The organism is Paenibacillus sp. 01T442 (genome assembly GCF_056398345.1).
On record NZ_JBFTPF010000001.1, the window covers coordinates 173,014 to 288,356 of the forward strand.

General features: G+C 46.2%; 83 protein-coding genes and 4 pseudogenes (2 of these 87 only partly in view). 73 read left to right on the forward strand and 14 right to left on the reverse strand.

The genetic code is table 11. From position 1 onward, the window contains the following. From AC1DLM_RS00795 to AC1DLM_RS00820, 6 genes are all read left to right on the forward strand, one after another. Positions 1–934: the 3' portion of a type 2 periplasmic-binding domain-containing protein gene (locus tag AC1DLM_RS00795; protein ID WP_477568768.1), read on the forward strand. 683 nt of this gene lie to the left of the window's left edge; the window shows 934 of its 1,617 coding nt (coding positions 684–1,617); its start codon lies beyond the left edge, outside the window; it ends in the stop codon at positions 932–934. Next, positions 931–2,373, forward strand: a complete 1,443-nt coding sequence (locus AC1DLM_RS00800; RefSeq protein ID WP_477568769.1) for a sulfatase family protein — start codon at positions 931–933, stop codon at positions 2,371–2,373. The genes AC1DLM_RS00795 and AC1DLM_RS00800 overlap by 4 nt, the downstream gene beginning before the upstream one ends. A 22-nt stretch (positions 2,374–2,395) precedes the next feature. Next, positions 2,396–3,793, forward strand: a complete 1,398-nt coding sequence (locus AC1DLM_RS00805) for a sulfatase family protein (RefSeq protein WP_441987611.1) — start codon at positions 2,396–2,398, stop codon at positions 3,791–3,793. A gap of 51 nt (positions 3,794–3,844) precedes the next feature. Further along, positions 3,845–4,882 (forward strand): glycoside hydrolase family protein, encoded by a 1,038-nt coding sequence (locus AC1DLM_RS00810; protein WP_441987612.1) that lies wholly within the window; start codon positions 3,845–3,847, stop codon positions 4,880–4,882. Between the two features lie 219 nt (positions 4,883–5,101). After that, positions 5,102–8,011, forward strand: a complete 2,910-nt coding sequence (locus tag AC1DLM_RS00815; RefSeq protein WP_477568770.1) for a family 78 glycoside hydrolase catalytic domain — start codon at positions 5,102–5,104, stop codon at positions 8,009–8,011. A 200-nt stretch (positions 8,012–8,211) separates the two neighbouring features. After that, positions 8,212–9,480, forward strand: a complete 1,269-nt coding sequence (locus AC1DLM_RS00820; RefSeq protein WP_477568771.1) for a hypothetical protein — start codon at positions 8,212–8,214, stop codon at positions 9,478–9,480. A 23-nt stretch (positions 9,481–9,503) separates the two neighbouring features. On the opposite strand, the gene rpoZ is transcribed toward AC1DLM_RS00820, so the two are convergent. Further along, positions 9,504–9,713 carry a DNA-directed RNA polymerase subunit omega gene (rpoZ, locus tag AC1DLM_RS00825; RefSeq protein ID WP_477568772.1) on the reverse strand — a complete coding sequence of 70 codons (210 nt, stop codon included), beginning with the start codon at positions 9,711–9,713 and terminating at the stop codon, positions 9,504–9,506. 215 nt (positions 9,714–9,928) lie between these two features. Between rpoZ and AC1DLM_RS00830 the strand changes: the two genes are divergently transcribed. From AC1DLM_RS00830 to AC1DLM_RS00840, 3 genes and pseudogenes are all read left to right on the forward strand, one after another. Beyond that, positions 9,929–10,213, forward strand: a complete 285-nt coding sequence (locus AC1DLM_RS00830; protein WP_477568773.1) for a helix-turn-helix domain-containing protein — start codon at positions 9,929–9,931, stop codon at positions 10,211–10,213. Positions 10,214–10,260: 47 nt separating this feature from the next. After that, positions 10,261–10,368 (forward strand): annotated as a pseudogene (locus tag AC1DLM_RS00835) (DUF1861 family protein); the annotation flags it as partial. A gap of 98 nt (positions 10,369–10,466) precedes the next feature. After that, on the forward strand, positions 10,467–11,036 hold the full coding sequence (locus AC1DLM_RS00840; RefSeq protein ID WP_171628596.1) for a 50S ribosomal protein L25: 570 nt from the start codon (positions 10,467–10,469) through the stop codon (positions 11,034–11,036). A 178-nt stretch (positions 11,037–11,214) separates the two neighbouring features. Here the strand turns inward: AC1DLM_RS00840 and AC1DLM_RS00845 are convergent, their stop codons facing one another. Further along, positions 11,215–12,024, reverse strand: a complete 810-nt coding sequence (locus AC1DLM_RS00845; RefSeq protein WP_441987617.1) for an SDR family NAD(P)-dependent oxidoreductase — start codon at positions 12,022–12,024, stop codon at positions 11,215–11,217. A gap of 300 nt (positions 12,025–12,324) precedes the next feature. On the opposite strand from AC1DLM_RS00845, the gene AC1DLM_RS00850 reads away from it, so the two are divergent. The 20 genes and pseudogenes from AC1DLM_RS00850 (at position 12,325) to AC1DLM_RS00945 (ending at position 41,448) form a co-directional block, all read left to right on the forward strand. Beyond that, positions 12,325–13,602, forward strand: coding sequence for a glycoside hydrolase family 1 protein (locus AC1DLM_RS00850; protein WP_441987618.1), 1,278 nt, complete (start codon positions 12,325–12,327; stop codon positions 13,600–13,602). 24 nt (positions 13,603–13,626) lie between these two features. Further along, positions 13,627–14,388 (forward strand): glucose 1-dehydrogenase, encoded by a 762-nt coding sequence (locus AC1DLM_RS00855; RefSeq protein ID WP_441987837.1) that lies wholly within the window; start codon positions 13,627–13,629, stop codon positions 14,386–14,388. A gap of 172 nt (positions 14,389–14,560) precedes the next feature. Continuing rightward, a complete protein-coding gene (locus tag AC1DLM_RS00860; RefSeq protein WP_477568774.1) occupies positions 14,561–15,523 on the forward strand; it encodes an ABC transporter permease in 963 nt (320 codons plus the stop codon). An 84-nt stretch (positions 15,524–15,607) separates the two neighbouring features. Then, positions 15,608–16,492: a carbohydrate ABC transporter permease gene (locus AC1DLM_RS00865; protein WP_477568775.1), complete on the forward strand. Its 885-nt coding sequence runs from the start codon at positions 15,608–15,610 to the stop codon at positions 16,490–16,492. A gap of 131 nt (positions 16,493–16,623) precedes the next feature. Continuing rightward, complete coding sequence (locus AC1DLM_RS00870) at positions 16,624–18,381, forward strand: sensor histidine kinase (protein ID WP_477568776.1); 1,758 nt, start codon at positions 16,624–16,626, stop codon at positions 18,379–18,381. Beyond that, entirely contained in the window at positions 18,378–19,982 is a 1,605-nt protein-coding gene (locus AC1DLM_RS00875; RefSeq protein ID WP_477568777.1) for a response regulator transcription factor, read from the forward strand. The genes AC1DLM_RS00870 and AC1DLM_RS00875 overlap by 4 nt, the downstream gene beginning before the upstream one ends. Before the next feature lie 102 nt (positions 19,983–20,084). After that, positions 20,085–21,611, forward strand: coding sequence for an ABC transporter substrate-binding protein (locus AC1DLM_RS00880; RefSeq protein ID WP_477568778.1), 1,527 nt, complete (start codon positions 20,085–20,087; stop codon positions 21,609–21,611). Between the two features lie 169 nt (positions 21,612–21,780). Next, the gene (locus AC1DLM_RS00885) at positions 21,781–23,340 is read left to right on the forward strand and encodes a glycoside hydrolase family 43 protein (protein WP_477568779.1); all 1,560 of its coding nucleotides are present in this window, start codon (positions 21,781–21,783) and stop codon (positions 23,338–23,340) included. Between the two features lie 18 nt (positions 23,341–23,358). Beyond that, entirely contained in the window at positions 23,359–26,175 is a 2,817-nt protein-coding gene (locus AC1DLM_RS00890; protein WP_477568780.1) for a family 78 glycoside hydrolase catalytic domain, read from the forward strand. Further along, positions 26,172–28,478 carry a glycoside hydrolase family 2 protein gene (locus AC1DLM_RS00895; protein ID WP_477568781.1) on the forward strand — a complete coding sequence of 769 codons (2,307 nt, stop codon included), beginning with the start codon at positions 26,172–26,174 and terminating at the stop codon, positions 28,476–28,478. The genes AC1DLM_RS00890 and AC1DLM_RS00895 overlap by 4 nt, the downstream gene beginning before the upstream one ends. A 298-nt stretch (positions 28,479–28,776) precedes the next feature. Beyond that, positions 28,777–30,567, forward strand: a complete 1,791-nt coding sequence (locus AC1DLM_RS00900) for a cache domain-containing sensor histidine kinase (RefSeq protein WP_477568782.1) — start codon at positions 28,777–28,779, stop codon at positions 30,565–30,567. Between the two features lie 30 nt (positions 30,568–30,597). Continuing rightward, the gene (locus AC1DLM_RS00905; RefSeq protein ID WP_477568783.1) at positions 30,598–32,181 is read left to right on the forward strand and encodes a response regulator; all 1,584 of its coding nucleotides are present in this window, start codon (positions 30,598–30,600) and stop codon (positions 32,179–32,181) included. Positions 32,182–32,477: 296 nt separating this feature from the next. Next, positions 32,478–33,374, forward strand: a complete 897-nt coding sequence (locus tag AC1DLM_RS00910; protein WP_477569055.1) for an ABC transporter permease — start codon at positions 32,478–32,480, stop codon at positions 33,372–33,374. Between the two features lie 2 nt (positions 33,375–33,376). Further along, positions 33,377–34,246, forward strand: coding sequence for a carbohydrate ABC transporter permease (locus AC1DLM_RS00915; RefSeq protein WP_477568784.1), 870 nt, complete (start codon positions 33,377–33,379; stop codon positions 34,244–34,246). A 67-nt stretch (positions 34,247–34,313) separates the two neighbouring features. Beyond that, entirely contained in the window at positions 34,314–35,900 is a 1,587-nt protein-coding gene (locus AC1DLM_RS00920) for a type 2 periplasmic-binding domain-containing protein (RefSeq protein WP_477568785.1), read from the forward strand. A gap of 71 nt (positions 35,901–35,971) precedes the next feature. Further along, on the forward strand, positions 35,972–38,620 hold the full coding sequence (locus tag AC1DLM_RS00925) for a glycosylhydrolase-like jelly roll fold domain-containing protein (RefSeq protein WP_477568786.1): 2,649 nt from the start codon (positions 35,972–35,974) through the stop codon (positions 38,618–38,620). A gap of 2 nt (positions 38,621–38,622) precedes the next feature. Next, positions 38,623–38,901, forward strand: a complete 279-nt coding sequence (locus AC1DLM_RS00930; protein WP_441987839.1) for a DUF5597 domain-containing protein — start codon at positions 38,623–38,625, stop codon at positions 38,899–38,901. Positions 38,902–39,145: 244 nt separating this feature from the next. Continuing rightward, the gene (locus AC1DLM_RS00935) at positions 39,146–39,598 is read left to right on the forward strand and encodes a MarR family winged helix-turn-helix transcriptional regulator (protein WP_477568787.1); all 453 of its coding nucleotides are present in this window, start codon (positions 39,146–39,148) and stop codon (positions 39,596–39,598) included. A gap of 26 nt (positions 39,599–39,624) precedes the next feature. Then, positions 39,625–40,143 carry a spermidine/spermine N(1)-acetyltransferase gene (paiA, locus tag AC1DLM_RS00940; protein ID WP_477568788.1) on the forward strand — a complete coding sequence of 173 codons (519 nt, stop codon included), beginning with the start codon at positions 39,625–39,627 and terminating at the stop codon, positions 40,141–40,143. Positions 40,144–40,211: 68 nt separating this feature from the next. Beyond that, positions 40,212–41,448, forward strand: a pseudogene (locus tag AC1DLM_RS00945) (MFS transporter). A 163-nt stretch (positions 41,449–41,611) separates the two neighbouring features. Here the strand turns inward: AC1DLM_RS00945 and AC1DLM_RS00950 are convergent. Further along, entirely contained in the window at positions 41,612–42,163 is a 552-nt protein-coding gene (locus AC1DLM_RS00950; RefSeq protein WP_441987635.1) for a helix-turn-helix domain-containing protein, read from the reverse strand. A gap of 147 nt (positions 42,164–42,310) precedes the next feature. Here AC1DLM_RS00950 and AC1DLM_RS00955 point away from each other — a divergent pair, with 147 nt between their 5' ends. The 16 genes from AC1DLM_RS00955 (at position 42,311) to AC1DLM_RS01030 (ending at position 55,229) form a co-directional block, all read left to right on the forward strand. Beyond that, positions 42,311–42,709: a DoxX family protein gene (locus AC1DLM_RS00955; protein ID WP_441987636.1), complete on the forward strand. Its 399-nt coding sequence runs from the start codon at positions 42,311–42,313 to the stop codon at positions 42,707–42,709. A gap of 28 nt (positions 42,710–42,737) precedes the next feature. Then, the gene (locus tag AC1DLM_RS00960; RefSeq protein ID WP_441987637.1) at positions 42,738–43,397 is read left to right on the forward strand and encodes an alpha/beta hydrolase; all 660 of its coding nucleotides are present in this window, start codon (positions 42,738–42,740) and stop codon (positions 43,395–43,397) included. An 8-nt stretch (positions 43,398–43,405) separates the two neighbouring features. Further along, a complete protein-coding gene (locus AC1DLM_RS00965) occupies positions 43,406–44,176 on the forward strand; it encodes a DODA-type extradiol aromatic ring-opening family dioxygenase (protein WP_477568789.1) in 771 nt (256 codons plus the stop codon). A 28-nt stretch (positions 44,177–44,204) separates the two neighbouring features. Next, positions 44,205–45,566, forward strand: coding sequence for a hypothetical protein (locus AC1DLM_RS00970; RefSeq protein ID WP_477568790.1), 1,362 nt, complete (start codon positions 44,205–44,207; stop codon positions 45,564–45,566). 59 nt (positions 45,567–45,625) lie between these two features. Next, positions 45,626–46,387 (forward strand): GTP cyclohydrolase II, encoded by a 762-nt coding sequence (locus AC1DLM_RS00975; protein ID WP_477568791.1) that lies wholly within the window; start codon positions 45,626–45,628, stop codon positions 46,385–46,387. Positions 46,388–46,644: 257 nt separating this feature from the next. Further along, on the forward strand, positions 46,645–47,808 hold the full coding sequence (locus AC1DLM_RS00980) for a YhgE/Pip domain-containing protein (protein ID WP_477568792.1): 1,164 nt from the start codon (positions 46,645–46,647) through the stop codon (positions 47,806–47,808). 24 nt (positions 47,809–47,832) lie between these two features. Next, positions 47,833–48,420 (forward strand): TetR family transcriptional regulator, encoded by a 588-nt coding sequence (locus tag AC1DLM_RS00985; protein WP_477568793.1) that lies wholly within the window; start codon positions 47,833–47,835, stop codon positions 48,418–48,420. A 199-nt stretch (positions 48,421–48,619) separates the two neighbouring features. Next, a complete protein-coding gene (locus AC1DLM_RS00990) occupies positions 48,620–49,327 on the forward strand; it encodes a CpaB family protein (protein WP_477568794.1) in 708 nt (235 codons plus the stop codon). A gap of 33 nt (positions 49,328–49,360) precedes the next feature. Next, positions 49,361–50,596: a CpaE/TadZ family protein gene (locus AC1DLM_RS00995; protein WP_477568795.1), complete on the forward strand. Its 1,236-nt coding sequence runs from the start codon at positions 49,361–49,363 to the stop codon at positions 50,594–50,596. 23 nt (positions 50,597–50,619) lie between these two features. After that, positions 50,620–52,131, forward strand: coding sequence for an ATPase, T2SS/T4P/T4SS family (locus tag AC1DLM_RS01000; RefSeq protein WP_477568796.1), 1,512 nt, complete (start codon positions 50,620–50,622; stop codon positions 52,129–52,131). After that, positions 52,128–53,060, forward strand: a complete 933-nt coding sequence (locus AC1DLM_RS01005) for a hypothetical protein (protein ID WP_477568797.1) — start codon at positions 52,128–52,130, stop codon at positions 53,058–53,060. The genes AC1DLM_RS01000 and AC1DLM_RS01005 overlap by 4 nt, the downstream gene beginning before the upstream one ends. Positions 53,061–53,073: 13 nt before the next feature. Beyond that, positions 53,074–53,973 (forward strand): hypothetical protein, encoded by a 900-nt coding sequence (locus AC1DLM_RS01010; RefSeq protein WP_477568798.1) that lies wholly within the window; start codon positions 53,074–53,076, stop codon positions 53,971–53,973. 22 nt (positions 53,974–53,995) lie between these two features. Then, positions 53,996–54,145 (forward strand): hypothetical protein, encoded by a 150-nt coding sequence (locus AC1DLM_RS01015; protein WP_171628621.1) that lies wholly within the window; start codon positions 53,996–53,998, stop codon positions 54,143–54,145. A 16-nt stretch (positions 54,146–54,161) separates the two neighbouring features. Then, positions 54,162–54,308, forward strand: a complete 147-nt coding sequence (locus AC1DLM_RS01020; RefSeq protein WP_171628622.1) for a hypothetical protein — start codon at positions 54,162–54,164, stop codon at positions 54,306–54,308. Continuing rightward, positions 54,305–54,730 (forward strand): hypothetical protein, encoded by a 426-nt coding sequence (locus AC1DLM_RS01025; protein ID WP_441987648.1) that lies wholly within the window; start codon positions 54,305–54,307, stop codon positions 54,728–54,730. The genes AC1DLM_RS01020 and AC1DLM_RS01025 overlap by 4 nt, the downstream gene beginning before the upstream one ends. A gap of 16 nt (positions 54,731–54,746) precedes the next feature. Beyond that, positions 54,747–55,229: a hypothetical protein gene (locus AC1DLM_RS01030; protein ID WP_477568799.1), complete on the forward strand. Its 483-nt coding sequence runs from the start codon at positions 54,747–54,749 to the stop codon at positions 55,227–55,229. Positions 55,230–55,250: 21 nt separating this feature from the next. On the opposite strand, the gene AC1DLM_RS01035 is transcribed toward AC1DLM_RS01030, so the two are convergent. Then, complete coding sequence (locus AC1DLM_RS01035) at positions 55,251–55,373, reverse strand: hypothetical protein (protein WP_477568800.1); 123 nt, start codon at positions 55,371–55,373, stop codon at positions 55,251–55,253. A 459-nt stretch (positions 55,374–55,832) separates the two neighbouring features. Between AC1DLM_RS01035 and AC1DLM_RS01040 the strand changes: the two genes are divergently transcribed. From AC1DLM_RS01040 to AC1DLM_RS01095, 12 genes are all read left to right on the forward strand, one after another. Next, positions 55,833–57,017, forward strand: a complete 1,185-nt coding sequence (locus AC1DLM_RS01040) for a M24 family metallopeptidase (RefSeq protein ID WP_441987651.1) — start codon at positions 55,833–55,835, stop codon at positions 57,015–57,017. 561 nt (positions 57,018–57,578) lie between these two features. After that, positions 57,579–58,979: an ABC transporter substrate-binding protein gene (locus AC1DLM_RS01045; RefSeq protein ID WP_441987652.1), complete on the forward strand. Its 1,401-nt coding sequence runs from the start codon at positions 57,579–57,581 to the stop codon at positions 58,977–58,979. Positions 58,980–59,127: 148 nt separating this feature from the next. Then, a complete protein-coding gene (locus AC1DLM_RS01050; protein ID WP_477568801.1) occupies positions 59,128–65,157 on the forward strand; it encodes an S-layer homology domain-containing protein in 6,030 nt (2,009 codons plus the stop codon). A gap of 223 nt (positions 65,158–65,380) precedes the next feature. Continuing rightward, a complete protein-coding gene (locus AC1DLM_RS01055; protein WP_477568802.1) occupies positions 65,381–67,891 on the forward strand; it encodes a heparinase II/III domain-containing protein in 2,511 nt (836 codons plus the stop codon). Between the two features lie 54 nt (positions 67,892–67,945). Continuing rightward, on the forward strand, positions 67,946–68,875 hold the full coding sequence (locus AC1DLM_RS01060) for an ABC transporter permease (protein ID WP_441987840.1): 930 nt from the start codon (positions 67,946–67,948) through the stop codon (positions 68,873–68,875). A 105-nt stretch (positions 68,876–68,980) separates the two neighbouring features. Further along, entirely contained in the window at positions 68,981–69,859 is an 879-nt protein-coding gene (locus AC1DLM_RS01065) for a carbohydrate ABC transporter permease (RefSeq protein WP_477568803.1), read from the forward strand. A 90-nt stretch (positions 69,860–69,949) separates the two neighbouring features. After that, positions 69,950–71,545: an extracellular solute-binding protein gene (locus tag AC1DLM_RS01070; protein WP_441987656.1), complete on the forward strand. Its 1,596-nt coding sequence runs from the start codon at positions 69,950–69,952 to the stop codon at positions 71,543–71,545. Positions 71,546–71,619: 74 nt separating this feature from the next. Then, complete coding sequence (locus tag AC1DLM_RS01075) at positions 71,620–73,332, forward strand: polysaccharide deacetylase family protein (protein WP_477568804.1); 1,713 nt, start codon at positions 71,620–71,622, stop codon at positions 73,330–73,332. A gap of 14 nt (positions 73,333–73,346) precedes the next feature. Beyond that, on the forward strand, positions 73,347–74,579 hold the full coding sequence (locus tag AC1DLM_RS01080; protein WP_477568805.1) for a DegT/DnrJ/EryC1/StrS family aminotransferase: 1,233 nt from the start codon (positions 73,347–73,349) through the stop codon (positions 74,577–74,579). Positions 74,580–74,584: 5 nt separating this feature from the next. Beyond that, positions 74,585–76,462, forward strand: a complete 1,878-nt coding sequence (locus AC1DLM_RS01085) for a hypothetical protein (protein ID WP_441987659.1) — start codon at positions 74,585–74,587, stop codon at positions 76,460–76,462. Beyond that, positions 76,459–77,505, forward strand: a complete 1,047-nt coding sequence (locus tag AC1DLM_RS01090) for a dienelactone hydrolase family protein (protein ID WP_441987660.1) — start codon at positions 76,459–76,461, stop codon at positions 77,503–77,505. The genes AC1DLM_RS01085 and AC1DLM_RS01090 overlap by 4 nt, the downstream gene beginning before the upstream one ends. A gap of 83 nt (positions 77,506–77,588) precedes the next feature. After that, positions 77,589–79,028, forward strand: a complete 1,440-nt coding sequence (locus AC1DLM_RS01095; protein WP_441987661.1) for an extracellular solute-binding protein — start codon at positions 77,589–77,591, stop codon at positions 79,026–79,028. Between the two features lie 163 nt (positions 79,029–79,191). Here AC1DLM_RS01095 and clpP read toward each other — a convergent pair whose 3' ends face one another. The 4 genes from clpP to AC1DLM_RS01115 all read right to left on the reverse strand — a co-directional run bounded on the left by clpP (position 79,192) and on the right by AC1DLM_RS01115 (position 81,479). After that, positions 79,192–79,773 (reverse strand): ATP-dependent Clp endopeptidase proteolytic subunit ClpP, encoded by a 582-nt coding sequence (clpP, locus tag AC1DLM_RS01100; protein ID WP_477568806.1) that lies wholly within the window; start codon positions 79,771–79,773, stop codon positions 79,192–79,194. An 80-nt stretch (positions 79,774–79,853) separates the two neighbouring features. After that, the gene (locus AC1DLM_RS01105; protein ID WP_477568807.1) at positions 79,854–80,171 is read right to left on the reverse strand and encodes a hypothetical protein; all 318 of its coding nucleotides are present in this window, start codon (positions 80,169–80,171) and stop codon (positions 79,854–79,856) included. A gap of 13 nt (positions 80,172–80,184) precedes the next feature. After that, positions 80,185–80,778 (reverse strand): ArsR/SmtB family transcription factor, encoded by a 594-nt coding sequence (locus tag AC1DLM_RS01110; protein ID WP_441987664.1) that lies wholly within the window; start codon positions 80,776–80,778, stop codon positions 80,185–80,187. A gap of 578 nt (positions 80,779–81,356) precedes the next feature. Then, positions 81,357–81,479, reverse strand: coding sequence for a hypothetical protein (locus AC1DLM_RS01115; RefSeq protein WP_441987665.1), 123 nt, complete (start codon positions 81,477–81,479; stop codon positions 81,357–81,359). A 45-nt stretch (positions 81,480–81,524) separates the two neighbouring features. Here AC1DLM_RS01115 and AC1DLM_RS01120 point away from each other — a divergent pair, with 45 nt between their 5' ends. From AC1DLM_RS01120 to AC1DLM_RS01195, 16 genes and pseudogenes are all read left to right on the forward strand, one after another. Beyond that, complete coding sequence (locus AC1DLM_RS01120) at positions 81,525–81,776, forward strand: hypothetical protein (RefSeq protein ID WP_441987666.1); 252 nt, start codon at positions 81,525–81,527, stop codon at positions 81,774–81,776. A 10-nt stretch (positions 81,777–81,786) separates the two neighbouring features. Then, positions 81,787–82,618, forward strand: a pseudogene (locus tag AC1DLM_RS01125) (MFS transporter); the annotation flags it as partial. A gap of 429 nt (positions 82,619–83,047) precedes the next feature. Continuing rightward, a complete protein-coding gene (locus AC1DLM_RS01130; protein WP_477568808.1) occupies positions 83,048–83,644 on the forward strand; it encodes an FAD-dependent oxidoreductase in 597 nt (198 codons plus the stop codon). 103 nt (positions 83,645–83,747) lie between these two features. Further along, complete coding sequence (locus AC1DLM_RS01135; protein WP_477568809.1) at positions 83,748–88,346, forward strand: fibronectin type III domain-containing protein; 4,599 nt, start codon at positions 83,748–83,750, stop codon at positions 88,344–88,346. A 73-nt stretch (positions 88,347–88,419) separates the two neighbouring features. Next, positions 88,420–88,776, forward strand: a pseudogene (locus AC1DLM_RS01140) (golvesin C-terminal-like domain-containing protein); the annotation flags it as partial. Positions 88,777–89,273: 497 nt separating this feature from the next. Continuing rightward, positions 89,274–89,549 (forward strand): hypothetical protein, encoded by a 276-nt coding sequence (locus tag AC1DLM_RS01145; RefSeq protein ID WP_441987669.1) that lies wholly within the window; start codon positions 89,274–89,276, stop codon positions 89,547–89,549. A 229-nt stretch (positions 89,550–89,778) separates the two neighbouring features. After that, the gene (locus AC1DLM_RS01150; RefSeq protein ID WP_441987670.1) at positions 89,779–90,036 is read left to right on the forward strand and encodes a hypothetical protein; all 258 of its coding nucleotides are present in this window, start codon (positions 89,779–89,781) and stop codon (positions 90,034–90,036) included. Positions 90,037–90,236: 200 nt separating this feature from the next. Beyond that, positions 90,237–95,480 carry an S-layer homology domain-containing protein gene (locus AC1DLM_RS01155; RefSeq protein ID WP_477568810.1) on the forward strand — a complete coding sequence of 1,748 codons (5,244 nt, stop codon included), beginning with the start codon at positions 90,237–90,239 and terminating at the stop codon, positions 95,478–95,480. A gap of 103 nt (positions 95,481–95,583) precedes the next feature. Next, on the forward strand, positions 95,584–100,149 hold the full coding sequence (locus AC1DLM_RS01160) for a family 43 glycosylhydrolase (RefSeq protein ID WP_477569056.1): 4,566 nt from the start codon (positions 95,584–95,586) through the stop codon (positions 100,147–100,149). A gap of 248 nt (positions 100,150–100,397) precedes the next feature. Next, complete coding sequence (locus AC1DLM_RS01165; protein WP_477568811.1) at positions 100,398–101,354, forward strand: ABC transporter permease; 957 nt, start codon at positions 100,398–100,400, stop codon at positions 101,352–101,354. Continuing rightward, the gene (locus AC1DLM_RS01170) at positions 101,317–102,246 is read left to right on the forward strand and encodes a carbohydrate ABC transporter permease (RefSeq protein ID WP_477568812.1); all 930 of its coding nucleotides are present in this window, start codon (positions 101,317–101,319) and stop codon (positions 102,244–102,246) included. Before AC1DLM_RS01165 ends, AC1DLM_RS01170 begins: the two co-directional genes overlap by 38 nt. 41 nt (positions 102,247–102,287) lie before the next feature. Beyond that, complete coding sequence (locus AC1DLM_RS01175) at positions 102,288–103,931, forward strand: extracellular solute-binding protein (RefSeq protein WP_477568813.1); 1,644 nt, start codon at positions 102,288–102,290, stop codon at positions 103,929–103,931. Between the two features lie 101 nt (positions 103,932–104,032). Then, positions 104,033–105,148: a glycoside hydrolase family 88/105 protein gene (locus AC1DLM_RS01180; protein WP_477568814.1), complete on the forward strand. Its 1,116-nt coding sequence runs from the start codon at positions 104,033–104,035 to the stop codon at positions 105,146–105,148. Positions 105,149–105,269: 121 nt separating this feature from the next. After that, complete coding sequence (locus AC1DLM_RS01185; RefSeq protein ID WP_477568815.1) at positions 105,270–107,084, forward strand: cache domain-containing sensor histidine kinase; 1,815 nt, start codon at positions 105,270–105,272, stop codon at positions 107,082–107,084. Beyond that, positions 107,081–108,607, forward strand: a complete 1,527-nt coding sequence (locus tag AC1DLM_RS01190; RefSeq protein WP_477568816.1) for a response regulator transcription factor — start codon at positions 107,081–107,083, stop codon at positions 108,605–108,607. Before AC1DLM_RS01185 ends, AC1DLM_RS01190 begins: the two co-directional genes overlap by 4 nt. Positions 108,608–108,631: 24 nt before the next feature. After that, positions 108,632–109,204: a transposase gene (locus tag AC1DLM_RS01195; RefSeq protein WP_477568817.1), complete on the forward strand. Its 573-nt coding sequence runs from the start codon at positions 108,632–108,634 to the stop codon at positions 109,202–109,204. Between the two features lie 27 nt (positions 109,205–109,231). Here AC1DLM_RS01195 and AC1DLM_RS01200 read toward each other — a convergent pair whose 3' ends face one another. The 6 genes from AC1DLM_RS01200 to AC1DLM_RS01225 all read right to left on the reverse strand — a co-directional run. After that, positions 109,232–109,885: a helix-turn-helix transcriptional regulator gene (locus AC1DLM_RS01200; protein ID WP_477568818.1), complete on the reverse strand. Its 654-nt coding sequence runs from the start codon at positions 109,883–109,885 to the stop codon at positions 109,232–109,234. A gap of 48 nt (positions 109,886–109,933) precedes the next feature. Then, positions 109,934–110,368, reverse strand: coding sequence for a hypothetical protein (locus AC1DLM_RS01205; RefSeq protein WP_477568819.1), 435 nt, complete (start codon positions 110,366–110,368; stop codon positions 109,934–109,936). A 353-nt stretch (positions 110,369–110,721) separates the two neighbouring features. Beyond that, positions 110,722–111,807 (reverse strand): GerAB/ArcD/ProY family transporter, encoded by a 1,086-nt coding sequence (locus AC1DLM_RS01210; protein ID WP_477568820.1) that lies wholly within the window; start codon positions 111,805–111,807, stop codon positions 110,722–110,724. Positions 111,808–112,082: 275 nt separating this feature from the next. Beyond that, positions 112,083–113,282 (reverse strand): Ger(x)C family spore germination protein, encoded by a 1,200-nt coding sequence (locus AC1DLM_RS01215; protein ID WP_477568821.1) that lies wholly within the window; start codon positions 113,280–113,282, stop codon positions 112,083–112,085. Positions 113,283–113,300: 18 nt separating this feature from the next. After that, the gene (locus tag AC1DLM_RS01220) at positions 113,301–114,869 is read right to left on the reverse strand and encodes a spore germination protein (RefSeq protein WP_477568822.1); all 1,569 of its coding nucleotides are present in this window, start codon (positions 114,867–114,869) and stop codon (positions 113,301–113,303) included. Between the two features lie 22 nt (positions 114,870–114,891). Beyond that, on the reverse strand, positions 114,892–115,343 hold the final stretch of the coding sequence (locus AC1DLM_RS01225) for a GerAB/ArcD/ProY family transporter (RefSeq protein ID WP_477568823.1). It continues 655 nt past the right edge of the window; only the last 452 of its 1,107 coding nucleotides appear in the window; its start codon lies off the right edge, out of view; it ends in the stop codon at positions 114,892–114,894.

Consider the following 115,343-nt stretch of genomic DNA (forward strand, 5'->3'; position numbering starts at 1 on the left):
TCAAATCCCGCTATCGTTCCTACAAAACTGGAACAGTGATGTAAATTCCTTCTTCGGCGCCTTCGGACGAATTGATCGCGATGTACATAAAGCGGGCAATAATCACCTAGCTGTTGAAAATAATAAAGTTATTTACACAGCGGTACAGCCGGAGTACAGGGCGGCCATTGAATATTTCAACAAGCTTTTCGCCGAAGGCTTGGCAGATCCAGAAAGCTTTACACAGGATGGCAAGGTGCTCACGGCCAAAGAAAGCAAAGGGCTTGTAGGCGTCGTGTTCGATTGGAATCCAGCCAACCAGGACTACGTATCGCTGCCGCCGCTGAAAGGGCCCAACGGTAAGGATCCGGTATGGGCGGAATATGCAAACGGTATTTTGCTGCGAGGATCATTCGCCATTACGAACAAGAATCAACATCCGGAAGCGACGATTCGCTGGATTGACTACACCTATGATCCGAAAATTTCGATGCAAATGAGCAGAGGGGTTATCGGAGGCGACAGCTTAAAAGAGCGCTCGGATGGTAAATACGATGCGATTGCCCTTCCGCAAGGAGCTAACTCGGAAGACTTCATGAAGGTGCCGCCAACCGCTTATTCTGTCTGGGCACTCACTAAATCTGTCACCGATAAGATTGTGCCGCCTCCACAGACATCAATTCGCTCGAAGGTCGACATCGACAATCTATACGGCAAATACCTGGTTGACAATGCGTTCCCAAAAACCTACTTTACGGCGGAAGAAAGCGATCAGATTTCCCGCTACTTGACGGATATTGATGCCTATGTAAGTAAAATGTACGCGAAATGGATGCTTTCCGGTGGTATCGACAAAGAGTGGGACGATTATGTGAAAAAGCTGAACGACATGGGTATGGATAAAATGGTGAAAATTTACCAACAAGTTTACGATCGGTATAAATCAACGAAATGAGTGGGAAACCGAACATCATTGTGATACTGGCTGATGACATGGGGAGTTGGGCTCTAGGCTGCGCGGGCAACGACGAAATCCACACTCCGAATCTCGATCGGCTTGCAGCCGAAGGGATGCGATTCGATCATTTTTTCTGCACGTCGCCGGTATGTTCGCCGGCGCGTGCTTCTATATTGACTGGCCGTATGCCTTCGCAGCACGGCGTTCATGACTGGATTTGCTCCGGCAATGTGAATCGGAGTGAATTGCGGGAAGAGGTGCAAAGTCAGCCGATTTTTGCTGACGAGCGTACAGCTATTGAATATTTGGCTGGTCAGCTGACCTATTCGGAGCTGTTAGCCGAAGCTGGTTATGCTTGTGCTTTGAGCGGGAAATGGCATCTGGGCGCAAGCGCGGTCCCGCAGAAAGGCTTCGAACGCTGGTTTTCCATCGCCAGAGGCGGATGCTCGTATATGAAGCCTGATATGGTGGAAAATGGCGAGGTTACACTAATGGATGGCTATGTGACAGATTTGATTACGGATCGGGCACTGGACTTTCTGAATGAAATTTCCCAGCAAGACAATCCTTTTTATTTGAGCGTTCACTATACAGCCCCGCATTCTCCTTGGGATCGCTCTGAGCACCCAGAGTCCTATGTGTCCATGTATGAGGACTGCCCGTTCGACTCTGTTCCTGAGCTGCCGCTGCACGTGAATCAAATCACTTCTGCACCGCATGGCGAAGGTGAACGACGTAAGGAGTTGCTTCGCGGCTATTATGCATCTGTTACGGCTATGGATGATGGCATCGGCAGAATCATCGCATGGCTGGAGGAACAGGGATTAAGGGAGCAGACACTCATCATCTTTACGGGCGATAACGGTATGAATATGGGGCATCACGGCATTTGGGGCAAAGGCAATGGAACGTTCCCACTCAATATGTTCGATACGTCCGTTAAGGTTCCCGCCATCTTCAGTCACCCAGGCGTAATCCCTGCCGGACTTGTTCGTAGTGAACTGGTTAGCCAATATGATATGTTTCCAACGCTGCTGGCCTATGCGGGATTGTCCAATCCCGATCCGTACCCGCTGCCGGGTCGCAGTTTTCTCTCGCTATTGCGGGGAGAAGAGGACGACGGTCATGAGGATATTGTCATCTATGACGAATACGGACCGGTTCGTATGATCCGCACCCAAGCTTGGAAATATGTGCATCGTTATCCTTACGGTCCGCACGAGTTATATGATTTGCAAAATGATCCGAATGAGGATGTGAACCGGATTGATGATGCCGCATGCGAGTTGGTGTTGAAAGATTTGCGGCGAAGACTCGGGGAATGGTTCGGGAAATACACAGATCCAAGTAAGGATGGCCGGATTGCACCCGTGACAGGAAACGGCCAATTAGCACCGCTTGGGGTGGGGATTACCGAAGGCAGCGCCTTTAAGTAACACAAGTGGGAGAGATGCAGAAATGAAAAGACCTAACTTGGTCTATGTGTTCCCAGATCAATTGAGGCAGCAATCACTAGGCTTCATGCATGCGGACCCGGTCATCACGCCGAATCTGGACGCTTTTAGCCAAGAAAGCTTGGTGCTCGACAATGCGCTAAGCAACTTTCCAATTTGCAGCCCTTACAGAGGCATGCTATTTACGGGGAAATATCCGTATTCAACTGGGGTTATTGCAAACTGCAATAGCAACCGAAATGTCTACGGCGTATATCTGAAAAAATCCGAGCGTTGCTTTTCCGATGTGTTGAGTGAGCAAGGATTTGAGACGGGCTACATTGGGAAATGGCATCTAGATCCTGTAGAGCCATCCCAAGCGTCTCTGACAGAAGGATTCAGAGAAGATGGCGTACTGTGGGACTCATATACGCTGCCAGAGCGGAGGCACAATTTTCGCTTTTGGCATGCTTACGGTGCTAGTGACAATCATCTGGACCCGCACTACTGGGAGAATAATGCAGGTATTGAGGACAAACAGAAGCCAGGCGAATGGTCCGTCAAGCATGAAACGGATGTAGCCGTTCAATATATTAGGAATGCAGATGGCAAGTATCGGGATGACGATAAGCCCTTTGCTTTATTTGTCGCTTATAATCCCCCGCATCCGCCCTTCGATCAGGTGCCTGACAACTATGTGGCGATGTATGAAGGAAAAAGCGCGGAGGATTTATTGGTTAGACCGAATGTGACCGATCAAACGCCGGAGGCGTTGTCACGTATCGGATCCCATCCCCACGATGGCTTGAAGTATGGCAAGGAACATGTGAAAAATTATTTTGCGGCCATTACAGGGGTTGACGATCAGTTCCGAAGAATCTTGGAAGCCATCGAACAAAAGGGGATAAAGGACGAGACGATTGTTGTCTTTACGTCAGACCATGGCGATATGATGGGGAGTCATAACTTAGCTGGGAAACCGCATTGGTATGCGGAGTGCTTTAAAGTTCCCTTCGTGATCAGGTATCCGGGGAAAATCAAACCTAGCCGAGCTGATTTTATTTTCAATGTTCCCGATATTATGCCAACTTTGCTAGGCATGATGGGGCTTGCCGATCACATCCCTAATGATTGTGAGGGAGATAACAAAACGGGCTATTTCTATGGGGTCGAGTATGGGGAGACAATAGGCTTATTCATTAATCCGTTTACGAATATGCGGGGTTTGAAGACCCGGCAATACACGTTTCTAGTTAGCAAAAACTATGCAGAGCAAGAATCGTATCTGTTATACGATGATCTGAGCGATGAGTATCAGTTGAACAATATCGCAAATGAACAGGAAAACATGCATATTGTACAGGCGTTAAGGGATCAACTGGATGTTGCTTTGGCAGCGACTCGGGATATATGGAATGATTAGTCCATCTAGGCACGCTGCTGATCCAATTCGTTACCCAAGGAGGAAAGATGTATGTTAGCTAACCAAATGCTGCCCTCACCACGATCTGGTGGATTCCGAATGGATGACTATTGGGTATGGTGCGGTTCTGTTGTGAAGGGCGAGGATGACCGGTATCATATGTTTGCTTCCAGATGGCCTAAATACCTGCCGATGCATCCGGGCTGGCTAGTCGCGTCAGAGGTGGTGCGAGCCGTTTCGGACACGCCTGAAGGACCTTATCAATTTGAAGAAGTGGTTCTTCCTTTCAGAGGAGCGGAATACTGGGACGGCAGAAGTACGCATAACCCGCATATCGTGAAGCATCAGGATACGTATATTTTGTACTATATGGGGTCCACGCACCCATTTATGGATGTATCGCCTGAAGAGGCAGAGACCTATGATCTTCATGATCCAAGATGTATCGTAGCGCGAGCCAATAAGCGGATTGGCATTGCTGTTTCCAAGAGCGTATACGGGCCGTGGGAACGAATGGATTCTCCCATCTTACAGCCAAGACCGGATAAGTTCGATAATTTCTTCACCTCTAATCCTGCGCCGTGCATTCATGAAGATGGATCCGTACTTCTGGTGTATAAGACTAGAACCTACAAATCCAGGCCGTATTCTACCTTTTTACACAGTCAAACCATGTCGTTTGGGGTTGCGAAGGCCGATCATTACAGGGGACCGTACACGGCTTTAGCAGATGAGACTGTGTTTCCAACAGATAAATTCTGCTTGGAGGATCCTTTTATTTATCAGGTGCCGGGCGGCTATGAAATGATCGCGAAGGATATGATTGGCAACATTTGCGGTGAATATCATGGCGGAATTCTGGCAAGTTCACAGGATGGAATACACTGGGAAGCTCTTGAGGGAGAAAAGTCATACTCTCGGAGTATCAAGTGGGATGATGGCACGGAGCAGGTCATGGGGAGCCTGGAGCGGCCGTTTATTTTATTTGAAAATAACGAACCCACCCATATGTTTTTTGCGACAGCTGACGGCCCTGGTGAATTTACAAGTGCTGCGAATACATGGAATATGGTCATTCCTTTGAAATAGGATGAATAAGGTTAGGGCACCAAATCATACATACAAACCACATAAGAGTGTTGAAACGGCAGCCAGCATTGGCTGCCGTTTTCCATGGGAAGCTGATTTGGTTAGGATAGTGTCATCATATACCCACGAGATGTCGTCATAAACCTATAACATTGCTCACACCATTTTTTATAATTAGAGGAGAATGAAGCAATCAGGAATGCTAGGAGGTCTACTTGGATGATGTTGACGAATTGGCAGGCAAAGTGGATATGGGGCGAAGGGGAAGAGAGCCCGAGGAATGAATGGAGATGCTTTCGCAAATCGTTCATGGTTCCAGCTGGTGAAGGTGGAAGTGACGGCTTTTCACTCMGAATTACGGCGGATTCGAGATACGTTCTTTATGTGAATGGCACGCAAGTCGGGCGGGGTCCGGTTCGTTCTTGGCCTTTTGAACAGTCTTATGATACGTATGAAATTGGACATTTGCTACAACCAGGCGAAAGCAATACGGTAGCCGTTTTCGTGAACCATTTCGGCGTTGCAACCTTTTACTATGTGCGAGGGCGCGGTGGATTGTTGGCGGAATTGAACGATTCCGAGGGAAATGTGCTCGCGGCGACGGATGCTACGTGGATCACTTCTTTACATCAGGGGCATCATACCCGCTCATCGCGAGCATCCTGTCAGCACGCCTTTGCGGAATATGTGGATGCATCCTTATGGGATTCGGCATGGACAGGGCAGGTGTATGACACGGCAGACTGGACGAGTTCCGTTGTGCTCGGCCCTGTCGGCATGGAGCCATGGATCGCTTTAAAGCCGCGTGACATACCACTGCTGACAGAGGAAATCATTGCACCCGTTCGGGTTGAATCACTTGCGAAGGTAAAGTCATTTCAAGTCACTGCGACCCTTGATGTCCGTAACGCTTGGATAGACGGTAGTGAGGATCATGCGAATCGCATTCAATTTCTAGGCTACGCAGCAACCTTGATTCGTTCCACCCAAGCGGGTCAGGCAACTATAGGGTTCTTGCAAGGTAGGGAGTGTTTAAAGGCACTGTCTCTGAATGGCGAGTGGATCGATAGTGATCAGATGTACGGCTCTGCTCCAGAACGCTATGTCGATATCGACCTGCAAGCAGGAGACAATCTGTTGTTCATCGACGTGTCGAGTGATATTCACACGGGTAAGCTCCAAATCGGCTTATATGCGGAAGAAGACCATGTGGTGTCGTTTCAAGCACCAGTTGCATACAGTGACGAGCTGACTTCGGATTGGCTGCGAATAGGACCATTTGATGCCGTCGAGCTGCTTGATCATCAACATACACGTGAACTGAATCGGGAGCATCGCACCTATCTGGAGTTCCGCGACAAGGTGAGAAGTGTAGAAGATTTGCGCGCATACCAAGAGTGGATCAAGCCGATAGATTCTAAATATGTGTCTGAGGTTGATGTGTTCGCTCTGAGTGTTTGGAGAAAAGAAAACATTCGGTACGCTGTTCCTGCCCAATTGCAGAATGCGGTCATTCCGCACGCTGAAGCAGCGATTGTACCTGTATTTGAAGGATATGATACCGAGGTACTCTTCGATTTAGGGAAGGAATACTCCGGTTACTTAGGCTTTGAAGTAGAAGCCGAGGAGGGCGTTGTACTGGATTGGTATGGCTTCGAATATATGTCTGGTGCGTACAGGCAGGATATGTTCGGGCTTGACCATACGCTCAGATATGTATGTAAGGCTGGCCGTCAGCGTTATGAAACACCGATTCGCCGAGGTTTCCGCTATGTTTCCCTAACTGTACGGGGTGCACAGAAACCGATCAAGCTCTACGGCGTCAACATGATACAGAGTAATTACCCTGTAGCGGAAGTAGGACAGTTTACTTGCTCCGATGAACTCCTGAATGATATCTGGGAAATCTCCCGGCACACGACGAAGCTATGTATGGAAGATACATTCGTAGACTGTCCGGCATATGAGCAGGTATTCTGGGTGGGGGACAGCCGGAATGAGGCGCTTGTCAGCAACTATCTATATGGGGTACAGGATATTCTCAAGCGCTGTTTGAAGCTTGTGCCAGGTTCCAGTCACCAAACCCCGTTATTCGCGGACCAAGTACCGAGCGGATGGAGCAGTGTGATCCCGAACTGGACGTTCTTCTGGGCGATTGCCTGTGCGGAATACTATGAACAAACTGCGGATGAAGCATTTGCTGCAGAGATGTACGGGCATATCCAATTCACCTTGCAACATTATCTAGCGAAGATCGATGATCGGGGTCTCTTTGCTGTCAAAGGCTGGAATCTGCTCGACTGGTCGCCGATCGATCAACCAAATGACGGCGTTGTGTCTCATCAGAATATGTTTCTCGCGCATACCCTTAGAGTTGGAGCTCGTATGGCTCGCATATCGGGGGATCAAGCGGGAGCAGCTTCGTTCGATGAAGCGGCACTAAATCTGGAGACAGCGATCAATGAACATCTCTGGGACGCTGACAAATTGGCGTACATCGATTGCATCCACGCCAATGGAAGGCGCTCCGCTGTGCTGAGTATGCAAACACATGTTGTAGCTTCCCTAACGGGTGTAGCACAAGGGAACAGGAAAGCGATTATTGACAGCTACCTTGTGTCCCCGCCGGACAAATTTGTCCAAATTGGCAGCCCGTTTATGTCGTTCTTCTATTATGAAGCACTAGCTAAATTAGGAGAAGTCGAACGTGTGCTTGGGGATATTCGTCATAATTACGGTATGATGATTCGCAATGGGGCAACAACTTGTTGGGAACAGTATCCTAATTTTCTTGAAAATCGTGCGAATCCCGACATGCTTACGCGCAGCCATTGTCATGCTTGGTCTTCCGCTCCGGCGTACTTCTTGGGAAGGGAAGTGCTTGGCGTACGAAGTCTCGCACCAGGTTGGACAGAGGTAGAAATTGCGCCTGTACCAAGCGGTTTGACGTGGGCGAAGGGCAGTGTTCCGCATCCTGCTGGGGGAAGAATCGACGTGGCTTGGACGGTGGACGAATCCACCAAAACGATAGTACTTCACATCAGTTATCCAGAGAGCATAGCTGTTCGTGCTTCCGTGCCTGAAGGCTACACAGGCATCATACATGAAACAAAGCTAGCGCTTCTATAGCAGGCAAGGGGTTGTCTCCTATGTATATTACATAGGGACAGCTCTTTTTTTGACTAAACTTTAATGCTTCGCAAATGTTAAGAAAATAAGAGCGTTGTGGCGGGAGGGCTTCTGGTGTATCAGCACTTGTCATGAAAACACTAGAATTGGTAGAATTAAATATAGAATAATTTCCCTATAAAAGATTTAAAGGAGCCAGAATGAAATCTCCGATTTATCGAAATAACGAAGCACAGATTAATTCGGCCAACCAAGAAAACATTGTGCGGAGAAACATGACATCAAGAGGACCTGCCTCCCACATCCATCACCTGCAGAGAACGATTGGGAACAGGGCAGTTACTCAAATGATGAGATCAGATGTGATACAACGTCAACCATCAGAGACATTACTGCCCAGCGATGTTGGGCAGTGGTATGTCGTGACACTGCCATTTGGCAACCCGAATACAATGATTGGTACGTATTTGGGGACAGATGCTCGCGGGCATTGGTTCCGAGGACATAATAAAAATAATCGAGAGTACCATTTCTGTATTATTAGGGGTAATGTGGAACGGACGATGAATCCGGGCTGGGGTGGATCAGCGGGATATGGCGAAGAAGAAATGGATCTAGAAGATGAGATAGACAAGCGTCCATCTAGACCCAATTTGCATACAGAGGATGCAATGAAAAGTTATGCAGGTCATGTCAAAGGCGTTCAAAGTGATTGGAGAGCGATGAATGCCCAAACAAGGGCTGCAAAATTAGTAGAGGGTATAGAGCCGATGTTTGCGAGCAGCGGAGTTCCAGTGCCGACATTACGTGTAATTCCGAAAGGAACTGCCCAGAATGGCAACTTCGATTCGACAACATGGTCGGCTGGCATTTCTGAGGAAACATTAGAGAAGGAGCCTGAAAAGGCGGCTTCTACGCTATACCATGAAGCGAGGCATGGTGAGCAATATTTCCTTATTGCTCGATATATACACGCGCAAAAATTACCGGATCCGCCATATAAACAAATTCCTGATCATGTTATGATCGCGGCGGCTGATGCCAATGCTAGATTGAAGCTGACTGAGGAAGAAAATGTGGCTGCACAACGCTATCATACGAGTATTTTCGGTAGTGGCGCGAAAGAAAGAAATAATATTCTGAAGCGTACACAGATTTATACACAACAGGCTTTTATCTTAGCAGCTCAAACATATTTTGATGCTAATAAGCAGGTAGAAACATTGCGAGAGGAATTTCGGAAACTAAAAGAGACATTCGATAAGAGCAAAAATGAGGAGGACAGGCAAATTGCTAAACTTAAACAAACGGAATTATTGAGTAAAAGATCAGAACTACCAGCACTCAAAGAAATTGCTGAAGAAAAAAAACAACAATTTGAACGTACACTGGCAGAGTATAAAAACCTACCCGAGGAAGCAGATGCTTTTGCCGTGCAAGCGCAAGTCGATCAATGGCTTAGCAAATGATTGATACAGAAAATAAATGTGGTTTACTTTTTTATCTCCGTCTCCGTTTTCTCAAAACCGATATAGTTGCCGTAAAGTTCTTCTAACGCAACACCCACATGTTTGTGAGACTTTTGACCTTTCAAATCTGATTTTGCACCGTCACGTAGAGATCTTGCTCTCATGGAAGAAGCGACAACTAGCGAATACTTGCTACCAATTTCAAGTAGTTTATCAATTGAAGGATATAACATTCAATTTACCTCATCCATTGTACGATTTTTTCGTTCCTTTAATCATTATGTCCTCTTTAATAGCTATTTAACTTCCTTTTTCAACTTCGAAGGGGTATTTTATTTTCAGAAAATTCAAAATTATCTGCTGTTATCACTTTAACATGACCTTTTTTTCTTGTCAATTTGTTGACTCTCCAATCCACACCCTGTATATTTATGGAGGAGGTGTATGTGTGTCAGTCATACGCAGTAAACTAAAAGAAGTCATGGAAAATCATGATCCTAAATTATCGATACGTAGGCTCGCAAAAGAGATTAACTACCACTTTGACTCCGTTCGTCGTATGTATAAGGATGAGATGGTACAGTATCCTAGGGAATTATTGCTAAAGCTTTGTCTGTATTTTAATGTCCAGCCTGGGCAGCTCATTGGCATCGAAATGGATGAGGAAAGTGATTGGACGATAGATGCATCAATGGATTATCAAGAGGACGTCAATGACAAGGAAATCGATTAAAACGGAGAGTTGCAAACAGCTTCTGGAAACGTTTTATGATAACCCTTCGCGATGTATACAATATAATGGCCCCGTTTCAGTACGACAGGGAGGAAGTCATATTAGGAAGAGTTGAGGAACGGGATAGTGAGTTCTCTCAAGTCTTCTTTTTTATATGCAAGTCATTGATTCAATAAAGTTTGACTAGATTTTATGGTCATGGTATAATCGTTTTGACAAGAATTTATGGTCAAAGAGAGCAGGAAACAAACAAATGAGTAAATTTATTCAATTGAACAAGCGCACTGGTGAAACAAAGTCCCACATGAATCAAGCAAGAAAACAGGGGCGCATCCCGGCTGTGTTGTATGGGATTGGTAAAGATACTTTGTCTGTAGAAGTAAATGAAAAAGAAATGTTGGATATTTTGAAAAAACATCCACGAGCTATCCTACAAGGCAATACATCCGATGAGAAAGTAATTCCAGTTATTGTTCAGAGCGTCCAAAAGGATGCGATGTCAGGCAATCTGCTGCATATCGACTTTCATCATGTGAATATGACTGAAATTATGGATAGCAAAGTTACTATCCAGTTTTCTGGAGAGGCAATCGGGGTTAAATCCGGTGGGGTTCTGCAGATCGAAATCTATGAAGTAGAAGTGCGTTGTATGCCTGGTGATTTGCCGACTTCCATGGAAGTGGATATCAGTGGCCTTGATACTGGCGACAAGCTTCTCGTTTCCGACCTAATCTTCAAGGATGGCATTGAAGTGTTGACGGATGCGAATACGGTTATGATTCAAATCAAAACCGTGCATGAAGAAGTCGAAGCAACAGCCTAGAAATAAATCTTCCCCTTACGGCGGAGAGTATTTGAGCTCATGAGCTTAGATACTGCCTACTGTAAGGGTTTTTTTATCGTGAGTCAATTAAGGCTGAAGAACCAAGCAAGTCAACATAGGCATCCCTAAGCAATTGCCGCGTGCGGAGTTTGCGGGGATCTACTCGTAAAGAATACATTTATTCCAATATCTCTGGATGAGACCATTGAGTAGGAGTAAGCTTACCAGCGCTTGAGCCCGCATCGACTGTGATTGCTGAACCACTAATGTAACGTGCCAAATCTGAGGCTAAAAATAAGGCTAAATGTGCCACTTCTGTAGGATCTCCTAATCTTCCATTCGGGGATAATAACTTTGCATATTGTTGAATAACTTCTTCAGGTGCATCTCCCCAAATTGAAGTCTTGATTGTGCCGGGACAAATCGCATTGACTGTAATATTGTAAGGTGCATAATCGAGTGCTGCACTCTTGGTAAGACCTACAACACCATGCTTGGCCGAAGTATAAATAGCCATGGAACTATTACCTAACAAACCAGCTAAAGATGCAACATTGACTACGAATCCTGATGGTGATTTGGACTTGAGGATCGCCTCGATTCCAAACTTCATTCCCAGAAAGACACCCTTTAGGTCAATAGATGTTAACCTATCAAACTCAGATATTGAATATTCATGAGTCGGCCTACTCTCGGCGCTGATTCCGGCATTATTTACAATACCGTCTAGACGGCCATAGGTTTCAATAGCAAAGTCGATCATTGCTCTTACATCTTCCTCTTGACTGACATCCGTTTGAAAGAAAGAGGCCTCTCCACCTGTAGCTTTAATTTCTTCTACTACCTTAGAACCCTTTTCGGCATTAATATCCGATACAATGACCTTCATCCCATTTTCTGCATAGCACATAGCAATTGCCTTGCCAAGGCCATCTGAAGCGCCAGTAACAATGGCTACTTTGTTTTGTACACTAGTGAAGTCTGTCATGAATAAAATCCTCCTAAGATTCAAGTAGATTTAGTAATTCGGGTTTCTCAGTATAACTTTTCAGTTTAACTTTACGTTAATCGATGTTTCTTCACTAACGTTTTGACGACATCATAATGGTACTCAAACGACTATTCTAATAAATATTTTTCATTGTAGAGGCCTAGCGTTTAGGTCTCCTTTTTCGTTTTTAGAAAGTCGTCAAAACGTTAGTGAAGAGTCGTTGGATTGTTAGTTGCCGCTATAAGATCCTTATAAAATGAGATTGCAGCAATTAATCGAAATTGAGGAGGAGCAAACATGGCACGTTTTCCAGAAGGCTTTTTATGGGGGGCATCCACTGCAGCACATCAGGTGGAAGGCAATAATACGAATTCTGATTTTTGGCTGATGGAAAACTTGGAGGGCTCGGTGTTCAAGGAACCATCAGGCAGCGCAGTAGACCACTATAAGCGATTTAAAAGTGATATTGCTGAGATGGCTAGATTGGGATTGAATTCCTATAGATTCTCCATTGAATGGGCTCGAATTGAACCAGAAGAGGGACGATTTGAAGCGTCAGAGATCGAACATTATCGGGAAGTTCTACTCGCGTGTAAAGAAAATAACATAACTCCGATTGTGACTCTCCATCATTTCAGCTCACCACAATGGCTCATTAGTCTAGGGGGTTGGGAGTCGACGGATACGCCTGCCCGTTTTGCACGATATTGTACCCATGTCATGCGTGAATTAGGCGAGTTGATCCCCTATGTATGCACAATTAATGAGGCGAATATCTCCATTGGGATTAAGAAGATTATGAAGCGATACGCAATGAAGTCTGGTTCTCCTGGTGCACAAGTCGGCATGAATATGGAGAACATGGCAGAGAAAATGCAAAAATACTTTACGGGATTAAGTAAATCATTTGGAGTCCCTCCTACCGAAGTTCACTCGTTTTTAGCTCCACGTTCGGAGGAAGGCTTGGCAGTTATTTTTGGGGCGCATGTGGAAGCAAGAGCAGCTATTCGGCAGATTAGTCCGCAAACCAAAGTAGGAGTTACCTTGTCACTCTACGACATCCAAAGTGTTCCTGGCGGTGAAGAAAATGCGAGGGATGCATGGCAAGAGGAATTTGTTCAATTTGTTCCATACCTGAATGATGATGACTTTTTCGGGTTACAAAACTATACGCGTGCTGTATATGGACCGGATGGTCTTCTTCCCATACCTGAAGATGCAGAGACGACACAGATGGGGAACGAATTTTACCCGGAGGCACTTGGGGCAGTTGTTCGTTATGTAAGTAAGCATCTTAAAATGCCGATTATGATTACTGAAAATGGTATAGGAACGGATGATGATACGCGACGTGTTGCTTTCATTAATCAAGCTCTGAAAGGTGTCCAAGATTGTATTGCGGACGGATTCCAAGTTTTGGGCTATATGCATTGGTCCTTGATGGATAATTTTGAGTGGCAGCTTGGGTTCTCCAAGACTTTCGGATTAATTGAAGTGGACCGTAATACACAGGAGCGTACCACGAAGCCTAGTGGTATTCATCTTGGAAACATCGCTAAAGAAAACGCAATCTAAAAAGAGGAGGAAGGGGAAATGGGTATGAAACTGCAAAGTAAAGTAGCGATAGTAACAGGAGCCGCTTCAGGTGTTGGTAAAGCGATAGCAGAACTTTATGCAGAGGAAGGCGCCAAGGTCGTAGTAGCTGATCTGAATCAAGAAGCTATCTCGGCAGTTGTGGACGCGATTAGGCAAAATGGTGGGATTGCTATAGGCGTGGTCGCTAACGTCATGAAGGAAGAGGAGATCCAGGCGATGGTGGACAAAGCTGCCGGAGCATTCGGAAGAGTCGACATTCTCGTAAACAATGCAGGAATCATGGATGGCTTCAGATTAATCGAAACAATCGAAGACGATTTGTGGGACAGGGTAATAGGCATTAATTTGACAGGTCCAATGCGTGCGATTCGCAAAGCGCTTCCGTTCATGTTGAAACAGGGAGGGGGCGTCATTGTAAATATTGCATCCGCCGCTGGAATAACTGGGGGCAAAGGTGGAGTAGCCTATACTTCTTCGAAGCATGGTCTAGTGGGGCTTACTAAAAATGTTGGTTACATGTACGCGAAATCCGGCATTCGCTGTAACGCTATTGCACCAGGCGGTGTTCTAACCAGTATCATGAATTCGATGGGCAATATGGACATGGCAGCTTTACAGGAGTTCCAAATTGGAGCGGGTACGCAACGGCGCGAACCTGTAGATCCTAGTGAAATTGCTACCGTTGCTCTATTCCTTGCATCTGAGGATTCTAAGTTTGTGAATGGGACTGTCATCACGGCTGACGGTGGTTGGACGTCGTATTAAAGCAAATAATAGGCTGAACGGGTTATTCCCGATCAGTCTTTTTTTTCGAAGAAGCGAAAGTCGTTAAAACGTTACTATGTGGTCGTTAGATTGTTAGATGGAAGGGATCGTATCCCTTAAAATCAAGGTAAGACATGAGAGAAATAATAAACGGAAAGGAAGGGTTTCTAAGATGGAAAAAGCATCGGCAACTGTATCGCGGGTGGGTATCCCGTACAAGAAAAAAGAAAATCGTTTCCGTAAATACCTGCCACTTCTAATTATGATGGCACCTGGACTTCTATACTTGTTGTTCAATAATTATATCCCGATGCTCGGGATCGTCATTGCCTTCAAAAAAATAAACTTTGCTAAGGGGATCTTGGAAAGTGACTGGATTGGATTTAAAAACTTTGAATATCTCTTTAAGACATCGGACGCTTATATTATTACCCGAAATACCATTCTTTACAATTTATTGTTTATAGTCGTTGGAACCTTTTTATCTTTAGCCTGTGCAATTTTGTTGAATGAGATCAAAAACAAAGTATTACTTAAGTTTTATCAAAGTGTGATTACTCTGCCGCATCTGATTTCCATGGTCATCGTCAGCTATTTGGTATACGCCCTCTTAAGTGCGGATACGGGATTCATAAATCACACCGTACTTCCATGGTTCGGAATAAAGGATGGAATTTCTTGGTACACCGAGGAAAAGTATTGGCCTTGGATACTAACAATGGTTCATTTCTGGAAAAGTGTTGGCTATACGAGCATTGTATTCTTTGCAGCATTGATGGGAATTGATGAAGAGTATTATGAAGCTGCTAGACTCGACGGTGCAAGCCGATTGCAGCAGATCCGACATATTACCTTGCCGATTCTAACACCAGTCATTATCATGTTGACGCTGCTCAGTATCGGAAGGATTTTCTACTCGGATTTCGGTTTATTTTATCAGGTTCCGATGAATTCAGGTGCATTATTTAATACAACCGCCACGATCGATACGTATGTATTTAAAGGATTAACGGGCAATGGCGATATTGGCTTGTCCACAGCAGCAGGAGTGTATCAATCTCTCGTTGGATTCTTACTTGTTATGCTTGCAAACTATATGGTGCGACTATACAGCAAAGATAGCGCATTGTTCTAAGCGAATGCTTCCGAAGCGAGTTTTCTGCTCGTCAAGATGCGTAATCAGGAAGTACCGCAGAAAACTTTAAGGAGGTAGACACCCATGAAAAAAGAGAGTAGAGGTTTAACATGGCTCAGCCATATCACGATGTTCTTGTTCACCGTCATTTGTATTCTCCCGTTCATACTGCTCATTTCCGCTTCGTTAACGGATCAGAATGATATCATCGCGTATGGTTATTCGTTCATCCCGCATACGTTTAGTACGGCTGCGTATGAATATTTATACGAAAGAGGGGGAGAGATCGCCMGGGCTTACGGAGTGACAATCTTCGTTACGATAGTCGGAACTGTTTTAGGGGTAACCATGACGGCTCTTTTAGCTTATCCGTTATCCAGAAGTGGTACCCCATATCGCAATTTGATTATGTTTATCGTCTTCTTTACCATGTTGTTTCATGGAGGACTGGTTCCCTCCTACTTGGTTTATACACAGATCTTCCATATTAAAAATACGATCTGGGCACTAATTGTACCGKGGCTCCTGATGAACGGATTTTACGTGATGTTGATGAGAACCTTCTTCCAGACGACGATTCCTAGCGCTTTGATCGAATCCGCACAAATAGACGGAGCCGGCGAATATAGGACCTTATGGTCCATTGTACTTCCGCTATCGGGCCCTATATTGGCAACGATCGGGCTCTTCGAATGTATCATGTACTGGAATGATTGGCAGCTAGGTATGATCTATATTACCAATCCTAATCTGTACAGTGTACAAAATCTGCTGAATCGAATCATGCAGGATATCCAATTCATAAGCACGAATATGACGAATAATGCAAGTGATGCTATGCAACAAATGCCTACAGATGCTGTAAAAATGGCCATTGCTGTCATTGGGGTTCTCCCGATCTTGGTGGCTTACCCATTCTTCCAAAAATACTTTATCAAAGGAATTATGATTGGTGCTGTAAAAGGATAAGGTGCCAATTGGATTCCCCTATATGCGATGGCGCCACAACTGACTTATTATGGTTGTGGCGTTGCCTGTTCTTATAAGAGTATGATAGATCTGAAATTTAAATTTAAAGTAATAAAGGAGCCGAAACGATCATGAATACACCCGCATGGTACTGGAGACGAGCCTCGTTGAGAGTTAAGTTAATTGTCAGCGTGTTCATAATGACGATGCCGCTGGTGGGGATGCTCTTATACAACAACTACTATGCTATTCATGTCGTTAGGGGTCAAGTTGCGGATTCTTATAAGAACACGTTGAACCTTTATACGAACCAGAGTGATTCTCAATTAGACGACATTGATTCGTATATGCGTACGGTTGCCGGTACCGGATACGATTTGTTATCGCTTAGCCAAGAGGAGGCTGATGGCGAGTATTACAGTGCTAAAATATATTTGTTTAACAAGTTAAGTAAAGATATTAATTTGTACGATCCGATTACTTCATTTTTTGCCTATACGGATCATCGGCAAGATTTCTTAACTATTTCTAAGAAGAATGCTTCAGACATTAAGGGAAATGACATTATTGAAAAATATCTGATTGCCTATATGCATTCTGAGTTATTTTCAAAGGGAAGTCCTTCTAAAGTTTGGAAATATGTCCAAATTAACCAGGTTAATTACCTTGTTGATATTGTACGTGCTGGGGACACCTACCTTGGCGCTTTGATTAATACGGAGGAATTGGTAACCCCCCTTCATTCGCTTCAAATTGGAGAAGAGGGAGAGGTTATATTAGCCAATACACAAGGTGAACCTATTTCCGATTCAAAACTAGTAAGTGAATATGGGATTGAACTTCAACAGAAAGCAAATGAATATTATATATCAGGCACGAAAAAGAAATTTCTTGTGGTTGGCGCTCTGTCTAATCGAGGAGATTTCAGTTTAAATGTATTGATACCCGATCATTATATATTAGCAAAGCTTCCTTATCTGCAGTCCATAGTTTGGTTTATCACGATCGCTGCATTTCTCTTTATCCCTATAGGTCTGTATGCCATGAGGCAATCTGTTCTAGTTCCACTCTATCGATTACTACGCACAATGAAGAAAGTTCGAGAAGGTGACTGGAGCAGTAGGGTAGAGCTTAGCAATACTTCGGGAGAATTTCAACTGATGGGTGGGGCGTTTAATGCCATGATGTCCGAGGTTGAACGGCTCCGAATTAACGTCTACGAGGAGCAGTTGAATAAGCAAAAAGAGGAATTACAGCGGCTTCAACTGCAGGTCAATCCTCATTTCTTCTTGAATACACTCAATATTATTTATAATCTGGCTAAAATTAAAAATTATGATTTGATCTTGGATATGACCATGTCTCTAATCGAATATTTCCGATTTATGTTCCGGAGCAATACGTCTTTCGTACCGCTTAAAGATGAGCTTGAACATACGCGTAATTATTTAAAGATCCAGAATTTACGTTTTCCGGAAAAATTGAAGTGGACGATTCACTCACCGGATTACTTATTAGATGTCCCGATCCCTCCACTCGTCATTCAATCCTTTGTTGAGAATTCAATTAAGCATGCCGTTACGTTGGATGAGCCGCTCACCATTGAGATACAGATTGAATTTCTGATTGAAGAGCATGGCTCCAGAATGAAAATAAGCATAAGAGATACAGGACCAGGATTTAAGAACGACATACTAGAGAAACTGCAGGCAGGCAGAAGTGTGGAAAATGAGCGAGGTGAGCATACTGGGATTTGGAATGTAGAACGGCGATTACGACTCTTGTACGGTGAAGTCGCATCTATCTTATATGATAACGATCTTCAAACCTTTGGAGCTAAAATAGAAATAATTATTCCTACTAACCMCGGATTGGAGGAAACGAGATGAAATATCATCTGCTCATTGTAGACGACGAAGTTCTGGCTATTGAAGGGGTTAAATCCGACCTTGATCTGAATAAATTAGGCATCAGCAGACTGCATACAGCCATTAATATCAGACAAGCCAAAGACTTTTTCGTAAGGGAAAGGATCGATATTTTGTTGTGTGATATCGAAATGCCCCAAGGCAGCGGTTTTGATTTGTTAACTTGGGTGAGAGAGCATCATCCGAATACAGCAACGATCTTCTTCACAAGTCATGCTGATTTTAAATATGCGAAAGAAGCGCTTCAACTGGGTAGTGTTGATTATTTACTTAAGCCTGTTCGTGCAACTGACTTGGAAAATGCCATTCGAAAGGCGCAGGACATCATAAATCGAAACAGTGAGTTCAATAGAAACAGTCAATCCCATCAACTATGGCTCAAGAATCATTCCTTTATTATTGAAAGGTTCTGGGTGGACTTGATCAGCCATTCCATACCGAGCCAGCCCTCCGCGATAAGAGATCAAGTGGAATTGCATCACATTCCTATAACGGAAGAATCGGTCTTTCTCCCTATTCTCATTTCGGTTCAAAAGTGGAAAAAAGAGTTGAATCGAAGAGACGAGAAGATTCTAGCGTATGCCCTTAAAAATTCAGCCGAAGAAATGATCATCGGTAACGGTTCAAACGGCATATGTTTTCACTTGGATCGGGGAATGCTCTTGTTGATCATGGTCGCAAATAAGGGCACGAATTGGGAGTACGAACAACTATTCCGAGCTTGTGAAGAATATATCGATTCGTGTAACGATTATTTTTACTGTGATCTCTCTTGTTATTTTGGAAACGCCGTAGAAGCTTATGAAATGGCCGAAATGGTAGCAGAGTTAAGGAGACAAGATCGGAATAATGTTGCTTTCGTAAACCAAGTCTATCTTCAGCCTGATAACGGCACTTCTATGTCCCAAACAAAGCTGCCAACACTTAGCATAGTCGCCTCACTTATGAAAACAGCGACGAAGGATGCAGTCGTTCATGAAGTGGAAACGCTTTTGAACAGTCTTGTCAAAAACCAAGGAATCAATGCTGATATTTTACACCAATTCAATCAAAATTTTACCCAAGTCGTCTACTCCTTTTTGAACTTGAAAGGGATTGAAGCCAATCAATTATTTGGTGATGAAGAATCAAGACAGATCTCGGAATCGGCGGGGCGGTCTATCATAGATATGCTCATCTGGGCTCGTCATGCTGTTAACAAAGCGATGATTCATGCAGAAGCGATCAAAGAAACAGAGAAAATAGTCCAGATTGTGAAAACATTTATCTCACATAACCTGGATCAAGATATGACACGTGAAATGATCGCAGATCAAGTCTTTCTACATCCCGATTATTTAACGAGAATTTTCAAAAAAGAGACGGGATACGTTTTATCGGATTATATTGTGATTGAAAAAGTCAAAGTGGCGAAAGAGTTATTATCACATACAGATCGTCCTGTAAGCGCAATTGCATCGACGCTGGGATATACGAATTTTTCCTATTTTACAAAACTATTTAAAAAACACGTTGGCTTAGGGCCTATGGAATATCGAAGTCAAAATAACAAAGATCAATAAGTCGTGAAAACGCTATTATGATGTCGGTAGAGTGTTAGTCGCCCACTTCATTGAACGATATGATGAAGGTGTAAATGATTGATACTTTGGGGGGGATAAGAGATGAAAAGGAAATTAAAGTTGGCGACATTGTCGCTTGTCACAGTTATGTTAACGGGAGTCATTGCTGGGTGTTCATCTTCGAAAACGGATGAAAATAGTGGTGCAACTGCAGCTTCCAGCACAACTCCGAACAGTGCGACAAAAGATCCTTATGAGATCGCAATTGCCATGCCGGCGTTCGGAGCAGTTCCGAAGGATACCCAAGCCGTGCAAGATGAAATAAGCAAAATTACAAAGGCCAAAATTAACGCAACTGTCAAAATCATACCTATTAGTATCGGGGCATGGGCTCAACAAAAGAATTTAATGACTTCTGGCCGTGAGAAACTGGATTTGTCATTTGAATTTGGTGCTGGGTACAGCTCGAGTGTAGCAACTGGAAATTTTGTTGCAATCGACAATCTGTTAGATAAGTATGGCGACGGAATTAAAAAACAGATCGATCCTGCCTTCTTGTCTAGTGTTAAAATAGATGGGAAGACCTATGGCGTGCCTGTCTATAAGGATTACACGACAGGAGTTCCTGGCGTACTGATGCGGAAAGACTTAGTGGAAAAGTACAAAATTAATATAGCTTCCATTAAGACGATTGATGACTTGGATCAGGTGTATAAGACGATTAAGGAAAATGAGCCAACGATCGCTCCACTTGGAGCAGGACTATCCATGCCATCAGATGTTTATGTCTGGTATGATAAACTGGGGGATCGTTTAGGTGTGTTGCCTGAGTATGACAATGGTTTGAAAGTCGTGAATTTGTTCGAGACCAAAGAGTATGAAAACTATTTGAATAAAGTTCATAGTTGGGCTAAGGCAGGCTATATCAACAAGGATGCTGCTACAACCCAAGCTAACGCCTCAGATTTGTTGAAGGCTGACAAGGCATTTTCATATTTCATCGGCCTTAGACCTGGCAACTTGGAATCGGAAATCCGAGCGAATGGCAAAGAGCTCGTGTATGCGCCCTTAATGTCTAATATTTATTCGACTACGTCCAATACGCAAGGTGGTTTATGGACTATTTCCGTAAATTCTACGAATCCTGAACGTGTCATGATGCTTATGAATTTGATGTACACGGACAAGGATCTTGCTAATTTATTTATTTATGGCATTGAAGGGAAGCACTATGTGAAGGCGTCAGAGAATTCAATCGATTACCCTGCAGGAATTGATTCCAAGACAGTTGGATATTCGATTCAAAGTTGGATTTACGCCAATCCATCCATCGCCTATCTAATGAAGTCAGACTTACAAGACATGTGGAAATTGACTGCAGAAGMTAATCAAAAAGCGATCAAATCTAAAGCACTTGGATTTACATTCAATTCGGAACCAGTTAAAAATGAGGTTATTGCTCTTAAAAATGTAACAGATCAGTATGCAAAAGGTTTAGAGTCAGGAACACTCGATCCAGCCGATAAGTTACCCGATTTCAGAGCTAAACTGAAAGCAGCGGGTATCGATAAAGTTATTGCGGAAAAGCAAAGGCAGCTTGATGTTTGGGCGGTTGCAAACAAAAAATAAGAACGTTAAGACCAGGTTTCCATTTTAATGGGCCTGGTTTTTTTATTGGCAAAATAATTCATCTCAGGAAGTCGGTAAAACGTTATGGATGTGTCGTGAGAGTGTTAGTGCCGCATCTAGATTGACATTAAGATGTTAGTAGAGATTTAAACAAAGAAAGGGCGATAGCATGGTTGATTCGACGATTCAATATTCAAACCCGGTAATTCCCGGCTTTCATCCTGACCCAAGTGTTTGTCGGGTAGGAGCAGACTTTTATCTGGTTACAAGTTCTTTTGAATACTTCCCGGGAGTGCCGATCTTTCATAGCCGCGATCTCGTCCACTGGAAACAAATCGGACATTGCCTTACCCGCCAAAGCCAGTTGGATCTGGAAGGCTGCAGAAGCTCAATGGGCATCTATGCGCCAACCATTCGCTTCCATAACGGCCGTTTTTATATGATTACAACGAATGTTAAAATGTTTCGCAATTTCTACGTATGGGCTGAAAGTCCTGAAGGACCATGGTCTGAGCCGGTTTGGCCGGATTGGCCGAGCGTGGATCCGTCCTTATTTTTCGATGAAGATGGGCGTGTTTACATTACAGGAACCGGCGGTTTCTTCGGGGACGAGCCGAAKGGGATCTATCAAGCAGAAATCGACCTAGAGTCAGGGAAGTTGTTATCGGAACGGCGTCTCATCTGGCAAGGCACAGGCGGTAAATCGGCGGAAGGCCCGCATCTGTATCGAATAAACGGGAAGTATTACTTGATGATTGCAGAGGGAGGAACTGAGTATGGTCATATGACTACGATCGCAAGGAGCGACTCGCCATACGGACCGTTCGAAAGCAATCCTGACAATCCCATCCTGACCCACCGAAGTTCGGGGAGTTCCATCCAGGCAACGGGCCACGCAGATCTCGTTCAACTGGAGGATGGTAACTGGTGGGCCGTTTTCCTAGGGATTCGTCCCGTATCCGTTCCGTTTAGCGGGCGGCACCATCATTTGGGGCGTGAGACCTTCCTAGCCCCGGTTACCTGGTCAGAGGATGGATGGCCTGTGATCGGGGTAGGCGGTAGGATTGCTGAGAAGATGGATGCGGGAACACTTCCACTTGTAGTCGATGAGACACCAATGACTGAAATTGATGATTTTAATACCAACCGACTCCAGCTGGAGTGGAACTTCTTAAGAAATCCACGTGATGAAGACTGGTCACTGGAAAAAAGACCGGGTTGGTTGACACTTCAAGGCTCAGCATTGACCTTAAATGATATCGGTTCTCCGGCATTTATCGGACGGAGACAGCAGCATTTTCGATGCAGCGTTTCTACGCTAATGTCATTTGATCCTTTACAGGAAGGCGATGAAGCTGGGCTTACGGTTTATATGAATGAGCGGTTCCATTATGAAATAGCACTTACTTGTGGGGTTGAAGGACGTCGCCAAGTAATCTTTCGCAGGCGAATCGGATCACTTTGGAAAGTGGAGCTGGAAGAAGAGTTTGAAGGCTCGGACATCATTCTCGGTTTGGATGCAGAACCTTTCCAGTATTCATTTTTCTACGCAATACCGAATGGAGAACGTAAGGCTTTCGGTACGGGGGAGTGCTCGCTTATCTCCACCGAGGTAGCTGGCGGCTTTACAGGTGTGTTTTTCGGATTGTATGCGACGGGCAATGGCAAACCATGCGAAGCTCCTGCCTTATTCGATTGGTTTCAATATACACCTAATTATCAATCTTAGCTTTGGGAGGTTACCGAAATGTTGAAAGCAGTATCATTGCGAACGGAGTATTTGGAAAATCCCTTGGGATTGGATACGGAAAAGCCGCGTCTAGGCTGGCAGCACCGATGTGAAGGCAGGAACGTCATACAAACCGGATATCAAGTGCAAGCATCTGCAACCGAGAGCTTCACTAACATGATTTGGGACAGCGGTAAGGTTGAGACGGACCAATCGCAGGGTATTCTGTATGAGGGTCAGGAATTAAAATCGCTTGAACGGATCTATTGGAGAGTTAAAGTTTGGAGTAATCAGGAAGAGGAGTCACCGTTCAGTGATCCTGTTTTCTTTGAAACTGGATTGTTGAACGCTTCGGATTGGAAGGCTCGTTGGATTGAACCGGAGAAAGAAGTGGATATTCACGCCTATAAGCCGGCTCCGTATATCCGGAAGGAATTCACGGTAAAGAAAGGGCTCCAATCGGCTAGAGCTTGCCTGACATCGAAAGGGTTGTACAGCTTTTATCTGAACGGAATCGAGGGTACGGATCAACTGTTCACGCCCGGGTTCACTTCCTATTACAAGCGCTTGCAATACCAAGTTTACGATGTAACTTCATTCATGCTCGAAGGTACCAATGCGCTAGGTGTCATTCTCGGGGATGGCTGGTGGAGAGGGACTACGGGTGGAGCAAGTTTAAAGAACAATTTTGGCTATAAAGTAGCTTTTCTGGGGCAACTCATGTTGGACTACGAAGATGGAAGCCGCGAGATCATCGGCAGTGACGGCTCTTTTAAGACTTCCCATGGTCCTTTGTTGAAATCGGATATGAAAGCCGGAGATCTTTATGATGCCCGAATTAATGTAGAGGGATGGAATCAACCTTTTTATGACGATTCGACTTGGGATCCTGTCCAACTCGCAGCTGAGGATGGTTTCGACAATTTGATTGCTACCCGAAGCGTACCGGTAAAACAGAAAGAAAGATTTGCGCCACAAGTAATCCGAACACCAAATGGCGAGACGATTCTCGATTTTGGCCAAAATATCGCAGGTTGGGTTGACATGAAGGTTCAAGGCGATGCAGGAACTGAGATTATTCTAGTCCATGGGGAAGCCTTAGATAAGCATGGAAACTTTACCTTGCAAAATCTCTCAGATCATGGAACATTGGAGGATTTCCAAGAGGTTCGTTACATTATGGCTGGTAATGGTGAAGAGCGCTACTGTCCACGGTTTTCGATCTTCGGCTTTCGCTATGTTCTCGTTAAGAATTATTCGGGAGAACTAACACCTGAGAATTTTACAGCAGTGGCCGTGTATTCCGACTTGGACGAAACGGGTGATTTCACCTGTTCAAATCCATTAATCACAAAGTTGGTAGCTAACTCCAAATGGAGCCAGAAGGGCAACTTTATGGAGGTGCCGACCGATTGCCCAACCCGGGAAAGAGCGGGATGGACAGGGGACGCCCAAGTATTCTGTCGAACGGCTTCTGATTTCATGAACGTGTATCCATTCTTTGAAAAGTGGATGGCCGACGTTGCAGCGGAACAATTTGCTGACGGTTCGGTCGGCAGCACAGTGCCAACTGTTATCGGGCATCACAGCATGGAGGAATGGCAAAGATTCATGGAGCAAAATAAAAACCCGATGGTGGGCATGCGCAGGCCCAAACCCGGAACTGCCAGTATTCTTGATGGTTCTGCAGGCTGGGGCGATGCGGCTGTTATCATTCCATGGACAATGTATCTATGTTATGGAGACAAGACTATCTTAGAGAGGCAGTTTGACTCAGCGAAGGCATGGGTCGATTACATGGATACTAGCGCGAAGAATGCGAATGAGCTATACCAAGATACGCCTGCTTATCAAAATTATACAGATGGAGAACGTGATGCTGATTACATCTGGGATACAAGGTTCCATTGGGGAGAGTGGCTTGAAACGGATACAGAGTTCAGTGATCTCATGGCTGTTTTGAGCAAAACCAAAGGAAACCATCCAGATGTATCAACCGCCTACTATGCTTATTCCACCCGATTGTTGGCTGAAATAGCATCTGTGTTGGGGAAGGCAGAGGAAGAAGCCAAGTACCAGGCACTTTATGAGAAAATTAGACACGTATATAATCAGTATTTTATTAAAGCTGATGGCTCTATATTGGAAGGCAGGCAGGCACCTAATGTTCGTACGCTAGCATTTGATTTGGCGTATGAAGATAAAAAACAAGCAGTCGCCGACAGGCTGGCGCAGTTGGTTGTTGAACAGGATTATCACTTGAACACTGGCTTCCTATCGACACCTTTCATCCTTCAGGTGTTGGCGGATTACGGTCATGCTGATATCGCTTTCCGATTGTTAGAGCAGGACTCGTGTCCTTCGTGGCTGTACGCCGTCAGCAATGGTGCGACAACGATATGGGAGAGTTGGAAAGGAATTAAGCCTGACGGTGAACTATCAGGATCATTGAATCATTATTCGTATGGGGCTGTATGCGATTTTCTATTTGCGGGCATAGCCGGAATACGTCCTGTATGGGAGAAACCAGGCTACAAGCATTTCATATTGAAACCCATGGTTGGAGGAACGCTGACGCATGCATCCGCGACGTATGCGTCCCTCTATGGAACCATTGCATCTAGATGGGAAAAGACGAATCAGGCTGTAACCTATCGTTTCGAGATACCAGCGAATACGACGGCGACGATCATGCTTCCAGGCAATCAAGACGATCTTAAGCAAGTATTCACCGAATTCCCAGATGCCCGGTATGAAGATGGCCGAATTGTATGTACGGCAGGAAGCGGCGAATATCAGTTTACAATTTTGATAGGGAGAGTGGCTGCACAATGAGAAAAAGTATAGAGATTAACGAGACTTGGCGATTTATTCGTGGGGACGAAGAACACGCTGCAAGCGAATTGTACAAGGATGATCATTGGCATACGGTGAATATTCCCCATACCTGGAATGCGATCGATGGGGCGAATGGATACGAATATTATCAAGGTGCTTGTTGGTACAGAAAGGCTTTTGTGGTTGAGCCGTCTTACGAGGGAAGTAAGTTGTTGATTGAATTCAATGGTTCTAACAGTATTACGGATGTCTACGTAAATGGTCAGCATGTGGGGCAGCACAAAGGCGGGTACTCCACGTTCAGGTTTGATATGACAGACATGGTTAAACATGGAGCTACAAATGTAATTGCCGTAAAAGTGGACAATCGAGTTGTGGATGACGTGTATCCTCAGAAAGCAGACTTTACCTTCTACGGGGGGATTTATCGCGATGTGAAAGTGGTGGTCACGAATCCTGTTCATTTCGATTTGATGGACCATGGTTCACAGGGTGTTTATATTGTTCAGGAGAAGGTATCAAAAGAAAGAGCCCAACTAAACATTAGAGCAAATCTTGTAAATGACAGTAATGAAGAGAAGAAAGTTCGACTGTGGGCAGATATTTTTGATGCTGATCATCATCGTGTAACCTATGCTTCCAAGGAAGTTATACTGGCTGCAGGACAAACCAGAACAGAAGAGATGCCTTGCGTCATTGACCATCCAACACTTTGGAACGGTAGAAAAAATCCCTATATGTACAGTGCCAATCTATCGATGACTAGCTTTAATGACACAATCGATGAAGTAGCGATTCCTTTTGGCGTAAGATACTTTCATGTTGATCCTGAAAAGGGCTTCTTCTTAAACGGCGAGCATCTTCCTTTGCATGGTGTATCTAGGCACCAAGACAGGAAGGATATGGGCTGGGCGATTACGGAACAAGAACAAGTCGAAGATATGGCCTACATTCGGGAAATCGGAGCATCTTCCATTCGATTAGCCCATTACCAGCACAGCCAATACTTTTATGATTTATGCGACAAAGAAGGTATGGTGGTCTGGGCTGAGATTCCCTTCATTTCCGTTATGTCACAGAACGAATTAGAAGGGATCAATGCGAAGCAGCAGATGGTCGAATTGATCAGGCAGAACTATAATCACCCTTCCATCGTATTCTGGGGGATACAGAACGAAATTCAAATCGGCGGTGAACGACCAGCGGTCAGAAAACTTGTTAAAGAGTTGCATGACTTAACGAAAAAAGAGGACCCCACTCGCCTGACGACAATGGCTAATGTTTTATTTGTCAGTGAGGAAGATGAATATAATCGTATGACGGATGTGATCGGATACAATAAATATTATGGTTGGTATCACGGTCACGCGGATGATTTTGCACCTTGGCTTGATAAGTTTCACCGCATTAACCCCGATGTGCCTCTTTGTATATCGGAATACGGGGCAGAAGGTATTGTCCAATACCATAGTGCGGATCCCAAGGTAAAAGACTACACGGAAGAATATCATGCATTGTTCCACGAAACGGTTTGGAAGACTTTCGAGAAGAGACCTTATCTTTGGGCCACGTATGTATGGAACATGTTTGATTTCGGAGCGAATATTAGAGATGAAGGTGGCGTCCAGGGAAGGAACAACAAGGGGCTTGTCTCCTATGACAGAAAGATCAAGAAGGATGCGTTCTATATGTACAAAGCGCATTGGTCTGAGGAGAAATTCGTTCATATCACCAGTAAGCGCTTTGTCGATAGAGCGGAGAGCAACATTACCGTTAAGGTCTATTCAAACTGTGATAACGTAGTGCTATATGTAAATGGAAGCGAATTTCAAAATAAAACCAGTACGGATAGGGTCTTCATTTTCGAGCATGTATCCTTGGTTGAAGGCATGAATGACATACGTGCAGTAGCTACCGGAAATAATGCTCAATACGTAGATATGGCCAAATTTAATAAGGTTAAAGAATCGAATCCAAGTTATGAAGCTCCTGTGGAGGAAAAAGGCGGCGAAGTTACGAACTGGTTCCAAATGCCTGATTTGGATGGAGAGATGGAGGAATTACAGTTCACGGACGATGCTTATTCGACGCGTTGCACGTTTAAAGAGCTTTTTGAGAATAAAGAGGCGGAAGTGGTCTTAAATAAATATTTAGGGGAAAGTTTTAGGGAGAGACCAACGTATAGCATGACGCAAGGATTTAAGATTGATACCTTGGCTGAAATGGCACCTGAACATTTCACTGACAAGCTATTATATGCACTAAATAGAGAGCTCACCAGAATTAACAAGAACAAGTAATAGCAGAGTAACGGAAAAAAGCCGGTCATTGCGGCTTTTTTTCGCATTTAAAAAAACATGAAAATGACCCTGCAAAAACGTACAAATGCCCCTTTGATATCTAAAGATTATTAAAGTATATTCTGTTGTGAACGAATACAAAATGTGCTGATTTACATCACCAGTGAAACGCAAGAATAATTGAATACCCACTTTTTACATAAGATACTTCGGTAGCGTCGATTTCTAGGCATGTACATAGCTAAGCAAAGGAAGGGTAAAAATTATGGGGAAAAGTTGGAGACGAAGGGCAAATCTCATGATAAGAAACATGAAGTTCCAAAACAAACTAATGGCAGGTTACCTTCTGGCTTGTCTCATCCCTCTGCTCTGTGTAAGCTCCATTATATTTTACCAATCGGCAGCTGCCCTTGAGAACTCCTCTCAGGAATTCGCCGCTTTGTACACGTCCCAAATTAGAACATCTTTGAATGAATTTGTGAAAGAATATGATAAGGTCACGAAGTCAGTTCTGGTTGACAATAAATTGATTTACAGCCTCGGAGATGAACAAAGTTTATCCATGAACGAGCTGGTTAACCAAAGGGTTGCCGTCCAGAGCATGCTGATGAGAGTTACAATGCTTAAATCGGAAATCAGTACCGTGATGCTGGTCAGCCGAGATAACAGCGTTTATCATTATTCGGCGGCAACGAGCAGAGTGAATGGGGAAGCGCTGTTATCCCAGGAGTGGTACAAGCACCTTCGCAATTCAGCTGAGCCTTTTTTTATTACAGGGTTGCATGACCGGTCCTATTATGAGGATAAAGCGGCGGGGGCCGTAGTGACTGTAGGAAGGGTGCTGTTCAACTCAGGGGGAGCGTACGCGGGCCTCCTTCTCATAGATTTGGATCCATCCGCGTTGCTGCAGCTTGAACATGAATTCGTTCTGGCTCGGGATAAGTATGGTATGAGTGTCATCATAAGTAATCGTCAAGGTGAAATCGTTTACCATTCCGACGCGGCCAGTGGTCAGTTGTCATGGAAGCAGGTTCTCGAATCCGGCATCGGAGACCTCAAGGATAACGGAGACGACGATCGGATTATTTTATCTGGAAGTACCGCTCAACGAAATTTGTTAATTAAAACGGAGATCCCGCGCTCAAAACTGCTGCAGAAAATTAATCAGATCAAAGGAATGACCGTAATCGTAATCGTGTTGAGCAGTCTGATCATAACGCTCATCTCGTTTGGATTAAGCTTTACGATCACAAGACCTATTAAAGCGCTCCGCAGAAGCATGAAGCAGGCGGAAGCAGGMCAATATATGCCCATAGAGCAAGAGCAGGCGGGCGACGAGATTGGAAGTCTCGTACACAGTTACAACAATATGATTTTAACGATACGCTCCTTGATAAAAGACGTGTATATCGCGGAGATCAAACAGCGCCAAGCCAAGTTCATTGCGCTCCAGAATCAGATCAACCCGCATATGCTTTACAATACGCTCGAATCGATTCGCATGAAGGCGCTAGTGAATGATGACGAGGAAGCAGCCGATATGATAACGATTTTGGCCTGCATGTTTCGGCTTGCTTTAGGCAAGGAAGGCAGCCACCATTCGGTGAAGCATGAATTGGAGTATACGGCTAATTATTTGCAGCTTCAAAATATCAGATTTGATAATATGTTCCAATTAAATATTAGGGTTCCCGAGGAGATGCTGCATTGCCATATCATCCCCCTCGTAATTCAGCCTATCGTGGAGAACAGCATCAATCATGGTTTCTTGGACTACAGTCGGCCTATGCATATTGAGATTGAAGGTGTCTGGACCGAAGAACGGGATATCCTCATCCGGATTACAGACGATGGGAGCGGTATGTCCTTAGAGAAGCAAGCCCAGCTGTTAGCTACTCTTGAGAATGCGCAGTCGGACAAATACAAGCTCGAGGAGATCGATCAGCCGAAAAATCAAGGGTTAGGCCTCGAAAATATCACTGAACGCATTAAACTTCAATATGGAGACCGGTATTATTTGACGATTCGTTCCGGAGTTCATCGCGGAACGGTGGTTGAGATTTTAATCCCCAAGGTTCAGGGAGAGTAAGGTGCGAAAATAGAAAAGAGGTGCTTTGGGATGAGATTGATCTTGGTGGACGATGAGAAGGGCATTGTGAACGGTCTCAAAAAAATGATCGGTCGCTCTATTCCGGAATGTGAGGTTGTCGGTGAGGCTTATAACGGTTTGGAAGGGTCCCATTTAATTCGAAAGCTGCAGCCGGACATTGTCATTACGGATATTCGAATGCCGCAAGCAGACGGTCTCGACATGATCAAAATGCTAAAAGACGAGGGCAGTCTAACTAAATTCATTCTCCTAAGCGGATATGCCGATTTTGAGTACGCTCGAAGAGGCATGCAACTCGGAGTGCAATTTTATATTAATAAACCTGTGATTGAGAAGCAACTGCGTGACTGTATTCATCAGGTTATGGACTCGATTCGTACGGAGAGAGCGAAACTTCGGGAGGTTGACGATTTAAAGCAAGAGGCTCACAGCCGGATACAGGAGAGCGCTTTGCGCGACATTCTTGATCTCGGAAGTGATCACACAGACCTTGTGGAAGAGCTTCTTCGGATTGCCCAGATCCCAACGGTAGGGACAAGCTGCGCATGTGTTCTGCTTGAATTTGACGGTAATGTTGATGCGTTGAAGGAATTTGGACTTCAATCCTTCTATTTTAAAATAGACAATTCCCTGAGGCAGTACCGGAAAGTGTACCGTTTTCGTTATACAGGAGCTCAGGTGGCCGTGGTAGTTACCCATGATAGATCCATCAATTACGAGGAATTGATCCGGGCGATATATGTTATGAAGGCGGGAGTGTACCGGGAATTAAGCCTGTCCATGACAGTAGGAATTGGTACTCTTAAGAAGCAGGCTTTCGAAATCGGCCAATCCTTTGATGAAGCACGTCATGCATTAAGCTACAAAATTATCAAGKGAGCAGGTGCCGTGATTCCGTTTCAAGAGATCGTGAGTCTGACGGGACGGAGTCACATTGTTCCTGAAGAAATGATAGCCAAGTTGGAGGCTGGTCTCGACAATATGGACGAAGTGGGATGCGTGGACACCATTCGAGAGGTATTTCGTGGGATGGAAGCGCAAGCTAGCATAAGTCCGGCAGATCTTCAATTTCATTGCTTAAATATCCTTTTATCGAGCGTGCGCAAATTGTCTTTTCAGCAGCTGCAGCATAACGATTTCCTGAGCCGCCATATCCTGTCTTTAGAAGGCATCTCGCGGTTTCGGACGCTGGAACATTTGGAGGAATGGATGATTGAGGTTATCCGTGGAATTATTTCGTTCAAATTGAAGCATAATATACCCAAGAAGAAGATTATCATCGACGAGATTAAGGAATACGTTTCGACTCATTATAATGAGCCGATTAGTCTTGCCGATCTAGCCGCACGCTTTTTCATCAGCCCCCATTATTTAAGTCAGTTTTTCAAACAAAAAACGGGTGATACCTATGTGAATTTTTTGACGGGGATCCGAATCGACAAAGCGAAAGAATTGCTTGAGAATACCGATTTGAAAGTGTACGAAATCARCTCAATGGTAGGCTACTCCGATTCGCAGCATTTTGCCCGATTGTTTGAGAGGCTAACAGGTTGCAAGCCAAGTGAATATCGTAAAAATCTTCCTAAAATTTAAATGTATGACTGATGACAACCATCGCTTAGACATGGAAAAGATTGCAACCATCGGCTTAAGGAGGTCGAATAGTAGCAATCTTTTTATTTGCCCAGAAGTTGTCACAGTTTATTATTTGGAGAATTTTTGGGTACTTAGGCAGTCCAGACACTCCAAAAGACATGGTTTTTCAATGCACCTTAAAAATGACCTGTTTTTTCACATAATTGTCCCGTTGAGAGCTTTTCTGCCAGAATGTATAGTAACTGTGTAAGCGAATTCAGCAACTAGATACTGGGGGGAACAAGTTGAAAACAATGGCTTTTAATCGAATGAAGGTATATTGGCCACTTTATGTCATGGCGATTCCGGGGTTGATTTTTCTCTTTATTTTTAAATACATTCCCTTGGCTGGTGTCGTTATCGCCTTTAAGGATTATTCGGTTTTCAAAGGATTTATCGATAGTCCCTGGGTAGGGCTCAAGCATTTTGAGACCCTGATTCACCATCCTGACTTCGTCCKGGTGTTTGGCAACACACTGATGTTGGGATTTCTTAAGATCGTTTTGGTTTTCCCGGTACCCGTTCTGTTGGCGCTGATGATCAATGAGATTCGAAAGTCTACGCTGAAAAAAGGAATTCAGACTTCATTGTACATTCCGCACTTTTTGTCTTGGGTTATTGTTGGCGGTATCGTCTTTGACTTCTTTTCTACCAGCGGATTATTCAATATCGTCATGGGGTGGTTTGGTGTTGATCCTGTGCTTGCCATGCAAGAAAGCGCATACTTCCGGCCTATTTATGTGATCACTGCCATATGGAGAGATGCAGGCTGGGGCACTGTGGTATATATGGCTGCGATTAGCTCTATCGATCCCCAGCTATATGAATCAGCTATGATTGACGGCGCGTCCAAATTCAAGCAAATCCGACACATTACGTTTCCGCTTCTGCTGCCTACTGTGCTGATTCTGTTTCTATTGGAAATCGGTAACTTCCTGGATCTAGGTTTCGATCATGTGTTTAATCTTCTCACACCGATGACTTACAACGTTGGAGATATTATCGATACCTATGTGTTCCGAGCAGGCATTCAGCAAGCTCAATATAGCTTCGCTACTGCGGTAGGCTTGTTTCAGTCAGTGATCGGATTTATTCTTGTATTCATCTTTAATAAGCTATCGAAGAAGTTTTCGGATGGGGGGCTCTGGTAGACATGTTTGAATCGAAACGGGAAAAAGCATTCGGTGCTTCCATTACGGTTATTCTCATCCTATTGTCAATCATAGCTCTCATACCGCTCTTATCCGTGATCTCTACATCGTTTAGCTCCAAGAGCGCTGTCGATATGAATCTGGTAACGATTTGGCCGAAGCAATTTACGTTAGCCTCCTGGGGACATATCATCGATCGCTCCGACCTATGGAAGGCATTTTTCTTAACGCTCGGATCGACGCTAATCGGCACGGTGCTCGCTTTGCTGATGACTGCTTTGCTCGCGTATCCGCTCTCGAAGACGGAGTTTCGGTGGGGGCCAGTCATTATGGTTGGAGTGGTGATCGCGATGATTTTCAAGGCACCTATTGTACCTTACTTTCTAACAGTTCGGGGCATCGGGCTTTATAATAACCCGCTGGTTCTGATCGTACCGCATATATTGAATCCGTTTAATCTGATCATTATGAGAAGCTTCTTTAAGGAATTTCCTAAGGAATTGGAGGAGGCGGCCTTCCTTGAGGGCAGTGGATATTTCCGAATGCTGTTCCAGTTTGTTCTTCCGCTGTCCAAAGCTGTATTGGCGACACTTGCGCTATTTTACGGTGTCGTGTTGTGGAACCAGTTCCAGCACCCGCTCTTTTTCCTACAAGATCCGAATTGGTTCCCACTGCAGATTAAGATACGGCAGTTCATTACCGATGATAACGCGATTATGGCAGGTCCCGTTGCAATAGGTGATCTGAACTATAACGAGCGTACACTTAGAGCTGCGACTGTTATCTTTGCAATTATTCCAATCGTTTTGGTCTATCCTTTCCTGCAGAAGTACTTTGTCAAAGGAGCCATGATTGGTTCTGTAAAAGGGTAAAACGCCCATACCGGTTTATAGGCAAACAGCCTTAAACATATCATATTGATTTGAGGGGGAAGAATACATGAATTTTAAAAAGATGGGGTTATTATCAGTGGTAAGTATCCTTGCGATAACTGCTGCAACTGGCTGTAGCGGAAATACGAACTCTTCAGCGGGATCTACATCATCCGTTCAGAACCAAACTACTGATAGCAAAGAATCTTCTGTTGATATTGAAGTATGGGGAACCAATGTCGGCTTCAAGCCCATCACCAAAGACAGCAAGACATACACATTTCTGAAGGAAAAGTTAGGTGTGGGCGTAATTAACCCGTATGTGGAATGGGGTGGAGGTACTAACTACTTAAACCAGTTGAACCTGAAGATCGCAGCTGGTGAAACCCCCGATTTGTTTCTACCTTATGGGGGCTCCGAGACCACCTTGGCCAAAAACGGTGCTATCGCAGATCTGACAGAACTTTTGCCCAAATATGCACCGAATGTATGGCAAGCCATTCCTCAGGATGTTTGGAATGTTGTCAAAGCAAATGACCCTACTGGTCAGGGCAAAGTTTATTACATTCCTTTGGTAGTAGACTACGGAAGATACGCTAGCATGATTCGTCAGGATTGGTTGGATAAGCTGGGCTTACAGATGCCAAAGACACAAGAGGAATATGTAAAAGTACTTGAGGCATTTCGAGATAAGGATCCCAATGGAAACGGTCAGAAAGATGAAGTTCCGACCGGCGGTCGTCAAGAGGCGCGATGGATGGACCATCTGTTTGCTATGTACGGTGTAGCCATGCTCGAAGGTTACCCGGATTGGGACTTGTACGACGGTAAACTGACTTATTCCGCGGTAACGCCGAATATGAAAGCTGCTTTGGAATTCGCTGCAAAATTATATAAAGATGGATTATTGGATAAGGAAACTCTTCTTAACGACAAGTCCAAGTGGGAGGGTAAGGTTAACTCTGACAAGGCTGGTAACTACTTCCAATGGGTGGAGACACAAAATCTTAATTTGGATGCTTTGCAAAAGAACACTGGTGTGAAGGGCCAGTTCTCTATACTTCCCGTACCGGAAGTCCAAGGATATAAGGGCTTTTATACGCAGAAGAGGAGGATTGAACCACAGTGGGTTGTCAAGAACAACAAAGACCAGACGAAACTGATGGCCTCATTAAAGCTGCTTAACAATATGTACGATAAGAAGATTTGGAAAGATCTTTATCTTGGTGTAGAAGGAATGCACTATACGATGAAAGATGGAAAGGCCGTGAAACTTCCGGAGGACAAGAGTACTCAAGAGAATATTGGGCTATTTAATACGACTTCAAGTTTGGCGACACTTGACTTTACGATCGACCTCCTTAAGAGTACTGCATCGGCAGACACCATGTGGGAGATTGATCAGACTGTCAAAAATATGCAAGAAGCTCAGAAATACGTCAAGCCCATTGCCGGTGATGGCTTGCCGGCTACCATCTATGAGGGCTTCCCGGACATCAAAAATCGCAACTTGTATATCGAATACGCAAGCAAGATTATTACGGGGCAGTATCCGATCAGCAAATTCGACGAATTTGTAGACAAATGGAACAAATCAGGCGGCGAAGAAGCAACGAAGCTCGCGAGAGAATGGTATGCGAAATTAAAAAAATAATCGTTTGATCAAGAATATCCGCCTTGCTTCGATTCGAAGACGGGCGGATATTTCAATAACAGGAGGCTAGCATGAGCAATCGACTTAGGGAAGTGCTTGAAGGTCAAGAACGTAATTACATCCTTCCTTTTCTCTGGCAGCATGGGGAGGAAGAGCAGGTGATCCGGGAAGAAATAGCCCGTGTTCATGAATCAGGCATCGGCGCGGTATGCATTGAAGCTCGTCCTCATCCGGATTTTCTCGGGCCAAAATGGTGGGCGGATATGGACATTATTATGGATGAGGCTCGAAATCGGGGCATGAAGGTTTGGTTGCTGGATGATGATCATTTTCCAACAGGACATGCGGCAGGCAAGGTGAAGGAAGCTCCTGAAGATCTTCATCGCAAGTTTTTGGCTGAACGCTACATCGATACGCTCGGCCCTGCCAAAGGCACATCGTTGCTGCTGGATACCTTGTTGATGCGTGGACTTCGACCAACGATCTCACTTCCGGAGCGGGCAACTGGAAAAAATAAACTAATCTCCGTTATCGCGGTCCGCCGTCATCCAACAAGTGGAGATTTACTCAGCGATAGTATAGATATCACGGATCTTGTGCAAGACGGTATTCTGTACTGGGATATCCCTGAAGGGTATTGGCGCGTATTTATTATCACAGAAAATAAGGATGGCGGCAGTCTGCAACAGGAAGATTATTTGAACCCGCTGGATCGAGATTCCGTTCGTATTCTGCTCGATTCGGTGTATGAGGCTGTGTATGAAAGATACAAGGCTGATTTCGGCAAAACGTTTGCTGGTTTTTTCTCGGATGAACCTGGATTTTACAATGACAAGACAACTTTCGACTTCACTTCAAGACCAGGCAAAAAAGGCGTGCCACTTCCATGGAGTAGTGAATTGCCAGCAATGTTTGAGCGTGCGCTAGGCGCAGATTACCGCAAACACCTTCATCTACTCTGGCATGACGCAGGAGAACAGACACAAATTGTGCGGTACACCTATATGAATATAGTTAGCAATCTCTACGCGGTCAACTTTTGCAGCCAAATCGGAGAGTGGTGCAGAGCCCGTGGAGTCGAATACATTGGACATGTTCTGGAAGACAACAACGTGCATGCCAGACTTGGCTCAGGAGCTGGACATTTTTTCCGTTCCATGTGGGGACAAGATATGTCTGGCCTCGATGTGGTGCTTTGGCAGATCGTTCCCGGCTTTGATGAACTATCTTTTAGCAAACCGGGCGGGGATACGGATAGTGAATTTTTCCACTACGGGCTTGCCAAGCTTGGGGTATCTCTTGGGCACCTCGATCCGAAGAAGCAAGGCAGGACGATGTGTGAAGTGTATGGGGCGTACGGCTGGGCGGAGGGCTTGAAGCTCATGAAATGGCTGACAGACCATATGCTGGTCCGCGGCGTCAATTATTTTGTTCCGCATGCCTTTACCCAAAAGGATCCGGATCCAGATTGTCCACCGCATATGTATGCGGGCGGGAAAAATCCTCAGTACCGCTATTATAAACATTTAAATCATTACATGAATCGGATGAGTCACCTGATTTCAGGCGGAAGGCATGTAGCCACTGCGGCTGTCGTATATCATGCGGAAGCTGAATGGTCGGGGGAAGCGATGCTTTTTCAGAAGCCAGTGAAGCAATTGATGCAGCATCAGATCGACTGCGATATCTTGCCTATCGATATACTTCTGGAAGCAGCAAGCGTGAAGGACAGCAAGCTGCATGTTCATAACGAGGATTTTGCATGCCTTATCGTGCCATATGCAGAAGCGCTCCCAGCAGCGGCGATTCGCCGGTTGGCTGAGTTTGCCGAACTAGGTTTAGCTATACGTTTTGTCGGTGGGCTGCCGATACGATCGAGTGAAGGCAGTGAGGTTTCCGTTGAACTAGCTGGGCTTGCTGGTCACCAACATGTAAGAGTTGTTGCACTAGACGATTTGGCACAACAGCTTATCGTGGATGGACATTATGAGATTCAGACTGACGCTTATGAACCCTATCTTCGGAATTACCAATACGCACATGATGGTTTGGACGTGTTTATGTTCTTTAACGAACATCCGCATCAAACCATTCGCAGAAAGATTGTCTTGCCTCTCAAAGGTGATGTATATGCTTATGATGCCTTTATCAATCGACTGACAAGGATCAATGAAGAGCAGGAGAACGGTGCGAACGCAACAGTGGACATTGTTCTTCATCCGTATGAATCCATCGTACTTATCCATGGTACTGACCTTGAAGGATATGATCGATCACCGCAATATGCAGGTGGTTCGGAAGTTGAGATAAACAGCGAATGGACGGTGTTCATTGCTACGGCGGAACAATATCCTCATTTTGAGGAATGGGGAGAAACAGTGGCTTTAACCAATATGAGCGGAGCAGATTGCTTGCCGAGATTTTCGGGAACCTTCCGTTATGAAACAGAATTTGAGTGGCATGATACGGCGAATCAAGGTCTTCATTTAGAGTTAGGTGAGGTCTATGAAACCGCACAAGTATGGATCAACGGTCAAGAAGCGGGTGTTCGTATTTGTCCTCCATACTCTTTAGCAATCGATGGCCTTATACACAAGGGTAAAAATAAGTTAGTCGTAGAAGTTACGAATACGATGGTGAAAGAGTGCCCTGATTTCTTGTCGGCTTATGCGCAGCAGGAACCAAGCGGACTTATCGGTCCTGTTCGGGTGATTAAATAAAAATTAGTTACCAAAGAGAAGAAGAAGGTAAACCGATCTCCGGTGGACTTGTCATTGAAGTATCCGAAGATGAGTTTATTTTGGCAGGAATAAGGTTCACGGCAGAGTGGCTTCCTAAACGTGGTGAGAACGCTAAGGTCGATTATATCAGAATAGAAGAAGGGACCTTCGATAAGGATGTATGGATGACAAGTAGTATACTTAACGGCGATGAAGCGAGTAGGATCTCCATAAAAAATAAACCATCGGCGCTGAACGTTGAAATGTATAAATATGAGTAAATTCAGAGGGAGCATGGAGGACATTAGATTTTAGTTTCTTTCATCGCGAGTGCGCTCTGCATTGATTACATGTTTTTTCCTTTTTTTTGACCACGCCCCTTTATAGGGGCTTTTTTGCATATTTTCTGTTATATCTTGGATCTAATGAATGTTATTATGTTGCAAATGCAACATAATTGGGGTAGTATAGCTCTACTGATTATGTTGAATTTGCAACATAATAAATGGTTTAAGGAGCTTAATTATGAAAGAAATCCTTCGTGAGATTGGAATGATCGCTAGGGCATTAGATTCAATTAGTAATATCGAATTTAAAGAGTATGACCTTACAAAAGGTCAGTTTTTGTATCTTGTACGGATATGTGAAAGCCCAGGAATCATTCAAGAAAAGTTAGCTGAAATGGTAAAGGTAGATCGAACAACAGCAGCTCGTGCCATTCAAAAACTCGAAATGAATGGGTTTATTGAAAAGAGAGATGACATACTGAACAAAAAAATTAAAAAGCTCTTTCCAACAGAGAAAGGCGAAAATGTGTATCCTTTTATAAAAAGTGAACATGACTATTCTAATAGCGTTGCACTAAACGGGTTATCAGAAAGCGAAGTAGAAAGCATTTTTTTTCTTCTTCAGAGAATAAGAGAAAATGTTGTTAAAGACTGGGAATTCGTAAAAAAGGGAAACAAGAGGAATTATTGATTTTAAAAAAGGAGCGACAAAGTGGAATGACAATACATCTACAAAAGTGTATCTTTGACGACTTATGTAAACTTCAAGAAATTAGTGTTGAAACATTTACCGAGACATTTAAGGATCAAAATTCACCTGAAAGTTTGAAAGCTTATCTAGAAAGGGCATATAACTTAAAACAGCTAGAAAAAGAATTATCTGATCCCTTTTCGGAATTCTTTTTTGTTTATTTGAATGATGAAGTTGCAGGGTATTTAAAGGTCAACACCAATGATGCTCAATCTGAAGAGATGGGTGACGACTCACTTGAGATTGAGCGGATCTATATAAAAAGCAAGTTTCAAGGGCATGGACTTGGCAAATATTTGCTAAACAAAGCGATAGATACTGCAATGGAACGTGATAAGAAGAAAGTTTGGCTAGGGGTATGGGAAGAGAATGAGAATGCTATTGCTTTCTATGAAAAAATGGGATTTGTCCAAACAGGATCTCACTCTTTCTATATGGGTGATGAAGAACAAATTGATTTTGTAATGACCAAATTACTCATATAACTTTCTTTAATGGCTTTCAACAAATGGTATTATGCCAGAAAAGATAACAAGTTAGGAGTAAACAAAGAATGAAGAAAAGTTTAGGCATGTTCAATAAAGTTTACGCCATGCAGCTGGCAACCATTTTTATTGGATTTGTCATCTTCGGGTTCTCGGAAAATATAAAAGGTCCGGCTATGCCACGTATTCAATTCGATTTTATGTTGAATGAGTCCCAGCTCGGCACTTTATTATCTTTGAATGCCCTGGGTTATTTAATAGCCTGTTCCTTTACAGCATATTTGACCAAAATATGGGGGATCAAATGGGTCACCGTTGCCGCGTTCGCCTCTATGGCCGTATCCGGCATCCTAATCTATTTCTCTCATTTTTACACGTTGTTCTCAGCATCGTATTTCCTAATGTATCGGCAATGGGATGTTGGAGATTGGCCTGGCTATTCTAAGCGCTCGGATTTTCGTGAAAAACACGGGCATGATGATGAATATGACGCATGGCTTTTACGGCTTAAGTTCAACGGTCGCTCCACTTATCGCAACTGGCCTTATGAAAGTGACGATTGCAGGCCACACACTGGATTGGCGCGGGATGTACCTGGTGATGCTGCTATTGTCTGTGATCCCGATTATGATTGCGTTGTTCAGTACATTCCCAGTAGATGATGTCTCGCATGAAGACCGTATTTCATTAAAAGCCTTGTTGAAAGACCGGGTATTATGGTTAATGGTACTGGTCCTTACGTTTGGAGTTGTATCAGAATTGGCTGTAGGCGGCTGGCTCGTTAACTTTCTAGAAAAAGCTTATGACTGGGATACCGTTAATGCTTCTGGCATGTTGTCTATCTTTTTCTTATGCTTCTCACTGGCCCGGCTATTTATTGGACCACTAACAGACCGGATAGGGTTTGTATTATCCCTCATAATTTCTTCAGGGTTTTCGGCATTATGTACCCTAGTTGCCATAATAGGTGGGGAAAGTGTCGCGTTCATGTTTGCTGCTTCTGGTATAGGCATTGCGATGATTTATCCAACAGTGATGGCTTTTATCGCCAAGAGATATCCGAAGGGTAGTGATACAGTTATCACATTCACGGTAACGTTGATGGGAATAGGCAGCGTAATAGGCAATTATCTCATTGGGAGAATCACAGGGCTCGTCAAACACATGGTGGGGGAGGATTCGCCCACAAGCTTGCTTCGAGGACTTCAAGCTGGCTACGGCTTTATTGGATTATGTGCAGCATTATGTGCAATAACGGGACTTATTTTATACGTACATTTGTATAAGAGAAAAGAAGTCATCTAAATCATAGAAACGAAACGCCAATAAAAATAATTTGTTATTATTCGTTCATGCCAAGGCCCAGCGTTGAAATCATTATGTATACCCTGCATTAGTAACTACTATAAAAAACGCCCTCAATTTGGCCGCTTGTGCTCAAACGATGGCGTTTTTTTAGTTTACACTTTTATATAAGGTCTCGTCCGCTGTCACTTTCTGTATAGATGGATATAAGTACGATTGCCGTCTCTTCCCCTATATTTCTTACCACATGGGGTGTGCATGCGTTCCAACTGAACGAATCGCCCTCTCCGAATTCAGCCCCATCCTCTCCCTGCTCTGCGTAAATGCTGCCTTTAATAACTAAATGGACCTCTTCACCTTCATGTGCATGAGGTGTATCTCCTGTAGAGGCTCCGGGGGGAAGCTCTACAAGCATCATTCTAACGTTCTTCGTAGAGCTCAGGTGCTCCACCTTCAGAAATTCGGAGCCGCTTGTTGTGGTTCTTCGTTCATTCTTTCGAACAATATTCATGCGATCTTCTTTCTTAAGGAGCAAATAAGCTAATGGCACATTCAAAGCCTGCGCTATATGTTCCAACGTTGCTATAGAGGGGGAAGTTTTATTAGTTTCAACCTGACTCATGAAGCCTTGTGACAAGCCGGTCTCTTCGCAAATTTGAGCGATGGTGATATTTTTTCTCTTCCGAATCGCTCGAATAGTTGAGCCGATATCCATCCTCATGCACCCCCTTAAATATTAGTAATAAGAATTATAATTTTATATTAGCAATTTTCATATTGACAAGTCAATGTATTTTGCATTAAATTAGTTATATAAACTTTATTTTTTTATTACTAATATTTTATAGAGGAGAGATTACGAATGACGAAAACAGCAGTTATTTCAATCATTATGCGTGTGGTGATAGGAATCATATTTATGATGCATGGAATCGATAAGCTTCAAATGGGACTCAGCAATGTTGAGGCGTGGTTTAGCTCAATCGGTATACCGGGATTTGTAGCTTATTTCGTAGCAATACTTGAACTTGTCGGCGGTATTATGCTGATTGTGGGATTGTTTACTCGTTATGTATCTGGCTTGCTTGTAATTATGCTAATGGGTGCAATTGTAACAACGAAGCTTTCGGTAGGACTTCTGGGAGATGGGCAAATGGCTGGTTATGAATTGGATCTTGGATTTATGTTGGTTTTGTTGTATCTGGTTGTTGGTGAGCAATCGACGCTCTCAGTCGACCGTCTTATTATGAACAAACGCTGAGCATAACTTACAACGAAGGAGGATTTTTATGAATCCCACTTATCACTATGACATTCATTTACCGGCCAATATGGACCCGGACAAGAAATATCCAGTCATCTTTACCTTGCACGGCAAGGGCTCTAATGAAAGAAATATGTTCGGTTTGGTCGCTCCGTTGGCAGATGATTTCATCATAATCGGCATCCGCGGCAATCTACTCCTTGGCTCGGGTTATCAGTATTATGATTTGAAAAGCTTAGGCAATCCCATCCGTGAGATGTTTGATGAAGCGGCAAAACAACTCGAAGCTTTCATTTATTATGCGACGGAAAAATATCCAATCGATACAGGCAAACGGTATTTGCTGGGGTTTAGCCAAGGTGCAATTCTGTCGATGACATTAGCACTTACGATGGGAGTTGAGCTGAAGGGAATCGTTTCCCTGAACGGGTACGTTCCTGACTTTGTGAAGTCGGAGTATCCGCTGCGAAGTGTGAAGGATGTATCGGTATTTATTTCACATGGCGAGTATGATTCCGTATTCCCAGTTCGGATCGGTCACGAGACGGCGGCATATTTCAAGGATCAAGCGCCGCGCCTAACATTTAAATTATATCCTACCGACCACGGCGTTTCGGAAGAGAACCAATTTGATTTTCTGAATTGGCTTAAGCAGGATGCTGGTTTGACTATAATTAAGGAGTGAGAAGCGATATGATGCCTTCCTATTTTTTCGCGCATGGCGCCCCGTCGATCGTACTTGAGGACAACGCATACACACAAATGCTTAAAAACTTTAAGGACCATACACCTAGACCGAAAGCAATCGTGCTCTTTAGCGCTCACTGGGAAGAGTCGAAACAGACGGTCAGCGCTGCTGAGGCGTATGAAACCATTTATGATTTTGGCGGATTTCAAGATGAACTTTATACGATGACCTACCCGGCTAAGAGCGATCGTTCGCTAAGCGAGCATGTTCGAGCACTATTTGAAAAGCAAGGCATTCAGAGTGTTCTGAATGAGAGTAGGGGACTTGATCATGGAGCTTGGGCGGTTTTGAAGCTGCTGTATCCGGAGGCGGATATCCCGGTTGTCGCTCTATCCGTGAATCGATATCTGAGTAACGAGCAACAGTATCAGATCGGCAAAGCGCTGGGGGAACTTAGGGAACAAGATGTTCTCATTATCGGAAGCGGAGGAACCGTTCATAATTTAAGAAGATTGAATTGGCAGTCTGAAGGTAACGACGATTGGGCCGAGCAGTTCGACAACTGGCTTCAGAATAAGCTTGAGTCATGGGATACAGAGGCGCTATTTCAATATCAAGAGCTAGCTCCCAATGCCCAAGCAGCCGTGCCAACGAGCGAACATTTTATTCCGCTGTTTCTTGCAATGGGATCCGGGGACTCCAATCGTCAGGCAAAGCTGCTTCACCGCAGCTACCAATACGGGAACCTAAGCTTAAGCTGTTGGCAATTTAACTAATGAAGCTAAATGAAAGAGGGCGGATCGGATGAAATCCGCAGGTAAAGCGGCAATGGAGAGAATAATTATTTTCTCCATTGCCGCGGTTTATATTGTTCAGCAACTGACGCAACTGGAGATGCTGACTCCTGTGCTGGGATGCCTTGTCTTTTTGGCAATCGCTCTATTGTTGCCGAATCTGAAGGGGGTAACTTTCTGGCTTACAGTATCCTTTATGGTTGTCGGAACTGTCCTCATGTTGTTTCAAAAAGTGGAGGCTTCGGTTTGGTTTGAGTCAGCGGGAATTAACGTGACGATCGTAACGCTTTTTCTATTCGCGCCGTTGTTCGGGATTCCAGTCCGGATTCCCGAATACGTCGAAGCTCTGAAGCGTTTCTACGAAGAAAACTTTCGCAGCAAAGCAGCTTTATTCATAGGAACGCAATTTCTTACACAAATTATGGGTGTGTTTATCAACGTCGGTTCGATTCCTGTCGTATATCAAATGGTGTTTGTAAAGCCGCAACCCGGTATGTCTCGGCTGCTTGCCAATGCATTAAACAGGGGATTCGCGGGGGCGATACTATGGTCGCCGTATTTTGCTGCGATGACGCTCGTGACATCGGCTCTTCATCTGTCTTGGTCTTCCGTTCTTCCTTATATGCTCGGATTAGCTGTCCTAAGTCTTGTCGTAAGTTTGGCGGTCGATTTCAGAGAGCTGCGGGCGGCTGAAACGGAGCCACCTCAACAGGAAATGGCTGAGAAGCAGGGGAGTGCGGTGTTTCCGAAAGGGCTTGGCATATATTTAATATCCGCAATAATCGCCATTTTGATATTGGAACGGTTAGTCCAGTTGCCAATGGTGTTGTTAATTTGTATGGCAGCGGTATTATTTCCGCTAATTTGGTGCATGGCTAAGGGAGCGATGGCCGTGTACAGACAAGGGTTGAAGAATCATGTTACCGTTACGCTACCCGCCTTGCAGAAGGAAATCACACTATTTTTGGCTGCCGGATTTTTTAGCGGTTCAATTGGCGCAACCAGTTTCGGATCCTCAATTCCGGCAATGCTCGAGCAAATACCACTGTCGGTAACCATTACATTCTCGCTATTCACGGTGGTTCTCATTGCGGGATCATCGTTAATTGGTCTTCACCCGATTGTGCCGGTAACCATTCTTGCAGGCGGCATCGATCCGGCGAGCGTGCAGATAAGTCCATTGTATTTCGGAGTGCTGTTGTTGGGAAGCTGGAGCTTATCCAATCCCATATCACCAGCCTCGGCCGTGAACAATTTACTGGCGGGTTTGTTTAAGAAGCCGGTGTTTGAGGTGGCTGTGCCAAATTACAAATTCGCTGGCTGTATGGCAATCGTGCTCATTATTTATTTGATGGTTGTGTTAGGGAATTAAGAAAGATAGATGATCATGTGTCGGAAATCCCAATTGCAAATTGAAAAGGAGAAGTATCCATGCCAGTGGCTCAAAGATTTGATCCTAAAGTGATTTCACTTTTACAAGAGAAAATAAAACTGATCAAAACCGATGAAGGGGCGGTATATCTTGTCGGACCCATTAAGCTGCCAGTTAACTTATTTGGGGAGACCATCCAGTTTAATTGGTACTGCTGGCTCAATTGCAATGAAGTGACGGAAGACTTTGAGCGTATTGTCGCCAAATTATCTGCTGCTAATTTAGCGGAATATCAACAATCGAGTGTACTTGTTCATGGAGATTTTCAACATACAGATCATGCCTTGATTCGTTTTCACTCCATTTGTCATACCGGAGATATTTTTGGCAGTAAGCGATGTGACTGTGGATATCAGCTTCATCAGTCGTTGAAACATATTGCCGATCATGGAAGCGGCGCGTTATTTTATCTGGCTAATCATGAAGGACGAGGTATTGGGCTCTTCAGCAAAGCGCTTGCCTATATTTTACAAGAAAACGGATATGATACCGTGGATGCCAATCTTCAGCTTGGTTTTGTGGATGATTCACGTGATTATAGCGACGCTATAAAGGTGTTAAAAGCACTTCGAACGAAGCCGGTCACACTGATCACAAATAATCCAAAAAAATTAGATGCGCTTAGTAAAGCGGGGCTGGATGTAGAGGATCGGGTGCAGCTTTGGGGAGATGTCTCCGAGTATAACGAGAAATATTTGAAAACGAAAATCGAGCGGTCCGGGCACTTGAATGGAGAAGAAGGCTGTTGTAATAATGACTGACCACAGGTTAGTCAGATAGATCCAAACCCGCTTGTTGACTCTGTCGTTTTGTACGAAAGCTCCTCCTTCAAGTCATTTGTATAGGAGAAGTCATGGAAAATAGCCATGGCTTTTTTCTTGTCGCTAACGAGGGTATTTCATGTCGTTAGACTTTACTTGTTCACTTTTAGGTGTAGTATGAGTTGACAAAAAATCCTTCCTCCCGTATCATTTAAACAGTCGTTTTAAATGATTGTTTAATAAGGGGAGTGGTAGAAATGGGATCGTCAATAGCGGCTTTTTTGAAGCCTGCAACAACCAAGGTAGGGATTATTACAGCGATTACGTTTCAGTTGCTGTTTAGCATCATATGGATGACTGGGTATTCGGGAGTTTCGGATAATACGAAGAATTTGAAGATTGCGATCGTGAATGAAGACCAAGCCATGGGTGGCAAAATTGTTCAAAGCCTGCAAAGCAATCTCCCTTTCCAAACGGAGGTTATCGCGTCAAATGAAGAAGCTCAGAGCAAGCTAAACCTGCGTGAAGTGCAAATGGTTATGCACATTTCGCCGGATTTTTCGAAAAAATTACAAACGCCAGGACAGACAGCCCCAATCACCTATACGGTTAATGAGTCGAATCCGTCGATGACGAAGTCGATCATGCAGGCTGTGGCTGGGAACATTACAGCTACGGTAAATAAAGAAGCAGTCGCGGCAGGGGCATCGGCTGTCTTGACACAGATGAACCCTCAACTTCCAGCTGAACAAGCGACTCAGATTGCACAAGGGTTAGCGAGTAAAGTGAGTTCAGATATCCAAAGCACCAATAAAGTAAAGGATATGCCGAATCAAATGCTGCCTATGATGCTTGTGCTAGCTTCCATCGTGGGTACGATGATTATGGGGATGAACTTCAGTGTAACGACAAATCTCCTAGGTGCTTCTCTATCTAAAACGCAAAAAATGGCTGCACGTATTGGGATTACGGTGGTTGCTGCGATTGTCGTTGGACTCATCAGTGCCATCATGGTTGTCTCTTTGGGTGGGCATGTAGATAAAGGATTTGTTGCTCTTTGGGGCTTTGAATCATTGTTCTTATTGACGTTTGCTCTAGTTGCTCAAATGTTTTTGACATTGTTTGGGAACGCAGGTATGCTATTTAACATTGCTATGTTATCCCTGCAGTTGGTCTCATCCGGTGCGATTGTACCTAGAGAGCTTCTGTCAGATTTCTATCATTCGATCAGTAATTTCTTCCCGGCAACGTATGCAGTGAACGGGTTGATGAATATTTTGTTCGGTGGACCTGGTGTTGGCAGCGAAGTTGGCTTTTTATTTGTGATTGCCGCGGTGGCGCTTGTTATTGATATGGTGGTTGTATTTGCGAAAAAAGTAAAGACAGCTCCAGCGGTAGGGCGTGTTCCATCAAACGCTTAACTTAGAATTAGGAGGGCGCTAGGCATGGTTCATCAAGAGTCAGATATGAAAATGAAAATTCTATTGGCCGCGAAAAAGCTGTTTGCACAGCATGGATATGATGCGACTAGCGTACGTCAAATATGTGAGGAGGCCGGGGCCAATGTGGCTCTGGTTTCCTATTATTTTGGTGGAAAAGAGAGCGTTTTCCATGAAATATTTAAGCAGTTTTTTCCTATTATTAAATTAACGGAGTTTTATGAAGTGGAAGATCCACTTGCTGGCATCCAACAGGTGATTAGAGAAGTTGTCAAAATCCGAAACGAAGATCCGCAGCTGATTAGCTTGATTCAAATGGAGATTATCACGATTACACCGCGAGTGGATAAAATGAGGGAGCTTGTTTTCCCGCTGTGGAAAAAGGTTCGTGATTTATTGGACAAGGGTAGACAAGATGGAATCTATGAGTTTGAAGGGCTGGATAGTACGCTCATGTTTGTGTTGGGAGCTATGTTTTTTTACAAGCAGCGCGAGTTCTTCGAACCGATGTTTACAGAGGAACGTCCAGACATGGAGACGCTGATTGGGCAAACGACGGCATTCATCATGCGCGCGCTCGGGTATAACAAATAGCAGAGCGCTTTCATTTGATACCCCTAAATTTAATGTAAATAGATGTTGAAATTTGGAAGTTTATGTGATACTTTTAGTGTATTGTTTCGAACTGATGATCATATAGTTTGATTTGCGAAGAACGCAAATGTCGGAGATGAATTCTCCGGGGTTTGCGTTTTTTCGTTGTATTTGTAGGTGGGAGGAAGGAGGTGATCGATTGAATCGCAGGAGAAGCCTGCTGATTAGTGTGGTTGCAGCATTGTTGGCTGGATTGCTCGTATACGGGGTATATGTGTTGCAAGTGAATCAGGTCGAGCTGCAGCAGACGGTTCAGGTTGTGGTGCCGAAGGACTTTATTCGAGCGGGTCAGTTCATTCATGAAGATATGGTCGAGTTCAAGGCGATTCAGAAAGGCAGTTACACATCGAGTATGATGACCAAGCTTTCAGATGTTATTGGGCAGGAATCCATGATTCCTTTAGGCACACAGGAGCCTATTCTGAAGTGGAAGTTGAATCGTTATCATCTCCTTCCTAATGAGCAACAGGCCACTTTTCAAATTCCCAAAGAGTATCTGCTTACGGTTTCGAATGGTATTCGTGCGGGAGATCGTGTTCGTATGTATGTGTCGGGGAGCGATGGCAGTTCACGCAGGTTGTTTGGTGACAAGGAAATTACGGTGGCTTCTGTGAAGTCATCCGCCAATGTCGAGGTAGACAATCCGAAGAACTCCAATTTGCTTTCCAAGGCTCAGGGAGATGAGCAGAAGATGTATACCTCCAGACTGGAAGCTAATGGTGCCATAGATCAGATCAATTTAAATTTGACGGAAAATGAATGGCTCCAGATTGATCAATTATGCTCAGGGAAGAAAGCTAAGCTGGTCATTGCTTTTAGTTCCACGTCAATTCAAGTCCAAGAGTAACATGAAGTTTGGCAAAAAGAGAGGTGAAACCAAGTGCAAATCGGGCTGGTGTCGAAAGATCAGCGATTAATAGATGAGCTAACGAATGTGGTGTATGCCAAACCGTTCGGGTGGCGAATATTTACGGGGGCGAATGATTTACAGTCTAAATCATTGGAGCAGTCGTACTCCCATGTCATCCTTTCGGATCGGGAACTCTCGTACGGGGAGCTGGAGGAGTTCCTTGAAGTCATGCAAGGGCAAGAGTCAACGACGAAAATCATTGTGATGCTTTCAAATTATCACGATGCCTCAATCAACGAGAAGTATGTGAAAATGTGCAAGCTGATGAAGTTGGATTATATCCTTCCAGGGCGCAGTACGGCTGTGATTGCGGATGAAATCCGCGCCTGGGTTGATGGGTCAAACAGGGGGCAATTGAATCAGGCGCTTTCTGGTAAATTAATTACGTTCGTTGGCTCTACACCGAATATTGGTACGACGTTGGCATCGTTTGGGGTGGCTTGTACACTCGCGATGGAGACTTCAAAGAAGGTAGGATATTTGTGTTTGAATCTCAAAAGTTCAAAGCTCCATCGGTATTTGGGGCGTGAAGAGCACCTTTTTACGTTAGATGGATTGAGGGCGGAACTGAAGGCTCAAAGCTTAACGCCAGAAAGGTTGCTCCACGTTTGTGATAAGCCGAAAGAGGCACATGGCCTACATGTTCTTTATGGCAATATGCTGCGTGAACAGGCGGAATTCTTCACGCCATCAGAAATAATTCATTTGCTGCGTGTGGCGCGAGGCGCTTTTGACATCTGCATCATCGAAGTTAGCGCGTATTGGGATAATGCAGCGACTGTAAGCGGGCTGCTGGAAGCTGATAGCAAAATTGTCGTCACGACAGGGGATATTTCACATTTTCAGGAGGATTTCTCGAGGTGGATTAGGCAGGTTGGATCTGTATTTGGCTTGCAGCCAGATGCTTTTGAGCTTATGGCCGTACAAACGGATCGGCATGCGAAGCAAAGCGAGTTCACGCTCAAAGATATTCGCAAAGAAACGCAGCTTCATTTAATTGGACATGTCAGTCGACACGGGGACGCGCTTGCGCGTTGCAACCAAGGTAAGCTGATGGAACTGTTGAGCCCGGCCCATCCCATGCATCATGAGGTGAAAGCAGTAGCGCGGAAGTTTGCTGATTTTTACAAGCTGTCTCAGAAGACGAGTGTGCGTGAGGAAACATGGTTCCAAAAGCTCATTGCCGGCAAACGCGCGGTCAGCTAAATCATGATCAGGAGGGTAAGGGAGTGAGTGGAAAAAGGTTTTCGATGATTACCTACATGCATGAACGTAGGACGGAAGAGGCTGTGTTGGGATTGGGTCGCTACCCGACAATACACACAGCTGACGCTAATGATTTGGGCGATAGAGTGGTCGAACAGACTAACGGAGTGCGTGGAAATGGCAGCGTTCAGGATCAAGCGAGCGCAGGTGAGGAAGCCTTTTTCCAGCAATGGGTGCAAGAGATTCGAAGTGAGCTGGTTGCCCTGAAAGGTAGATCAGAGACTGAAAAGCAACTGTATAACGAGACGCTAAATCGCGCAATTCTAGGCTATGAAGAGGATCGTGGCAAGCTGCTGGCCATTATTCATGATCTCGTTTCGAAAAGGAGACTTTCGGACATCCCGCCTCGGACAAGTGGGTATACGACGCTTCCTGAAGCGATTTTTGCCGAAATTATTGGCTTAAATGTCCTTGAACTCGTTCTCAAACAGAAGGAAGGATTGGAAGAGATTCAGGTTGTGGGGAGGCAGATTTTTGAAGTGCGTGGAGGAATGGCGACACCATCATCTTACGAGCTTCCATCCATCCGAGAATTAGAGCGAATTCAACAAAATTTAGTGTTATTTAACCACGATACCCTTAATCCTAGAAAGCGTTGGGCGGAGGTCGTTCTGCAGGATGGGTCACGTGTGACGATGACAGGTTTCGGATTTACGGCTGAACCCACTTTAACGATACGCTTTTATACGGTAAAAAGATTTGATCTAGCTTCGCTAGCTTCCCCAGATTTGGCCACGATGGATTCCAGCATGGAAGTGTTACTTCGTTGTTTTATCCACACGTATTTCAATTTGGTCGTCATTGGACCGACAAATTCAGGAAAAACCAATTTAATTAAGGCGCTTATTGCCGAAATGGACGATAACGAACGAATTATCACGATAGAATCCCGATTCGAGTTGAATTTAAAGCGAGATTTTCCTCATAAAAATATCGTCGAATACGAAATTGACGAGGAAGATCCGAGGCATTCGGGTTTACAGGCTTTTAAACTGGCATTGCGGCAGTCTCCAAAGCGCATCTGTCACGCAGAAATTAGGGATGAAGATGCTAATTTATATGTTCGTGCTTGTACACGTGGTCATGAGGGCAGTTTGACGACGGTCCATGTGAGTGAGCTGGAAGATGTACCGGATGCGATTACTGACATGTGTATGCTGGATGGCAGAGGGATGGATTCGAAGCGTTTGACGAAAAGGATTACGGAATTTGTGACTCATATCGGCATTGAAATGCAGGTTGTTCACGGGAAGAGAAAGATTGTGCGAATCGTCGAATATCGCTATGAAAATGAATGCGTATTCGTCACGGATTTAGCACTTTATGACAACTCGACAGGCAAATGGACATTTCCCGGGAAATTGTCGCTTCATGCATCGCGAAAAATAAGGAAGGGAGATCGTAGACAGTATTCGCTGCTCCGGGAGCACGGATTTATTGGAAATGAAGGGAAAGAAGGCGGTTTTGAACCGTGATTTTCGCCAAATATGTCTTTCTCATGTTGTTATTTGTGCTCATTTATGTCGGTTTTCGTGCTCTGTTAGAGCTGCTTATTAGACAACGCAATGCTAGGTTCAGGCTGCACTATGTAAGAAATGCCACAGTTAGCGCGAGAATATCTACTTATTTGGAGACATATAGCTGGCTATACAAGCATATGAAGGAGTTGCTGGAATCCGTCGAATCTAGACTAAGCATGCAAGCCATGCTGACGATAAGTTTAATTGGATTGTTATTCGGCTTGTTGGTTGGTGGCGTTTTTTTTCAAACCTTTAAAGGCGCACTTATTATGACGATGATTGGCGCTTCGCTGCCGTATTTGCTGCTGCGGGTGAAGTTGGTAAGCGTCCGTTTGCGAACGAGACTAGAGTTCCTTCCGGCTGTTGAGGTGTTTTTCCAGTCTTACATGATGGACCCTAATCAAAATATGAAAATTGCGCTGAAGTATTGTATAGAGGAAAATCGTATTTTGTACCCGATTAAGCCTGTTTTCGAGCAATTATATCGACATCTAATGACGCAAAGGGATACCGAGGAAAGCTTGCGCATTTTCAATCTGACGCTGGGGCACATCTGGGCGGACTATTTTACAGGAATCATGCGAGTGGCCTTGAAAGAGGGGAGCTTTGTCGGAGATAGCTTGAAGGAACTGATCACCGACATGCGGAAAGCACAGCGTTTTGATCAGATGGAAAGAAATCGACTATTGGAAATTCGCATTGCCAATTTTACACCAATCGGGTTTATGGTCTTATTCATGTGGATTAACTTCAAGGTAAATGCGGATAACGCCTATTTATATTATGTGATTGATCCTGCTGGTCGTAATATGATTTTGGATGCACTTATATTGATTTTTGTATCGTTTCTGATGGGAATCTACTTGTCTATGCGAAGAATGTGAGGAGGTGAATGCTATGGTTATGGTCAATACCCAGCTGATGATGCTGCAATACGCTTCGCGTCTGCTCTTATTTATGCTTTTTATGATCATGATTTACCAGGGGTTAAGGTACATACCAGTACGCAAGAGAAGATGGCGATCTTTACGAGTAAAAAGTGCGCTAAGAGAGTTTCAAATACCTCACTGGTTATATAAAATGCTTGGGATGAGCACGAAAGCGGTGGAGGCGAAGCGCCAATTGTTGTTGGGATGCGGAATTTGGCTGAATGCGAACCTGTATGAGGGTGCGAGAAGATTTCTTTTAGCAGGAACAATGTTGGCAGGCTGTATGGGATATGCGGCTTTCGATCGACCTTGGATCACTGTGCATATGCAGCCTGCGTATGTGTTAGTTGGAGCGGCAGTCGTATCGATTTTTCTTATATGGGATGGCAAAGTGCTTGCACAGCTCAAAGAAAAGCGATCTCAGCGCATCGTGCGGGATATTTATGCGATCAGTCGACAGCTCTTGTACTATAATGATTCGAAATTGAATTTGCATGACAAATTGTCTTTATGTGTCGGTCAGACGACATCGACTCGAGCTCATGTTCAGCTGCTGCTCAATGAATGGTATCAAGGGGCTGAAGAAGCGATTTCCCATTTTAAAAAGAGACTAGGAACGGAAGAAGCTCATAGCTTTGGCGAAACGCTGAATGCGCTCAGGTTGAATGAACATGGGGGCTATTATGAGCTGCTAAAGCAGCGCATTCAGGATTACAAAGAGAAGATGGAGTTGATTCGCGACAGCAAGAAGGAAACGGTATCGTATGTGCTGTTTGTCCTTGCAGGTCTGCCGATTCTGAATACTTTTCGGGTGTTTATGTACCCTTGGATCGCCGAAGGGCAACGATTATTTGATGCAATTAACTAACATGCGATGGGAGAGCGAGAAGATGAGAAATATTTTGGTAACGGTGATGATGTTGATTGTGGTGGCTTTATTGTTTACAACGATTATTAATGACGGATCAACAGGAATGAGACGAAATATCGGGACCCATGGGACGACAGCGAATACGAATATTACAGCACTTACACCATAGAGATGGCAGGTTATTTATGAGGTCTATTCTTGTAACAGTGCTGCTGATGATTGTTGTTATCGGCATCTATATGGATGTTGTTGGGGGAAGTACGGGAACTCGCAAGCAGGTTAGCGACAGCGGGGCTAGAATTAGTGGATCCATTGAACGGATTAATCCATGAAACAGATTTTGGTGTTTATTCTTTTTGCGTCTCTGCTCTGTTGGTTCATGTTCGCGCCAGTGTACAAGCATATCATTATCGTTCGGCAGGCGGTGCTGCAAAAGGAAGTCGATTATTTGCTCGAGGTCGGAGCGAATGGCAGCCATGGGTATATCAATGCAGCGATGATAGCCGAATCCAAGGAGCGTATGGCGGAAAGAGGTTTCTTGGTTGATGAGCTTGCTTATATGGTGGCTACCAACTCAGGTGTTGGTGGCATGGATGCAAGTGCACCAGTCTGGCGAGGAACGGGCTTGCGGTTAACGATTACGTATCCGTATCAGCGGCTTTTTGTCATTGATCAGCTGGTCGGCATTTCGGTGCCGATGGCTTCCGATCGAATGGGTGCGACGGGTATGAAAATGAGTGAATATGTGCCGTGAGAGTTGAGGGAATGGCGTGTATAAGCTGCTATTAATGGTGCTAATGAGCGTAGTGTTTATGTCGCTCTATGGGCTACAAACGGATGAAGAGTTGGCCATGCATACCGTGTTTCAGGGAAAACATGGGCTGAACAATGCGGTGCATGCGGCTGCTCAACAAAGTGATGCAGCGAAGCTTGCACAAGGAATTCATGCGATTGATGAGACGAAAGCAAGAGAGGCGGCAATGGCGTATTTGCAGGCCAATTTACGATTAGATGCGGACAATGAGCCCTTGCCGGATACGTTTTTGCAGAGCTCCGTGGTGATTGACTTATTTAAGGTTGTTAATGAGGGGGAAATATTTCCCTATACGTATCGCGATGAAGCACAGGACTATACGGTCACACTGGAACGACCTGGCGTCATTATGTTTATTCGGTTGGTTTTTCCGCGGACGTATGCGGTTTTGCAGCCGCTTACGTGGACGATTAAGTCTTCGGCGGAGATGGTGTATTGAGGTAGGGCTTTAAGTTCAAGTTCAAAGTTCAACTACAAGTTCAAGTTCAAGTTCAACATCAACTTCAACTGCAACTGCAACTTCAACTGCAACTCCAACTCCAACTACAACTTCATCTTCATCCTCATTCGCACTCGGAATCACACTCGCCCCTCTCAATTATACCCCACGCCCCCATGTCGCAGGGGGTGAACGAGAACGAAAACGAGAGATAGAGAGAGAGAGTAAGAGTAAGAGTAAGAGTAAGAGTAAGAGTGAGATCGGCTTAGCCAGCGCCGTTTAACTGGAAAACATACAGCTAATTCGAGTGAAAAAGACAAGTATTGAAGTATAGATGGAAAATGTACAGGTAATTTCCTCGTAAACACTCAATTACGCAAAGTTCGATGAAAATAGCTGGAGGAAATCCATTTATTCTGCAAATGAGCTCAAAAGTGAACAAATTAGATACAGGAAATCCAGTTATTTTCGTTGGAGTTGGTAGATGTAGCTAGTGGAAGAGTGGTGGTAGAGTACAGTTAGAGTACCGGTAGAGCGATAAAGGTTATTTGGATGTATAATGGAGGTGAGGTGTGAATCTACGGCGTATAGGAGTCGATTTCTATGACAATTTTTGAGCAAAGGCAGCAGTGGCTGCAAAATGAGATGCGTAAGCGAGGGTGGTCAGGCTTCCTGGTCACGCACAATGTTGATATATATTACTACTGCGGCTCGATGCAGACAGGATATTTGTTCATTCCGACGGAGGGCGAAGCGATCTATCTCGTCCGTCGAAGTTTGGTCCGAGCGGAGGAGGAAGCGGCAGCGGCCGTCGAAGCGCTCGGCTCTTGGAAGACGCTCGGCGAGCGGCTTCGCGCTCGCATTGGCGGTGACGCAGCGGCGGGAGATCCGCTGCGTGTGGCGACAGAGCTGGACGTATTACCCGTCCAGCTGTACATGCGCTTACAGACCGCGCTGCCCGGCGCGGTCTGGGAGGACGGCTCGCTGCTCGTGCGAGAGCAGCGCATGATCAAATCGCCGGACGAAGTCACGGCGATTCGGGAGGCAGCGCGCGTCGCGGACGGCGCGCTGGAGGCGGTCATCCCCCACATTCGTGAGGGGATGGCGGAATTTGAGCTGATGGCGCTCATCGAGCATCAGCTCAGGCTGCGCGGGCACCAAGGGCTGATGCGCATGCGCGCGTACAATTCCGAGTTAATCACCGGAATGGTCGCTACAGGCGCTTCGGCAGCGGTGCCCACCTATTTTGACGGGCCGGCCGGGGGMACGGGGCTCCACCCGTCCAGCCCGCAGAGCTCGGGCCGCGCGCTGATTCAGCGCGGCGAACCGATCCTCGTCGATATCGGCTGCACCATCGACGGGTACTTAATCGATCAGACGCGTACGCTTGTGATCGGAGATCTAGACCCTGAGCTGCAGCGAGCCTATGACGTGGCGGAGGAGGTCCTCCGCGCCACGGAAGCCAGGCTGCAGCCGGGCACCATCGCCGAGCATCTGTATCTGCTCGCGCTGGATCAAGTCCAGGAAGCAGGGCTGAGCGCCCACTTCATGGGGTACGGCGCTGACCAAGTAAAATTCCTCGGTCACGGCATCGGGCTCGAAATCGACGAGTTGCCCGTTCTCGCCAAGGGCTTCAAATACCCGCTGGCGCCCGGCATGGTCATCGCGATCGAGCCCAAGTTCACCTTCCTTGGGCGAGGTGTCGTCGGTGTAGAAGATACGTATCTGATCACCGAAGATGGATACGAGAAATTGACGGTATCCCGTGATGGGATACGGCGTTTATAAGCCGAACACAGTCCTGCGGGACTTCGCAGTGAACCCTGCTGTTCTGTTTCTTCGGAAACGGATGGCGGGGTTTTGCGCTAAGTAGGGGGTGACGAGCCGTTGTTCACCCATAGAGGTACCTCTAGCCACTATCCCCTTCGCTCAGTTGAAGCATGATTTGAAGATGGTGGATAAATTTATTTAGGCTCATGACCTATTATGGCATAGCGTTAATGTCCTTCTAAAGGCTCTTATTCTATATAAAAGTAGAAATAACGTTATGCCATCCTTCTATTTTCTTTGAAAGTACGCTAGTAATCCGAATAACGTTATGGCACAGCGCTATTTTGGGTTACACCTAGGCCCCAGAAATACCAGGCCTTACCACGAACTGCATAGGTCATATTAGGCTTAGTACCCTTTATGCAACAGGAAGTTTGGCCTTTGGAAACTTAATGAGAAGCCATGGCTTTTGTATGTCCTCCATGGGTATTTCATAAACGGATATTATGTTTGTAGATTGATTAATTTGTTCTATACTGATTGCATAGATATTAGCCAAAAGTGAGGTTGTCGGACAAGATGAATCTTAAAAAGTTTCGTTATTTGCACATAGCGGATGATATTCGCTCACAGATCCATGCAGGGTATTTGAATCCGGGAGATTATTTAAGCTCTGAGAAAGACTTGTGTGTGAAATATGATTCAAGCCGCAATACGCTCAGACAAGCCCTGGATACACTTTTGAAGGAAGGGCTTCTGATCAAAATGGTAGGAAAGGGGACGATGATTGCCGATCGTCCTGATCATGTAGAGAATGATAACCAGTCCCTCTTGGTGATGTGCCCCCATTCCTCCAAGTTTGCCGATCAAGCGCTGCATAGGCTGATCAAAGCGTTCACGGAAGCGTATCCTCGCGTAACGGTAAATGTATTTCGTACGGATGAGATGAATCGAATGGATGTGAAAAAATGGCTGGAGCTTGGGATACAACCAGATCTGTTTCTTATCTGGGATCGAGATTATCATGAGGCAGACCTGAGTGACTATTTGCCTCTTGCAGAAGTCACGACGAAACAGACGACAGACTATGGCCGATTATACGAAGCATTCGCTACAGACGGAGTACCGTATGCGATTCCGGTAACACTTTCACCCGTATTTTTGACCTGCAACCGCCAAGTGTTTCAGGAGCAAGGTCTTGCGCTGCCGACCCATGCATGGACGTTGGATGAATTCACGGAGGTCGCCAGATCGTTAAATAAGGATTGCAACGGAGACGGCATCATAGATCGATACGGGTTCGGCATGTCAGACTCTTGGAGCAGATGGCCTGTGCTGGCATTTGCCAATGGCTTTCGATTCGAGCGAACGTCTGACGGAAGACTGTCTGAACGTGGTCTGGTCAGTTCACTTAGATTGCTGCAGCGTATGCTATACCGGGACGGAATTGCACCCATTGCTGCAATTGACGATTCCTCATTTATTAATGACATGTTCGAGAAGGGGAAGATCGGGATGCAGCTTTCTACCATCTTCACAACACCCATTTTTAAACAAAGGGATCGGTATCATGTTGCTCCGCTTCCTTCTAGCACTGAACATCCGGGGGAGCAAGGGGCAAAGCTGCTGATTGCCAATGCTTTTATGATCTCGAAGTATAGCAAGAATGCGGCAATGGCCAAACATTTCATTCAATTTGCAGTATCCCGGGATTTTCAGGAAAGGATGGTAGAGGAGACKGGTTTCCTTTCCACGTGGGATGAGCTTAATCAAAAAATACTTTCGAACGAGGAGGCAGCAGCCTTTAGTGTCAGTGAAAAAGGCATACAGGATTCACTCTTCCTGTCCCAAATGCTGCCTTCGAGCAGAGCATTTTCTGTGATCAGCCACAAGTTGAGAGCGTTCTGGGCAGGGATGCAAACGCCTGAAGAGGCAGCCCAAGTCATTCAAGATATTTTTCTGCAGGAAAGTGAAATCTGAACATCGACATTGACGGACTAATTATAATCGCTTAGTATTGGTATAGGTACCAAACCTATACCATTTTTGCGTTCAATGGAAACAGGTTGGAGGAATATGTTTCTATTTATACCATGCCTGTCGTCAAGTTAAAGGAGGATGGATGAAGATGAACTGGTTTAGAATTCGAAAAGCACTTATGTATTTCTTGTGTATGTGTATCGTGATGCCCGCGGGTTTCACAGGCAAGTCAGTGTCTGAAGCGGCGGTTAGTCCCACCTTACAGTCTTCTGCATTGGTCAACTCAGGATTTGAGCTTCCGGTTACGGATGGGAATATCCCTGGGTGGACTAAAACTGCGGGAACAGTTGGAAGCGTTGCCATTACAGATACTTACTATCGCAGCGGAGCCAACAGCTTGAAGATTTTTGATAACGATGCCGGCAGCTTTACTGTGGAAAGCGATAAAGTAGAAGTAACGGCAGGTAGTGAGTACTTGGCTTATGCTTGGTGGTATTTGGAGGGAAGTCCAAACGCAAATGCGCAAATGCAAATTAAATTTTATGACAGTGACAACAATCTTGTGCCAAATAGTAATGTGGTGAATAGTCAGACCTTCTCGGCTGGAAGCCCTAATTTATGGCAGCACTTTAGTATAAAGGCGACAGCTCCGCCAACGGCAAGCACAGCTGCGATCGTTCTGGTTACAGGAGCTGCGAGCATTGGGAATGTCTACATAGATGATGTATCTTTGGAACGCGTTATCCCTGTCGTAACGAATCCGCTCACTAATGCTGGCTTGGAGCAGCCGGTTACAGGTGAAGTCATCCCTGGGTGGACACCTATGTTTGGGGGAGCAGGGAAGAGCGGATCTCTCACCGTGGATAAGTCAAAGTATTATTCTGGCACATCGAGCTTAAGACTTGATGATCAGGACACTACGGTTATGTTTGGATCCATCAGCGATAAAATCCCTGTTACCCCAAATGCCAATTATGCGGCTTCCGCGATGGTGCTTGCAACAGGCGGGTCTGTCCAAATTCAATTGAGGTATTATAACAGTGCTGGTGCAGCAACTACCCCGCCGCCTACAGCAGTCTATGAACAGACGGTTCACCCTGCAGGATGGCAGCAAATTACAGTCGCCTCAGCTGCGCCTGGCAATGCTGCATTTGCAGCTATCTTTATATCATCATCGGCGAAATTAAGCGCTAAAGGAACAAGCTACTGGGATGATTTCAAGATCGAGGAATTGAAGCAACCAACAGCAGCGGTAGGGCCGGACCTCGGTACGTTCTCCACACTTCAGAATGCTGGCTTCGAGCTGCCTCTTTCTGACGGATTCATTCAACATTGGAGGAGCTTGCAAGACATGCAAGGCATCACCCTGGATTCGAATAAGAAGCTTGAAGGTACCCAAAGCCTGAAGCTTGATAATCCTTCGAACCAGCCGCTCGGGGTTATGAGCAATTACGTAACGGTGAATGCCGGAAGGAATCAGAGCGTTTCCGCTATGGTTTACGGAACAGGTACGGCGTCCGCCGAGATTCAGATGAATTTCTTCGATCAAGCTAATCGTTTGCTCGATCAAGCGAATCAAACGTTGACGCCTACCGCTGGAAGCTGGTCTAAGCTATCCGTGACCAAAGCCCCTCCGGCTAATACGGTAACGGCAGCAGTGTACGTAATGAACGTAGGCCAAGGCACGTTATATGTCGATCAAGTGGAATGGACGGAAGAGGTTCCGCCTTCACCCCCCTCTCCAAAGTATTTCCTGTTGAACGGAGGCTTTGAAGCTCCAGCAACAGACAGCAATATTCCTGGATGGAAATTCAAAGCGGGGAATCCATCTATGAATAACGTACAACACAAAGAAGGAMAGAATAGTCTTTATGTGGGTTATGCGGCCAACTCCGGTTTAGGAATCAACATGGAAAGTGAGCTAATGGATGTGCAGGCAGGTGCGACCTATCGTTTGGGCGCTCAAGTCCTTTTGCAATCAGGGAATATGCAGGGATTGTATGTATATGTATACGATGATGATGGCAAGTTGATAAAGAGTGCCAACAATACGGACTTTCACGCCTATTTGAGCGATACCTCCTTATCCGAGGATTGGGTCTATAGGGAAGGATTGTTTACTGTGCAGCCTGGAGGAACTAAGCTTAAGGTGTCTCTAATTACTTCCAAAACGAAGTCTTATAGCTACTATTTGGACGATATCAGTATAACCAAAGTCGTTGCTAATGGAGATTTCGAGGAGGCCGTCGCTGATAATACGATAACAGGATGGGGCAAATATGCGCCTGGAACAGATGGCAGCACCTTCGGAATTACGGGCGAGCTTTTCAAGACAGGAGCCAAAAGCTTGTATCTGCAAAATGAGCCAGGAAAGTTTCTAAATGTCATCAGCGAATTGATTGAGGTGGAGCCGGGTGGGATTTACACCGCATTAGCCGATACTTATATTGAATACGGTTCTGCGGATATGTATGTACGCTACTTTGACAAAGACAAGAAATATTTGAGCAAGCAAGCCTGGAGCATTAAATCGGATCCGACGAACGCATGGTTCACCAATTCGGTTAAAGTGGAAGTTCCGGATGAAGCGGTTTATGCCGCGGTCATGTTCGCAGGAAGCGCCAACAAAACCTATAAATATTATGTGGATAATGTAAGGCTGTTGAAAGGGACTCATACCGTTGCGGCGAGTATTCCTCAGAATTCCATTGTGAAGGTTGCTGAGGATGTAGGTRTGCAGATTCGCAACGTTACCCTTATGAGAGGGGATATCGGGAAGGATGCTAACGGGCGTAGTGTCATTTATTCAGTAGCCGTAGGATCACCTGGGATTTTTACGGTTATAGACGTCGAAACTGAGCAAGTAGTCAAAAGCATGCCTATGCCGGATGTGACGGGGGCTTGGTCGGTTACAGTAGCTGATGACGGAACCGTTTATTTGGGCGGATACAACCAGGGGCTGCTCTATCGCTATTTCCCGCAGACCAGCGAGCTAAAAAACCTAGGTCATCCATTACCGACCAAGGATTCTGTGCTATACCCGATGGCAAATGGAAAAGACGGTAAGATGTATGGAAGCACTTATCCAACAGCGAATTTGTATGAATACGATCCGGTAACGAATTCATTTGCCGATTTCGGAACGCTGTCAGCCCAGAACAGCGGTGAGCGCTGGACTCGTGTTGTTGTCTATGATCCGGATACACATAAAGTGTATGCTGGAGTGGGAAATCAGGCTCGTTTGGTGGAATATGATATTGCGACAGGGGTGAAGAAGAATATTCTTCCGAGCAAATACAGCAATATTATTTCTGTTTACGATCTCAACCTTGCGGGCGGCAAGCTCTTCGCCAAGAAAGAAGCCAACAATGCGAATGAAATGTTCGTCCTGAATGCGGCAACCGGAGCCCAAATTGAAATCACAAATGCCGACACTGGCGAGAAGAGCTTCGATGTGCCGATGTTCTCGAGAGGTGTTTCACCCAAGTCGCCTATTGCCAACAAAGTGTATTACGCAGCAGCTGCTGGAGCTTTGTATGCGTACGATCTTAACACGGATACCATTCAGTCCTTGGGAGCCAACATCGATGGCGCCGCAATTGGATATGATTTTGTTCAACTTCAGGAGGAGGGCTTTCCAGGGTACAGCCTGGTTGGTTTGACTGGAAATGGCGGCAAAATGTACAAATACAATCTGCAGACGGGTAAAGTTAAAATTACCGAAATCCAAATTCCTGCAGAGCCMGTTAACATTCATGATATTGAGAAAGGACCAGACGGGAAAATTTATACATCGGGCTATTTGGCAGGCAATGTCGGTGTGCATTCTCCTTCAACTGGTCAATCGATGTATCTGAATGGCTTGGGTCAGCAAGAGGGGATTACTGTAATTGGGAACAAAATATATTACGGGCTCTACCCGGATGCCAAAATTTATGAATATGATCTTTCCAAGCCTTGGAATCGTACGAATTCAGATAAGCTGAACCCTGTTGTTATTTTCGATCTTAAGGCAAATCCAGATATACCGGGGTATACGCTTCAAGATCGGCCATTCGGAATGGCGGGTTCAGAGGACATGAATAAGCTGTTTGTGGGTACGGTTCCAAAGAACGGTCTATTGGGCGGCGCTCTGGCTGTCTATGACTTGAGTACAAGAGGCAAACCGGATGTGTATTGGAATCTGGTGCCGGATCAAAGTATTATTTCGCTCATCTATAAGGATGGTAAATTGTATGGCGGTACTTCCATTCATGGAGGTCAAGGAGGCACGCCAACAGCGAGTGAAGCCGTGCTTTTCGTCTGGGATGTAGCAAGTAAACAGCTTGAGCACCAAGTTGTTCCAGTGGCTGGCAAGCAGGCCATTACAGCTCTTCACATCGGACCAGACGGAAATATATGGGGATTGGCTAATGGGGCCCTGTTCGTCTACGATCCCGTTAAGAAGCAAGTCACCTACAGTAAGAATGAGTTCCCTGATGCAAGTGGCCGCTGGATCGACGGATCAATGGAGACAGGGACAGATGGGAATGTATATGCAACTGTGGGGGGAAGATTCTTCAAGGTAGACGCTGCTACCAAAGCGGTGACTGTGCTGGCGACACAAGTCAGGAAGCTCGCCCAAGACGATTTCGGAAGCTTCTATTTATACACCGAGCCAGAAGGACCGAACCTTTATAAGATCAGCATTCCTGAATTGCTTGTTAAATTGACAGGTGCTGAATTGACCATACCCACAAGCAATTTTAAAGTTGGCGATATCATCCCAGTCAGCTTGATGGGAATTCTTGAAAAAGGCAGAACCACGAAGGAGCTATCGGGAGCAACAATTTCGTATGCCATCAGCGATCCTAGTGCAGTAGCTGTTGAAGGGGGCAAGCTCATAGCCAAGCATGCGGGCAGCGTCAAGATTACTGCTCATATAACGCTTGCTGATCGCAGCGTGCAGAGTGATGAGATTACCGTCATGGTGCAATCGAACAATTCTGGCAGCGGCGAGGGAGGAAACGGAAACAACGGAAATAACGGAAACAACGGAAATAACGGAAATAACGGAAATAACGGAAACACTTCAGCGATCATCGTAACGCCGCAAGCTTTCCAAGAGGCGATGCAACAGGCTGTTGCTTCCGGGCAGAAGAGGGTATCCTTCCAGATTCCTGATTCTGTTACGGCTTCTCAAGTTTCGCTGCAGCTTCCTCCAGATGCACTAAAGCAAATAAGAGAGAATGGCGTTTCAGCCGTCCAAATTGTCAGCGCGATTGCGAAAATCTCTATACCGCTGGCAGCATTGGGTGATCAAAGTGCTCCAATTGCGATCCATATGTCAAAGGTTGATGTCAAGGGGCTAAGCCCAGAGGCTGCTCAGGCCGTAGGCGATTCTCCCGTCTATGATTTCACAATTACGGCAGGCGAGCGCAATATATCTGCCTTCGCAGACAACCAATTTGTTGAAGTTACAGTACCATACACGCTCCAACGAGGAGAAGGTGCTAATAAAGTGGTCATGTTTTACTTGAATGAACAAAGTCAACTCGAGGTTATGAAGTTTTCCTCGTATGACGAGAAGACGGGTCAATTAATTTTTAGAACGAATCATTTGAGTAAGTATGCGGCCAAAGAAGCATCCTTTACGTTCCAGGATGTAGAGGACTCCCGCTGGTCCAAGCGGCACATAGATTCACTGGCTGCCAGAGGGATTATTAAAGGGAGAAATGAAGCTCAATTCGCTCCAGACGCTCCGATTACCAGGGCTGAATTCATCAAGCTCGTCATGGAAACCTTCGATTTGATCGATGCTAAGGCGGAAGCCAGATTTAGTGACACGACCCAAGGAGAATGGTACTATCAAGCGGTAGCGAGTGCTCAGAAGCTCGGGATCATATCGGGTGTGGACGATCTTCACTTTGGTACACAGGAATTTATTACTCGCCAGGATATGGCGGTTATTCTTCAGCGGGCAGTTGCGGTTGCTCAAGTGAAGATTGCTCCGGTTAAAGTTCCATTCCTCTATAGCGATGCTTCAAGCATCGAGGATTATGCTAGGGAGAGCGTGAACATGTTGCAGCAAGCAGGAATCTTGGAAGGTATGGACAACGGTGTGTTTGCTCCTCAGGGAATAGCTACAAGAGAACAAGCAGCCAAATTGTTAGATTTACTGTTTAGTAAAATGATGTAAAGAAAGCATTTTGATTTTATAGCAAATAACCGCCCGTTTCAGGGTGGTTATTTGCTGTCAATGATCGTAGGCCACAATATAGAAGTGGATTGACACATTCGATGTATACATGTAAAATACAAGTATACAAATAACTTCTTGCAAGTATAGAATGTTTCGATGTAAGCGCCTACCATTTGGAATTTTTATGATGCAAGTACGAAAGAAGGGGGCATAACATCTTATGAACCATCTCCATTTGTCTAGACCCATATTACTAGAGATTGGAGAAATAAGCCATCTGGCCCTGTTTGAGATCGATGATGAAGGAGCTGCTAAGGCGATAAACGAGTCTGAGTGGCTCATTGAATCCAGTGATCCTTCGGTCATATCGATAAACGGTCTGAGGCTGACCGGAAAGCAAATCGGAGAAGCGCAGATTTGTGTGAAATCAACGAAGATTGAATCCGACGCAGACCGAACCTGGATGATCCGGGTTATTGCTCCAGCTGTCCCCGCATACAAGCTGAGTCTCATGGAGCGGCCGTACATTTTATTTTCTGCTGATGAGCTTAAAGACTTTAAGGAACGTGTAAGTTATGAAGATCAAGAGGGAATTGCATATTCTTCTTTGTGGGAGGCGCTGCTGCAGCAAGCTGATGCATATGAGCGGGAGCAGCAATTTCAAGTGAGTTATCCTTCGGTCTCCGACGTTATGATGGTGCCGTTGCCGTTAGTTGAGCCCAAAACGATACCGAATCCAGCGGGTTATGTGGATTATCCTTATTGGACTATGTTTTCTAGAGCGGTTGAGGAGAGAATGTATGCGCTATCAATTGCTTTTCTGGTTACGGGTGAGTCGCGTTATGCGAAGAAGGCTAAAATGTACTTGGTCGCTTTAGCAGGTTTTAGCAAGTGGTATGAATTTGATCACCGTGGAGCGGAAGGGAACTTAAGCAATGCTCATTTTATGATTGGTGCTGCCATTGCCTACGATGCGATACATGGAACTCTCACCGAGGATGAGCGGCAATCCCTTAGTGAAACGCTGCTGTCTAGGGGACTTCAGCCCTTGGCAATTGATATCGACAACACGGATATGCATAATATTATTGCAGCTAAGCAGGTAGCTATGATGTATGGTGCTGCAGCGCTGCAAGGTGATTCTCCTTATGCTGCTAAATACATGAATCAAGCCTTCAACTATCTGGTCTCCTTTCAGGATAAGAAGCTGCTATCAAGTGAGACAGAGGGGATTCTGTACGATAATGTCGCCGCACGGCATATTTGGATGGCTGCGGATTTATACCGCCGTGTGACTGGGGATGCGATATTGTGCAATCATCCTTATGTGAAGGATGAGCTTCCTGAACGGTTTTTCCGTTTTCTGTCTCCCGGTGGAATGAATACATTTCCCAATTTCTCCGATTCCTTCTATAAGCTGGACTTGTCCTATATGATGTCCATGGTTGCGTCGCATCATCTTCACCCGGTTGCGATGTGGTATATAAAGCAATTCGAAGCTGATCGGCCGGTTGTGCTTATGAATTTGCGGCAGCAGCTGCAGGCTGTTGCTCCGGATGTATTTTACAGAGAGCAGGTATCTCGGACTTTCCAAKGGATTGGATGGGCTTCGCTTCGCACAGGCTGGGGGGAACAAGATCACCTGTTATGCTTTACGTCTAGCCAATCAGACAATGGCCATAATCATAAAGACCAGAATAATATGATGCTCAATGTAGCTGGAGAGTGGCTGCTGACTAATCCGGGGTATCAGGATTACGTACCCGGTCCAGGAGCGGATTATACAACAGGGACAGTTGGACATAATTCGTTGCTGGTAAACGGTCAAGGACAACCACGCTATGGTGGTGGGAAATTGACGGAGTCTTGGATCGCTTCTGGCTATGAAGTCGTACAGGGCAATGCGTCAGAAAGCTATGGAGGGTTGCTGGAATCCTATGTACGTACTATTTTCCATTTGGACAGATCGTATTATGTTATTTGGGATGAAGTGATGATGAACCAAGAGGAAGACCATCCCGAACTGTTATTTCATACGAAGTCGAGTATTTACGAAGATGCGACGAAGCTAATGCCAGGCGACTCTGTACAGGGCGATGAAGTTATCCTGCAGGGCGAGAAAGCTTCGCTCCAGATGAAATTCCTTTTCCCAGAGGCGCCAACCATTCAAATAACGGAATATCCGGGGGCAGAGTCTTATGGTCCTTATCTGAACGTGTCCAGCGATTCGAATGGCACAAGGAAGTGCTTCGTGACACTTCTGAAGCCTTCCACTTGTGGTGAGCGTTTGCAGATTGCGGAGTGTGTAAAACTTACAGAAGATGGCAAGCTCGGTTTAACTTTTGAAAAGGAAGCGGGGGCTAGAGATATTCTGCTGCTCAATAGCTTCTTGCAGGATGGAAATGATGCGGGGATTCACTATGCGAGCTGTAACATGCAGGGGCGAACAGCTTGGCTTTCTTACTGTATGGGTAAGGATCAAGCGCCATATCTAGCGAAAATAGCAGCATGGCAAGTTACAGAGCTAGACGTTGGCCCGAGCTTACGCTTTCATTCTGAGCGCCCAGTGAATATAGTGGTCGATTGCAGGGAGAGCGCCTGGATCATACAGAATGACAATGAAGGTTCCGTCATTCTTTTCATCAAGACGTTAGGTCTTGATGGGAAAGAGTGGACGATTCCTACAGGTGAGCACCGGATTGCATGGCCATTTGAAGATAAAGAGAGGTGAGTCCCTGAATTGAATACTGCATCGAACAATCATACGAATCATACCAAAGGCGGCATTGGATTGCAGCGTAGTAAGTGGAGGCGCATTCAAGCCAGACTATGGAAAGATCGCTATATCTACCTGCTTCTTTCACCAGGTTTACTTTATTTTATCGTATACCGCTATGTTCCTATGCTCGGTATTTCGATTGCTTTTAAAGATTACAGCCCCTTCTTAGGGATTAAAGACAGTCCGTGGGTAGGTTTTGCGAATTTTGCCCGTATCTTTGAAAGCCTGGAGGTCGTGCGCGTTCTTTGGAATACGATCGTGATCTCGCTCCTGCAAATTATTTTTGCCTTTCCAGCACCTATTATGCTGGCCGTCATGCTTCATGAAGTGTCTCGCTCAGCCGTCAAACGTATCATTCAATCAATCATTTATTTGCCCCATTTCTTATCATGGGTAGTCGTGGTCGGAATCGTTACGATTTTCTTCCGTAATGATGGACTGGTAAATGATTTTATGATCCAAGTCATGGGTGCTGAACAGACTATACCCTTCCTGACGAATCCAGATAATTTCAGGCTATTTCTGGTCTTGGAAGTTATCTGGAAAGAGGCGGGCTGGGGGACGATCATTTTCTTGGCTGCTCTAGCGGGTGTGAATCCTTCTCTGTACGAAGCTGCCGTTATGGATGGTGCCAGCCGACTTCGCCAAATATGGCATATTACACTTCCGGCGATTCGGAGTACGATTATCATTCTGTTAATAATTCGGTTGGGCGATGTGCTGGAGGTTGGCTTTGAGCAAGTGTTCCTGCAATTGAATCCATTCAATATGGAGATAGGGAACACTCTGGACACCTTCGTATACTACAAGGGGATCCAACAGTCGGACTACAGTTTATCCACGGCAGTGGGTGTGTTTAAAGGACTAGTCGGCCTTGTACTAGTTGTGGGAGCCAATCGGATGGCCAAAAAGTTCGGAGAAGAAGGAGTGTACTGACACGAATTCGTGCTTAATTGGATCAAAAAAGCTTTCCTACGGAAAGCGCAGCCCATGCCTACGAAGAAAGCTTTCCTACGGAAAGCTCTGAGGAGTGAACACCTTATGAATGTTTTAAAACGCAAATCAATTTTCGATCGAATGTTTGATACCGTCAATATTACGATCTTAATCGTGATTTCCTGTGTGATGATTTTCCCTTTTCTCTATTTGTTTTCGGTATCCTTCTCTTCCTACGAGGATTTTCTAGGCAGCAAGCTGCTGTTATGGCCGTCCACTTGGACGACAGATGCTTATGTATATATCCTGGAGTCCAGAGCTTTTCGTCAAGCACTCTTGAATACGATTCTAGTGACCTTGTTTGGAACGATAGTCAATCTCATGTTTACAGCGACGATGGCGTATGCACTCTCACGGCCCATTATCGGTCAACGCACTTTCATGATCATGGTGGTCTTCACATTGCTCTTCTCTGCAGGAATGATTCCTACGTACCTAGTTGTGAAAGGGACGGGGCTGTTGGATTCCATGTGGTCGTTGATTCTCCCTGTTGCGATTACGCCTTTTAATCTTATTGTGATGAGGCAGTTTTTTATTGGCATACCCGAGGACCTGAAGGAAGCTGGCGTTATTGACGGAGCTAATGATCTCCAAGTATTCAATCGTATTATTCTTCCGTTATCGAAGCCCTCGCTGGCTGCATTCAGCTTGTTCTATGCAGTTACGCATTGGAATAATTATTTTGCTCCAATTCTTTATATCAATGATTCAGATAAGTGGACGATTCAGGTTGTTTTGCGACAAATCGTAGTTATGGGAGAGGCTACGGCTACCCTGTCAGACTCATTTGTTGAGAATCCTCCCCCGCCAGAGACGATTCAGATGGCTGCTATTTTGCTTGCCACCTTGCCGATTCTGCTTGTCTATCCGTTCCTGCAGAAATACTTTGCCAAAGGCGTTATGCTTGGCGCGGTGAAGGGCTGATATCCTATGATCCGTTTCCTGCGGATAAGTGTCCCTCCGATGGTTTTACTAGCTTCATCCAATAATTTTATGAAAAATGGGGGTAAAAGTATGAATGGAAAACGCACGACATTAGTAGGAGTAGCCGCATTACTTGCAGTGGGTACGATCGCATGCTCCAATACAGAGAAGCCAACTCCGGCAGTTTCAGGCAAAGCATCGGAGACGCCTAAGGCAAGCGCTGCTCCGACGAAATATTCGATTACGGCGCTCGATTATCGGTACGGTGATCCACCTCCGAACGCAACGCCTGGACTGAATATGATTAATGAACGCTTCAACATTGATTATAAAGTTACTTATGTTCCCAACACGGCTTATGACGAAAAGATCAATGCAACGTTTGCTTCAGGGGATATCCCGGATCTGTTGGGGTTCATGTCGCCTGATTTGAAAAATCGCTACAGCAAATTTGCTAAGCAAGGCGCATTCCTTGCTTTGGACGATTACATCAAAGACTATCCGTCGCTGAAACTGGTTCCTGATTTTATATGGGATTCGATGCGTGTGAACGGAAAGATCTATGCCATTCCGCAATATTCACCGAAATATCAGACGGTGACGGTTATTCGTAAGGATTGGTTAGATGCTCTGGGATTAAAGGTTCCTACTAATTATGAAGAGCTAAAGCAGGTAGCCATTGCATTTACGAAGCAGGACCCAGACAAAAATGGGAAAGCTGACACTTATGGGGTAGCCATTGGTCAAGACATTAACCCGAACTTCAATCAGGGCCCGTACTGGGATCCAGATGCTTGGTATCACAAGGATTCCGAGGGTAATTATATCCCAGGAATCGTTGGAGCCGGACGTAAGGAAATCGTACAAATGCTTGCGGATCTGTATAAGGAAGGCGCTATGACGAAGGACTATGCCGTTCTGAACTGGGCGGATACCAATAAGGAATTCTACTCCGGCAAAGCTGGGATTTTCATCGGTACGCCTCGCGGAATGTCCCAAGCTTATATGGACGGATTGCTGAAGATTCAACCTAACGCTCAGTTCGTGAGCTTGGCGCCATTCACAGATGCTTATGGCAATGCTGGCTTGCAATCGGGTGCAGGCTATAACGGATTTGTTGTTCTGAACGCGAAGCTTGCAAAAGAGCCCGACAAACTGAAGAGAATTCTTGAGCTTCATGATTTCGGCCGTACGTTCTACCCAGCGGCAGATCAAAATGAGAAGAATGCGAATTTTGACTGGTGGTCTGGTAAGGTTGGCGTCGGGTATAACATGGAGAATGGACTTCCTGTCAATGCCAAAAATTTCGCTTCGGACGGCTTAGCGCCATCCACTTATTTTGTAGATAATGCGGCTTGGGCACCTAAGGATACGGACGTTGATTATTCGCTCACATATCAAACCAAGCAGTTGATTGATTTGGTTAAGAGCATTGAAACGATGTACAAGTCCGCGAAGCTGTATGCAAATCCAATCAATGGCTTGGATTCTGCGACGGATGTTGCGAAGGGCGCCGAGCTCAAGAAGTATGTCATGAACGAGCAAGTGAAAATGATTGCCGGCAACCGTCCGATTTCGGATTGGGATAAGCTTGTCAAGGAGTATATGGATAAGGGTGGAGCCGATATCGTCAAAGAGTACAATGCGAACATCAAGACGAAGGATCCGAAAGCATTATTTAAGTAACATAAATGTCGATGAAGGGGCAGCACCTTGCCCCTTTTCTTTTTTCCAATAGAGAGACTGAGAGGAGTGGAACTATGCAGCGTATGGTGAAAATCGGAGTTTGGGCTGATCCGGGTCCCTCTGAAAAAAAATGGAGCTATGGGCAGAATGTATTTGAGCTTTATTTGGAAGAAGTGCTTGCTCACGCAGGTCTAGCCTTTCAACGGCTGGAAAGTTGGGACGCTCTTCAGGCCTATAAGCCTGATGTGCTCCTTGTTGCCCAAAGCGATGAGAGTGATATGTCGCAGCACAAGCTGAAGAATTTCGTACAGGATGGAGGAACCTTGATCTCTTATGCCGGTTTAAATCGKATGGCAGGTGGTCTAGGTTGCAGGGAGACGATTTCTAAGGAAGCCGTGTACGCAGAGCTTCCTAACTTCAACACAGCAGCGGATGGAATTAGACTTCGAGCATTAAGTGCCAAGCCTTGGCACACCGCCGAAGCCAATGGCAGTCAGTTTGTTGCAATGGGGAACTTATACAAGGGAAATTCCCATAGCGAAATGATGGGTCCCGCTTATTTAGAGTTCAAGTTAGGAGCAGGTAAACTGGTCCGCTGGAATATCAATATCTTGGAAACAATTGTGATGCTGCAGCAAGGGGGCGGCCCCGTATTTGAAGATGGCCTACCTGCACCGGACGGTTCGGGGAACCTGGATGAAGGCATTTTGAAAGCAGATGATCGCTGTGAGATGGATTGGGAGCACGATCGCAGCAAGACTGAAACAGGGATGTCCTACTACACAGTTCCCTATGCGGATCTGTGGCGTGAAACGCTTTTGTCCCAATTAATTCGTGAAGCGACTGCTCTGGGACTCCTTGTTCCATTTATCGATTATTGGCCAGAGGGCGTCGAGCAAGTGGCTATGATCTCACACGACAGTGATCTCAATTTGGATGAGTCAGCCCTGATAACCTTGGATGTTCTGAAGGAATGCGGCGTGCATTCGACCTGGTGCATGATTGAACCTGGATACTCGGATCATGTGTACGATCGCGTAAGTGCGGAAGGGCATGAGCTAGCCTTTCATTATAACGCGTTGGATAAGGATAAAGGAGTTTGGAGCGCTAAAGAATTCGAGCGTCAATTGGCTTATATTCGTTCTGCTACTAAAGCGCCAATCGTCTCCAATAAAAACCATTACACCCGTTTCGAGGGATGGGGGGAGTTATTCCGCTGGTGTGAGGCTGGGGGGATCGAGAGTGATCAATCGCGTGGACCAAGCAAGAAGGGGAATATTGGTTTTCTATTTGGGACTTGTCATCCCTATTATCCAATTGCTTGGGCGGATGAACGAAATCGGATGTACAATGTGCTGGAAATCGGTTTTTTAACACAGGATTTAGATCATTCTACATTGGCTGATACTTCTGTTATTATTCCTTTCCTGAAACAGGTTAGTCATGTAAGGGGCGTTGCCCATTTCCTCTTCCATCAAGTTCATATTCTGCAGCAACCGAAGGTGCGGGAAGCATTAAGGAAGGTTGTTCAAGAAGCAAAGGCGCGAKGGTTCGAATTTTGGACTGGTGAGCAGATTGTTCGTTGGGAGAAGTCCCGCAGAAATGTTGTCATTCGTGTAGACTCGGCAGGCAGAATTTCGTTAGAGAATGCACCTGTTGGAGCTGTAGTAAGGATCCCGGTCTTCGACCAAGAAGGCAAGCAGGATGCTGGTACAGAGCTTCGCTTTGGCTTTACATGCAGCAAGTGGACTGCCAAGCAAAGCATATACGCTGAACCACAACCGTGAGAGGAGTGAGGAATATGGGGGAACTAGCAATTCATGGGGGCTCGCCTGTCAAAACGGATGAATTCGCAACAGGCAAACGATTTGGCCTGGAGGAAGCGAAGGAGCTTCTGGAAGCATTGGAGCAGAATACGCTATTTTATCATTTTGGCACGAAGGTTAAGCAATTCCTAAGTGACTTTAATGAGATCTACGGAGTGAAGCGCAGTGTGGCGACATCCTCCGGCACCGCTGCTCTCCATGTAGCTTTGGGTGCGGCGGGAGTGACGGTAGGGGATGAAGTTATCACGAGTCCGATAACGGATCAAGGTACACTAATCGGTATTTTGTATCAGAATGCAATTCCAGTATTTGCTGATCTGGATCCACATACGTACAACATGACGGCAAGTTCCATTGAAGCACGAATTACGCCAAGAACCAAAGCAATCGTAGTTGTTCATTTAACAGGGAATCCATGCGACATGGATCCAATTATGGACATTGCCMGCAAGCATAAGCTGAGCGTGATCGAGGATTGCGCACAAGCCTATTTGACCCGGTATAAGGGACGGCTTGTCGGTACAATTGGCGATTATGGCTGCTTTAGCACGAATGATTTCAAGCACATTTCGACAGGGGACGGGGGAATCGTAACTGTTAATTCAGGTGATGAAGCGGATTATCAGACGACTCATGCGTTTGCCGATAAGAACTACAGTCGTTTTGGCAATGCCGTAAACCGGGATCTGAAATCGGTGGCACCGAATTATAGGATGACAGAGCTGCAAGGGGCAGTAGGGATCGCACAATTGAAAAAGCTGGAATGGATATGCGCTCAGCGGCAAAGCTTTGGAGACCGCATAACAGAAGGGTTGGGAGGTGTAACCGGGGTTACACCGCCTAAAGTCGATAAGGATAATGCGTGTACGTATTGGTTTTATATGTTTCGGTTGGACGTTGAGCTTTTTAACTGCAGCCGTGATGAATTCTGTGAAGCGCTGAAGGCAGAAGGCATTCCCAATCGTGCTGGTTATATCCCTGAGGTTTGTTATATGCAGCCGTTGTTTCAACAGAAACAAGCTTATCCGGGGAGTCATTTCCCGTTTGAGTTAAGTGATGCGACCTACGAACGTGGACTGTGTCCGAATGCCGAAGGAATTCTGAAGACAGCGATACAAATACCGATGAGTGAGTTTTATTCCGAACAAGATGTGGAAGATATTATTCGTGCCATTCGTAAAGTTGCGGATTTCTATACAAAAGGGTGATAAGAATGGAGCGATTTGTTTGCTTGGGGACACCGGTGCAGGCAGATGAAGGAAGGTCGGCTGCTGTGTGTCAGTCAACCTCCGGGATGCAGCGTGTAGTCCTAGCAGCAAGAGGTTATGTGTTGATTGTCGATGCGGTTTCCAGCAAGTGCACGCAAGTTGCTTTTCCGGAGGGACTGCACGATTACTCCTATGCTTCTATGAGCAGCCGCTCTGGTCTATATTATACCGGTGCTGGGCCCATGCTAATGGTGCTGGATCCGTTTCATGAGCGCTTCGTGACTTGGGAGAAACCTGCACCGGAGGAGGAAATCGTCGGATTCGCCTTTGCCGAGGATTCGGAAGGGCATGTGTATTTCACGACATATCCGAGCTGTAAGCTGTTTCGCATAGATGCAGCGTCAGGCAAGGCTTCCGTTGTGGGGCGCTTAGCTATGGATCAGAAGTATGCAATGACGCTAGCCGTTGACTCAGAGGGGTGGGTTTATGCCGGCATAGGTACCACGGAGGCTGGGATTGCTACCTATTGTTTGACGGACGGAAAGCTGTTTACGCTGAAAGGCAGTGGGCCAAGTGTTCGCGGGAGCGGCCATGTGCATATGGGCAAGGATGGTCATGTGTATGCAAGCTTGCCTACCTACAGCACAGAGAAAGACTCGCCAGTGTTGGAGTGGTACCGATTGAATGGCGGCAAGGCCATATCCGTAAAGGAAGCAGATGTATCTGCCTCCTTCTACAAGGGAACCGGTTATCACAAGCTTCACCAAGATTTATCCGATGGAAGAGAGTTGACCAAATACGAGCTCGCGGAGGGTGAACTGGTTATTCAGGAGCCAGACGGGAGACGAACTGAGTTACCACTGTCTTATCAAGGGAATGGAACAGCACTTTCCCCGATGATCGGCGGACCGGATGGCAGGCTATACGGGACTTCCAATCATCCGCTGCATCTATATCGGTATGATCCAAATGAACAAGAAATGCTGAATTTTGGCGGGAAAGTCGTAGAGCAGGGGGGCGGAGGGAATATTTGTGCCTACGCTTCTCTTGGACCTTATATCATTGGCGCAGCCTATGCTGGCGGGCACTTGCATATTCTAGATACGCGGAGGCCGCTGCAGGCAGGAGCTGAAAGCGGACAAAGTCATGATAGGCATTCTATCAGGAATCCCCGCTTAGTTTATTCGGATGAACGAATACATCGTCCCAGATGCGCCTTGGCACATCCTGATGGTACTCATGTTCTAGTCGGCGGTTTTCCGGGTTATGGTGCTGTTGGCGGCAGCTTGATTGTTTTGGATATCTATACGGAGACGACAACTGTATACGAGCAAGATGTTGTTGTCCCTCATCAAAGTACGCTGAGCTTGGGAGCCCTTAGCTGTGGGAATGTGATTGGAGGAACGAGCATCGAAACGCCTGGTGGAGGTGTGCCTGCAGCACGTGAAGCTGTTCTATACCGATTCGATTGGCGGGATAGACTGGTAACGAAGCAATGGTCACCCATTCCGGATGCGCGTGAGATCTCCTTGTTGGTCATCGATGCGCAGGATCGGGTTCATGCACTCACTTCTGATTCGATATACTTCGTATTTGACCCTGCGCGAGAAGGCTTGCTTTATTGCGAAGATGTATCGAAATGGGGAGCTATTGTACGTAACGGTCTGCTCCTTGTTAATGATGCAAGTGGGTCACAAGTCGTGATTGGGCTGCTAAGCAGGGGTTTGTTCATGGTTCAGCCGGACTTGATGACACCACGCCTGATCACTGAGCTTCCTAAGGAAGCAACAAGTGGGTTCGTGTTGTTGCAAGGGAAGATTTATTATGGCTGTGGCAGCGAGTTGTGGAGCTATGCGTGGATGGAAGGAACTGGTGAAGGATGAGCTATAAACTTTCTGAAAGGAATCAAGGCAATATTCCGCATCTGCTAGATCGGATTGAAACAGTTGGGCAATGGGAGTTCAAGCGAGAGTCCATCAAAGCAGCTTGGTTGAAAGTACTTGGTACGCCGCCAGACTCATTTGCGGCAGCAAGCGCTATAGGGTATGAAATCATGAGGGAAGAAGCTATGCCTGATCACCGAAGGCTCGATATCCGTTATGCGACATTTGATGGGGATCAGGTTGAGGCTACATTATTGTTGCCGAATCCTTATGTTTTCGGCGAAGGTAAGCATCCTGCCGTACTCGCACTCCATCCGACAGCTTCCGAGGGAAGACTAGATATAGCGACGCCTTCCGGGCGTAAAAACCGCCTATATGGTCTGGAGCTCGTATCGAGAGGCTATGTGGTGCTTGCTCCGGATGCCATTACGAGTGGCAGCCGGATATATCCGGGTTCAGAAGCCTTTCAGTCAGCCCCTTTTTATGAACGAAATCCGAGATGGACAGTTGTTAGCAAGATGCTGTTTGACCATATGCGAGCAGTCGATATACTTTGCTCCGTTCAGGAGGCAGATTCGGAAAGAATAGGCGCAATCGGACATTCCTTGGGAGGTTATAATAGTTGGTTTCTAGCTGGATTGGATGAACGAATCCGAGCCGTGGCATCGAGCTGCGGCTTCAGCATGTTTACGGATGATCCCGATCCGAACCGATGGGGACAACGCGATTGGTTCTCGCATTTTCCATCGATATCGGATGACTTGAGGGAAGACCGCATTCCATTCGAGTGGCATGAAATAGCTGCGCTTGCGGCACCTACTCCTTTGTGGATGTGGAGCGGGATCAGTGATCACATTTTCCCGAATTGGTCCGCCATAGCATGCGGGATGAGGGATCTGGATAGCTTGTATAAGCTGCTAGGGAGAGAGAACTCATTTACATTCTGGATGGGGAATGCAGGTCATGATTTTCCTGAAGAGGCCAGACAACTAGCCTATCGATTCTTAGACCTGCATTTGGGATATCATCCCAAAAATGCTTAGATCCCTCCTCGAAAGAATGATTGGTAACCATGTAAAGCACATGGTATACTGTGTCATAAACACATGTATAGGAGCGGTATACATTGCTGCGAAAAAGAAATAATTTTCAGGAGCGTTACGACCAATTTCTCCAGGAATTACGGGATGAAATCGTCAGCGGAAAGATTCAGCCAGGGGAATATATATTACCGGAAAACGCACTAAGCGTAAAATATCAGATTAGTCGGGTATCTATTCGCAAGGCTTTGACCGAGCTTGTTGAGGATGGATTAATTGAAAAGATAGCTGGAAAAGGCAATCGTGTAAAGCTGCCGGATCAGGGGCATACGCCGGTTACGCTGCGACTTGCATGGTTCTCCAGCTCTTATGAAATCGACATTATACATCGTATTGTCCATGCTTTTGAGCAAAAGTATCGCTTTGTTAAAGTGGAAATAAATGTACTGCCAGAAGATAGATATACCAATTCCATTATTCAGATGATGGAGCAGAAAGAGGGACCGGATGTATTTATGATGTCCGACTCTCATTATCGGGAGTGGTTGGAATCGGGGAAAACAGAGCATCTGACGGGTTATGTCCCACCGCATTTGAATCCGCAGGAAACCAGTTATCCGCAGGTATTCGATATTTTCACCCATGAAGGGCAGATGCTGGCTGCGCCATTTATTTTTTCTCCAGTCGTGATATGCTTCAATCGATCGATATTTAGGGAAAATGGCCTGTCAGAGGAGACTCCGCTTGTTGATTGGAATGATCTATTGCGAGTAGCCAAGCAATGTACGCATGATTTGAATGGTGATGGTATTGTKGAGCAGTATGGTTTTTGCTTCTCTTCCTCTATCAATCGCTGGCCTGTCTTTCTCCTACAGAATGGTGGGGAAATTATGTCAGCGGATCGAAGTCACTGTACGATGGCCAACGAAGAAAATATTCAAGCGCTTGAGTTCTGCACTTCGTTGATGTACAAGGATCAAGTATCACCCATCTATTCGCATGGCAGCAATCATCTAGCAGAAAGCCTGTTTATGAAGGAACGGGTAGCGATGATAATGACGACCTATTATTTTATGAATGAATTCCGGGACTACTCGATGGAGTGGGATATCCTTCCTGTGCCTGAGCAGCGCAAACAAGCAACGCTCCTGCTGGGGGGAGGGTTAGCGGTGAATGCGAATAGCGAGCATGCCTTGATGGCTGAACGTCTGGTGGAGTTTATGACAGGCGTTGAAGCACAATCGCTGCTCAAAACATATGGCTGCACGATCCCAGTACTTAAATCTGTAGCAGAAGATGATAGTTTGCTTCATCCGGATATTCATCCACAGCATTACAGCCGATTTTTGGATGTTCTCCCTTACGCTCGCACACTGCATAGCCTCAATCTTCAACAGAAGGAAATTACTACACTGTATGAAGAGCTGAACCTCCTGTGGGCTTGTATGGAAAGTCCAGAGGAAACCTGCAGAAGAATTGAAGCTAATTTTAACCTGAGCTTGAAGCAGCAGTCCCTTTCTGTATAGCCTCCCGGCATTCCGTACGTAATGCATTTACTAATAGATCTTATGAATCTGGGAGGAATGAGGAACTGACTTTCTTCTGCCCGGCACATGTTCTATATAAAAAAGACTACCAAAAGAGATGAGTCCTCTTGGTAGTCTTTTGTGATTTAAACCCGATATTCGCTTAAATCCGCTCAATCACCTTATCGATCAACCCATAAGCCCGCGCCTCTTCAGCATTCAGGAAGTAATCGCGGTCAGTGTCCTGCTCGATCTTTTCGATCGGTTGCTTGGTCGTTGCGGAAATGATACCGTTGAGAACGCTGCGCGTTTTGAGAATATGCTGAGCCCGAATGTGGATATCACTTGCCTGACCCTGCGCTCCTCCCCACGGTTGGTGAATCATGACTTCGGCATTCGGAAGGGCAAAACGTTTACCCGGAGCACCAGCTGTTAGCAGAACAGCGCCCATGGATGCGGCCATACCTACGCAGATCGTGGATACATCGGGTTTGATGAAGTTCATCGTGTCATAAATTGCGAGACCAGCTGACGTAGATCCGCCAGGCGAGTTGATGTAGAGCGAAATATCTTTCTCAGGATCCTCTGCGGAAAGGAACAAAAGCTGGGCAATAATCGCATTTGCGACTCCATCATTAACTTCTGTGCCAAGGAACACGATGCGGTCTTTCAGCAATCTGGAGTAAATATCATACGAGCGCTCTCCGCGCGCGGTTTGTTCGACGACCATAGGTATGAAGCTCATTGAAATCATCCTTTCTATAATGAAGATGGGTTGTTTTGTTTACGAGGTTAAGGTTTAGCGTAATTAAGTTGCTTAGCCCATTAAGCGGCTTTGCATTGGATTGTATTGGTATGCACGGTAGTCTTCTGGCCAAATCCAGAGGAAACCATGATGAGTCGAATAGGTTCTTCATTTTGAAAAGAAGGGAACTCGCGAACCGTAACGGTTGCTTCGGAATCCATGGATGCGGTATCTTGTCGGCGATAAGATTCAAGCTGAATGACTTTGCTTTTGGAGGAATCGCTTGATTTGGTGGGGATCTGTTCCCAAGCGATGACAGGTGATACGGATGATAGAGCAGTATCCTGCTGTGGTAGACTTGTTTGTTTCTCCTGTGCTTGCTCATGCTCATGACTCATGGTAATTGCCTCCTCATTCCTTTGGCTTGGGATAAACGGTCAGTAATACCTGATAAGTATCTTGAACGTCTCCTCGAACACCTGCGTAGCGTTGCACTAACTGCTGGGCCATTGCCGTGTATTCTTCAATGAATGCATGTCGCTGTTGCTCCGTGCATAGCTGCACTTGAAGCTGCAGTGTCGCGCTTGGAATCACTTCACCGACATCCGACTGCTCCATGAGCAGCATAGCATCTCGGCGGATTCGCTCGGAAGTCGTCACGAGATGGGCGAGAGAGCTCTGATCCTTCAGCTTTTGCAAGGTTTCAGGCTTCATGCTGAGAGATTCGGCCAGTACAAAGGTTTTGGCGATTGAACGGTAAAGCACCTCAACCAGATTGCGCACTTGGCGTGTACCTACGCGTGTAACTAAGCCGGCCTTCTCCAACGCTTTCAGGTGATAGTTGATGCGTTGAGCCGTCTCACCTAAGGTGCGCGCCACTTCCGCGGCGGATCCCGGCTCTAGGAGCTGCGCGATGATTTCTCCGCGAAGCGGGTTAAGCAGCACAGTCGCCTGCTCGGGGGACTCAATATAGTAGCTGTCTTGGATCTCATTTTCTTGTGGCATGGAGTGGATAGCCTCCGTGTACAAAATATATGTTACGTACAAATATTTTATTACGTGGAGGTGGGAAAGTCAATGGGCGGGGGTAATAACTACTATCGGGAGACAAATAAGTTTTGAAGTAGACAATAAAGTTTTGAAGTGACAAATAAAATCTTGAAGTAACAAACAGAGTCTTGAAGTAACAAATAATGTTTTGAAGTAAACCAGTAAGCGTTCAACCAATCAACAGGGTGAACGCTTATTACATTTTGTGTAAGTAATGAGCTAGCTAGTTACTAGTTACGCCCGGGAGGGGGAGGGTTTAAAATAACGGGCAGGTGTAACGTTTAGTAGTCGGCCTACAGTCGTGGAGCAACTCGGACCTCATAGTTTTCTCATTTAATCCTCGTAAGTAAAAAAAACGCTTTACGAACTTATTTGGTAATTGGTTTACTCATTTCATCGAGCATAGTTTTCGAACGATTATAGGATTGAGATCGGGAGATGAGATATGCTTCACATAGTCTGAGGCGCTATTTTCGACGTCGCCAGATGCTCCATAGAATTTATAATGCGGCAGAAAAGTGATTGGAAAATACTTAAAGGGGGCGAATCAGTTCGCTGATCGTATAGCCAATTAAGCCACGTAATTCCGCCATCCAGCGTTTATTTACACGCGACTGTTCGATATTCGGATGGGCCGAAACAACTAGAATTCTCATTGATCTCCTCCTTTCGCTTCGTCCTCAATGGTTGCGGAAGCCGAGATGGAGCTCACGTTCCGGTTCAAGATGGTCAAAGAAAACCTTATGGTCTGCCTCGAACAGTACTTGCAGATCCTGGAGAGGAATTTCAAAATAGTTGCAGACTTTGAGTGGTATCTGTTACAGCACAAGCCAGAGCCTGAGAAACAGCGCGTGCAGCTACTGCGGGTGTTCGATCATCGCAAGCGGATGGGAGAGGTAGAGATTCAATGGATGAAGGAAGAAATAGAGAAAGTCCGGACAGATGAAGTCTAAGGAGGATGACATGGAACGACTATGGACAACGTCTTTTATTCAATTGACGCTAGGGATGCTGGTCTAATTCACAAGATTCTATATCCTGCTGCCCACGATGCCGTTATTTATTAAGCAAATAGGCGGCAGCGAGTTGCAGGTCGGACTAGAGGCTGAGGTGTTCACACTGACCGCTGTTGTCTTTCGTCCGATTGTCGGAGGGCTGCTTGATCGGTACGGCAGAAGGCAGTTTATGATTTGGGGGCTTGTCTTCTTTGTTATATCGATGTATCTATACGACTGGGTTGCCGGCATAGTAATGCTGCTCGCGCTGCGTGTTCTGCATGGCGCCAGTTGGGCCTTCTCCACGAGTCTATCAGTACATCGGTCACTGATATCATTCCGGACTCGCGCCGGGTGAAGGCATGGGTTGGTTCGGCATGGCGATGACGGTCGCGATGGCGATTGGTCCGCTGCTCGGCTTATGGGTGCTGCAGAATGGTTCATTCCAGACCTTGTTTTTACTCGCAACATGACTGTCTGCGGTTTCGTTTCTGCTAATTTCCACAACCAAAATCCCGTTTCAACCGAAAGGTGCAACGAAAAAGATCGAAATGTTTGAAAAATCGGTACTCCCCGTTACTACAGCGCTCTTCTTTCTGGCCGTTGCCTATGGCGGCATCACAACTTTCCTGCCGTTGTTCGCGGAATCCATCAGGGTCAACGCCGGCACATTCTTCTTGGTATACGCCATTGCGCTTACGGTGGTAAGGCCATTGGCCGGCAAGCTGTCCGACTGGTTCCAGGGAGTAGAATGCCGTGGCAGCTGCTTCCTTGTTTGCATTCAAGTAACGGGAGTTGTATCTGACAATCAAATCGAATTTCTCTAAATGGAAAATTGATTCATCTTGTTTCTGTGAATTCTGTAATGATCTTTACGACATGCTTTTAAATCTTTATCGTCTAGATTATGGTTTGCACCATGACACCAGCGCAACTAACGGAAGAATTTATTTGGATTTTGCATGAAGTTCTCTCCCTAGAAAAGCATACATCGCCGAATTTATCCACCCTGCGCCGGAGAGCGCTGCAGTTCCATTATGCTCCAGCATCCGCTGAGCGTGTAGGTCCGAAAGTGTATAAGCGAATGTTTACAAATGAGCTTACTGGGCGGATAACCAAAATGAAGGCATCAAATCAAAAATGGAGATATTTTATTATACGAGTACGAACTTTAAAGTGGAGAGGAGGAAAAGAAAGCGCTGTCATCACTCATCTCGGGAGGGGTGGGGATGCAGCTTCATAAAGGGAGAATTGAGGACATGATGACTGACTTCAAGGACACAAGCTTAGCGGGGAATCCATCGGCAAGGGCAAACCGGCAAAAGACGGAGAAATACGACGTTGTCGTGTGCGGAGGCGGGCTGGCGGGCTTCTGTGCAGTCGTTGCTTCGGCCAGACAGGGGGTGAGAACCTGTCTCGTTCAGGACCGCCCCGTCTTCGAAGGGGACAGCTCCTCTGAGGTCAGAGTGACCCCGCATGGCGTGGCTGCTTTTCACGTGTATGCCAAGGAAACCGGGCTCATCTCGGAGCTATTGATTGAGGAACGCGCACACAACCACGAGACGGTCTTTGAGAACGGCTGGACGAACAGCGTGTGGGATATGACGATGTATGACATGGCGCAGCGGACAGAGAATTTGACCTTTTATTTGAATACGACCATTCTGGATGTTCGGATGGCGAATGCGCGCAAGATTGCATCAGTCGTGGGTTATGTTTTAAAACGAAGGATATGGGCTACCCGGTGCCATTCACCGCGCCCGATTGGGCTGCGAAGCTTGATAATCCGGACTTTTTCTATAAACAGGGTCGAAATCCCAATTTAAATCACTTAGGGGTTGAAAGGAGGGGGTTTATGTCGCACAGATCAGCGACTCTGCCGAGAAAACATGAATGGGTTTTGATAAAAGTGTACAGGAGGATTGAAAAATGAGAAAAGGAATGATTACTAAGGCTTCAGTAACGCTGGTTATGGCTTTACTCCTGCAAATAGTGGGGGCTGCAGGTATGGAGGGCCCTACCGCAAATGCAGCTCCCATAGTTGCTGACAGCACATGGAAAGCTATTGATACGACATTAGCGGTAGCACCTGGAAGTGCGCTGGACTTGTCCTACTTGAATCAAACACCAGCTGGAACGAAAGGCTTCGTAAAGATTGATGCGGATGGCGATTATTATTTTACGGATGAGCCCAATAAGAAAGTAAAGTTCTTTGGTACCAATCTTAACGGCAGCTATGGTACGGATCCAACCCGGGAAGAAATGGTTATTATAGCCGACCGGCTTGCTGCTATGGGTTATAATGTGGTGCGATACCATTCCAATGATGATAATGTTGACTGGGCAGTAGGACTTATGGTGAAACCTACTTCCACTACGGTTACATTAGATCCGGTCAAACTGGATAATTTTGAGTACTTCGTTTCTTTGCTGAAGGATCGAGGCATTTATATCGATCTCGACATTCTGGCTTATGCGGATTACTCTAGTGTACCAAGCTTAAGCGTCTACGGCTCATTCGCTGCCAAATATATGGCAACGCTTTTTCCGGAAGGTAAAGCGATTTGGCGATCATTTGCTCAGCAGTGGCTTACTCATGTTAATCCTTACACCGGACTTGCCTTGAAGGATGATCCTATATTGATGGGGCTGTCTCCCATGAATGAAACGATTCTTTATAATGCTAATTTTTCAAACTCAAGTGTAAATGAATGGTTAAAAGCAGACTTTAATACGTTTCTGGCTGGTAAAGCACGTCCGCCTATCACAACATTTCCAAATATATTTTGGAGTGCACCTGCGAGTATTCGTGATGATCTTGCCGAATACTTCACAGAAAAAACGTTATCTTCCCATAATGAAATGAAAAATTACCTTAAAGATGTAATTGGAGTAAAGGTACCCATTGGAGGAATTAACTACATTAATGATTCTTTGGCCAACTACTGGCGAACACACACAGATGTTCATGAAACACACTTATATAATGGGCTTGTAGATGGAAGGGGAGCAACATTCTCTTTTACCCCGGCGTCACATCCTCGTTACAGTATGGTATTCGCTCCAGAATCAGCAGCTAATTATGTGCCGCAATCTGGAGGGACTATATTTAAGAATTATATTCCTGGTCTTGCCCTTGGGCAGCTGTACCAGAAGCCTTTTGCATTAACTGAATATAATCAGGAGTTTCCGACGAAAGGCAGAGACGACCTTGGATTGATGGTGGCCGCGACCGGCGCCTTCAATGGCTGGGATATGCTAAACAGGTTTCAATATGTTTCCCGTGTAAGAGAGGCTACTCAACAAAGTGCAACTTTGGGTGGTTTTACTTCATTTGATACCCTAACAGATACCTTGGTAACGATGTCCGAATATCAAAGCACCCTTCTTTTCCGTAAAGGTCACATCACTGCAAGCGAACCTAAATTTGTCATTGTCAGGGACCAGACATCGGTTAAGACGCATGCGGCATCAACGGAGAATGAAGATTTAGAGATTAATCGAATGTATATACCGCATCTGTTCAAGATGGTTACCGTGTACGCAGATAAGCCTGGTGAACCCTATGCCATCTATAAAATCACACCTGAGCTTACACCTGAGCAAATCGCAAGCGGTAATTTTCCTGCCCAGAATAAGATATCCATTACGAATAGCATGACTTTAAAGCAGGTTGCGGAGACGTTTATAAATGCAATAGATGATGTCAATCTGAAAAACAACATGCTCTCTAATCTGAATCAAAATAAGCTGGTTTCGGACACGGGTGAGCTTATATTTGATCTTAATTTAAATACCTATCTGATCAATACCCCTTACGCAATTGGAGCTGTAGGCACGTTGAATAACAACAAATTCGAGCTTGGTCCTGTATCCATGAAGGCAAGTGTGGATAAAGGAACCGTATCCGCAGCAACGCTTGATGATAAATCGCTAGACAAAAGCGAGAGAATGCTGGTCATCTACACAACCGATGCAGCGGCGACAGGGGAAGATACGATTCAAGATCTGACGGATGCCAACAAACGGACCTATGTAAGAGGGAAATTGCCGACACTTGCCAAACACGAGACAATGGAATTCCATCTGAAGACGACACTCATCCCAGCAGCGTACAAAGCTTACAAGCTGGCGACAAACGGTGTACGGCTGCAGGAAATTCCCGTGATCGCCACAGGAAAAGACGTATTTGTCCAGCTTGATACGGATAAAGGCTTCGCCTTTGAACTGGTTTACGATCCATTGTACACGAATGATTTTGAGTCAGGTGTGGCGGATTGGACCTCCGTTAAAGGGAACTTTGCGCTTCAAACAGAAAGTAGTGGCAATCATGTGTATCAGTCAACGAAGTCATCGACAGCTGTGGTCGAGCAGACTGTGGGTACAGACTATTTCGTAGAGTCAGATGTGAGGATTGTCAGTCATAAAGATACGGTAGGACTCCTCGCCCGGTATGTAAATCCAGACCAGTATTATAGCTTTACCTATGATGCGTTATTCGGAAAGGCAGTCATTGAGAAACGCAGCAATGGTACATCCGTTGTGCTTCAAACAGCGACCGGTGTGACATTACCGTTGGATGTTATGAACAAGCTGAGGTTTGAAGGTGTAGGCAGTAACCTATATGGCTATATCAATGGTCAATTGGTGGTCACAGCAACAGACAACTCGATTACAAGCGGCTCCGCTGGGATCCTAACGAAGGATCTTGAACTGCCGGCAGGCTTCCCGTGGGGGACAGCAACACAACAATGGATAGCTGCACTAGGAAACGCGGTGAAAAGTGAAATTAATGCAACCCCTGGCTCTAATGGGGCATTCCTAATTGGATTAACCGAATTCTTGAAGCGGGTTAAGGGCCCAGTCTCCTATGATAATTTCATCATCTCGTATCGAGATATGACGGCGCCTTCCGCACCATCGAATGTGACAGCAACGGCGCTATCTTCTTATGAAATGTCATTGTCTTGGACCCCGTCTACGGATAATGACAGTGTGGCTGGCTACATCGTCTATCGGGATGGGCAAGAAATTGCGACCTTAAATGGCGCAACCACGAGCTATAAGGACACGGGCTTGAGCCTGGCCACGACTTACCATTACACGGTTCAGGCCGTTGACCCTGCGAATAATCGTTCTGCAGTAAGTGTTGAAGCTGTGGCTGTGACGAAGAGCACACTGCTCGAGGATAATTTCGAATCGGGGAGTGCAAGCATGTGGTCCGTTGTTTCTGGATGGGGAACTTTTGGCGTGGTGAATGACGGAGGCACGAAGGCTTACTTGTCCGATAATGCGGGTAAAGGGGCTACAAGGTCCGTAGCTGGACTCTCCTCGTGGACCAACTACCGTGTGGAAGCGAAAGGGAAAATGGATAAGCCGAGCGGCCGAATCGGGCTAGTGGGGAGATTCGTCGATTATAACAACTATTACAGCATGACTTATGAGAACTATACCCAAAAAGTCTACATCAGTAAGCTGGTGAACGGCACGACTGTCGACTTAGCGATTTCCAATCCGATAACGCCGCTTACCGCTGGAGCGTACCATTCGTTTGGATTCACGGTATCAGGCAATATCCTGCAAGCGTATGTGGATGGGCAGCTGGTGGCTATGACTACGGACAGCTCCTTCTCAGCTGGGAAGGTCGGCGTATATACGCACCTGTTGAAAGCGTATTTTGACGATATTGTTGTGAATCCCCTGCCGAATCCCGACGTCACAGCGCCTACTGCGCCAACCGGCTTGACGGCTGATGCGCTCTCGTCTGCGGAAGTTGCGCTGTCTTGGGCGCAAGCCTCCGATGATACCGGGGTAACCGGCTACATCATTTATCGGGATGGGCAATCTGTGGGCACGGTGACGGGCGCGGTGTATACATTCAAAGACACAGGCTTGAATGTGGCGACGACTTATCACTACACTGTCAAAGCGAAAGACGCGGCGAACAACATCTCCGAAGAAAGCAGTGAAGCCATCGTCACGACGAAAAGCACACTGCTGGAAGATAATTTTGAGTCCGGCAGCGCCAGCAGTTGGTCGGTGGTTTCCGGATGGGGAACGTTCTCCGTTGTATCCGACGTGTATGGGTCCAAAGCTTACCTGTCTAACAATGCGGATAAAGGCGGGGTGAAATCCGTAGCAGGATCCACATCTTGGACCAACTACAGCGTAGAAGCCAAGGGAAAAATGGAGACGGCCAGCGGTCGAATAGGACTGGTGGCGAGGTTTGTTGACTATAACAACTATTACAGTATGTCCTATGATAACTACACCAAGAAAGTATACATCACAAAGCTGCAAAACGGTGTTCAAACCGATCTTGCCATTTCAGCAGCCATCCCGCCTCTTGCCGCAGGAACCTATCATACGCTGCGATTCACGGTGAATGGGAATACGCTGCAGGCATATGTAAATGGTCAGCTTATTCTTACAGCAACAGCCAGCACGTTCTCAGCGGGGAAAATCGGGGTATACACACACCTGTCGAAAGTTTATTTTGACGATGTTGTGGTGAATGCAGCTCCGTAAATAGGAGGTCGCACAAGTAGATGTCTCTACTCGTGCGACCCCAAATACAGAATAACGTCGGACGGGGGCATGGACGGCTAGTTTGTTCAGCAGCCAAAAGATTGGCGCGGACTATTTGCATGACGGCAATACAGGGAAAGGGACATTGAGCGTCCAGTATACTCCTAACGTATTGTCGGCAGGCGCTTATGACGTGTATTTGTGGTGGAATGCCGATACGAATCGAGCAAGCAATGTACCGGTCACTGTCAAATATACAGACGGGACGACGTCTGGTTTGACCGTTAACCAGCAGGCGGGCGGCGGGATGTGGAACTGGATTGGAAGTTATCCCTTCTCTGCAGGGACGTCGGGTAGTGTGATTATCGGCAACACGGGGACAACCGGATATGTAGTTGCGGATGCGGTAAAATTTGTTCTAAGGCAATAAATGACAGCTGGCAGCCTATTTCTTTGTATTAAGCATTCACGGCGATACTTCTTGGCCGGTTCCCTTTGGAGTCGTACCTGGGATGATAAGCCGTTGACCCGGAGGTTGTTAAACTACGACGGGGAACGTTAGCAACAAGTCGACTGGTTATATTTAATTTGTCAGAAGTACTTCAAAACTAGACACTAAAGTTTTGAAGTGCGAAATACAATTGAAGTAGTAACAAATTATGTTTTGAAATTAAATAGGCGTTCACTCTGTTATTGGGTGAACGCCTATTTAATTTTATGTTTGGAGAGAGAAGAGGAAGTCCTCCTTAGTCGTATCCAGCAGAAAGACGGGCAGGAGGGGAGAATAAACTAACGGCAGAATAGCGTGGTAATCCTATTGGAAATAAAGATGAATTTATCCATATTTCTCGAATAATTATTTGAACTTGCAGTGATCATCCGGCGCTTTTAAGCATTAGAACTAAGGTTTGTTTTAGGGAGGATACTATGGAAATAGATTTAGTAAAATATCTGGGAGATCTGCTTTTACATCAAAATGACGAGTTGCTAATTAAATTAAGGATAGGTGACGGTTTAGATAAAAGTAAAGTTGATGAGATTTGTGCAGTATTAAGTCAATTAGCCATCGAGTGGGAAAATGATGAAAAGATATCGAAAGAGGCAGTTGATTACTTTATTCAAATAGATCCAATTATGAATGCAACCCTTGAGTCGATATTCCGAGAAACAGCAAGCAGAAATCTTAATACAATAAAAAACTGACTGGGGCTTTTAAAGAATACAAATACCAAAGTGAATCGGGGGGCTTTATGTACGATTATATAGGCATCCATTCTGAAAATTATGCGAAGAAAATTAAGTCGAAAGTTTTGGAGTCCAAAATATTCATATTATCGCCTATGAAGTGAATGCGGAGGGCATCCATTTTAGTGGCTCAAGCCACGGTCTCATTACAGGTGTATTTATTCGAACGCCTGATGATGATATTGTGATGTATCACTATGGCACAACCTCCCATAATACCGTGCAAAATAGTGTGCTATGGGGAGATGACGCACATACGATTCTCATAGGTCTGGGAAGTGTACCGGATGCCCATATCTCAGATTTAACGTTTCAGAATATCGACGTGCTGAATGAGCAAGGGGTGTATATCCTCGATAAATTTACTGGCGTGTTGAAATTATGGGCAAATGGGGGTGAACGCCTACTACTTTTTTTGCGTAAAAGTGTCAGGCTAACCATTTGAAAGGGAAATTTAGGTAACTAACAAAAATCGTACAGAAAGACCTAAAGATTCTTAAGGCCTGAAGTGGAGGGATCGCAGTAAAGTGTAAGCATCCATGGAGCGAGGCTTACACGGCAAATGAAAGCGGTTTATTTTTGAGCGATCATTTCCTTGCTGCCACAAAGCTCCACATACAATTCCCTAAGGAGGACATCATTGCAATGAGGAGAATAGGCTTTTTTGCTGTATCCCTGGCGTTACTGCTCGTAATGATACTGACCAATATCGCCTATGCGGACGTATCATCCCACTATCTTAACCCGCTGATGAAAGGAGCCGACCCGACCATTGAGCGGCAAGACGACGGATACTATTATTCGGCGGCAGGCGATGGCAACGTTGTATTGAAACGGCATGAAACCATTCTTGGCGTTTCCACCGCGAAGAGTAAAGAAGTATGGAAGCTACCTGAAAACCTGGAATTTATATGGGGTCCCGATGCGCACAGGATCGATGGCAAATGGTACATCTATTTCGCTTCCGGTCCGAAGGTTAGTGATGAAGCGGGGCGATTCGCTTATGGTCATCCCAGCGCTTATGTTCTGGAGAACAGCTCGCCGGATCCGTTTGAAGGGACCTGGGAACTAAAGGGAACCTATGATAATGGAGACGGACTGACACCCCAACAGGGACTGCTGAATACGCAAAGCTATGGACTGCCAACGGGCTTTGTCACCATCAAGGGGCAGAGATATCTTACGTACACCAAATATTTCTATTTCATAGATCCAAAAACGGGAAAAGAGAGATTTGATGAATGTCCAACAATTGTCAAAATGAAAAATCCGTGGACATTGGAAGGCGAAGAGATTACGTTAGCCAGGCCGACCTACGACTGGGAGAAGTATGTGGATAATGTGAATGAAGGCGCAGCCGTGGTAGAACGAAACGGTAAAGTTTATTTCGCCTATTCAGCAAGCAGCTACACGCATGATAACTATGCTGTCGGCCTGTCCTGGGCCAATCTTGCCMAAAGCGTAGAGAATGAAGCGGCATGGAATAAGCATCCCGAGCCGATCATGAAACGTTCGGATGAAAACGGATCTTATTCGACAGGCTCGCCGTTATTCCTGAAATCCGAAGATGACACAGAGGACTGGATTACCTACCATGGCATACCGACCCATAGTCAAGGCGGCAAGAACAGGGAAGTTCGAGCCCAGCGGATCAATTGGGACGATAATGACTTCATCAATCTGGGTATCCCGTCCAACCCCGGCACCGTGCTTAGCCGCCCTTCGGGGGAGGAGAAGAGCGAAGTCTATGAAGCGGAAGTCGCTGAATTATCAGGGGTCACAAGAGCAACGATGAACAGCATCTATGCCTCGTCCGGCAGATATGCCCGGTACAGTAACAGCAATGTCAACGACTATGTAGCGTTCACGGTCAACACGAATGCAGGGGGAGTCTACTCACTGGATTTCCGTTATAACAACAATACAACAGAAGAAGTTACCATGACACTTGGAGTGAACCAGGAGGCTCCTGCCACGCTTGTATTCCCTTCGAATGCCGGACCGGAGAACAAGCTGAACTTCGATTTAAAAACCGTTCATAACATCAGGCTGAATGCCGGCAGCAACATCGTACGTCTTTCCGGAAAAAGTACTTTGGGACTGGACGCCATTATTGCCAAGAAAAGCGTCTTATACGAAGCAGAAGGCGCAGAGTTGTCCGGCGGCACGGGAATTGCTCAAGATCATACCGGATTTAGCGGTTCAGGCTTTGTTAGAGGGTTCACGGAGCCGAACTCGGCGATCAGCTTTGCCGTAGACGCTTCTCACGCGGGCAGCTATTCGGTCAAGCTGGCTTATGGCTCTGGTCTAGTGGACGATCGAACCTTGTCCATGTATGTGAATGGCTTCAAGATCAAGCAATTGAATCTCTATGGTCTGAAGGACTGGGACAAGTGGGCTGACAGATATGACAATGTATTCCTGAAAGAAGGAAGGAATGTCATTACTTATAAGTATGACAGCGGCGATACGGCGAATGTTAATCTGGATTATATCACCGTTACCGATGCGACGACTTGGACATATGAAGCGGAATCCGCCAAAACGGCAGGTGGGGCGGATGCGGTAATCGTCCAGGCGCAGGATGGAAATACGGGAATTGGTTATGTGAGCGGTCTGTCTCAAGTGAACTCGTCCGTGGAATTCACAGTGGATACCGAGTATGCGGCCTCTTACGATCTCAAGCTGCGGTACGCTACAGAGCAGGGCGGCAAAACATTGTCGCTGGAAGTGAACGGCGCGCCTGTGCAGGAAATCGCACTTCCACATTCCGGAGGCGCTAAGATCTGGAAAGAACAGATTGTAACCGTTCCGCTGAACAAAGGGAAAAACAGTATCGCTTATAGAAGCGTACCCGGAGACTCAGGCGTCATCCATATCGATCATATTCATCTGAATAAACGTACTCCCTGGGAATATCAGGCGGAAGCGGCAACCCTCTCAGGCACGCCGGGGATCGGCAGAGACCGTCTATGGTTTGAAGGCAACGGTTATGTCGGCTTATTCCAGAAAAAAGGGGATGCTGTCCGCTTTGAAGTGAATGTCCCCTATACGGCGGCTTATACGTCAACCTTGCGCTATTCGGGTGTACAGTCGTCGAATCGTACCATGACCTTATATGTGAACGGTAACCGGGTCAAGCAAGTTTCCTTGCCGCCGACAGCGAATTGGGATACCTGGGCCGATGTGACCGAGACGGTCAGTCTGCAGGCCGGGAAGAATACGATTGAATTTCGCCGTGAGGAAGGGGATACCGGACAGCTCAATATAGACAGCCTGATCCTGGACAAATTCAGCGGTGGATTCATGAGCACGAAGGCCAAGGAGATTACCCCCGAGAAGATGGTGAAGATCCAGCCGAAGCACAGCGGCAAGGCGCTGAGCGTGGCAGGTGAGAAGTTCAACCAGGGTGCAGCCGTCATCCAATTTTCCAATGGCGATTCCAATAGTCAATTGATGCGATTCGTAGATCTGGGAACCGGCTATTACCGGATTTTGATTATGCGTGGCGCACGCTTCCTCGATATCAAGCCTGATTCTGGTATCCAAGAGCTTATTCTTAATCAGACTATTGAGGAAGCCCCCATTCCCTCTGATACCGAACAATGGCGCCTGGAGCAAGAGGGCGATTATTACAAAATAATTAACAAAAGCAATGGAAAAGTGATTACGGTCAATGAAGCGTCCAAAGGAAATAACGCTGTTATCCGGTTGGCCGATGATGAGGGGAAAGACCACCAGCGGTTTAAGATCGAGCTGCGCAACTTGTATGATAACACCTTCCACGCGGTGTCTGACATTACTGCTGCTCCGGAGGCTGCGCAGGCCGGCCAGGAGCTGACTCTCTTCGGAACCGTATCGCCGGATTGGGCCACACACAAAAGCATCACTTGGAGCATCAAGGATGCGGGTCAAACAAGAGCTGTCCTAGAGGGGAATGTGCTATCCGCCACAAGAGCGGGAACCGTCATTGTCACCGCTATGATTGACGAAGGAAGCGAGAACGGTGTGAGCTACTCTAAGGACTTCACCATTACCGTCTCCAAGAAGGATGCGGATGTTAGTCCCGAAAAGGCCACCTATGATCTCTATGTTCCCGGGGATATAAGCGCCAGCATTATCTGGAATGAAGCCAAGTCTGTGACCGGAGTGGTTTACGCAGCAACAGTAACTGGCACCGTATATAATGGCACATTAGGTACGGATGGTTATACAATTAGCGGTGATAGGTTGACCATCAACCGCGAGACTATGGCCGCTTTGGGATTAAAGAACGGCGATAAGGCGGACTTCTCAATCCTGTTTAATGAAGGGAATCCCGCTGTGCTAAGTGTCAATGTGGTAGATAGCTTCGAATTGACCAGCCATAGGATTACGGTGAAAACAGAAGGAAACGGCACTGCGGGCGCCAATGTGTCGTTGGCGATCAAGGATACGGCGATTACCTTAACTGCCACACCAGGTCCTGGACAGCTCTTCAAGGGCTGGAAGGTGAATAGTCCCAGCGGTCTCCTTGTGACTGACAATACCTTCACCATGCCAGACGAGGCAGTTGTGATCACAGCGATATTCGAAGCGCCGTCCTACAGCCTGACTTATAACAGCAACGGTGCGGCAAGCGGTTTCGTTCCGGTAGATAACAGCGGTTATGAGCAGGGCGCCACGGTATCGGTCTATGGCAACACCGGCAATCTGAAGAAGTCGGGGTATCTCTTTGCGGGATGGAATGAACGGGCGGATGGCAGCGGAACCAGCTATACGGATGGCCAGCTAATCACGATGGGCGGGGCGAATTTAATCTTGTATGCGCAATGGACGGTTAGTAATTCCGGTGGTTCTCCCGGAGAAGGCTCAAATGAGGATTCTTCCACTGGCAGCTTGCCTTCAACACCAACGAACAATGGCGTTATTTCGAAGGATAGCAGGCAATTTAAGGTTCCTGCAGATAAGAATGGCGAATACGGTATCGATGATGAGATTATGATCAAGATCCCTGCAGGTGCTTCCCATAGAGAATTTCAACTTAACATCAGCAAAATAACAGACACACAAAAGCTTCCTGCAAGCAAAGCTGCTCCAGCTAGTCCTGTTTTCGAGATTCAAAAGGATTTCCAAGGGGAATTTGACAAGGAGATCACGCTGACCCTTACTTTCGATCCTGCCCGAATAGAGAAGGGTCAAAAGCCGGCAGTATTTTTCTATGATGAAGTGAGAAAAAGCTGGATGAAATTAGATGCGCAAGCCAGTGGAGCCACAACGATTACTGTGAAGTTGAACAACGCTGCCAAGGTTGCGGTATTCGGCATCGATCAGGAAGTGAGTCTGCCCGCTCCGAAACCGACGGTAACCTTGAGCGACCTGACGGCGCACTGGGCGGAGGCCGATGTCAAACAAGCGATTGATCTGGGAATTGTCAGCGGTTATCCGGACGGCACGTTCAAGCCGGATCGAATCGTAACACGCGCCGAGTTTGCCGCCATGCTTATCCATTCGCTTAAGGCGCAAGAGAATCTCCCCTACAGCGCGCCGCTTATGTTCACCGACAAGGAGAAGATCGGGGATTGGGCCCTGAATGCTGTGGCGCAAGCGGTGCAAGCAGGGATCATTTCCGGATACGAGGATGGTTCATTCCGTCCGGATGCCGAGATTACCCGCAGTGAGATGGCCAAGATGATTGCGAGCGCTTTGGGTCAGTCAGACGCAGATGCCGAATCTACAGGGTTTGCGGACGACACGACTATTCCAGACTGGGCGAAGGGTGCTGTGGCGGCCTTGAGCAAGCGGGGCATTATTGAAGGCAAAGGAGGGAACCAATTTGCTCCCGGCGATCAAGCAACAAGAGCAGAGGCCATTAGAGTCTTGCTGAACATGCTGCGGAACAGACAATAGAAGTGTGAATGCTTTAGACAACAGGGTGAAATGATTCCAAGGAGGACAGCACATGGTCAAAAAAAAATTCAGACATCTGCTGCTTTGTCTCGCAGTACTGCTAATGCTGCCGCAATGGAGCGGATCGGCATCGGCAGCAGAGCCAACGCCGGCTAAGCCGGAATCAACATCCTCACAGGAGGGGAAACATGTGTCGGATTTTTACAATGTAATCATGCAGACAGGCGCCGATCCCTGGGTTTATAAGCACACGGACGGCTATTACTACAACACCTTTGCAAACGCCAGCGGCGTCGTGATCCGCAGATCGAAGACGATCACCGGCCTTGAGGCGGGCGAACGGCGGCTAGCCTGGACACCGGTCAAGGGCACCATGTACAGTTCCAATGTTTGGGCGCCGGAAATGCATTATCTTCAAGATAGCGACGGCAAATCCAAATGGTATATCTACTTTGCAGCTGACAACGGAACCAACGCGAACCACCGTATGTACGTGCTGGAGAACGACAGTGAGAATCCGATGACCGGCACCTGGGAATTCAAGGGGAAGATTACTGATTCCTCCGACCGCTGGGCGATTGACGGCACGGTGCTAACTGTAAATGGAAAACACTATTTCATCTGGTCCGGCTGGGAAGAAACAGATGGCAGTTTCCAAAATTTATATATTGCGGAGATGAGCGATCCACGAACCATAAGCTCGGAACGGGTATTGCTCTCGACGTCTGAATATGATTGGGAATCGTCGCCGGCCAGGATCAATGAAGGTCCCCAAGTCACGATAAAGGGCGACACGATCAATCTGGTTTATTCCGCGAACGGAAGCTGGACAGACAGCTATTGCCTCGGGCTGATCACAGCCAAGATCGGCGACGACTTGATGAGTCCCGCTTCCTGGGTGAAAAAAGACACGCCTATCTTCTCCAGCGCCAACGGTGTTAACGGCCCGGGCCATCACAGCATCGTCACGTCTCCCGACGGCACGGAGGACTGGATCATCTACCATGCGGCTCGCTGGCCGGGATCGGGATGGACCCGCAAGGTCCACACACAGAAATTTACCTGGAATGCAGATAATACGCCGAACCTGGGACAGCCCGTAGATCCGAACTCACCTATTGCCACGCCTTCAGGGGAGCCGGCACGTCAACGTTATGAGGCGGAAGATGTCCTGCTGGTGAAAGCTCCCGGCGTCGGAACCGGTCCCGCTGTCCGGCTGGAAAGCAGCGCTTCAGGCGGGATGAAGATTGCCAATATCAAGAACGATCATGATTATGCCCAGTTTACAGTCAACGTGCTGGAATCAGGATTTTATGTGATGTCCGTACGCAATGCCAACGGCTCGTCGAATGGGGCGGACGCTTCTCATATCTTGTCGGTTAACGGCGGCTCCGGCGCAAATTTGAACATCGTCTATGCCGGCTGGAATCGATGGGGAGTTTCCACGGCAAAAGTTTATCTTCAGCAAGGCGACAATAGCATCCGCTTCTCGAAGGGGAACAACCTTGCTGAGATCGACAGCCTGGATCTATTTAAGCTGGATGCATCCGAAATGTTATTCGGTGCTCCGGGGTACACGTTGGGGTTAGGAGAAACCCGCAGCTTGCCCCTGTATACCGTAAAAGGGACTACCTATAACACTGTTGACACAGGAGCAATCTTCAGTTCTTCCGATCCGAAGGTTACCGTTATTGACGGAGGGGTTAGGATTAAGGCAATAAGTGCTGGCAGTGCCACAATCACCGCCACCTATAATGGGAAAACGGCCACTGCCACGGTTACGGTTGCTGCGGAGCCTAAATCTGTGCAGTCCGTTGCCATTGGCGGATTGGACCGCATCCTGACCAGCGGGCAGACTAGCGGGCCCATGCAGGTAACGGCACTTTATAACAACGATGAGGTTCAGAATGTGTCAGCGGCTGCCCTATATACCAGCAGCGATCCCGGGGTGGCCGGAGTTGATTCCGTAACCCGGTCGGTCTATGCGGTTAAACCGGGCACAGCTCTTATTACAGCCGAATACAACGGGAAGAAAGCAGCGCTCAACTTAACTGTTATTGAAGCAACTGATACGGTTCAAACCGCTTCCTCTGTGAAGACGCCATCCGGAGTGGCTCCAGAGCTGCCAAGCGTTATTGATGTTGTTTACAACAGCCAGTCGAAAAAGGCCGAGATCGTCGGATGGGAGCCGGAGGGTCTTGATTTTAACACCATTGGTACTGTTCAGGTGCCTGTCACCCTGAAGCTGGATGGCCGTAATTTTCCATCCACCGTTGCCGTAAACGTTATTCCGGGATGGGGTCTTGATGAGGTTGTGAGCCAACTCCGCAATAAGCTTACCAACTTCTCTTATCCTCTGGGCGATGGGCTGGGCAATTATAGCCAATCCCAATATGATGCCTTCGTGGCCGAAGTGAACAAGGCGGAAGTGATGGCACGGAACGCAGGTCTGAGTAAAAGAGAGTTTGACGAAGAACTGGAAAGGCTGACTCAAGCGGAAGAGGCTTTGTTAAATTCGCTGAACAGCATTCAAGACGGCGTAGTGTTTAACGCTTACCGGGATTTCTCCGGCGACACGGTCGGCAAGTATCCTTACGGGTTTACAACCGAGGATTTGACCAATGGCGCTGCCGCCACTTTGCAGGAAGAGGCAGGGAATAAATTCCTCCGGCTGACCACAACAGCTGCTTCGGGCAAGGCCAACCTGATCCTGCCGTATGCAGGTGAGGTAAAGGCCGAGGCGGATCAGCGCATCGTAATCGAATACCGCGCCAGACTAAACACCAGCTTCCAGTACGCCAATGGCGCCATGATGCGAAACGACAGCGGCACAGGCAATTATTCCATGGTCACGGCTTTTGATACGGGTAAAATTGTCGTGCAGAATGGACCGTCGACGAAGGTTAAAGTCAAAGACTATCAGCTGAATACCTGGTACCAAGTCAAAATGGTGGCAAATTGGGAGGCCAAGACTTATACAGTCTATATCGACGACGTTGAGGTGGCCACCGACTTCAACTTCCGCCACACAGGCGGAAACAAGCTGACCGTTCAAAGGTTCGGTATCGATGGCTACGCCAACGCCTCCATCGACTTTGACGATTTCAAAGCGATGGTAACCGGAGTACCGAAAGCAGCTCCCGAGGGGCTCAAGATCACTAATGAAACAGCGGTTGGGGCAAAAGATGGACGTATCGCCGGTGTCAATCCATTCATGGAATGGTCCACCGATAATGGAAGCACCTGGTTGCAGATCGAAGGGGATACCCTTTCAAACCTTTCACCCGGAACTTACTGGGTTAGGTACGCCGAGACGGCTACACATAAAGCTAGTCCCCATGTGGAGTTGATCATTGCAGTCTATACAAAGCCGGTACATGTCACCGGAGTGAGCCTGAATCAGACCGCCGCCCAACTGTATACCAACCAAGGGGATTCGACTGTCCAGCTTACCGCAAAGGTGGAACCCGCTGACGCAGCCAACAAGACCGTGACCTGGAGCAGTTCCAATCCGGCTGTGGCCACCGTGGATGGACAGGGGCTTGTGACGGTTCATGCCTCTGGTAAAGCCGTTATTACGGTTACCACTGAGGACGGCGGCTCCACAGCTTCTTGTGTTGTAACAGTGGGTGTATATGATAACGACAGCGGTGAAAGTGGCGGAGGCCTCCAAACGGGCGGAAGTAATCCCGTTGTCCCCACAACGCCGTCTACTGAGGTCAAGAATGGGGATGGCAGCACGACCACCAGTGTCAAGGATCCAACTACCGGTACGATGACAGAGACGACTGTCTGGCCGAACGGCGATCGCAAAGTAATAACCAAAGAAAGCAATGGTACAGTTACCGAGATTATCATTAAGAAGAATGGAAGCAAGCGTGAGACGGTGAGCAAGCCCGATGGAAGCAGCCGCACGGTCTCAACGGATACGCAAGGAGTCAGGGTTGAGACCGTCACAAGTCCGCTGGGAGAAGTAACAGCTACAGTTCGACTGCCTGATGGCGTACAGCAAGCACGGGTCACAGTTCCGTTCAAGAATGCTTCCGCCTCCACGGTAGCCTATACGGTTCGGATTAATGGAACCAGGGAAGTGATAAACACGGTTATTACTGAAGCCGGATTAAGCTTCACTGCCAAGAGCAGTATGACGGTGCAGCTGATTGACAATAAGGTTGTTCTCCGGGATGTGCCTGGCAGCCATTGGGCTGCGGAGGCGATTGCCTTCATAGCAAGCCGCGAATGGCTGCTTGGAACGGAGAAAGGGATCTTCGCTCCCGATGTATCCATGAGCCGGGCCATGTTATTTACCGTGTTGGCCCGTGTGCATGGCGTTGAGACCGAAGGCGGGGAATATTGGTACAGCAAGGCGAAAGACTGGGCTACCGCTTCCGGGATCAGCGATGGCAGTGTGCCCGAAGCTTCCATGACCCGGGAACAACTGATTACTGTCCTGCACCGTTACGCAGGACAGCCAGCTGCAAGCAGCAATGGCAAGAACTTTGCGGACAGCGGTGAAGTGTCCGCCTGGGCCAATGATGCTATCGATTGGGCTGTATCGGCAGGTATTCTTAACGGCAAACCGGGGAACCTTCTGGAGCCTGCCAGTGTTGTCTCCCGGGCGGAAGTATCCGCCATGATCATGCGCTTTATAGCGTGGCGCAGCAATTAAAGTGATTGAGTGGATCACAGGACAAAACCAAGGAGCCAAGCGGGAACACCCGCCAGGCTCCTTGGTTTTTGTCTCTGCGCGGGCGGCCGGCTGGCTGGTTGCCATTTCCGGGAGACTTCTGATGTTTTGAAGGAGAAACAAAAATCGCACAGAAACACCTAAAGATTCTTAAGGCCAGGAATTGACGAACTGCGGTACATTATAAGCATCACATCCAACAAATACTTTCAACTGAAAGAAGGGGAGCCATGAGAACAACGCCAGCCGCCGTAGCAACGGATAGAGCACCGGCAGCCAAAGAGGCCTTTTACCAGACAAAGCGGTTTCGGCAGAATATTCCGCTATTTGTTATGCTTATACCGGGATTGCTGTATTATCTGATATTCCGCTACTTGCCTATGGGCGGTCTTGTGATCGCTTTCAAGAACTACAATTTTCACGATGGCATATGGTCAAGTCCGTGGGTGGGGTGGAAATACTTCGAGCTTCTATTCCAGTCCCACGTCACGCTGCAAATTATTTGGAATACCCTTACCCTTAGCGTTCTGAGCCTGATCTTCGGGTTCCCTGCGCCGATTATTATCGCCATTGCCTTGAATGAGGTCGGGAAGAGCTGGTTGAAGCGCTGGATTCAAACCATTATATATTTGCCTCATTTTTTGTCCTGGGTCATCGTTGCAGGCATTATCCTGACCCTGTTCTCCATCGACGGCGGCACCATCAACAAGCTGCTGGGCCAATGGGGGATGGAGCCGGTGCCTTTCCTGTACCGCGCAAACTCATGGGTCGCCATCTTTATTGGCTCAGGTATGTGGAAAGAGATGGGCTTCGGCGCTATTATCTATCTCGCCGCTCTCTCCGGCATTGACCCCAGCCTGTACGAATCCGCTGGGATGGACGGTGCAGGCAAGTTTAGGCAGATTTGGCATATCACTCTGCCGGGCATCCGTTCTACGATTATCCTGCTGCTGATTCTAGGAATGGGCCGTCTGATGGAAGTAGGGTTTGACCAGGTTTACAATCTGCAGAACCCCACTGTCCTGCAGAAAGCGGAGGTCATCAGCACCTACGTATACAAAGTGGGGCTGCAGCAGGCGCAGTTTGGCCTGACCACAGCCATGGGCTTGTTTGAATCCTTTGTCGGTCTGGTGCTTGTGCTGTCGGCTAATGCATTGGCCCGTAAATTCGATCAGGGATTATTCTGAAGAAAGGTGGGAATTCCTCTTGAGGGAATCAACAGGCGGTAAAATTTTTGTAATCGTTATTCACGCTGTACTGATCATCATTTCGCTCACCTGCATCCTGCCTTTCCTGCATTTGATTGCGCTGTCCGTAAGCTCGGGGCATGCGGTTGATCTGGGTCAAGTCTGGTTCTGGCCAGTAGGGCTTGATTTCACCGTGTACAGATACTTTTTTGAGAATACGCCGGCCCTGCGCGCCTTTGCCAACAGCGTGATCATTACCTTATGCGGAACGGCCTTGAGCATGCTGGCCACAGTGTTGACGGCCTATCCCTTATCCCGCCGTTACCTCTACGCCCGCAAGCCGATCACAACGGCTGCATTGTTCACCATGCTCTTCAGCGGAGGCATGATCCCTACTTATCTGGTCATGAATAGCCTGCATTTGACCAATACTTACTGGTCCCTGTGGCTTGGCGGGCTGATCAGCACCTATAATATGCTGATTATGAAAAGCTATTTTGAGAGCACCCCGGGAGAAGTGGTGGATTCCGCCCAGATTGACGGTTGCGGCGAGGTCCAGCTGCTCATGCGCATCATACTGCCCTTGGCTCTTCCCATGCTGGCTACGCTGACGTTATTCTACGGGGTGGGCTACTGGAACATGTTCATGAGCGTTATTCTTTACATTAGTAAGACGAATCTGCAGAATCTTACTGTTATCGTTCAGGGGATGCTGCAAATTCAGGGAAACTTCAATGTGTCCGCCATGGATATGATGCAGCAGCAGGAAATGGTATCCGAAAAGCTGAAAGCGGTTGGGGTTATGGTCATGGTCGTGCCCATGCTGGCGGTATATCCTTTCTTGCAGAAGTATTTTGTCAAAGGCATTATGCTTGGTTCTATCAAGGGTTAGCGGCAACAATGAAATTAATCATAGATTGAGGKGGATACCATATGTTTGGACAAACATCCGTACCAAAAATGAAGATCACGCTGGCGCTGGGACTGTCGGCGGTTATGGCGGCAGGGGCAACAGGTTGCAGTCAGAAGGAAGGGGAGACTAAGGGGCAAGCCGAAGTAAAAGCCACAATTACCGTTTCCAACTATGACAGGGGCAATATTCCCGCAGCGGAAGGAACAGTTGAGGAGAACCGTTGGACCAAGTGGATTAATGAGCATTCTCCCGTAACAGCTCAGTATGTGCCGATTTCCCGTGCGGAGGCAGTCAAGAAGCTGAATGTGTTGTTCGCATCGGGCAGTGCGCCGGATATCGTCAATGATTTCGACACGGGCTTCCGGAATTCTCTATACCAGCAGAAGCAGTTGATGCCTCTGGACGATTACTTGAAATATGCGCCTGAATACCAGAAGATGCTGGATAAGTACCCTCAGCTTCGCAAGATAGGCACGAAGCCGGACGGCAAGCTATACGAAATCGGCAAAATTAATGAGCCCCACCTGCAGAGTGTAGCCTTTATCCGGATGGATTGGCTGAAAAAATTGAACCTGGAGGTTCCGAAGACGACCGAAGAATTGCTTGTCGTTCTGAAAGCATTCGTTGAGCAGGATCCTGACGGCAACGGGAAGAAGGATACCTATGGAACCAATATGAGCTACACCTCGGACGGCATGGTGGACTCCATGTTCGGCTCGTACGGCTGGAAAATCTCCAGTGACGACAAAATTATCCGGACTTGGGACAATACGCTGGAATCTCTCAAATTCAAGAAACGATTGTTTGAGGAAGGGCTTATCGACAAGGATTACCTGGCGGACAAAAACGGAGCCAAAGCCAAGCAGGATTTCCTGAACGGAAAAATAGGCGTATATCTTCCTCCAGCTATCACCAACTGGTTTGAGAATACGGTAACGGACATCAAAACGCTTCGCAAGGTCGTTCCGGAGGCGGTAATTGCGCCGATGGCGCAGCCAAAGTCCCCCATGGGACAATTCGTTCACCATGTGGTCAATCCGGTTCAAATGACCACAGTGATCAATGCCGCTGCCAAAAATCCCAAGGCTGCTATGGAATATATTAACTTCATCATCAAGCCGGAGACCGGACTCATTCTGAAAAAAGGAATTGAAGGAGAGCATTGGAAAAAAGGGGCGGATGGTTTTCCTAAGGTCATTGATCCTGTCAAAAACGCCAAGGAACTGGATTGKGCCATGGACTACTCCATGTTTTACTCCATCCCCGAGAACCCGCTTCTGAATTCCACCACGGCGTTCGACGTCAGTGACCCTGACCAGAAGGCCGGTCTGGACATGCTGAAGAAAGCCGACGAGTTCTTGCTTAATCCCGAGGCCCAGTATCCCGCGCTGAGTCACTATGAGCATATGCCTACTCTGCCAAGTGAGTTGGTCGTGATCAATACTAATGTCGACAAGGAAATGAAGGACATCTTTGCCAAAGGCATTATCGGCGGGGCCAAATATACGCCTGAGCAGGCCGTAGCGGATGCCAAAGCGGCGTGGGAGAGAGGCGGCGGCAAACAGATCGAGGAATTCATGAATACCTGGTACAAAGAAAATAAAGATAGAGCCTTCCTGGGTAAGGATATCCTGGAGTTGGTCCGCTCCCAGCATAAGAAGTAAGGGCTGATGGGGCTGGAATAGAATGAATGCAGACTTGGTTCGGCAAAGGTCGGGCCAAGTTTGCTTTCGGAACATTTTATATGAGAAGGAGTATAAGAATTATGACAAACGAAATGCTGCTCCAAAAAATCGGACTGGTCGTAGACAAGCTTATGAATCTGGGCGGCAGCGACTATGAAAAGGATAAAACCGTGGTCCAGGCCGATACAAGAAAAGGGATTGTCCAACGGGATTTCGGCATTGAAGAATGGGACTGGCCCCAGGGCGTCGGTCTCTATGGTCTGTATAAACTGCAGAAATATTATAGCGATCACCGCTATATGGCGTTTTTTCAGAACTGGTATTCCCGCAATTTGGAGGTGGGTCTGCCATCAAAAAATATTAATACGACCGCCCCTTATCTGGCTCTGGTTCTGCTCATGGATCAGCTCGAGCCTTCTAACCAGCTGGAACAGCTTTGCCAAGCTCACGCGGATTGGCTCATTCATGAGCTGCCCAAAACCAAAGAAGGCGGCTTCCAGCATACCGTCACTGCCATTGGCAACCGGGATGGCATCCATTTACACAATGGGCAATTATGGATCGATACGCTCTTTATGGCGGTTCTGTTTTTGAACCAAGCCGGGCGCAAGTTCAACCGGCCGGAGTGGGAGCAAGAAGCCGTACACCAGATTCTGCTCCATATCAAGTACTTGTTCGACAAACATACCGGACTGTTCTTCCACGGCTGGAGTTTCGAACGCAATGATAATTTCGGCAGCATCTTCTGGTGCCGCGGAAATTCCTGGTTCACCTACGGCCTCATCGATTACTTGGAAACTTGCCAAGATACGATGAACCCGGGCGTTCGTCAATTTTTGGTTGATACGTATAAGGCTCAGGTCAATGCGCTGGTTCCGCTCCAGGCCGCTTCCGGTCTCTGGCACACAGTCCTGCAAGACCCARCCAGCTATGAAGAGGTATCCGGATCGGCCGCAATTGCTGCGGGTATCCTAAAAGGCAAAAAAGCCGGTATCCTGGACTCCTCCTATCAGGCTGTCGCAGACAAGGCTATCCAGGCGGTTTGTCAAAATATCGGCGGGGATGGAACCGTGCTGAATGTGTCGGCCGGAACCGGTATGGGAATGGATAAAGACCACTATAAAAATATTGCCATCATGCCGATGGCATATGGACAGTCCCTTGCTCTTATTGCCTTGTATGAAGCTTTAAAATAATACGGGTAAACCGGACCGGAATGTGACGCGCTTTCTTCCTACGTAGACAGGTAATATGAACCTTGTTTGCTTGGATGGAAAGCGTTTTATCATATAATATGAAATTAAGGGGGGGAGCTGATTGAATCCCACAAGCTGGCCGGGGTATATAGCCGGAAAAATAAAGGGCAGCTTCAAGATCAAACTGATCGTGCTGCTCTCATGTATGGTAACACTTTCCTTTGCCTTGGCGGGCTGGATGGTTTACCGCTCAAATATCCAGTTAATGGAGGGGGAAATTAGCAGGCAGTTCTCCATCGCCAACGAACAGGCTTTGGCCCGGCTGGAGATGTCCTTCCAGGAAATCAACCGGGTATCCCAATCCATTATCCTCAATCCGAACATTGAAATGTTCCTCAGGGAGAACATCGTTCCCGTGAGCGATTCTTACACCCAATTCAAGAACCGCAAGTATGTAGAAGAGCAGTTGAATATGCTGCTGGTAGATGCGCCGTCTATCCGTTCCGTTTTCCTGTACAATGAGAACGGCGAAATGACGGTTCTCTCCAAAACTGGTGTGTCGGGAGAACCGAGAACGGATGACTTGACCAGGATAATGGAAAAACTTAAGCCCCATCGGGGGAATATGGTCTGGGGCCGTGCCGAGGCGAACAGCACCATTGATCCGGACGGTCGCAGAACGGTTCTGGTTGCAGCCAGACGGATGCTCAATGAGAAGCTGATCCCGTACGGCACCATGGTGATGGTGATAGAGGAAAGCCTGATATCCAAGGTGCTTCGGGATCTTACGGAGAACGGCAGCGGCAAGGTGCTGCTGCTAGAGCCTATGGGCGGTATGCTCTACTCCAATGCCGACCAGAGCGAGATGGATCAACTCTTGCAACTGACAGAGGCCAATTATCCCCGTTACGTCAAAATGAATGGCATCACCTATTTGTTTGTCCGCCACGAGCTGATTCCAGCAGCCTTTATCCTATACGGAGGAGCTTCCTTGCAAGAGATACAGAGGAAAAATAAAGACATCATCCGGGTATTGGCATTTGCCGGAATCGGCGTGATCCTGCTCAGTGCACTGCTTATTATGATTTCCACCCGGACGCTCCTGACTCCTCTGGCCCATCTGATGCAGGGACTGCGTATGCTGCGTTCCGGCGATTTCACGGTCCGTGTCAGAGTGGATTCCGGCGATGAGCTGGGCTACATCGGAGACAGCTTTAACAGCATGGCAGAGCAAGTGAGCGAGCTGATTAATAAGGTATATTTGGCCCAGATCAGCCAGAGGGAATCGGAACTGAAGGCGATCCAGGCACAGCTGAACCCCCATTATCTGCACAACCTGTTCAATGAGCTGTATTGGAAGCTGTACAGCGACGACCAGGAGGAGGCGGCGCTTCTGATCAACGCAATCTCGGAGATGTTGAAGTATTCCCTTAAATCTGTCCAGACGGATACGACGCTTGGCGAAGAGCTGCATCAAATCCGCAATTACATCAAGATCCAGACAGAGCTGTTCACCGGCGAGATTGAAACCATTATTCAAGCTGAGGAGTCCCTGCTGAATCTGCGGATGATGCGATCCCTCTTGCTGCCAGTGGTGGAAAATGTTTTTGTGCACGCTTTCCGTGATATGGAGGAAGACCGGGTGCTGCGGATTAAAGCGTTCCTGTTAAATGAGGCGCTCCATATCGAGGTGGCTGACAACGGATGCGGCATGGATAAAGAAACCCTGAGAACCTTGACAGAGGCGGAGGCTGATCTTCCGGACGGCAATAAGACGGGAATCGGCTACAAAAGTGTGCTGCGGCGCATTCAACTGGTATACGGACCCGCATATGGCGTGGAGATTAGCAGCAGTAAAGGGAAAGGAACGGTTGTTCACATGGCGCTCCCTATTAAATCCGGGACACTGGGGAGTCATGAGGAGGGGAAAGGATGAAGGGCAAGCTGTTTATTGCAGAGGATCAGCCCAACTTCCGCAAGGGGCTGCGGAGGCTGGTGGGGAAGCGGTCCACCGAGTGGGTGGTGATGGGGGAAGCGGCCAATGGCCGAGACGCCTTGTTCATGATGGAGAAATGTGTCCCAGATCTCTTGCTGACCGATATCCGGATGCCCCATATAGATGGTCTGCGGCTGGCAGAAGAAATCAAAAGCCGCGGTTGGCTGACGAAGATTGTGATTGTAACCGGATTTAAGGATTTTTCGTATGCCCAGTCCGCCGTCAAGTTCGGAGTGATGGATTTTATCACGAAGCCTTGTGTAGAAACGGATATATTAAGCATACTCGACCGGATTTATGTGCAGCTCATTGAAGAAAACCAGTCCCAGCTTTTGGTGGAGGGCTGGAAGCGCCAGCATGAAGACAGCGTGCTGCGCTCGGCTATTATGGGCATGCCCTGCAACGGCGAAGAGGTGGAGGCTCTGCTGAAGCAATGCGAGCTGCATTTTCTCCGTATTCCTACCTATTTCCCCCCGGAAAAGCATTATACCGACCGGGATGTGCCGCTTTTGCAGTTCGCTTTCGCCAATATTGCCGGGGAGCACTTGAATAAACGGTTTCCCGACGGCTTTCGCCTGTTTCCTTTGAACGCATCGGAGTGGGCTTTATTGGTGGACCGGAGTACTACTCGGCCAGATACAACCCCCTCATGGCTGCAAATACTCACCGATTCAATTCATCAATATCTAAGGCTGCCTCTTGAATGCAGTGGACAAGGACTATGCGCCAGCACGGAAGAATTGCACCAGGGCTATAGACGGTATTGCCGGGGAGGGGAAAGGGAACACGGTTCTGCCAACGAATCACTGCTCAACCAGACGGCGCTTTACGAGAAGGAGAAGGAAATTGTAACCTGGCTTATGTCGGAGGATAACAACCGGTTGAGCCGTGAGCTGCAGGAGCAAGCCGTCCGTATCAGCCATTTGCCCCCGCAAACCGCCAAGATCGAAGCGCTGCTGCTGGTTGCGGCCATTCTCCGATTGGTGCAGGTCCAGTTTCCCGAATGGCAAATGGCCTTGCGCCCCATAGAGTGGGATTCTATCTACAAATGTGCGACGCCGGAGAATATTGCCGCATGGTTGCAGGGATACATCCAGGAATTCCTGCAATCCCACAATAACTGGCTTGCCAGCAAGAATGATAATCCGGTCAAGCAGGCCATCCGGTTTATTGAAGAATCATACATGGGAGTATGCGGCTTGGCCGAGGTAGCGGCCCATGTCCATCTCAACCCCAGCTACTTCAGCAATCTATTTAAAAAGGAAACCGGGGAAGGTGTAACCGGCTATATCCAGAACCTCCGCGTACAGAAAGCGAAGCTTCTACTGAAAAGCACAGATATGAAAATATTCGAAATTTCTGAGGCCACCGGCTTCAACGACTCCAATTATTTCACGCATCTGTTCAACAGAATAGCGGGAGTCTCCCCTAAAGAATACCGCAAGCAGATGGCTGGCCAGTGACTAGAAAAACATAACCTGATTATCATGAGCAGAGGCGGTAACGGCCCCAATGGGAGATACGTTCTCTTCAAAAAGTACCTGACGAAAAAGAAGCGCTCTGGCTTGGAGCAGAGCTTTAAGACTTATGAGTGTGAAGAATGCAGTGATTGTCCGATGAGAGCGGCGTGCACAAAGGGAAAAGGCAACCGCCAGGTTCACTGGAACACGGTATGGGAAGAGTTGAAAACAAAAGCGAAAAGCGCTCTTGGTGATGACAAGAAATCCGCAATCTATGCTCAGCGTAAAGTCGAGGTAGAGAGCGTATTTGGTCGCATCAAGGGCAATCGGTCGTTCCGCCGGTTTTCCTTGATGGGGTTGGAAAAGGTTCACGGAGTTTGGGATTGTGGCTATGGCCCACAATCTCCTGAAAGTAGCAGGCATTCGCCTCGCTGCTTTCCTACAAAACAGTGCCAAAAAAAGTTGGACGGAAAACATGTCGTTTTTTCCGCCCAACTTTTTTATTTTAGGGACTTATTGGATAGCACCTTTGGCATGCCAAAACCAATTTGTCACCCAACATCATGCAGATGGGATGGCAACTGCTCCTTCTGTCATTAAGCGAACAAGCAGGATTGCTCATATCATTCATTTGGCTACCGAATCTGCATGCACCTGCCGGTATTCCGTGGGCGTCATGCCGTAATATTTCTTAAAGTTGCGCAGGAAGCTTGAAAAGTTGGCATACCCGGTTTGAAGCGCAATCTCGTTCAACTTGAGAGCGGTTTCGAGCAGCAGTCCGCTAGCGGCCTTCATGCGCACTTCGATTAGGTAGTCGATGAAATTCATCGTCGTGTGCTCTTTAAACAGCTTGCTTAAGTAATTGGGGGAGATGCCGAACAGATCAGCCATGTAATTCACTGATATGTCGCTATTTACATAATGAACCGTCAAATAGGCTTGGATGGCTTCAATGAGATCATTCGTCTTCTTGCGGGCGCTCCGCTTCTCGATCATGGCCATAATCAGCCCGCACAATTGCCCGCAGAGCACCGAACGCATCTCCTGTATCGTTTCGCAATGCTTAAATCGGTCAAGTACGGTTTCCTTATCCTCTCGAAACCTCTCGTCCAGACTCGAATCCGCCGCGATCCGAAGCGCCTTGAGCAGCACCTGAAGGCAGAGCTGCACCATCATATCCTTGGTTAAATTAGAGACTGCCGCGTTGTCGAACAAGCCGTCCAGCTGCCGGTTCGTCCGATCGGCATCCGCCTGTTTAATGGCCTCGAGCACCGCGTCCACGGCCTCGAACACATCCATCATTTTACGGCTATCCCAGGAACCAGCCTGCTACGAGGTGATAATCGCATTCGGGCCGGTCAAAATTTTATATGCAATAAACGCCGACGATTCCAGATATGACGTTCGAATATCCCGAAAATCGGGATAAGGGGAGCCTACCCCGATGCTGATCGTCTTTTTGAACAACTGCTCGGTTTTGGCCCGCAATCGTTCCGCAAAGGACAGCGCCAGTCCGGCGTTATCGGCAGGACGGCCACAGGCGAAGCTCAGCAGAATGACCGCTTGATAATCGTCGATTTGTACGGCTGACCCTTTCATGGCCTCCCCATCTTGGAGGGAGCCGATCGATTCCTCGCCAACGTTGCACAGTGCGTAGAGATATAGTTGCAAATCGCCGGAGCTCTGCACCGACTTGTGATCGAATTCGGCGGTGAGCACGATATAGTAGGTTGTAAGGGACTTGGAAAGCAAGGGACGTTGCAAGAAGGGCTGTTACCCAAAACGGTTGCAATAAGGCATATGCCGAAATGAATTTATGCTTGTGAGGGTAGGTGCACGACCGAAGAAACCTCTGTAATGGATCTGGAGGAATAGCCCCAAGCGAATGTGGGGACATCACTTCGTCAGGAGGGATGCCATAGTGTAAGTTTTACGAAATTGGGAGATGAGTCTCAGACGTTCGATAGCCTCGTCCGAATGGTTGCGTTAGTTTATCGTCCTCTCTCTGGACATGCCGACTGTTAACAAGCCTTTCTTTTCATGGTAACGAATGGTGTGAGCTGTTACTCAGTGTAAATGGATGGTTATCATGAAGTAATTAATCGTGATTGGTTACTTTATACTCTCTTTCGAATGAGAGCCACACCAATCATGCATAAAGGAAGTAGTACTCCAAATGTGAAGGCATAGGGAAACCATATTTTTGATACGAAGTGAAGGAAATAGCTTTCGTTTGGATATGCAATGATAGATAACACAATCAAAATCATCCCAAAAGGGAAAAACAAGGGGCGGATTTCTTCCATTTTGATAACCTGAGCGAAACTAAGGACTGAAGCATAGAAACAAATCGTTAGTTTAAAAAAGATCGTAATAAACCAGATCCCCGCCATTATGACTTCTAATCTTTCTAGAAATTGTCCAACGCTAATCATTTTCGCTAAACTATAGCTTGGATACAAATTCCTTGCGGTAATACCTGCACCAAGAACAAGAATCGAGATCAAAGTTATCACAATCAATAATATTCCCGCGATCAGCGTCCCCACGAAAAACGCTTTATTTGCTTTTTTCACACCATTCACGAAAGGAATAACCATCAATAACACGATAAGTTCCATAAAAGGGGTTCCTGTAAAAGGTAAGCTCGCTCTGATGACAGGAATAATACCTTCGCCGAGATAAGGTTTAAGCTGAACAAGCTGGAATTGCGGTGCCAGAAATAAAACCATAGCAAAAAAGAATATCATAACCCATGGAAAAAAAATTTCCCCGGTACGTGCAATAGTTTCTATACCCTGCCAACTTGCCATTATAACAACTGCGAGAAAAATCATAAGTATAAATTGAAGCGGTGTATCGGGGAGAACCTGAGTTACCACAAAGTCGCCGATGTTCCGCAATACAAGCGCTGCAAGAAGGAAGAAGAAACAGAAATAAAGCAGAGAAACTATTTTACCTATCCAAATGCCAAATAAAGTCTCACACATCTGTACCAATGTTTGGTTCGGAAATTGTCTTACCAATGCTTGATAAAGAAAGACGGTCAGCAAACCAAAACACACGGACAGAATGGCGGCTATCCATGCGTTTTGCTTCGCTTCCGCTGCTAGACCAGAAGGGCTTATTAATATGGAGCTTCCAACTGTGAATAGTATGACAAGAATGGTAAATTGTCGGATGCCAATGATACTTTTTCCCATTTCTTTGTTATGCCTCCTCTCGTATGTACGCAATTTCACTGTAAAAACCCTAGAATGAAATCGCTACACGGTTGAAAAACAAAGGTGATGAGATCTAAGGGATTAGGCAATTCCATATGCATACTTTGAGCAATGCTTAGTATTGTACCTAGCAATACTAAACAACAAACGATAACGAATTCTTTATACAGCTTTTTTTTCATAAGCGATGGAAGTTCCAACATCGCGATAGTTGCAGAGGCCAAAAGTATCGCTGTAATCGTCCACATTTTTGATCATTCCTTTGTTTTTTGTACCAGAGAATCACTTACAGTGCCCAGACGACGAATTTTCACTTCTGTCTTCACAAGTACAGGTAAATCGGAAAATTGTTCTTTCCAACTTTCTTTATTTTTATTCCAATATTTAGGGTCTGCTCGATTTATCGCTTCACCAAAGCCGAAAATATCAACATTATATTTTTTTGCTTTTTGAATGGTGGCCTCCAGAATATTTTTCACGTCTTCTTGCGCCAATACCTCCAGATTCTGGATAGTTTCCGGATTAAGCAGATCGATCTTGCATTGGACTTCACCCACATTCTCCTCGAGAAAAACATCAACCATGATTTGCGGTTTGCCATTTTCTACTTTGCCTTTCATTTTTGTTTTAGTGCGTACTACATCTAATGCTAAAATACCCCCTTTTGGACAATCGATATGTCCGATCGTACTTTCAACGTTGTTTATTAAATAGTTGTAGCCTTTGCTTTCTTTATCATTAAGCCAACCGACAAGTTTGTCATTTTCAAAAAGCGCTAAACCCGCATATACCAAAGATGTAGGAGGATCTGTTCGGTATACATTACTCTTTTCACTACCTTTACTCGGATCCCCCTTAATTAGGATACCAGTTAGTACAGGATCTTTTCCCTCTGTTTGCAGATCGGAAATTAATTTGTCTAATTTTACTTTTACAGTAGGCGCCCAAACCTTTTCTGACATCTCCAACGTGGAAAATAATTTATTTGAGGGGATTTTCTCGATGGGCGTAAGTACATTTAATACATTCTCAGCGGTTGTTCCTCTGGCTATGACGATATAGAAATCAGAACGCATTTCATGATTTCTTGAAATCCCATCCAGAATCGGCGTAATCCCTTCCCTAGCCAATTCTTCACTAATCACAAGCATCCTAAGATGGGAAGAGTACACCTTTCTTGGACTTTGTGTGGTAATTTTCCTTAAAGATTCAAATATGGTTTTGGATGTAGCTTTAAAGGTGCTTACGGGTGTTGTTGTTCCACCCCCGCCCTTTTTTGAAGCCACTTCACTGGGGTTAACAACTTGAATCGTCACCTGCACTTGATCATCTTTTTTATCGAAACCCATACCAACCGAAATCGCGAGGTCATTAAGCTCGCGCCGACTCCAACATCCCGTGAGTAACCCAATTGTGACGAATAAGGCAACAAATACCATAACATATCTTCGCATTACCGATGACTCCTTTATCTATGGCCTGTTTTCAGGCTTATTCGAAGAGGCATTGTTTTCTCGAATGTTGTTTTTTTGACTAATGAGCCTAGGCCTAGTAGACAATGCCCATTGCGGGAAACGAAAAATAGTATCTTTCTGATCCGCTAAGATAAAAGGTGCCATAGGAGACATGTACGGAATACCGAATGACCTTAAACTACTCAAATGAATAACGATAGCGATTAGCCCTACAGTTACACCAAATAATCCAAACGAAGCCGCTACTAGCATCAATAGAAATCTCAAAATCCGAATCGTAATCCCCATATTGAAGGATGGAATAACAAAATTGGAAATGGCAGTAATGGCCACTATAATAACCATCGCAGGAGAAACCAAACCTGCTTCTACTGCTGCTTGACCGATTACTAATGCCCCTACGATTGAAACAGCTTGTCCGACAGTCTTCGGCAACCTCACACCGGCTTCTCGAAGGATTTCGAAAGTTACTTCCATGACAACCGCTTCGATAAATGCTGGGAAAGGAATCCCCTCTCTTTGAGCAGCTAAACTGATTAGTAAAGAGGAGGGCAACAATTCTTGGTGAAAAGTGGTTATGGCAATATATAGGGATGGAGCCAACAAAGATATGAAAAAACAGGCATAACGAAGTAATCGAAGAAGTGTTGCGAAATCTGCTCGTTGGTAATAATCTTCCGCCGATTGATAAAATTGAGTAAACAAAGCAGGCGCCATAAGCACAAAAGGAGTGCCATCGACAAGAATAGCAATACGTCCTTCCATTAAGCCTGCGGCGACAACATCGGGGCGTTCCGTATTGTACAGGGTAGGGAAAGGTGAGTATGTTTCGTCTTGGATCAGCTCTTCGACATAACCACTTTCAAATATCGCATCGATATCGATACGTCCAAGCCGTATTCTTGCTTCCTGTACCAACTTGTCATTCACAATGCCATTCATATACATGATGGCTACTTCTGTTTTACTTTTACGCCCGATTGTCATGGATTCCATCCATAGGTCAGGGTCTTTTATTTTACGTCTGACGAGTGCGGTATTGGTACTTATTTGCTCTGTAAACCCTTCCCGTGGTCCTCTTACAACCGATTGCGTGGTCGGTTCTTCAACGGAACGATGCTCCCCGCCTTGTGTATTCGCCGCTAACCCCTGCCCCCACCCATTCAATAAAATAACTGTTAACCMCGCTAAAATAGCTTGGTATAAGGACTCGAAATCGGGAATTTCGCGAACTTGACCGAGTGTACTCATTGCATTTTTTAAAGCACTCATCGGGGACTCACTTAAATCAACTTTTAAATTTTCGGTAAGCAGAGCTTGAATAGAACTTGGATTAATCAGTCCATTAATATAAATAAATCCAATTTGCGTCGAATCCGATTCATTCAGATTGATGGTTTGCGTTATGATATCGTTACTATTTCCAAAGGCTTTCTTAACTCTGTCCATGTTAAGTTCAAGTGACAGCTCAAGTGATTCTGTTGAGAACGACGAGCTAATCTGATCGAGCCTTGTTTCAACTGCGCGCTTCTTATTATTCCGAAAAATTCTCTCGATGAAATCCATGATAAATGATATCCCCTCCTACTCAAGTATTCTTATTCTTTGACAATGGCTTTCGAATGGCTCCAACCCCCAGTATGAGTAGTGGATACACTAGCCCAATAGTTATTACATAAGGAATATAAGTTTTGGAATCAAACTCTGCCATATAAGCAACATTGGGATAAACAACAAGTGAATAAACAACCATAATCATTCCTAATGGTAAAACAAGCGGTCGATAATCTTTTATATTCAATATTTGAGCTAGACCCATAACAAAAGCATAAAAATAAAAAGTTGTCTTAAAATAAACCGTTAGAAACCAAATCCCTGCAATTAGGATTTCAACACGTTCCAAAAAATTGCCAATGTTTATTTGTTTGGCTAAAGCATAGCTTGGAAACATATGACTTGCAGTTATTTTATTTCCCAATACGGTTATGCATAAAAAAGTGATCATTACGAAACAAAAACCGCCTAATAAGGTAGCAATCA

Coding starts and splice junctions, on each gene's coding strand:
- AC1DLM_RS00920 (WP_477568785.1), top strand. CDS start 34,314: ATGAATTTTAAAAAGATGGGGTTATTATCAGTGGTAAGTATCCTTGCG.
- AC1DLM_RS01135 (WP_477568809.1), top strand. CDS start 83,748: ATGAGAAAAGGAATGATTACTAAGGCTTCAGTAACGCTGGTTATGGCT.
- AC1DLM_RS01130 (WP_477568808.1), top strand. CDS start 83,048: ATGCAGCTTCATAAAGGGAGAATTGAGGACATGATGACTGACTTCAAG.
- AC1DLM_RS01215 (WP_477568821.1), bottom strand. CDS start 113,282: ATGCGAAGATATGTTATGGTATTTGTTGCCTTATTCGTCACAATTGGG.
- AC1DLM_RS00850 (WP_441987618.1), top strand. CDS start 12,325: ATGGCACGTTTTCCAGAAGGCTTTTTATGGGGGGCATCCACTGCAGCA.
- AC1DLM_RS00935 (WP_477568787.1), top strand. CDS start 39,146: ATGAAAGAAATCCTTCGTGAGATTGGAATGATCGCTAGGGCATTAGAT.
- AC1DLM_RS01025 (WP_441987648.1), top strand. CDS start 54,305: ATGAAACAGATTTTGGTGTTTATTCTTTTTGCGTCTCTGCTCTGTTGG.
- AC1DLM_RS00925 (WP_477568786.1), top strand. CDS start 35,972: ATGAGCAATCGACTTAGGGAAGTGCTTGAAGGTCAAGAACGTAATTAC.
- AC1DLM_RS00855 (WP_441987837.1), top strand. CDS start 13,627: ATGAAACTGCAAAGTAAAGTAGCGATAGTAACAGGAGCCGCTTCAGGT.
- AC1DLM_RS00805 (WP_441987611.1), top strand. CDS start 2,396: ATGAAAAGACCTAACTTGGTCTATGTGTTCCCAGATCAATTGAGGCAG.
- AC1DLM_RS01115 (WP_441987665.1), bottom strand. CDS start 81,479: ATGAGAATTCTAGTTGTTTCGGCCCATCCGAATATCGAACAGTCGCGT.
- AC1DLM_RS00965 (WP_477568789.1), top strand. CDS start 43,406: ATGATGCCTTCCTATTTTTTCGCGCATGGCGCCCCGTCGATCGTACTT.
- paiA (WP_477568788.1), top strand. CDS start 39,625: ATGACAATACATCTACAAAAGTGTATCTTTGACGACTTATGTAAACTT.
- AC1DLM_RS00860 (WP_477568774.1), top strand. CDS start 14,561: ATGGAAAAAGCATCGGCAACTGTATCGCGGGTGGGTATCCCGTACAAG.
- AC1DLM_RS01150 (WP_441987670.1), top strand. CDS start 89,779: ATGTATCACTATGGCACAACCTCCCATAATACCGTGCAAAATAGTGTG.
- AC1DLM_RS00980 (WP_477568792.1), top strand. CDS start 46,645: ATGGGATCGTCAATAGCGGCTTTTTTGAAGCCTGCAACAACCAAGGTA.
- AC1DLM_RS01165 (WP_477568811.1), top strand. CDS start 100,398: ATGAGAACAACGCCAGCCGCCGTAGCAACGGATAGAGCACCGGCAGCC.
- AC1DLM_RS00890 (WP_477568780.1), top strand. CDS start 23,359: ATGTTGAAAGCAGTATCATTGCGAACGGAGTATTTGGAAAATCCCTTG.
- AC1DLM_RS01160 (WP_477569056.1), top strand. CDS start 95,584: ATGCTGCCGCAATGGAGCGGATCGGCATCGGCAGCAGAGCCAACGCCG.
- AC1DLM_RS01065 (WP_477568803.1), top strand. CDS start 68,981: ATGAATGTTTTAAAACGCAAATCAATTTTCGATCGAATGTTTGATACC.
- AC1DLM_RS00840 (WP_171628596.1), top strand. CDS start 10,467: ATGAGTAAATTTATTCAATTGAACAAGCGCACTGGTGAAACAAAGTCC.
- AC1DLM_RS01020 (WP_171628622.1), top strand. CDS start 54,162: ATGAGGTCTATTCTTGTAACAGTGCTGCTGATGATTGTTGTTATCGGC.
- clpP (WP_477568806.1), bottom strand. CDS start 79,773: ATGAGCTTCATACCTATGGTCGTCGAACAAACCGCGCGCGGAGAGCGC.
- AC1DLM_RS00960 (WP_441987637.1), top strand. CDS start 42,738: ATGAATCCCACTTATCACTATGACATTCATTTACCGGCCAATATGGAC.
- AC1DLM_RS00970 (WP_477568790.1), top strand. CDS start 44,205: ATGAAATCCGCAGGTAAAGCGGCAATGGAGAGAATAATTATTTTCTCC.
- AC1DLM_RS01120 (WP_441987666.1), top strand. CDS start 81,525: ATGGAGCTCACGTTCCGGTTCAAGATGGTCAAAGAAAACCTTATGGTC.
- AC1DLM_RS00915 (WP_477568784.1), top strand. CDS start 33,377: ATGTTTGAATCGAAACGGGAAAAAGCATTCGGTGCTTCCATTACGGTT.
- AC1DLM_RS01195 (WP_477568817.1), top strand. CDS start 108,632: ATGAGCAGAGGCGGTAACGGCCCCAATGGGAGATACGTTCTCTTCAAA.
- AC1DLM_RS01145 (WP_441987669.1), top strand. CDS start 89,274: ATGGAAATAGATTTAGTAAAATATCTGGGAGATCTGCTTTTACATCAA.
- AC1DLM_RS00820 (WP_477568771.1), top strand. CDS start 8,212: ATGAAATCTCCGATTTATCGAAATAACGAAGCACAGATTAATTCGGCC.
- AC1DLM_RS00985 (WP_477568793.1), top strand. CDS start 47,833: ATGGTTCATCAAGAGTCAGATATGAAAATGAAAATTCTATTGGCCGCG.
- AC1DLM_RS00895 (WP_477568781.1), top strand. CDS start 26,172: ATGAGAAAAAGTATAGAGATTAACGAGACTTGGCGATTTATTCGTGGG.
- AC1DLM_RS01085 (WP_441987659.1), top strand. CDS start 74,585: ATGGAGCGATTTGTTTGCTTGGGGACACCGGTGCAGGCAGATGAAGGA.
- AC1DLM_RS01105 (WP_477568807.1), bottom strand. CDS start 80,171: ATGAGTCATGAGCATGAGCAAGCACAGGAGAAACAAACAAGTCTACCA.
- AC1DLM_RS01170 (WP_477568812.1), top strand. CDS start 101,317: ATGCATTGGCCCGTAAATTCGATCAGGGATTATTCTGAAGAAAGGTGG.
- AC1DLM_RS01090 (WP_441987660.1), top strand. CDS start 76,459: ATGAGCTATAAACTTTCTGAAAGGAATCAAGGCAATATTCCGCATCTG.
- AC1DLM_RS01015 (WP_171628621.1), top strand. CDS start 53,996: ATGAGAAATATTTTGGTAACGGTGATGATGTTGATTGTGGTGGCTTTA.
- AC1DLM_RS00950 (WP_441987635.1), bottom strand. CDS start 42,163: ATGGATATCGGCTCAACTATTCGAGCGATTCGGAAGAGAAAAAATATC.
- AC1DLM_RS01010 (WP_477568798.1), top strand. CDS start 53,074: ATGGTTATGGTCAATACCCAGCTGATGATGCTGCAATACGCTTCGCGT.
- AC1DLM_RS00810 (WP_441987612.1), top strand. CDS start 3,845: ATGTTAGCTAACCAAATGCTGCCCTCACCACGATCTGGTGGATTCCGA.
- AC1DLM_RS00955 (WP_441987636.1), top strand. CDS start 42,311: ATGACGAAAACAGCAGTTATTTCAATCATTATGCGTGTGGTGATAGGA.
- AC1DLM_RS01210 (WP_477568820.1), bottom strand. CDS start 111,807: ATGGGAAAAAGTATCATTGGCATCCGACAATTTACCATTCTTGTCATA.
- rpoZ (WP_477568772.1), bottom strand. CDS start 9,713: ATGTTATATCCTTCAATTGATAAACTACTTGAAATTGGTAGCAAGTAT.
- AC1DLM_RS01110 (WP_441987664.1), bottom strand. CDS start 80,778: ATGCCACAAGAAAATGAGATCCAAGACAGCTACTATATTGAGTCCCCC.
- AC1DLM_RS00845 (WP_441987617.1), bottom strand. CDS start 12,024: ATGACAGACTTCACTAGTGTACAAAACAAAGTAGCCATTGTTACTGGC.
- AC1DLM_RS00975 (WP_477568791.1), top strand. CDS start 45,626: ATGCCAGTGGCTCAAAGATTTGATCCTAAAGTGATTTCACTTTTACAA.
- AC1DLM_RS01190 (WP_477568816.1), top strand. CDS start 107,081: ATGAAGGGCAAGCTGTTTATTGCAGAGGATCAGCCCAACTTCCGCAAG.
- AC1DLM_RS00875 (WP_477568777.1), top strand. CDS start 18,378: ATGAAATATCATCTGCTCATTGTAGACGACGAAGTTCTGGCTATTGAA.
- AC1DLM_RS00800 (WP_477568769.1), top strand. CDS start 931: ATGAGTGGGAAACCGAACATCATTGTGATACTGGCTGATGACATGGGG.
- AC1DLM_RS01070 (WP_441987656.1), top strand. CDS start 69,950: ATGAATGGAAAACGCACGACATTAGTAGGAGTAGCCGCATTACTTGCA.